Source organism: Saccharothrix xinjiangensis, assembly GCF_039527585.1.
GTDB classification, from domain to species: Bacteria; Actinomycetota; Actinomycetes; order Mycobacteriales; family Pseudonocardiaceae; genus Actinosynnema; species Actinosynnema xinjiangensis.
Genome location: NZ_BAAAKE010000026.1, coordinates 1 through 115,343, shown reverse-complemented (window position 1 = coordinate 115,343; position 115,343 = coordinate 1). Strand labels below are relative to the sequence as shown.

Here is a 115,343-nt window from a genome sequence, read left to right as displayed (position 1 = left end):
TCGACAACTGCAACGCGGCGGCCGACGGCTACGAGATCGTCTACCACAAGCTGCCGCGCGAGGCCGACGGCCAGCGCGAGCAGATGGTCCGCCGGCTCGCCGCCGAGGACACCGGGATGGACGTCCTGAGCCTGGACGTCACCTGGACCGCCGAGCTGGCCGAGGCGGGCTGGATCCGGGAGTTCACCGGGCAGCCGAAGGCCGAGGTCGAGGACGGCACCCTGGAGACGCCGCTGGAGACGGCGCGCTACGAGGGCAAGCTGTACGGCGCGCCGGACAACACCAACGTCCAGCTCCTGTGGTACCGGGGCGACCTGGTGCGGACGCCGCCGAAGACCTGGGCCGAGATGATCGACCAGGGCACGAGGCTCATCCAGGAGGACAAGCCCGGCCTGGTCGAGGCGACCGGCAAGCAGTACGAGGGGCTGGTCGTCCTCTACAACACGCTCGTCAACTCCGCCGGCGGGCGGATCGTGGACGAGAGCGGCACGAAGGCCGTGGTGGACGAGGGCGCGGTCAAGGCGCTGGAGGTGCTCAAGACCTTCGCCACCTCGCCGGTGGTCGACCCGTCGTTCTCCAACGCCGCCGAGGACCAGGCGCGCCTGGCGATGGAGGCGGGCAACGCCGCGTTCATGCTGAACTGGCCTTACGTCTACGCCGCCGCGCAGGCCAACCCGGACTCGCCGTTCACCAAGAACCTCAAGTGGGCGCCGTTCCCGGCGGTCGAGGGCGGCAGGTCCAGCGTGACCGTCGGCGGCCTCAACTACGCGGTCAGCGCGTTCTCCGAGCACCCGGAGCAGTCGTTCGACGCGGTGCTGTGCCTGCGCAACGCCGAGAACCAGAAGCTCGCCGCGATCAACGACGGCGTGCCGCCGACCATCGAGTCCGTCTACGAGGACCCGGAGATGGCCGAGCCGTACCCGATGCGGGAAGCCATCCTGGAGACGCTGAAGACCGCGGGCGCGCGGCCGATGACACCCGCGTACCAGAACGTCTCCACGATCCTCTCCACCATCCTCTCGCCGCCGGCGAGCATCGACCCGCGGGCCACGGCCGACCGCCTGCGGACCGAGTTGCAGGACGCGCTCGACTCCAAGGGGGTGCTGCCGTGAGCCACGCCGTCCAGGCCGAACCCGCCCACGACGACGGGAAGGCCGGGCTGTCGCCGAAGGCGAGGGCCGCGCTGAGCGAGGGCAAGAAGGCCGAGCGCCGGCTGGGCCTGCTGCTGTGCGCGCCCGCCATCCTGGTCATGGCCGCGGTCGCGGGCTGGCCGATCATCTACTCGGTCTGGCTGTCGTTGCAGCGCTACGACCTGAAGTTCCCCGACCGCACCGAGTTCGTCGGCCTGGACAACTACGTCACGGTGCTGTCGAACTCCTACTGGTGGGACGCCATGTGGATCACGGTCGTGATCACCGTGGTGTCCGTGGCGATCGAGCTGGTGCTGGGCATGGCCCTGGCGCTGATCATGCACCGCACGCTCGTCGGCCGCGGCATCGTGCGCACCGCCTCGCTCATCCCGTACGGCATCGTCACGGTGGTCGCCGCGTTCTCCTGGCGCTACGCCTGGACGCCGCAGACCGGCTACCTGGCCGAGCTGGTGGGCGGCGGCCCGGTGCTCACCGAGAAGGTCCCGGCCCTCGTGGTCGTGACCCTCGCCGAGATCTGGAAGACCACGCCGTTCATGGCCCTGCTGCTCATGGCGGGCCTGGCGCTGGTGCCCGACGACCTGCTCAAGGCCGCCGCGATGGACGGCGCGTCCGCGTGGCAGCGGTTCACCAAGGTCATCGTGCCGGTGATGAAGCCCGCGATCCTGGTGGCGCTGCTGTTCCGCACGCTCGACGCGTTCCGCATCTTCGACAACCTGTTCGTGCTCACCGCGGGGTCGCAGGGCACGTCCTCGGTCTCGATGCTGACCTACAACAACCTGATCAAGGGCTTGAACCTGGGCATCGGCTCCACCATGTCGGTGCTCATCTTCATCGCGGTGGCGATCATCGCGTTCGTCTTCGTGAAGCTGTTCGGCACCGCTGCCCCGGGCAGCGACAGCGGGGGGAGGCGCTGATGGCGGGCATCGGCGGAGCCGAGACGACGGCGCGCAAGGCGCGCTGGACCGTCCTGAACGTGCTGGTGGTCGCGTACGCGCTGATCCCGGTGCTGTGGATCGCGTCACTGTCGTTCAAGACCAAGGAGACCTTGACCGACGGCAACTTCATCCCGCGCCAGTGGACGCTGGAGAACTACACCTCGATCTTCTCCACCACGGAGTTCGTCCGGGCGCTGGTGAACTCCATCGGCATCGCGCTCATCGCCACGGCGATCGCGGTGGTGTTCGGCACGATGGCCGCGTACGCGATCGCGCGCCTGGACTTCCCGGGCAAGCGGGCGCTGGTGGGCGTGTCGCTGCTGGTGGCGATGTTCCCGCAGATCTCGCTGGTGTCGCCGCTGTTCGAGATCGAGCGGTCGCTGGGCCTGTTCGACACCTGGCCGGGCCTGATCCTGCCCTACATCACCTTCGCGCTGCCGCTGGCGATCTACACGCTGTCGGCGTTCTTCCGCGAGATCCCGTGGGAGCTGGAGAAGGCGGCGAAGATGGACGGCGCGACGCCCGCCCAGGCGTTCCGCCGGGTCATCGCGCCGCTGGCCGCGCCGGGCGTGTTCACCACGGCCATCCTGGTGTTCATCTTCTGCTGGAACGACTTCCTGTTCGCGATCTCGCTGACCTCGACCGAGGCGTCGCGGACGGTGCCGGTGGCGCTGTCGTTCTTCACCGGCAGCTCGCAGTTCGAGGACCCGACCGGGTCGATCGCCGCCGCGGCGGTGGTGATCACGATCCCGATCATCCTGTTCGTGTTGTTCTTCCAGCGTCGGATCGTCGCCGGTTTGACCTCCGGCGCCGTCAAGGGGTGAACCAATGGCCGAAATCGTCCTGGACAAGGTGACCAAGCAGTACCCCGACGGCGCCGTGGCCGTGCGGGACGTGGACCTGGAGATCGCCGACGGCGAGTTCGTCATCCTGGTGGGCCCGTCCGGCTGCGGGAAGTCCACGACCCTCAACATGATCGCGGGCCTGGAGGACATCACCTCCGGCGAGCTGCGCATCGGCGGCGAGCGGGTCAACGAGCGGGCGCCCAAGGACCGCGACATCGCGATGGTGTTCCAGTCCTACGCGCTGTACCCGCACATGACGGTGAAGGAGAACATGGCCTTCCCGCTGCGGCTGGCGAAGGTCGACGACGCCACCGTGGAGAAGAAGGTCAAGGAGGCCGCGGAGGTCCTGGACCTGACCGCGCACCTGGACCGCAAGCCGTCGAACCTGTCCGGCGGCCAGCGGCAGCGCGTGGCCATGGGGCGGGCGATCGTGCGCAGCCCCAAGGCGTTCCTGATGGACGAGCCGCTGTCCAACCTGGACGCCAAGCTGCGCGTGCAGATGCGCACGTCCGTGTCACGGCTCCAGCGGCAGCTGGGCACCACCACCGTCTACGTCACCCACGACCAGACCGAGGCGATGACCCTCGGCGACCGGGTCGTGGTCATGCGCGGCGGCCTGGTGCAGCAGGTCGGCTCGCCGCAGTTCCTCTACGAGCAGCCGGCCAACCTGTTCGTGGCCGGGTTCATCGGCTCGCCCGCGATGAACTTCGTGCCGGCGTCCCTGGAGGAGGGCGTGCTCCGGTCCCCGCTGGGCGACGTGCCGCTCACCGACCGGGTGCGCGCGCTGCTGGAGGGCCGGGACGCGCCCCGCGAGGTGATCATGGGCCTGCGGCCCGAGCACTTCGAGGACGCCCGGTTGGTGGAGGACCACCTTCGCTCGTCCGGGGCCGTGTTCACCAGCAACGTCGACGTGCTGGAGTCGATGGGCTCGGACAAGTACGCCTACTTCAGCCTCACGGGTGACCAGGCGACGTCGGACGAGCTGGCGGAGCTGGCCGCCGACGCGGGCACGGCCGACGTGCCCGGCGACGGCGTGTCGATGGTGACCCGGTTGTCCGCCTCCTCGGCGGTCACGGTGGGTGAGCAGGCCGAGATCTGGTTCGACGCCGACAAGGTGCAGCTCTTCGACCCGGGCAACGGCAAGAACCTCACCTACGCGGGCTGAACGCGCTTTTCCGGCAGGGGCCGCCCCGATCGGGGCGGCCCCTTTCCGTGGGCATCACGCGCAGTTACTGATTAGTCGGGACCATCGGCCGGGACGAACTCCATGGGCCATTCAGCGCATCAAAAGCGCATCTCGCCGCTTCGGGGGCGCTGCTCCTCGGGCCGCTCCCCAACCCTGGTCGAAGGCGGGGACGACCTCGGCCGAACGGCGTCGGGGCAGGGGAGTCCGCCGAGCAGGGAGAAGAGCGCGAGATGGGGATTCTTGACGGCAAAGCAGTGGTGATCACCGGAGCGGGACGGGGCCTCGGCGAGGCGTACGCGATGCACGCGGCGCAGGCAGGCGCGTCGGTCGTGGTCAACGACGTGGACGCCGACCTGGCCGGGGAGGTGGCGGCGCGGATCCGGCAGCACGGCGCGCGGGCCGTGGCGAGCGGCCACGACGTGGCGGACCCGGACGGGGCCGAGAAGATCGTGGGCCTGTGCCAGGCCGAGTTCGGGCGCGTGGACGGACTGGTGAACAACGCGGGGCTGAACTACGAGACCCTGCCGTGGGAAGACGACCCGGATTCGATCCGCCGACTCGTCGAGGTGAATGTCCTGGGAGTCATATTCACTGGTATGGCCGCGATGAAGGCCATGCGCGAACAGGGCGGCGGCTCGATCGTCAACATTTCCTCCGGCGCGTTCTTCGGGCAGCGGAAACTGGCCGCCTACTCCGCGTCCAAGGGCGCGGTCGCCTCGCTGAGCCTGTCCTGGGCGCTCGACCTGGAGGGGGAGGGCATCCGGGTCAACGCGGTGTGCCCGGTCGCCCACACGCGGATGGTGTGGAAGTCCGAGCGGTCCCTGCGCGCCATCCCGGCCGACCGCACCCCGGGCAAGGTCGCCCCGCTCGTGCTGTTCCTGCTCAGCGACGCGGCCGACGGCATCACCGGGCAGGTCGTCCGCTGCAACGGCCGCCAGCTCCACCTGATCGGCCAGCCCTACTTCAAGCAGCCGATCTTCGAGAGCGACACCTGGGACACCACCTCGGTGAAGCGCGCGTTCGACGACGTGCTCCAGGCGCACCTGGAGCCGTTCGGCCTGGAGAAGCGCATGCCGCCGCGCCTGCGCGAGCTGGTGGAGCCGAGCCGGACGGCCTGACCCGGCCCGGCCCGCGCGCCCCGGTTCCGCGATCACCCCGATGGCTGATCGCGGAACCGGGGCGTTCCGCTGTCCCATGGTGGTCGTGGGCACGCTGAAACCCAGGGTCACGGACTGGCGGCTGGTGGTCGGGTCGCGGCTGGACCGCGTCCGCGCCGACCTCGTCGCCCTCGGCCCGCCCGACCCGCTCGACCAGGAGGGCCAGGGGTGGCGCGAGGTGGCCGAGCGGGAGGCCGCCGTCGTCGACGACATGATCAACCGCGGGGAGCCGCGCTGGCGGTCGGTGGCCTCGTGGTGGTCCGGCTGGCACATCGAGCGCGCCTGGCGCTCCCTGCACGAGGCCGAGATCGCGGCCGTGGCCGCGGGCAACGGGTTCCTGGGCCGCCTGCCCGGCCTCAAGGCCCGGGTCGCGGAGAACCTGCCCGAGGACGACCACCGCCGCCGGGCCCTGGAAGGGCTGCGGCCCGGCGAGTTCCCCCTGGCCGTGGAGCGGGAGATCGTGGTCGACGCGCTGCGGGCCGCGTTCGACGCCTCCGACTTCGCCCACGCCGGGTCGAGGGCGCTGCGGAACAAGCTGATCGCCACGTCCGTGGTGCTGTTCGCGGTCAACACCCTGCTCGGCGTGCTGGGCTTCGTCGACCCGCGCATGATCCCGATGTGCGTCAGCTCGGAGAAGCTGCCCACGGTGTGCCCGTCGGGCCGGGGCGCGGGCGCCTCGGACGTGTGGCTGATCCAGGTGCTCGGCGCGTTCGGGGCGGTGCTGTCCGCGGTGGTGCTGCTGCTGCGCCGCCGGCCCAGCCTCTCGCCCTACGTGATGGTCGGCTACCAGGCCCTGATCAAGGTGCTGCTGGGCGCCGCGCTGGCCGTGGTCGGCGTCCTGGCGCTCGGCGCGGGCGTGACCACCGGCCTGATCGGCGTGGCGTCCCAGGCGGCGCTGCTGGTGTGGGCGGTCGTCCTCGGCTACGGCCAGCAGATCGCCACGCGCCTGCTCGACAGCTACACCGACCGCGTGATGGACCAGGCCCGCCCGCTGCCCCGGCTGGAGGGTCAGCGCTAGCCGGCGCCGCGGGCCCCCGCCGCGACGACACCCGTCCGCGACGGGCGCGCGGGAAGTCGCCGCCCGTCGAGCCCGTGCGCGACGGCGCGGGTGACACCTCGTCGGTAAAAGGGTGAAAAGCGGCGCGCTACCCCTGCCGCGCAAGGAAAGGCGAGCTAGCGTCACAGAGGTGCTCGCCGAGCTGTTCCTCGACGCCGCCCGCGGTTGTGCCGGCCGCAGCCCCCTGACCCAGGCCCTGCTGATCGCGGCCGCCGAGGACCTGGCGCGCGGCGGCGTGGTCGCGCGCGTGATGGCGGGCGCCGAGTGCGACCGCCCGGGCACCGTGCCGGGCCTGCGGTTCGCGGGCGCGCTGCACCGGCTGGTGCTGGAGGGCCGCGCCCCGGCGCTGGCCGCGCACTACCCGACCGCGGGCGGTGAGCCGGACCTGGACGCGCTGTGGGGCGATGCCCTGCCCGTGCTGCACGAGCACGCCGACGAGCTGCGCGTCCTGGTGTCCACGACGGCCGTGCAGACCAACGAGCCGGGCCGCAGCGCGCCCCTGTTCGGCGGCCTCCAGACCGCCACCCGCCTGGCCGCCGACGCCGCGGGCCGCCGCGCCGGCTTCCCGGTGCGGCTGCTGGAGGTCGGCGCGTCCGGCGGGCTGAACCTGCGGCCGCACCGCGTCGCCTACCCGGTCGACGGGGTGAAGCTGGGCGACCCGGGCAGCCCGTTCACCCTCGACCCGCGCTGGACCGGCCGCCCGCCCGTGGACGTGGCGCACAACCTGCGCCTGGTGCGGCGGGCCGGCTGCGACCCCGACCCGGTGGACGTGACCACCGAGGACGGCCGGCTGCACCTCCAGTCGTTCGTGTGGGCGGACCAGGTGGCGCGCTTCGAGCGGCTGCGGGCGGCGCTGGACCTGGCCCAGCTCGACCCGGTGCCGGTGCAGCGCGCCGCGGGCCCGGAGTGGCTGTCCGAGCAGCTGGTCCGCCCGGAGCGGGACGTGCTGACCGTCGTGTGGCACTCGGTGGTGTGGCAGTACACCTCGCCCGCCGACCGCGCGATGGGCCGGGCGGTGCTGGCCGACGCGGCGGCGCGGGCCACGCCGATGGCGCCGCTCGCGCTGCTGGTCTACGAGCCCAGGCGCACCCACGGGCCGGACCCGTACCGGTTCCAGCTGCTGCTCAAGCTGTGGCCGGCGGGCGTGTCGCTGCGGCTGGGTTGGGGCGCGGGGCACGGCACCCCCTTCACCTGGGACACCCAGCCCTGGGACTAGCCCGCGGGTCGAGGGCCCCGGCCGGCGCCGCTCAGCCGCCGTTGGCGATGAGCACGGTCACCGTGGTGAGCCAGCCCAGCAGGAAGGTGAGCACCCAGAAGCGGAGGTTGGTGAGCATCCTGGTCATGGCGTGGTGTCCTGTCGCGGGAGGAGGGGTGGGGGTCACAGCCACTCGTTGCGACGGAATATTCGGTACAGCGTCAGGCAGACCACCAGGATCACCGAGATCACCACGGGGTAGCCGTACTTCCACTCCAGCTCCGGCATGTGCTCGAAGTTCATGCCGTACACGCCGACCACCATGGTCGGCACGGAGATGATCGCCACCCAGGAGGCGAGCTTGCGCATGTCCATGTTCTGCTGGAGCGTGATCTTCGCCAGCACGGCGTTGACCAGCGTGGTCAGCAGCTCGTCGAAGTTCGACACGCGCTCGGACACCTGGGTGAGGTGGTCGTCGACGTCGCGGAAGTAGGAGCGCACCTGCTCGGGGATCAGCGGCGTGTAGCCCTCGGCGAGCCTGCGCAGCGGCACGGCCAGCGGCATCACGGCGCGGCGCAGCTCCAGCACCTCGCGCTTCATCAGGTAGATCTGGTCGGCGCTGACCCGGCTGCGCGGCTGGAAGACCAGCGCCTCCATCGAGTCGATGTCGTCCTCGATGTGGTCGGTCACGTCCAGGTAGTTGTCGACCACGTGGTCGGCGATCGAGTACAGCACCGCGGCGGGGCCGACCTTCATCCGCTCGGGCTCGGCCTCCAGCTCGCGGCGCACCGCGGCCAGGCCGGAGTGGTTGCCGTGCCGGACCGTCACCACGAAGTCGCGGCCCAGGAACACCATGATCTCGCCGCTCTCGACGATCTCGTTGGCGGTGTCGGGCGAGGAGTTCTGGATGTAGCGGACCGTCTTGAGCACCATGAACAGCGTGTCGTCGTAGCGCTCCAGCTTGGGCCGCTGGTGGGCGTGCACGGCGTCCTCGACGGCCAGCTCGTGCAGGCCGAAGGTGTCCGCGACGCCCTCGATCTGCTCGGCGTCCGGCTCGTGCAGGCCGATCCAGACGAAGCCCTCGCCGCGCCCGCGCACCTCCTCGACCGCGGCGGCGTGCGTCCAGCGGCCGGGCAGGCGGGCCCCGTCGACGTACACGCCGCAGTCCACGACGTAGGCGGACAAGGGCACCGGGATGGGCGTGGCCGGGCGGTCGCGGTCGGGCATGCGGCCTCTCAGGCCGCCGAGCGAGGGCAGGCTGGGCACGAGGAACCTCCGGGAAGCAGGCGTCGACATCGACGAACGACGACGGCACGTCCCCGACCGGTACCGCTGGTGCTAGCTGTGGGAAGCCGGCTCCCCGATGAGGACGCGCGAGGTACTCGCAGGATGGGGGTCATTACTCATCGGTAGTCCTCACCTCCTCGGGTCGGCGGCCGCGGCGGTGGAGTCGCTCACAGACCAGTTGCCGAGGGTACTCCCCCGGTGCTCACACTGTCGTCCCGGTCGGGTGTGGTGCTCCACCGCACGCGGACCCACGACAGCCAACGGAGGCGGTAGTGCAGTTCGGGCGATACTACGAGGAGTTCGAGGTCGGCGCGGTCTACAAGCACTGGCCGGGCAAGACGGTCACGGAGTACGACGACCACCTGTTCTGCCTGTTGACCATGAACCACCACCCCCTGCACCTGGACGCGCACTACGCGGCGGAGACCACCGACTTCGGCAAGAACGTCGTGGTGGGCAACTACGTCTACTCGCTGCTGCTGGGCATGTCGGTGCCGGACGTCTCGGGCAAGGCCATCGCCAACCTGGAGGTCGAGTCGCTCAAGCACGTCAAGCCGACCTTCCACGGCGACACCATCTACGGTGAGACCGAGGTGCTGGGCAAGACCCCGTCGAAGTCGAAGGACGACCGGGGCGTCGTGCACGTGGAGACGCGCGGGTACAAGCAGGACGGCACGGTCGTGTGCGTGTTCCGCCGCAAGGTGATGGTGCCCAAGCGCTCCTACGGCGAGGCGCGCGGCGGCGAGCAGCCGGGCAGGCCCGAACCCGCGGCGGGCTGACCGGCGCGTCCGGTGGGCGGGCCGGGCGGTCGGGGTGGACGATCGGGCAGGTGTCGGGTGAACCGGGCAAAAGGAGCGATGTGACCTCTCTGGACCGCGTCCGCGAGTCGCTGGGCGCGTTCGCCCGGCGCGAGGCGCACGGCGTCTCGCCGCTCTACGAGCACCTGGCCGCCCGCGCGGCCGAGGACGACGGGGTCGCCGGCCTGCTGACGGCCGCGCCGGAGCGGTTCGCGCACCCGACGCTGCTGCTCGCGGCGGTCCACCGGCTGCTCCAGGCCGAGCCGTTCCACCGGCTGTCCGACTACTACCCCTCGCTGGGCGGCACGTGCGGCCCGGACGAGGGCACGTGGCCGCTGTTCCGGGAGTTCGTGCTGGACCGCGCCGACCGCGTGCGGGACCTGGTCTCGCGGCGCACCACGCAGACCAACGAGGTGCGCCGCGCCGCCCTGCTCTACCCGGCGCTGGCGCGGGTCAAGGGGCCGGTCGGGCTGCTGGAGGTCGGCTGCTCGGCCGGCCTGCTGCTCAACCTCGACCGGTACGCCTACCGCTACCAGACCCAGCAGGCCGGCCAGCTCGCGGCCGGGCCGGCGAAGGCGCCCGTCGGGCTGCACTGCGCGCTGGAGCTCGCGCCCGGCGCGGAGCTGCCGAAGATCCCCAAGTCGATCAAGGTGGGCGCGCGCGTCGGCCTCGACCGGGCGCCCGCGGACCTGACCGACGAGGACACCTACGCCTGGTTGGAGGCGTGCGTGTGGGCCGATCAGCCGGAGCGCCTGAGGCTGTTCGGCGTGGCGGCGGCCGCGCAGCGCAAGTCGCCGCCGGAGTTCGTGACCGGTGACGGGGTGGCCGACCTGGCCGAGGCGGCCGCGCGGGTTCCCGAAGCGCTGCCGCTGGTCGTGATGACCAGCAACACGCTGCCGTACCTGCCGGGCGAGGAGTTCGTCGCGGCGCTGGCCGGGCTGGGCAGGCCGGTGTGGTGGGTCTGCCACGAGAGCTACGCGGCGGGTCTGGCGCACGTCCTGCCGGGGCGGGACGACCTGCGGGCGGGCCCGGACGAGGCGGCGTTCGGCGTGCTGGGGCTGGTCCACTTCGAGGGCGGGTCGCCCCGCTCCGCCCGCGCGCTGGCGCGCACCGCCCTGCACGGCCAACGGCTGATCTGGCTCCCCTGATCGGGCGAAGTCGATCAGCGGCGGGGGAGCCGCCCCCACGCCGCGAGGGTGGCGTGGAGCATCTCGACGAGTGGGAGTGTGGCCAAGATCGCAGCGTCGGCCCACCGGGCGTCGGAGGCGTCGTCACCCGCCATCAACGACCCCGATCGCACCTGGCAGGCGTAGTCGTGGATCTCGTAGGCGCCCTGCGGGGCAGGTCGGAGGACCGTGCCGATCAACGCCCCGACGGTCACGGAGAGTCCCGTCTCCTCGCGGACTTCCCGCATAAGTGCGGTCTCATCCGTTTCACCCGGTTCGACGCGCCCTCCGGGGAGTGACCACAGTCCCTCACCTGGGGGATTGCGGCGACGCACGAGCAGCAATCGCCCGTTGGTGTCATACGCGATCGCGCCAACGCAGCGGATCCGAGGCTCACTGATGGCCGTCACGATCACGAAGCGTAGTCACACCGGGTTGGCGGTGCAGGAGGCTGCCCCGAGTGCGGTACAAATCTCCCGACTCGCCGCCGAGTGCGGTACAACGGTTTTCACTGGCGCCAAACGGGTGCGGTAGCGAACGGGGTTGATCACCGTGAATCTGAAGAAGATTCTCACCTTCGCCGGGGTCGGCTTGGTCCTGTTCTTCCTCATCGCGGAGCCGCAGCAAGCGGCTCAGCTGGTGCAGAACATCCTGGGCACCCTCCGGGAAGCCGCTGAGGCGCTCATCACCTTCGTGAAACAATTGTTCTGAGTCGCCCGGCTCCTCCCTCCCCCCGGCGAGAGGTCTAGGCATGTTCGCACCACGGGACCCCGACGAGTACCTGCTGCCGACGGAGCGGCGGGTCATCCGGGTACGCAGGCACTGGAGCAGCCTGCTCTGGGACCTCCTGGAAGCAGGGGCGCTGCTCGCGGGCGCCATGATCATCTCCTACCTGCTGCCGGAGAACGCCGGGCTCGTCCAGAACATCCTCTGGTACGCGTCCCTGTTCGTGCTGCTCAGGCTGGCCTACTTCGTCATGGAGTGGTGGGTGGAGCGGATCGTCGTCACCGACAAGAGGTTCATGATCTCCTCGGGGGTCTTCGAGACCAAGGTGGCCATGATGCCGATCAGCAAGGTGACCGACCTCACCTACGAGCGCACGTTCGTCGGGCGCATGTTCGGCTTCGGCACCCTCGTCGTGGAGTCGGCGGGTCAGATCCAGGCCCTCAACCGGATCGAGTACCTGCCCAACCCCGAGGAGGTCTACGACGCGATCTCCGAGCTGACCTTCGGCGACAAGAAGGCCCAGGCGGAGCGCTTCTCGATGATCAAGGCGCAGCGCGCGGCACGCGGCAAGAAGATGGTGCCGTAGGCCGCGCGCGGCCGTAGTCCAGACTGGGTGGGTGCGAATCGACCTGCACGCGCACTCGACCGAGTCCGACGGCACCGACACGCCCGCCGCGCTCGTGGCCGCCGCGGCGGCCACGGGCCTGGGCGCGATCGCGCTGACCGACCACGACACCGCCGCCGGCTGGGCGGAGGCCGCCAACGCGCTGCCACCGGGCCTGAAGCTCGTGCGCGGCGCGGAGCTGTCCTGCGCCTCCGACGACGGCTTCGGCCGGACGATCACCGTGCACCTGCTGGCCTACCTGTACGACCACACCTCGCCCGCCCTGGTCGAGGAGCAGCTCAGGCTGCGCCTCGAACGGCGGCAGCGGCTGCGGCGGATGGCCGAGCGCATGGTCGCCGACGGCTTCCCCATCGACCCGGACGAGATGATGGCCGCCATGCCCGCCGACGCCCCCGCGGGCCGCCCGCACCTGGCGATGGCGCTCATCCGGGCCGGCGTGGTGACCACCGTGGACGAGGCGTTCGCCAAGTACCTGACCGGCGGGCGGTACTACGTGCCCCGGACGGACACGCCCGTCGCGCGGGCCATCCAGATGATCACCGAGGCCGGCGGGGTGACGGTGCTCGCGCACCCCTTCGCCCTCTCGCGCGGACCGATCGTGAGCGACCGGGTCGTGGCCGACCTGGCGGACCTGGGACTGGCCGGCGTGGAGGTGGACCACCCCGACCACGACCGGGAGACCAGGGCGAGGCTCCGCACCCTGGCCCGCGACCTTGACCTGCTGACCACCGGCTCCAGCGACTACCACGGCACGAACAAGACGGTGCGCCTGGGAGCCGAGACCACGTCGCCGGACGTGCTGGACGCCCTGGCCGACCGAGCCACGGGCTGCAAGATCCTGGTCGGCTGACCCGCTCCCGCCTCGACCCGGCCTTGGCCGGCCGGCCCCGGGCTCCCCGCGCGGCCCAGCCCTGTCGGCGGACCCCGGGCTCCCGCCTCGGCCTGGCTCTGGTCCCACCCCCGGGCCGACCCCCGCCGCGGTCTCGCCCGCGACGCCGGAGGCGGCGCAATCCAACACAGCAATCCAATACAGTTGTCCGGTGCCTGAGCAGTTGGGGTTCGACTTCGGCGCCGTCCCGAAGAAGCTGGTGAAGGTGACCCCGGCGAAGCTGTCCACGTGGGCCGACTGCCCGCGTCGCTTCCGCATGGCCTACCTGGACCGGCCGTCGCCGCCGCGCGGCGGCGCGTGGGCGCACAACACGCTCGGCGCGGTCGTCCACAACGCCCTCAAGGCGCTGTTCGACCTGCCCGCCGACCGCCGCACGCCCGAGCAGGCCGTCGCCCTGCTGCACCGGCAGTGGAAGGACGACGGGTTCCGCGACGCCGAGCAGGCCGCCACCTACCGGGACCGGGCGGTCGGCTGGGTGCGCGACTACGTGGAGGGCCTCGACACCTCGATCGAACCGGTCGGCATCGAGCGCTGGGTGTCCACCCCCACGTCCAGGATCGTCGCCGAGGGGCGGGTCGACCGCATCGACCTGCGCGACGGCGAACTGGTGATCGTGGACTACAAGACCGGGCGGCACGCGCTGACCGTGGACGACGCGCGCGGCTCCCAGGCGCTCGCCCTGTACGCGCTGGCCGCGCGGCGCACCCTGCGCCGGCCGTGCCACCGGGTCGAGCTGCACCACCTGCCCACCAGGTCGGTCGCCGTGTGGGAGCACACCGAGGAGAGCCTGGGGCGGCACGTGACGCGCGCCGAGGAGGCGGCCGACGAGCTGAGCCTCGCCTCCGACACCCTCGCCGCGGGCGGAGACCGGGACGTGCTGTTCCCGCCCCGCACCGGCAGGCAGTGCACGTGGTGCGACTTCCGGCGCTCCTGCCCCGAGGGGCAGCAGGCATCGCCGGCGCTCGAACCGTGGGAACTGCTCGCGCCGTAGAGTTGGCCTCGTGACGATGGTCGACAGCAGGCCCGAACCGCGAGTGGCGAAGGTGTGGCGCGGTGTCAGCGGGACGCTCGCCGTCGGACTGGTGCTGCTGGCGCTGGCCCTGATCGGCGTGCAGGTCTACGCGGGAACCCGAGACCTGCCCGGACCGGGGCTCGACGTGGTCGCGGGCCACGCCGCGGCGGCCGTCGCGGCGGCGGTGGCGCAGGTCCTCGCCGATCGCCGGACGGGACGGGCCGTCACCCTGTGCGGCCTGGTCGTGGTGGTGCTCACGGCCCTGACGATGTGGTTCTACTGGTGGGCGTGAAACCCCTCAGCTGAGCCACGCCCGCCACGTCGGCAGCAGCGTGCCCAGCAGCGCGTCCGGCGCCTCCGTGTTCGGCGAGTGCATCACGCCGGACAGCACCGCGAAGTCCGCGTCGAGGCGCTCGGCCATGTCCCGCTGCGCGGACGCCGACCACGCGTCGTCCAGCTCGCCGCACGCCACCAGGCCCGGGATGCCCGCCGTGCGCATGGTGCGGGCCAGCTTCGCGACCAGGTCCGGCTCGGAGCGCAGCGCCTCGCCCATGCCCAGCAGACCCGCCGGGGACGAGCGCACGAACCGCTCCCGGTAGAAGTCCTTCAGCTCCTGAGGGATCATCCGCCAGCGCGGGTTCGACGCCTGACGGGCCTCGTTGACCTGCTGCGACGCTTCGAGGCCCTGCTCGCGCAGCACCAGCTCCCCGTAGTCGAGGGCCGCGCGCCGGGCGCCGGGCGGCAGCTCGGACGGACCCGACGAGAGCAGCGTCAACCCGGACACCGGGGCGCCCGCCAACACCGCGCCACGCGCCACCAGTCCACCGAACGAGTGACCCAGCAGCAGCACGCGCCGGCCCTCCGCGGCGAGCTTCGCCACCAGCTCGGCGAGCCCCGCGCCCAGCACCGAGGGCCGGTACTCCGACTCGGCGACCGGCCCGGCCGACTCGTACTGGCCCGGCAGGTCGATCGCGACGACCTCGACACCCGCGTCGGAGATCGGGTCGAGCAGGGGCGCGAAATCCTCTTTGGACCCCGTGTAGCCGGGGACCAGCAGCGCCGTGGCGCCGAGGTCGCGCCCGGCGGCGGGGGAGCGGAGGGCCGCGATCGGGCCGTGCCTGCCGGGCAGGTCGACGCGCGCCGCGCGGTGCGGGCTGAACTGCGAGTGCACGTCTGGCAGTCTGCCGCACTCGGCGCGCGAACGCGTGGCGGTCCTCCGCACCGACCGGGGGCCGTTCCTGCCCGACCCCCGGCCCACGCCTCGCCGCGGGTCCCTGGCCAGGGCCCTTGCCCTCGCCCCTTGCCCCTCGCCCTCGTCCCTTCGCCTCTCGTCTTCGCCCGGTTGCCGCTCGCTACCGGAGCGCGACCAGCGTGTCGCCGCGCTGCTCCAGCACGATCGGCCCCTCGGTGGCCATCTCCACGGGCCCGGTGTGCCCCTCCCGGTCGACCGGCACCGAGGCGACCTCCTGGCCGCTGACCTGGTCGATCACGTCCAGCCCGTCGGCGACCGGCACGAGCAGGTGCCCGGCCAGCGTGGTGCCCGCGCCGAGGGTGCCGTCCACGGTCCACAGCGGGTTGAGGTCGTTGAGCGACAGCGCGATCGTCCGCGACCCGGTGAACCAGTAGGTGTTCGCGGTGCTGGTGAAGATCGACGCCACCCGGCCGGGCGGGTCGCCGGCCAGCTCGTCCGCGGTCACCTCGACCGGGTGCTCGCCGACCAGGCTGCCGTTGTCGGCGTCGAACACCGCCAGCTTGCCGGGCGTGGCCACCGCGACCCGCGTCGACGTCAGCGCGATCACCCGGGCGCCCTTGTCCGCGAGCGCCATGCTGCTGAGGACCTGCGGTTCGTCGGACTTCTCGGGGTTCGGCTTGAGGATCGTGATCCGGTCGCCGGGGTCCTGCTGGGGGCAGCGCTCCAGCACCGCGACCTTGCCGGGCGCCACCGCGAACGAGCCGTACGTGCAGTTGGTGCGCGGCTGCTTGCCCGGGTTCACGATGGCGCGCAGGGTCCCGTACTCCAGCGACCGCACCAGGTCGTCGCGGCGGTAGACCTCGACGTACTTCTCGCCGGTGGTGAGCACGTGCGAGCCCTCGTTCAGCAGGCGGGTGCCGAACTCGGCGTCCCCGTTCCGCTGCGGGCCGCGGCTGCCGGAGGCGGTGTCGAGGGTGGTGACCTCCGAGCAGTTGGTGCTCTTGCCGTGCACGGCGAACACCCGGCCCCACGCGGTGGACACGGTGCACAGCGGCAGGTCGCGGCTGTAGCGCCAGCGCACGTCGCCGGTCAGCGCGTCGCGGCCGACCACCTCGCCGCCGTCACCGGTGACCACGACCGAGTCGAGGTTCACCGGCGCCGGGGTCGCGCCGCTGGGCGCCCGCCACACCTCGGCGAGCGCGGGCGGCAGCACGGTCACCGGCTGGAGGGGCGTGATCTGCGACGGCCCGGTCTGGCTGGTGGTGTTGCGGGCGTCGCTGGTCAGCCACACCACCAGTCCGGCGACCAGCACCGCCACCGTCACCAGCGCGACGCCGATGAAGTCACCCCTGGTGCGCCACGAGCGGGCGGGTAGCGGCTCGTCCGCGTCGTCGTGGAGGTCGGCGGGCTCTTCCAGGACGTCCTCCTCCAGGACGACCCGCCCGTTCCCCTCCGCCTGCTCCGGCTGACCCACTGCCCGGCTCCCCGTTGATCGGCGATCTGTCTGGCGGACATGCTGCCACCACGGGGAAGAGGTCGGTGTGAACCTCAGCCCATGTGAGACCCCGGCCGCCCGGTGGCCACGGCCCGGGTGGTGCCACTGCCTCAGGGTGGGGTCGCGGCTCCGCAGCTCCCTCACGGCCCGCGTGGCGAACCCGAGGCCCGAGAGCTGCGGCCCGAAAATCCCAGCCCGAGAGCCCCAGCCCCAGCCCGAGAGCCCCAGCCCGAGAGCTGCGGCCCGAGAGCCCGAGCTCCAGGACCCCAGCTCCACAACCCCAGCTCCAGGACCCCAGTCCCAGAACCCCGGCCTCATGGGTGGACCGCGGCCCGGGTGAGCCGCGGTCCTGTGGTGGTCGGCGCTCCTCACTCCATTAACCGAGTATCGGTAACGCCGTTTCCGTACATTGTCGGCCCATGATCACCCGATGGTGTGAACCAAGGGCCGTCTTACCAGGTCAAACGTCTCGTCGAGCAGGGGTGAGCCTACTCGGCCGAGGGGGTTTCCGCCGCTTCTCCACCGCCGGTGCGGCGGCGCCTGCGGCGGCGGGGACGGCTCGCGCCGCCTGCGCCATCCGTGGCGTCGGACGGGGCCTCGGCTTCGGCCGGCGCGCCCGCGGGCACCTCGCTCGGCGTGCCCTCCGCCCCTTCGGACGGCACGCCGGCGCGGCTGCGGCGACGTCGGCGGGGGCGCTTGGTCCCCTCCTCGCCCTCCGACGGGGGTGACGACGAGGACGACGACTTCGGGGTGGGCTCGTCGCCCCCCGCCTCGCCCGCGCCGCGCCCGCGGCGCTTCCGCCGGGATGCCTTCTTGTCCGACTTCAGGTTCTCCTCGGGCTCGGCGTCCAGGCCCGCCCGCGTGCGCAGGCCCAGCGGCAGCCGGCCGGTGGAGCCCGCCGGGATGTCCAGCTCGGCGAACAGGTGGTCCGACGTCGAGTACGTCTCCACCGGCTCCGGCTTGCCCAGGCCGAGGGTGTCGCTGATCATCTTCCAGCGCGGCTCCTCGTCCCAGTCCACCAGCGTGACCGCGACGCCCGTCCGCCCCGCGCGGCCCGTGCGGCCGATGCGGTGGACGTAGGTCTTCTCGTCCTCGGGGCACTGGTAGTTGATGACGTGGGTGACGCCCTCCACGTCGATGCCGCGCGCCGCCACGTCGGTGGCCACCAGCACGTCGATCTTGCCCGCCCGGAACGCCCGCAGCGCCTGCTCGCGCGCGCCCTGGCCCAGGTCGCCGTGGACGGCGGCGGCGGCGAAGCCCCGTTCGACCAGGTCGTCCGCCACCTTCTGCGCGGTGCGCTTGGTGCGGGTGAAGATCATGGACAGGCCGCGTTCGCGCGCCTGGAGCATCCGGGCCAGCAGCTCGGTCTTGTCCAGGGCGTGCGCCCGGTAGACGAACTGCTCGGTGCGCTCGTGGATCGCGCCCGCGTCGTTCTCCTCGGCCCGCACGTGCGTGGGCTGGTTGAGGAACGTCCGGGCCAGCGTGATGATCGGCCCCGGCATGGTCGCCGAGAACAGCATGGTCTGCCGCTCGTCGGGCACCATGCGCAGGATCCGCTCGATGTCGGGCAGGAAGCCCAGGTCGAGCATCTCGTCGGCCTCGTCGAGCACGAGCCCGCGCACCTTGCCGAGCACGAGGTGCCGCTGCTCGGCGAGGTCCAGGAGCCGGCCCGGGGTGCCGACGACGACGTCCACGCCCTTGCGCAGCGCCGCGATCTGCGGCTCGTACGGCCGGCCGCCGTAGATGGCCAGGACGCGCACGCCCAGGTGCTTGGCCGCGTCGGTCAGGTCGTGGGTGACCTGGAGGCACAGCTCGCGCGTCGGCACCACGACCAGCGCCTGCGGCGTGCCGTCGCCGGGCGTGGTGATGCGCTGGAGCAGCGGGATGCCGAAGCCGAGCGTCTTGCCGGTGCCCGTGCGGGCCTGGCCGATGACGTCGTCGCCCGCGAGGGCGAGCGGCAGGGTGAGCTCCTGGATGGCGAACGTCCGCTCGATGCCCGCCTCGGCGAGCGCGCGCACGATCTCCTCGCGCACGCCCAGCTCGGCGAAGGTCGGCGAGTCGGTGAGCACCGGCGTGGCGGTGGCCTCCAGCGGGTGCGAGGTGTCGTCCGCCGGGAGGCCCGCTTCGCTGTGCTCCAGGGTCACGGGGTCAACGGGGGTCTCTTCGTTCATCGCGGTCAGGGTGATCGCCTCTCTCGTACCAGCGCGCACGGCCTGTACGGGCCGCTCGACCGCGTCACCGCCGCTGGGCCGCCGAGGGCCGGGCGAGTCGCGGGAGGGGCCGGCGAGGTTTGTGCGCGCACCCTCTCCAGGCGGCACGGTGCCGCCGCAGTTCAGCCGTAGGCACCGCTGCGGGCCCCTGCTGGGCCGCGCCGCGCCGGGCGTCGAACAACCACAATACCCGGCGACCTGGACGATCGGGGCACAACGACGACGTCGCGGGTGCGGCGTGCCCGACTAGGCTCCCCGGCATGAGCGAAGCGGAGGCGGGTGGGGCGGTGGCGGCCGAGGACTTCGCCGAGGGGGTCGTGGACCTGCTCGGCGCGATCGCGTACGGCGAGCTGTCGGCGTTCGACCGGATGGCCGAGGACGCCCGCACCGCGCCCACGCTGGCCGGGCGCGCGGCGCTGTCGCGGATGGCCGCGGCCGAGATCGGGCACTACGCGCTGCTGGACGGCTACCTGGCGGAGCGGGGCCGCTCGCTGGAGGAGGCGATGCGGCCGTTCGCGGCGGGCTTCGACGCCTTCCACGCCTCCACCGCGCCACGGTCGTGGCTGGAGTCGCTGGTCAAGGCCTACGTGGGCGACGCGCTGGCGGCCGACTTCTACCGCGAGGTGGCCGAGTGGCTGGACGCGCCGACCCGGGAGCTGGTGCTGACCGTGCTGGCCGACACGGGGCACTCGGCGTTCGCCGAGCGCGAAGTCCGGGGCGCGTGCGAGGCGGACCCGAAGCTGCGCGACCGGCTCACCCTGTGGGGCCGCCGGCTGCTCGGCGAGGCGTTGACGCAGGCCCAGTACGTGGTGGCGGAGCGGGACGGGCTGGCGGAGCTGATCATCCGCGGTTCGGGGGACCTCGCGGGCATCGCCACGCTGTTCCGCCGCCTCCAGCAGAGCCACACGCGCCGCATGACCGCGCTCGGCCTCGGCTAGTGTTGGCTTCGAAAGCCATCAACGCGCGCACGGAGGTCAGCGTGGAGGTCAGGGTCGGCATCGCGGACAGCCCGCGGGAGCTCGTGGTGTCCAGCGGGCTCACCCCCGATGAGGTCGAGGCGCAGGTCGCGGACGCGCTGAAGGCGGGGTCCGGGCAGCTCGTGCTGGTCGACCAGAAGGGCGCCCGCTTCGTGGTGCCCGCGGCGCGCATCGCCTACGTGGAGATCGGTCCGAGCGACTCCCGCAGGGTCGGTTTCGTCACCGGCTGAGCCGTTCGACCGAGCAGCAGACGACCGGAAGGGCACCCGAACGGGTGCCCTTCCGCGTGTCGCGACCCGCTCGGCCGGGGCCGTTCAGCCGACCCGGAACGGCGGGGTGGAGATCCCGGCGACGCGGTAGCGCCGCCACGGGTCCGGGTCGGTCAGCGACCCGTTCGCCGAGCCCTCGGGCGTGCGCAGCAGCGCGGTCCGCGCGCCGCCCTCCACCAGCTCGGCGACCTGCTCGTTCGCCGCGACCCGGCCGTACCAGTGGTAGCGGCCGTCGATGGGCTGGAAGTGGCCGCGCAGCTCGACGCTGACCGGCACCTCCCGCCGGTCGAACACCAGGACGGCCTCACCGCTGTAGCCGTCCTCGTCGTGCCCGTGCTCCCCGTGCTCGTCGTGACCGTGCTCGTCGTGACCGTGCCCGTGCTCGGCGGCCATCACGCCTCCTCGCCGTTGACGAGCCGCAGCCGGGGCTCGGACGGCTCGCCCTCGGCGGAGAACTCCGCGGTCAGCGGCGCGTCCGGGTCGAGCTCGACGCCGGCGGAGCGCAGCAGCCCGTCGATGGCGTGCCAGATGATCGTGGTCAGGTAGTCGCTCAGGCTCGCCCGCGTCATCGACTGCCGGTCGAGCCACCAGTCGCCCGCGTTCTGCACCATGCCGACCAGCGCGTGCGCCCACGGCTCGGCGCCGCCGGAGTCCATGCCGAACGCCCGCAGGTAGTCGCCGAGCAGCCGCGCCAGCGCGTTGGCGATCATGGTCTTGTCCTCGCTGACCACGTCCTGCTCGACGGGCCGGTCCGCGAACGACGCGCGCACCACGAACCGGTACAGGTTCGGGTGCTCCTCGATGACCGACAGGTAGGCGTCGACGATCCGCTTGATCCGCACCCGGATGGGGCCCTCGTGGCCGATGGCCGGGCCGAGCTGGTCCATCAGCACTTCCGTGGCCCGCTGCCCGACCGCCAGGTACAGGTCGGACTTGTCGGTGAAGTGCCGGTAGAGCACCGGCTTGCTCACGCCCGCCTCGGCGGCGATCTCGTCCATGCCCACGTCCGGGCCGTGCTGGGCGACCGCGCGGATGGTCGCCTCGACGAACTCGGCGCGCCGCGCCTCGCGGTGGCCCTTCCACCGCTCGCGCCGCGCGTCCGTGCCGCCCTTGACAGTTCGAGCCATGTGACGCACGCTACCAGAAGTAACCGTTACCTGAAGTAACATGTACCCGATCGGGGAGGGGTCGATGACGAGGGTGTTGAAGGTCACGGACCGTGAGAAAACCGCCGAGAGGCTGCTCAACTCCTCCGCCGACAAGTCCTACGACCCCGAGGTCGACATCGACTGGTCCGCGCCGCTGGTCGACGGCCTCCGGTACACCCCGGAGCACCGCTGCTCGCTCTACGGCACCGCGCTGTGGGACCGGATGAGCCCCGAGCAGCGGATCGACCTGTCCCGGCACGAGGTCGCCAGCATCGCGTCCGTCGGCCTGTGGTTCGAGATCCTGCTGATGCGGATGCTGCTCAAGGAGGTCTACCGCTCGGACCCGACGAGCAGGCACGCGCAGTACGCGCTGACCGAGGTCGCCGACGAGTGCCGGCACTCCACGATGTTCGCGCGCATGGTCGAGCGCATCGGCTGCCCGCCCTACGGGCCCCGCCCGCACACCTACCAGCTGGGCAAGCTGCTGCCGGTGATCGGCTACGGCCCCGCCCTGTACGGGTCGATCCTGGTCGCCGAGGAGGTCCTGGACCGGCTCCAGCGCGAGACCATGGCCGACGAGTCCGTGCAGCCGCTGGTGCGCATGGTCAACCGCATCCACGTGCTGGAGGAGGCGCGCCACGTGCGGTTCGCCCGCGAGGAGGTCGTGCGCGGCGTGGCGCGGCTGACCCGCAAGGAACTGCCGTACCAGCGGTGGCTGCTCGCCACCACGTCCATGTTCGTCACCCGGTCGCTGGTCCACCCGGACGTGTACGCCGCCGTCGGCCTGGACCGGGACGAGGCGCACCGGGCGGCCCTGGGCAACCCGCACTGGCAGGAGACGATCCGCTGGTCGGGCGAGCGCATCATGAAGTTCCTGGACGAGGTCGGCCTCGTCGGCAAGCCGGGGACGCGCGCGTGGCGCCGGTCCTTCCTCCTCGGATGAGCGCGCCGGTGAGGGCCTTCGCCACCTCGGACGGCGCCGAGCTGCACGTGGTGGACACCGGTCCGCGCGACGCGACGACCACGACCGTGCTCGTGCACGGCTGGACCCTCGACCACACCTCGTGGGACGAGGTCGCGCGGGACCTGCCCGGCCGCGTGCTGCGCTACGACCTGCGCGGGCACGGCCGCTCCGCGCCCGCGCCGCCGGGCTCGGCCACCATCTCCCGGTGCGCCGACGACCTGGCCGAGCTGATCGCGGAGCACGTGCCCGAGGGGCGGGTCGTGCTGGTCGGGCACTCGATGGGCGGCATGACGATCATGGCGCTGGCCGAGCAGCACCCCGAACTGGTCGACCGGGTCGCGGGCGTGGTCCTGGTCGCCACCTCTTCGGGTGAACTCGCGGGCACGACGCTGGGCCTGCCCGACCCGCTCGGGCGGGTGTTCCAGGCGGGGGAGAGGGCGCTGAACCGGCGGATCGCCCGGTCCCGGCAGCCGCGGCTGCTCAAGCGCGCCGGCGCGGCGCGGCCGGGCCTGCGCTGGCTGTTGTTCGGCGAGCGGCCGTCGCGGCGGCACGTCGCGATGACGGCGACCATGGTCGGGCGGTGCCACCCGGTGACCATGGTGGCGTTCCGGGACTCGCTCGACGAGCACGACCGGCGCAAGGCGCTGGCCGAGTTGGCGCGGGTCCCGGCGGTGGTGCTGGCGGGCACGGAGGACCGCCTCACGCCGCTGCGGCACGCCCGGGTCATCGCCGACGAGCTGCCCCACGCCGAACTGGTCGTCCACCCCGGCGCCGGGCACATGCTGCCGCTGGAGCGGGCCGGCGAGGTCACGGCGCGCATCAAGGCGCTGCTACCCCCGGAGACGCAACCACGCACGAGGTGACCACCACGCGAGGCCGCGTCGGCAGGTCGCGCCTGATTTCCCGACGATCGAAGAGCGTGATCGCCGGGAAATGAGGCGCGACCTGCCGACTTCCAGGCGGCCGAGCCGAGCCGGCGGAGCCGGCTCAATGATGCAGCGGGAATCCGCCGCCTATTCCCTTCCACGCCAGGGTGGAGATCAGCGAGACCGCGTCCTCCTTGGGCACCTGGCGGTCGTCCGCCAGCCACGCCCGCGCCGTCACCTGCGACAACCCCACCAGGCCCACGGCCAGCAGCCGCGCCCGGTGCTCGTCCAGGCCGGTGTCGGCGGTGATGGTCTCGGTGATCGCGTCCACGCTGTCCGTCGTCGCCCGCTCCACGGCCTGCGCCACGGCGGGCTCGCCCCGCAGGTCGGACTCGAAGACCATCCGGAACGCCTGGCCCTCGCCGTCCACGAAGTCGTAGAACGCGCCGACCGTCGCCTTGACCCGCTGCTTGTTGTCCGTGGTGGACTCCAGCGCGCTGCGCACCCGGTTCACCAGCTCGTCCACGTGGGACTCCAGGAGCGCCATGTAGAGCTCCAGCTTCCCGGGGAAGTGCTGGTAGAGCACCGGCTTGCTGACGCCGGCGCGCTCGGCGATCTCGTCCATCGCGGCGGCGTGGTAGCCGTTGGACACGAACACGTCCTGCGCCGCGGCCAGCAGTTGGGCGCGCCGGGCCGTGCGGGGGAGCCGAACGCCCCGTCCCGCGGCGCCGCCGTGGTGCCCGACCGCAGTCTGGGCCGTCTCCGTCATGGTGCCTCCAGCCAACACACATCATCGCGGAACCGGTGAGGGGTTGCCCCCGCCGGCTCGTCGGCAACCTTACTCGCTGGTAGGAGCGATCCGGGAAAGCTCCTCGTTTCACGGGGCGTCCGGGCAGGCATCCTGGGGTCGTGACCGAGACCTTGGAGGCGAGCAGAGCCGCCATCACCCACGTACCCCTGTCCGCCGCGCCCCTACCACCGCTGGACACAACGATCGGACCGTGGCCGGGTGACTACGCCGAGGTCGCGGGGCACCGCGTGCACGTCCGGCGCACCCCGGGGGAAGGGACGCGGACGGCCGTCTACGTCCACGGCCTCGGCGGCTCGTCGACGAACTGGACCGACCTGGCCGCCCAGCTGGCCGGGCACGCGGAGGGGCACGCCCTCGACCTGCCCGGGTTCGGCCGCTCCGAGCCGATCAACGGTTACGACTTCCGGATGCTCACCCACGCGCAGGTGGTCATCGGCTACATCGAGTCGCTCGACGCCGGCCCGGTGGACCTGTTCGGCAACTCCATGGGCGGCGCGATCACCCTCATGGTGGCCGCGTCCCGGCCCGACCTGGTGAGGACGCTGACGCTGGTCTCGCCCGCAGTGCCCGACCTGCGGCTGAGCCTGCGCCGGGTGTCGGACCGCCGGCTGCCGCTGGCGTTCCTGCCGGTCGTCAGCGCGCGCGTGCGGCAGCAGCTCGCCTCCCTGACGCCGCGCGAGCGCACCCACCAGATGCTGCGCCTCTGCTTCGCCGACCCCTCCGCCGTGCCCGACAACCGCATCCGGCAGAGCGAGGACGAGTACACCGAGCGGTCCGCGCAGGCGTGGGCGGGCAACGCGCTCAACCGCAGCACGATCGAGCTGATCCGCACCTGGCTGGTGCCCCGGTCGAAGTCGATGTGGCTGCTGCCGCCGAAGGTCACCGCGCCGGTGCTGGTCATCTGGGGCACGGAGGACAGGCTGGTCAGCGTGCGCAAGGCGCCCCGGGTCGCCAGGCTGATGCCGCGCGGGCGGCTGCTGGTGCTGCCGGGCACCGGGCACGTGGCGCAGATGGAGCGCCCGGTGTCCGCGGCCCGCGCCGTGCTGGGCATGTGGGAGGCGGCCGACCGGGGCGAATGGTGAGGTGGATCGGTTCAGCGCCCAGCTCACCGGGGTCGGGCCGATCAACGCGGTTGTGGCACCCTGGTGGGCGTGAACCGGACGACGCAGGGCTCGGCGCCCGCCGGGGGGTCCCCCCCGGGTGACCGGCCGTCGCTGTCCGAGGACCGCTACCGCCGGGGCGCGCGGCGCACCGGCGCCGAGCCGCTGGCCGCCTCGTGGGAACCCGCGGGCCGCAGGCCGCGCAGGCGCCGCCGCGGGGTGAAGGGCCTGGTCGCGAACTACGGCTGGCGGATCTACGCGGTGCCGGTGCTGCTGGTGCTGACCGCGCTGGTCGTGCTGGACACCGCCACGCCGGGCGGCACCGGGACGACCACCGCGGCGGACGGCGGCGAGACCGCCGACCGGCTCGCGCCCGTCACCCCCGCCACGCCCGCGGCCAGCGAGAAGCCGCCGGCGGACATCGACCTGAAGAACTTCCCGACCGCCGTGCTGCCCGAGGGGCCCAGGTACTCCGAGCAGGGCGCGGGCACGTGGCAGGTCGTGCCCGGCCGGACCGACAAGGTCGGCGAGGGCAGGCTCTACCGGTACAACATCGCCATCGAGGACGGCGTCGACCCCGCCGACTACGGCGGCGACCGCGACTCGTTCGCGCGCACCGTCGACTCGTTCCTGTCCGACCCGCGCAGCTGGGTGGGCACCGGCCAGACCGCGATGCAGCGCGTCGAGGGCGACGACGTCGACTTCACCATCAGCCTCACCACCACCGGCACCACGCACGCCATCTGCGGCTACTCGATCCAGTTCGAGTCCTCGTGCTGGCACGAGCCGACCGGCCGGGTGATCATCAACGTGGCGCGCTGGGTGCGCGGCGGCAAGGTCTACAACAACGACATCACGGCCTACCGCACGTACGCCATCAACCACGAGGTCGGGCACGTGCTGGACCACCCGCACGTGGGCTGCGCGGAGAACGGCAAGGCCGCGCCGGTGATGATGCAGCAGTCCTTCGGCGTGGCCAACGACTACGTCGCGCAGCTCAACTCGGTGCCCGGCGGCGACAGCGGCGCCGTGCCCGCCGACGGCAAGGTGTGCACGCCCAACCCGTTCCCGGTGTCCCCCTAGCGGGCTTCCCGAGGCGTGGGACGACTTCCCGCGCGGGAAGACGCCGGTGCAGGCTGGTGTTGTCCGTCGGTAGAGGACATGTTTCGTCGAGGAGGACTCAGATGGCGCTTCCGCCGCTCGTGGAGCCCGCAGCGGAGCTGACCAAGGAAGAAGTGGCGCGGTACAGCCGCCACCTGATCATCCCCGACGTCGGGGTCGACGGGCAGAAGCGGCTGAAGAACGCGAAGGTCCTGGTCGTCGGCGCGGGCGGGCTGGGCAGCCCGGCCCTGCTGTACCTGGCCGCGGCGGGCGTCGGCACGCTCGGCGTGGTCGACTTCGACGTGGTCGACGAGTCGAACCTCCAGCGCCAGGTCATCCACGGCCAGTCCGACGTCGGCAGGCCCAAGGCCGAGTCGGCGCGGGACTCGGTCGCCGAGATCAACCCGTTCGTGAAGGTGGTGCTGCACCAGACCCACCTGAACTCGGGCAACGCGCTCGACATCTTCCGGGACTACGACCTGATCCTGGACGGCACGGACAACTTCGCCACCCGGTACCTGGTCAACGACGCCGCCGTGCTGCTGGGCAAGCCGTACGTGTGGGGCTCGATCTTCCGGTTCGAGGGCCAGGTCAGCGTGTTCTGGGAGGACGCGCCGGACGGGCAGGGCCTGAACTACCGCGACCTCTACCCGGAGCCGCCGCCGCCCGGCATGGTGCCGTCGTGCGCCGAGGGCGGCGTGCTGGGCGTGCTGTGCGCGTCGATCGGCTCGATCATGGTGACCGAGGCGATCAAGCTGCTGACCGGCATCGGCGACCCGCTGCTCGGCCGGCTCATGGTCTACGACGCCCTGGAGATGTCCTACCGGACCATCAGGATCCGCAAGGACCCGGAGAGCCCGAAGATCACCGAGCTGATCGACTACGAGGCGTTCTGCGGCGTGGTCTCCGACGAGGCCCAGCAGGCCGCGGCGGGCAGCACCATCACCCCGCTGGAGCTGAAGCAGAAGCAGGACGCGGGTGACGACTTCCTGCTCGTCGACGTCCGCGAGCCGCACGAGTACGAGATCGTGAAGATCCCGGGCTCGGTGCTGGTCCCGAAGGACCGGATCCTGTCGGGCGAGGCGTTCGCGGAGCTGCCGCAGGACAAGCCGCTGGTGCTGCACTGCAAGTCGGGCGCGCGTTCGGCGGAGGCGCTGGCCGCGCTGCACCGGGCCGGGTTCAAGGACGCGGTGCACGTCGGCGGCGGCGTGCTGGCGTGGGCCCGCGAGGTCGACCCGAGCCTGCCGACCTACTGAGCCCCCCTTGACCTCGGCCCCCGCCACCGGGGCCGCCCTCGCCGGCGGCCCCGGTGGCGAGGCGCGGTCGCGGGGTCCGGCGGCGTCGGCGGCCCACGGGGTTACCCGCCGGGGTCGCATGGAGAACGCGGAGGTGGGCGCGATGTCGGTGACCCTGATCACAACGCGCACGCCGTTGCTGAAACCGCATTATTGCGGTTAGGCCGAATGCGTGGACACCACAGGTTGCCGTCGCGAGGTCCACCACCGAGACGGCCGGTGCAGGTAGCGTGCCGGCCGTGAACCCGTCTCCGGAGCCGCCACCGTCGCACGTGCGCGCCGCGTTCGGCGCGCGGGACGCCGAACCGGAGCTGATCGACGGCGGCCCGGTCTGGAAGTGCGGCGACGCGGCCGTCCGGCCCGCGGGCAAACCCGCCGAGGCCACCTGGGTCGCCAAGACCCTCGACGCGCTCGACGTCGACGACCTGCGCGTGGCCAGGCCCCTCCGGTCCACCGACGGCCGCTACGTGGTCGGCGGCTGGGCGGCCACCAAGTACCTGTCCGGCCGCGCCGAGCCCCGGCACGACGAGGTCGTCGAGGTCGCCGTCAAGCTCCACCGGGCCACCGCCGGGCTGCCCAGGCCGAGGTTCCTCGACGCCCGCGCCGACCTGTTCGCCACCGCCGACCGCCACGCGTGGGAGGAGGGCGACGCCGACCTCGACCCCGACCTGGGCGGGCGGCTGTTCGAGCGGTACGCGGCGGAGCGCAAGCCCGTCGCGCTGCGCCCGCAGGTCGTGCACGGCGACCTGTTCGGCAACGTGCTGTTCGCGGGCGACGCGCCGCCCGCCATCATCGACTTCACCGCCTACTGGCGACCCGCGCCCTACGGCGCCGCGGTCGTCGTGGTCGACGCGCTCGCGTGGGGCGGCGCCGACCAGGGCATCCTGGGCCGGTGGGCCCACCTGGAGGAGTGGCCGCAGGTCCTGCTGCGAGCCGTCCTGTTCCGCCTCGCGGTGCACGCCCTGCACCCCCGGTCGGGCCCGCGCTCGCTGGTCGGGTTGGAGCGCGCCGCCGCGCGGGTGGCCGAGCTGCTGTGACCTCACCCGGCGACCGCCGGCGCTGAGCAGTCAAGTTCGCGTGGATGAAACATCGCGCGTTCTGCCGTTAACAGCCCCTTCTTACCGTCGGCCACGTGACCGACTCGACCGCCGCCGGCCTGCCCGTGCTCGACGCACCCCGCGCGAAAGCGATCGGGGTCGACACGCACTGCCCCTACTGCGCGCTCCAGTGCGCGATGACCATCACCGACGGCGCGGTGTCGCCGCGGGAGTTCCCGACCAACCGCGGCGGCCTGTGCCAGAAGGGCTGGACCTCCGCCGAGCTGCTCACCTCGCCCGCCCGGCTGACCACGCCGCTGGTCCGCCGCGACGGCGTGCTCCAGCCCGCCACCTGGGACGAGGCCCTCGACCTGGTGGCCGACCGGCTGGCCGGGCTGCGCGCGGAGCACGGCCCCGACGCGGTCGGCGTGTTCGGCGGCGGCGGGCTCACCAACGAGAAGTCCTACCTGCTCGGCAAGTTCGCCAGGGTCGCCCTGGGCACCTCGCAGATCGACTACAACGGCCGGTTCTGCATGTCCAGCGCCGCCGCCGCGGGCCTGCGGGCGTTCGGCCTGGACCGCGGCATGCCGTTCCCGGTCACCGACCTCGACCGCGCGGACGCCGTGCTGCTCGTCGGCGGCAACCCGGCGGAGACCATGCCGCCGTTCGTGCAGCACCTCAAGGGCGCCGAGCTGATCGTGGTCGACCCGCGCCGCACGGCGACCGCCGAGCTGGCCACCCTGCACCTCCAGTCCGCGCCGGGCACCGACCTGGCGCTCGCGCTGGGCCTGCTGCACACCGCGGTCGCCGACGGGCACCTGGACCGGGAGTACCTGGACGGGCGCACCACCGGCTTCGACGACGCCTGGCGGATCGCCGCCACCTGGTGGCCCGAACGGGTGGAGCGGGTCACCGGCGTGCCGGTCGCCGACCAGCGGGCCGCCGTGCGGATGCTCGCCGAGGCGGACAACGCCTACGTGCTCACCGGCCGGGGCGCCGAGCAGCACTCCAGCGGCGCGGACACCGTGTCGGCGTGGATCAACCTGGCCCTGTCGCTGGGCCTGCCCGGCCGACGCGGCTCCGGCTACGGCTGCCTCACCGGCCAGGGCAACGGCCAGGGCGGCCGGGAGCACGGCCAGAAGGCCGACCAGCTCCCCGGCTACCGCAAGATCGACGACCCGGCGGCCCGCGAGCACGTCATGGGCGTCTGGGGCGTCGACGACCTGCCCGGCCCCGGCAGGTCCGCCTACGAGCTGCTCGACGCGCTCGGCCAACCCGGCGGTCCCCGGGCGCTGCTGGTGTTCGGCAGCAACGTCGTGGTCTCCGCGCCCCGCGCCGGGCACGTCGCCGACCGGCTGGCGGCGCTGGACCTGCTGGTGGTGTGCGACCTGGTGCTGTCGGAGACGGCCGCGGTCGCCGACGTGGTGCTGCCGGTCACCCAGTGGGCCGAGGAGGGCGGCACCATGACCAACCTGGAGGGCCGGGTCCTGCTGCGGCAGCGGGCCGTGCCCGTGCCCGAGGGCGTGCGCAGCGACCTCGACGTGCTCCAGGGCCTGGCCACCCGGCTCGGGCAGCCCGCCGAGCGGTTCCCCACCGAGCCCGAGGTGGTGTTCGAGGAGCTGCGCCGGGCCTCCGCGGGCGGCGCGGCCGACTACTCCGGCGTCACCTACGAGCGGCTGCGCGCCGGCGAGGCGCTGCACTGGCCCGTCGTCGACCGCAGCACGCCGCGGGTCTTCCTCGACCGCTTCGCCCACCCCGACGGCCGGGCCCGGTTCACGCCGGTCGAGCACCGCGGCCCCGCCGAGCTGCCCGACGCCGACTACCCGCTCCAGGCCACCACCGGCCGGGTGCTCCAGCACTACCAGTCCGGCGCGCAGACCCGGCTGGTGGCCGAGCTGAACGCCGCCGAACCCGAGGCCTACGTGGAGGTCCACCCGGACACCGCGGCCCGCGCGGGCCTGCGCGACGGCGACCCCGCGGCCGTGGTGTCGCGGCGCGGCCGGACCGCGGCGCGGGTGCGCTGCGTGCCGTCCATGCGGATCGACGTCGTGTTCCTGCCCTTCCACTACGCCGGCGACGGCCGGGCCAACCTGCTGACCAACCCGGTGCTGGACCCGACCAGCCGGATGCCCGAGTTCAAGGTGTGCGCGGTCCGATTGGAGACGGTATGAGGAACGTTGTCGTCGTGGGCTACGGCATGGCCGGGGCCCGGCTGGCCGACGAGATCCGCCGTCGCGACCCCGGCGCCGAACGGGTCGCGGTGACCGTGCTGGGCGCCGAGGGGCACCCCGCCTACAACCGGGTGCTGCTGTCCAGCGTGGTGGCCGGGTCGCTGACGGCGGACGCGGTGCGGCTCCACGACACCGACTGGGCCGCCCGCCACTCCGTCGACCTGCGGCTCAACGAGGCCGTCACCAAGATCGACCGCACCCGGCGCGTGGTGCACGTGGGCGACGGCGAGGTGCCCTACGACGCGCTGGTCCTGGCCACGGGCGCGCGTTCGTGGGTGCCGCCGACCGAGGGGCTGCTCGACGGCAACGGCGAGCTCGCGCCCGGCGTGGTGGCGTTCCGGTCGCTGGACGACTGCGCCCTGATCGTGGAGAAGGCGTCGCCGGGCACCCCGGTCGCGGTCATCGGCGGCGGCCTGCTCGGCCTGGAGGCCGCCCGCGGCCTGGCCGGCCGGGGCTGCCTGGTCACCGTGGTGCACCCGGTCGGCCACCTCATGGAGCGCCAGCTCGACCCCGGCGCGGGCCGCGTGCTCGCCAAGACCCTCGAAGGGCTCGGCATCGAGTTCCGCCTCGGCGCGCTGGCCGGGCGGTACGTGCCGGGCGAGGGCCTGGAGCTCGACGACGGCACGCACGTGCCCGCCGACCTGGTCGTGGTGTCCGCGGGCGTGCGGGCCGAGACGGCGCTGGCCGAGCAGGCGGGCCTGGCGGTCGACCGGGGCGTCCTGGTCGACGACGCGCTGCGCACCAGCGACCCGCGCGTGCACGCCATCGGCGACTGCGCCCAGCACGTCGGCACGGTGTCCGGCCTGGTCCAGCCCGCGTGGGAGCAGGCGGCCGTGCTCGCCGACCGGCTCACCGGCGTCGCGCCCGCCGCCCGCTACGCGGGCACCACCGTCGTGACCAGGCTCAAGGCCCGCGACGTCGACCTGGCCGCGCTGGGCGACGTGCACGTGGACGTGGACTGCCCGGACGCCGAGGTGCTGTGCTTCCAGGACCCGGCGCGCGGCCGCTACGCCAAGCTGGTGCTGCGCGACGACCGGGTGACCGGCGCGATCGTGCTCGGCGCGCCCGACGCCGCGGCGGCCATCACCCAGCTCTACGACCGCGGCCTGCCCGCACCGACCGACCGCCTGGCCCTGCTGCTGGGCCGCGCCCTGCCCACCGGCGGCGGCGTCGAGGCCAGCCCCGCCGACCTGCCCGCGTCCGCCGTGGTCTGCCGTTGCAACACGGTCAGCAAGGGGCAGCTGGTCGGCGCCTGGCGGGCGGGCGCCACCACGGTGTCGGCGATCGCCGACGCCACCAGGGCGAGCACCGGCTGCGGCGGCTGCAAGGACGCGGTGTGCGGCATCGTCGACTGGCTCGCCGCCTCACAGCCGCAGCCGGCGTGATGTGCGCGGGAGTTGTCGGCCGCGACACCTCTTCCAACGCGGGGGTAATAGGCCGTTCCTACCGTTCCCACCAGTGGAATCCGGTGTCCGGGAGGGTCCAATGAGCACGGTGGTGGAGACCGAGACCGAGGCCGTTGCGCCGCGGGAGAAGCGCGGCGGGCGGTGGATCGAGCACTGGGAGCCGGAGGACCCGGCTTTCTGGGAGCGCACCGGGAAGCGCGTGGCGCGCAAGAACCTGGTGTTCTCGATCCTGGCGGAGAACCTGGGCTTCACGGTGTGGAGCCTGATGAGCATCGTGGTGGTCAGCCTCGGCCCCGTCGGGTTCGACTTCTCGGTGGGTCAGCAGTTCTGGCTGCTGATCGTGCCCAACCTGGTCGGCGCGGTGCTGCGCATCCCCTACACGTTCGCGGTGCCGCGCTTCGGCGGCCGGGCGTGGACCACGATCAGCGCCAGCCTCCTGCTGATCCCGTGCACCATGCTGATCGTCGCGGTGGCGAACCCGGGCACGCCCTATTGGTTCTTCCTGCTCACCTCGGCCGCCATGGGCTTCGGCGGCGGCAACTTCTCGTCCTCCATGGCGAACATCTCGTTCTTCTACCCGGAGGGCAAGAAGGGCCTGGCGCTGGGCCTGAACGCGGCGGGCGGCAACCTCGGCGTGGCGATGGTGCAGCTGGTCGTGCCGATGGTCATCACCCTCGGCGCGGGCGTGAACCTCGCCTACGCGGCCGCGTTCTGGATGCCGTTCGTCGTGGTCGCCGCGGCCTGCTCGTGGTTCCTCATGGACAGCCTGGTGCAGGCCAGGCCGGACGGCACCTCCTACAAGAAGGCGCTGTCCAACAAGCACACCTGGGTGATGTCGTTCCTGTACATCGGCACGTTCGGCTCGTTCATCGGCTTCTCGTTCGCGTTCCCGTCGCTGATCAAGCTGAGCTTCGTCGACCACAGGGGCTTCGTCGCGCTGGCCTTTCTGGGCGCCCTGATCGGCTCGGTGAGCAGGCCGTTCGGCGGGTGGCTCTCCGACCGGTTCGGCGGCGCGCGGATCACCCTGCTGACCTTCCTCGGCCTCGCGGTCGGCACGGTCGGCGTGCTGATCAGCACCGAGGTCGGCAGCTTCGGGCTGTTCTTCGGCTCGTTCATCTGGCTGTTCGTGCTGGCCGGCGTCGGCAACGGCTCCACCTACCGGATGATCCCGGCGATCTTCGCCACGCAGGTGGAGGACCTCGCCTCGGCCAAGCGGCAGGCCGCCGCGGTGGTCGGCATCGCGGGCGCGGTCGGCGCGTTCGGCGGCGTGCTGGTCAACCTGGTGTTCAAGTTCTCGCTGGAGGGCAGCGGGACGCTCGCGCCCGCCCTCGCGGCGTTCCTGGTGTTCTACGCGCTGTGCGTGACCACGACCTGGTGGTTCTACCTGCGTCGACGCGTTTTCGTCCGGGTGCCGAGCCTCGCGTACGCGGGCGTCTGACGCACACCGCGCTGACGTGCGGCGTGAGCCTGCTTTAACCCCTGCGAAACATTCGCGACCTTGGCACGACACGGCGCCCGGTGAGCATAACCCCGGGCATAAGGAGGGGATTGGTCCATGACTCGAACGCTCGTGGTGGTCGGTCACGGCATGGTCGGGCACCGTCTCGTCCAGGCGCTGAGGGAGAAGGACGCGACCGACCAGTGGCGGGTCGTCGTCTTCGCCGAGGAGAACCGCCCCGCCTACGACCGCGTCGCCCTGTCCTCCTACGTCGACACCTGGGACGCCTCCGCGCTCGCGATGGAGCCGCACGACGACGACCTGGTCGAGCTGAACCTCGGCGAGCAGGTCGTGCACCTCGACCCGGCCGCCCGGGAGGTCCGCACGACCGCCGGCCGCACGCAGCGCTACGACGCGCTGGTGCTGGCCACCGGCTCCGTCCCCTTCGTGCCGCCGGTGCCCGGCCGCGACCTGCCCGGCTGCCACGTCTACCGCACGATCGAGGACCTGGACGCCATCCGCGCCACCGTGGAGGCCTCCAGGTCCGCCGGCCGGCACTCGGGCATGGTGCTCGGCGGCGGCCTGCTCGGCCTGGAGGCCGCCAACGCGCTGCGCGGCATGGGTGTGTCGCCGCACGTGGTCGAGCTGGGTCCCCGCCTGATGCCGCTCCAGGTCGACGAGGGCGGCGCGGGCCTGCTCAAGCGGCTGGTGGAGAAGCTCGACCTGACCGTGCACACCGGCACCTCCGCCTCGTCCATCGAGCGCGACGGCGACCGGCTCATCGCCAAGCTGTCCAACGGCACCGAGCTGGACCTCGACGTCGTGGTGTTCTCCGCGGGCATCCGGCCCCGCGACGAGCTGGCCCGCGCGTCCGGCCTGGCCGTCGGCGAGCGCGGCGGCGTCCTCGTCGACCAGGCGTGCCGCACCTCCGACGAGCACGTCTACGCCATCGGCGAGTGCGCCAACCTCGACGGCGTGGTGTACGGCCTGGTGGCGCCCGGGTACTCCATGGCGGAGGTCGTCGCGGACCGGCTGCTCGGCGGCGGCGCGGCGTTCCCCGGCGCGGACACGTCCACCAAGCTCAAGCTCCTCGGCGTGGACGTGGCCTCGTTCGGCGACGCGCACGCCAAGGAGGAGGGCGCGCTGGAGGTCGTGGTCAACGACGCGGTCGCGGGCACCTACGCCAAGGTCGTGGTGTCCGACGACGCGAAGACCCTCCTCGGCGGCGTCCTCGTCGGCGACGCCTCCAAGTACCCGCTGCTCAGGCCCCTGGTGGGCCGCCCGGTGCCCGGCGACCCGGTGACGCTGATCGGGCCGGCGGGCGGCGTCGAGCTGTCCCTGCCGCACGACGCGCAGGTCTGCTCGTGCCACGCCGTCACCAAGCAGCACGTCGTGGACGCGGTGAACTCCGGCGACGCGGTGGACGTGCCCGGCATCAAGGCTTGCACCAAGGCGGGCACCGGCTGCGGCTCGTGCGTGCCGATGCTGAAGAAGCTGCTGTCCGAGTGCGGCGTCGAGCAGTCCAAGGCGCTGTGCGAGCACTTCGACCAGTCGCGCGCCGAGCTGTTCGAGATCGTCCGGTCCACCGGCGTCGCCACGTTCTCCGAGCTGGTCGCGCGCTTCGGCCGCGGCCGGGGCTGCGACCTGTGCAAGCCCGCCGTCGCCTCGATCCTGGCGTCGCTGGACAACGGCCACGTGCTGGGCCGCGAGCAGGCCGCGCTCCAGGACACCAACGACCACTTCCTGGCCAACATCCAGCGCAACGGCACCTACTCGGTGGTGCCGCGCATCCCCGGCGGCGAGATCACCCCGGAGAAGCTGATCGTCATCGGCGAGGTGGCGCGCGACTTCGGCCTCTACACCAAGATCACCGGCGGGCAGCGCATCGACCTGTTCGGCGCGACCGTCGACCAGCTGCCGCGGATCTGGCAGCGCCTGGTGGACGCCGGGTTCGAGTCCGGCCACGCGTACGGCAAGGCGCTGCGCACGGTGAAGTCCTGCGTGGGCACCACGTGGTGCCGCTACGGCGTGCAGGACTCCGTGGGCCTGGCCATCGCGCTGGAACTGCGCTACCGGGGCCTGCGGTCGCCGCACAAGCTCAAGTCCGCCGTGTCCGGCTGCGCGCGCGAGTGCGCCGAGGCGCGCGGCAAGGACTTCGGCGTCATCGCCACCGAGAACGGCTGGAACCTGTACGTGGGCGGCAACGGCGGCTTCACCCCGCGGCACGCCGACCTGATCGCGTCGGACGTGGACACCGAGACGCTGATCAGGCTCATCGACCGGTTCCTGGCGTTCTACATCCGCACCGCCGACCGGCTCCAGCGCACCTCGACGTGGATCGAGGGCCTGGAGGGCGGCCTCGACCACCTGCGGGCGGTGATCGTGGACGACAGCCTCGGCATCTGCGCCGACCTGGAGGCCGCGATGGCCAAGCACGTCGACGGCTACGCCGACGAGTGGCGCGGCGTGCTGGAGGACCCGGAGAAGCTGGCCCGGTTCACCTCGTTCGTCAACGCGCCGGGCACGCCCGACCCCACCATCTCCTTCCGCGAGGAGCGCGGTCAGAAGGTGCCGGTTCCGCTCGGGGTCCCGGCTCTGCGCGGAGCGAACGACCAGGCGGAGGTTTCCCGATGACACCCGTGTGCGAGTTGAGCGCCCTGCTGCCCGACCGCGGCGTCGCCGCCCTGCTCCCGGACGGGACGCAGGTGGCCGTGTTCCTCACCTCGGCGGGCACGGTGCACGCGCTGGGCAACGTCGACCCGTTCAGCGGCGCGGCCGTGCTGTCGCGCGGCATCGTCGGCGACCGCGGCGGCGTGCCGGTGGTGGTGTCGCCCGTCTACAAGCAGGCGTTCGAGCTGTCCAGCGGCAAGTGCCTGGACGACCCGGCCACCGGTGTGCCCGCGCACCCGGTGGAGGTGGTCGACGGCGTGGTGCTGGTCGGTCCGGCCGACGGGGCCCGGGTGGCCGACGTCGTCCGGGTCGGGTCGGCGTGAACGCCGCTCCGCTGGCCGGGTACACGATCGGCGTCACCGCCGCCCGGCGGGCCGACGAGCTGGGCGCGCTGCTGGAGCGCAAGGGCGCCACCGTGCTGCACGGCCCCGCGATCCGCATCGTGCCGCTGCCCGACGACGCGGAGCTGCTGGCCGCGACCCGGACCGTGGTGGAGGAGCCGGTGGACGTCGCCGTGGCGACCACCGGCATCGGCTTCCGCGGCTGGTTCGAGGCCGCCGAGGGCTGGGGCCTGGCCGCCAGGCTGCTGACGAAGCTGTCCGGCGCGACCGTGCTGGCCCGGGGCCCGAAGGCCAGGGGCGCGGTCCGCGCCGCCGGCCTGGTCGAGGAGTGGTCCCCGGAGGGCGAGAGCAACGCCGAGCTGCTGGACCACCTGCTGCGGTCCGGTGTGGCGGGCAAGCGCATCGCGGTGCAGCTGCACGGCGAGCCGCTGCCCGAGTTCACCACGGCCCTGCGGGACGCGGGCGCGCACGTGATCTCGGTGCCCGTCTACCGGTGGACCGGCCCGCAGGACGCGGCGCCGCTGGAGCGGCTGCTGGAGGCCGTGCTGGCGCGCCAGGTGGACGCGCTCACGTTCACCAGCGCGCCCGCCGCCGCGTCCGTGCTGGGCGCCGCCGAGCAGCTGGGCAGGCTGCCCGAGCTGGTCTCGGCGCTCCAGGGCGACGTCCTGGTGGTCGCGGTGGGCTCGATCACCGCGGCCCCGCTGGTGCGGGCCGGCGTGCCGGTGGTGCAGCCCGCCCGCGCCCGCATCGGCGCGCTGGCCCGCGAGCTGACCCTGGAGCTGCCCGCGCGGGCCACCCGCCTGCGCATCGCCGCCCGCGACGTCGAGCTGCGCGGCCAGGCCGTGGTGGTGGACGGCGAGCTGCGCCCCGTGCCGCCCGCGCCGATGGCCGTGCTGCGCGTGCTGGCGGCCGCCCGCGGCCGGGTGGTCTCGCGCCGCGACCTGCTGGCCGCCCTGCCCGGCGGCGGAGAGGAGCACGCCGTGGAGACCGCCATCGGCCGGCTGCGGACGGCCCTGGGCGAACCGCGCATGGTGACCACCGTGGTCAAGCGCGGCTACCGCCTGGCCATGGACCCCGCGGGGGTGGCCGTATGACCCTCGTCCTGGTCGCCCACGGCACCCGCGACCCCGCTGGCGCCGTGGTGGTGGAGGAGATCGCCTCGCTGGTCCGCGCCCGCCTGGGCGGCGTGCCGGTCCACGTCGCCTACGCCGACGTCCGCCAACCGGACGTGACGTCGGTCCTGTCGTCGGTCACCGGCCCGGCCGTGGTCGTCCCGGCCTTCCTGGCCGCCGGCTACCACGTCCGCGTGGACATCCCGGCCCAGGTGGCGGCTTCCGGCCACCCGGACACCGCGGTCACCGCCCCCATCGGCCCCGCCCTGGTCCCGGCCCTGCTGTCCCGCCTGGCCGAGGCGGGCCGGCGTCCGGGCGACCCGGTGGTCCTGGCCGCCGCCGGCTCCTCCGACCCCCGCGCCCTGGCCGACGTGCGCGCCGTGGCCGACGCCCTGTCCCGCCGGGTGGGCCCCGTCACCATCGGCTACGCCGCCACCGCCACCCCCCGCATCGCCGACGTGGTGGCCCGGGCCCGGGCCGAGACGCGGGGCCGGGTGGCGGTGGCCTCCTGGCTCCTCGCCCCGGGCCTGTTCCACCGCGCGGTGGCCGCCTCGGGCGCGGACGTGGTGGCCGCCCCCATCGGCGCCCACCTGCGCGTGGTGGAAGCGGTCCTCCTGCGCTACTACGAGGCCCGCTGCTTCCAAGGCGCGGCCTGAACGCAGAACACGGCGCCCCCGAACGCAGAACTCGGGGTACCTGACCGCACGACTCGCGACACCCGACCGGACGACACGCCGGTGAAAGCCCTTTCCCCCGCGCGTGTCCTCCGCTCGGACATCACGTGTCCTCCACTCGGTCCCGGCGTGTCGCACGTCCAGAACGCGCGAGTCGTACGTCCAGGTCCACCGTGTCGTACGTCCAGGACCCCCGAGTTCAACGCTCGCGCGGAATAGTTGAGGTTTCAACAAGGTTGACGCGGGTGAGCCGCCCGATCCGGGAGGCCCAGCCGAAGGAGGCAGCCATGCCCGCCGTCACCGCCGACACGCTCACCCTGCCCCGCCTCCCCGAGCTGCCCGCCACCGCCACCGCGTGGCGGCCGGTCCGCGAGGTCGTCCGGGCGCGGGAGTCCCTGGAGGGCGAGGGCTTCAAGGTCCGCCGCCCCTTCCCGGGCGTCGACCTCGCCAACGCCGACCCGTTCCTGCTCCTGGACCACATGGGCGCGGTCGAGTACGGCCCCGGCGAGGCCAAGGGCGCGCCCTGGCACCCGCACCGCGGCTTCGAGACCGTCACCTACATGATCGACGGCGTGCTGGAGCACCGCGACTCCGCGGGCGGCGGCGGCCTGATCACCGACGGCGGCACGCAGTGGATGACCGCGGGCAGCGGCGTCCTGCACTCGGAGCTGCCGCCGCAGGACGTCATCGCCAGGGGCGGCCTGTTCCACGGCGTCCAGCTGTGGGTCAACCTGCCGCGCGCCGAGAAGTGGACCCCGCCGCGCTACCAGGACATCGCCGCCCGCGACACCACCCTGCTGTCCAGCGGCGACGGCGGCGCGCTGGTCCGCGTCATCGCGGGCGACGTGGCCGGCTCCCACGGCCCCGGCGTGACCCGCACCCCGATCACCTACCTGCACGCCACGCTCAGCCCCGGCGCCCGCCTCGACCTGCCGTGGCCGGAGGACTTCACCGCCATGGTCTACGTCCTCTCCGGCCGCGGCGACGTCGGCCACGAGCGCCGCCCGCTCGAAGAGGGCCAACTGGCCGTCTTCGGCCGGGGCAGCGCCCTCACCGCGCACGCCGCCACGTCGCACGCCGCCACCGCGTGGGACGTGCTGGTGCTCGGCGGCCTGCCCCTGAACGAGCCCGTCGCGCGCTACGGCCCGTTCGTGATGAACACGCGCGCGGAGATCATCCAAGCCATCGAGGACTTCCAGGCCGGGCGACTCGGGCGGACCCAGGTCCCCCACGTCACCCCGGCGGACGAGGAGCTGTCATGACCGACGTCGTCGAACTGCTGCGCCGGGGCCGCGGGTTCCTGGCCGCGGGCGACCCCAGCGGCGCCGCCCGCTACCTCGCCGAGGCCGCCGAGCAGGCGCCGCGCGACCGCACCGTGCTCACCGAGCTGGCGCTGGCGCACTTCCGGTCCGCCGCGCTGGGCAAGGCCGAGCGCGTGCTGACCGCGCTGGTCGAGCTGGACCCGGCCGACGGCTACGCCCGCCTGCTGCTCGGCCGCACGCTGAGCCGCCAGAGCCGGCACGCCGAGGCGTTGCCGCACCTCAAGCTGGCGGCCGCGCTGACGCGCGACCCGGAGGTCGAGCAGGAGGTGGCACGCGTCCGGGAGCGCGTCACCACAGCCCCGGAGGCTCCTCCTCGGGCTCCTTGACGGCGTCCTCCCACCGGTACTTGCGCAGGTCGACCTTGCCTTCCCGGTCGACCACGCCCTCCTCGCGCAGCCGCTGCAACTGCTCTTCGGCGATGTGGGGCGCGCAAGTGCCGTTGGCGCGCAGCACCCGGTGCCACGGCAGGTCGTGCCCGTCGCCGTTGAGGACCTGGCCCACCAGCCGCGGCGACGGGGCGCGCGCCAGGTCGGCCACGTCGCCGTAGGTGGCGACCCGCCCGGCCGGGATGGAGCGCACGACCTCCCGCACCGCCTCGTGCAACTGTTCGTCCACGGGAAACAGCATTCCACGGCCTGCCGGTGACGGGCCTGTCGGTGGGCCGTGGTTGCATCTCCTGCCGTGGTGGTCAACAGGGCGCCGTTGCTGGTGCGGCCGGAGCGGCGGGAGGAGCCCCGCCGCGACTGGGACGCGCCCGCGCGGGAGGTGTTCGCGCACCCCGGCGGTCCGCTGCGGGTCCTCGGCGGTCCGGGCACGGGCAAGACGACGCTGCTGGCCGAGGTGGTCGCGGACCGGGTGCGGCGCGGCGGCGCGAACCCCGAGCAGGTGCTGGTGCTGGTGGCCGACCGGCGGGCGGCCGAGGCGATGCGCGCCCACGTCACCCGCCTGCTGGCCGAGCCCGCGGGCGACGGCGCGCTGCCCACCACCCAGGAGCCGCTGGTGCGGACCGTGCACTCGTACGCGTTCGCCGTGCTGCGGGCGCAGGCGGTGCTCAACGGCGAGCCCGCGCCCCGGCTGCTGTCGGCCCCCGAGCACGACGCGGTGCTGCGCGAGCTGCTGGCGGGCGACGTGGGCGCGGGCGCGCCGAAGTGGCCCGCCCGGCTGCGGCCCGCCCTGACCCTGCCCGGTTTCGCCCAGGAGCTGCGCGACCTGCTGCTGCGCGCCACCGAGCGCGGCCTCGCCCCCGAGGACCTGACCGACCTGGGCCGCGAGCACGCCCGCGAGGAGTGGGTCGCCGCCGGCCTGTTCGGCACCCAGTACGAACAGGTGAACCTGCTGGCCAGCAGCGGGCAGGGGCACGCGCCGTCGTACGACGCGGCCGAGCTGGTCGGCAGCGCGCTGCTCGCGTTCGACACCGAGCCCGCGATCCTGGAGGCCGAGCGGCGGCGCGTGCGGCACCTGCTGGTGGACGACGCGCAGCACCTCGACCCGCTCCAGCTGGCGTTCCTGCGCGTGCTGGGCGACACCGCGCACGAGTTCGTCCTGGCCGGCGACCCGGACCAGGCGGTGTTCTCCTTCCGCGGCGCGGACCCGACCCTGCTCGGCCGGGCGGGCGGCCCGGTGGTGGTGCTGCGGCGGGGTCACCGGATGACCCCGGAGGTCCGCGCCGCGGTGGGCAGGCTCGCGTCCCGGCTGCCGGGCGCCTCGCCCGCCCGCGAGGTCGACCCGGTCGACGGCGAGGGGCACGTGCAGGTGCGGCTGTTCGCCTCCGCCGCGCAGGAGGCGAGCTGGGTGGCCGACCAGCTGCGCCGCGCGCACCTGGTGGACGGCGTGCCGTGGTCGGGGATGGCGGTGGTGGCGCGGTCCGCGACGCGGGTGCTGCCGGTGCTCCAGCGCGCCCTGCTGGCGGCGGGCGTGCCGGTGGCCGTGCCGCACGACGAGCTGCCGTTGGCGCAGCAGCCCGCGGTGCGGCCGTTCCTGGCGCTGCTGCGCTGCGCGGCCGTGCCCGGGTCGCTGGACGAGGACACCGCGGCGATGCTGCTGTCCTCGCCCCTGGGCGGCGCGGACCCGCTGGCGCTGCGCAGGCTGCGGCGCGGCCTGCGGCGGCTGGAGCTGGCCGCGGGCGGCGACCGGGCCAGCGGCGAGCTGCTGGTCGAGGTGGTCGAGGACGACGACCGGCTGGCCGCGCTGGAGGACGCCGAGGCGCAGCCCGCGCGGCGGATCGCCGGCCTGCTGCGCCGGGCGCGCGAGGGCATCGCGAACGGGCTGACCGTCGAGCAGGTGCTGTGGGAGCTGTGGCGCTCCACCGGGCTGGAGCAGCGGTGGGTGGCTCAGTCCGCGCGCGGCGGCGTCGGCGGCACGCAGGCCGACCGGGACCTGGACGCGGTCGTCGGCCTGTTCGAGTCCGCCGCCAGGTACGTGGACCGGCTGCCCGGCTCCAGCGCCGACGGGTTCGCCGACTACCTGGAGATGCAGCAGATCGTGGGTGACACCCTGGCGCCGGCCGCGCCCGTCGGCGAGGCGGTGTCGGTGCTCACCGCGCACGCCGCCACCGGTCGCGAGTGGACGGTCGTGGCGGTGCCGGGCGTGCAGGAGGGGAGTTGGCCGGACCTGCGGCTGCGCGGGTCGCTGCTGGGCGTGGAGCGGATGCTCGACGTGGTCGAGGGCGACGCGGACACGGCGGCGGTGCTGTCCTCGATCGCGCCGATCCTGGCCGAGGAACGGCGGCTGCTGCTCGTCGCCGCGAGCCGCGCCCGGAAGTCGCTGCTGGTCAGCGCGGTGCGAGGGGAGGACCTCCAGCCGTCACGGTTCCTCGACGAGATCGAGGAGCTGTCCACCGACGCGCCCGAGCGGGCGGTGTTCACCCCGCAGCGCGGCCTGGTGCTGGCCGAGCTGGTCGGCGAGCTGCGGCGCGTGGTGTGCGACGACGACGAGCCCGACGGGCGCAGGCGGCGCGCGTCGGCCCAGCTGGCGCGGCTGGCCGCGGCGGGCGTGCCGGGCGCGCACCCGGACTCCTGGTACGGCTTGGCGGACGTGACCACGAACGATCCGCTGTGGACGGAGGAGCACACGGTCAGCGTGTCGCCGTCGACGGTGGAGGTGCTGACCAAGTGCCCCCTGCGGTGGGTGGTGGAGCGGCACGGCGGCCAGGACCCGGCCGAGCTGGCGTCCGTCACCGGCACCCTCGTGCACGCCCTGGCGCAGGCCGCCGCGGCCGGCGCGGACGAGAAGGAGCTGCGCGCCAAGCTGGACGAGGCGTGGGCGGCGGTGGACGCGGGCGCGCCCTGGTTCTCCCGGCGCGAGCGGATGCGCGTGGAGCGGATGCTCGACACGTTCCTCGACTGGCTCGCGTCCAGCCGCTCCCAGCTCACCCAGGTCTCGGTGGAGGAGGAGATCTCCGTCGAGGTGCCCCGCAAGGAGGGCGGCCCGTGGCTGCGGGTGCGCGGCCGCGTCGACCGGCTGGAGACCGACCGCGAGGGGCGGCCGGTCGTGATCGACGTGAAGACCGGCCGGAACCCGGTGACGAAGAAGGAGGCCCAGGAGCACCCGCAGCTCGCGGTGTACCAGCTGGCGACCGCGCTCGGCGGGTTCACCCACCTCGGCCTGGGCACCGACCCGGGCGGCGCGCGGCTGCTCTACGTGGCCAAGGAGAACAAGAAGACCGGCGCGGCCGAGCTGGAGCAGTCGCCGCTGGACGAGCAGGGCGTGCGGGTGTGGCTGGAGGCCGTGCAGGTGGCGGCCGGGTCGAGCGTCGGCCCCGGCTACCGGGCGGCGGAGAACGGCGACTGCGACCGCTGCCCGGCCCGCACCTCGTGCCCGATCCACTCCTCCGGGCGGCAGGTTAGCCAATGAGGGCCGCCCTGATCAGGCAATAGTTTGTCGCCCTGCGGGTCGCCGTAGGTAGCGGGGCGTGATGTCGAAGAATGCCCCCTTGTGGTCGTGCCGGGTGGGGTCGAGCGAGCGGGTGAGCCGGAGGCGCTCGCCGGCCCGTTCGAGGTCGCCGAAGCGCTCGGGCTGCCGAAGCCGACGCCGGAGCAGGCCGCCGTGGTCGCCGCGCCGGGCGCGCCCGCCCTGGTCGTGGCCGGCGCGGGCGCGGGCAAGACCGAGACCATGGCCGCCCGCGTCGTCTACCTGGTCGCCAACGGCTTCGTCACGCCCGACCGCGTCCTGGGCCTGACCTTCACCCGCAAGGCCGCCCGCCAGCTGTCCGAGCGCGTCCGGACCCGGCTGCGGCGGCTGGCGGGCTCACCGCTGCTGGACCGGCTCGACCCGAGCGGCGAACGCCGGGCCGCCGTGCTGACCACCGAACCCGTCGTCCTCACCTACCACGCCTACGCGGGCCGGCTCGTCGGCGAGCACGGCCTGCGGCTGCCCGTCGAACCGGGCGTGCGGCTGCTCACCGAGACCGCGGCGTGGCAGCTCGCGCACCGCGTGGTGTCGACGTGGGCGGAGGACATCGAGACCGACAAGGTCCCGGCGACCGTGACCAACTACCTGCTGTCGCTGGCGGGCGAGCTGGGCGAGCACCTCGTGGAGCCCGAGCAGCTGCGCCGGCACGCCGAGCTGCTGTGCCGGGCGATCGAGTCCGCGCCGAGGACCAAGCGGCAGGGCGAGGCGCTGCCGCAGTCGTTGCAGGCCGTGGTCGACGCGCAGCGGCTGCGCGCGAACCTGCTGCCGCTGCTGGAGGCCTACCAGGCGCGCAAGCGGCGCGAAGCGGCGATGGACTTCGCCGACCAGATGTCCCTGGCCGCCCGGCTCGCCCTGGAGCACCCCGAGGTGGCGCAGGGCGAGCGCGAGCGGTACGGCGCGGTCCTGCTCGACGAGTACCAGGACACCGGCCACGCCCAGCGCGTGCTGCTGCGGTCCCTGTTCGGCCGGCACGGGCCCATGCCGGTCACCGCGGTGGGCGACCCGGCGCAGGCCATCTACGGCTGGCGCGGCGCGTCGGCGGCCAACCTGCCCAGGTTCGTGCACGACTTCCCGCCCGCCCGCAAGTACGGGCTGCTCACCAGCTTCCGCAACCCGCCCGAGGTGCTGGCCCTGGCCAACGCGGTGGCCGCGCCGCTGCGCGCGATGGGCCTGGACGTGGAGGAGCTGCGCGCCCGCGACGGGGCCGGGCCCGGCGACGTGCGCGTGGCCCTGTTCGGCGACATCCGCCGTGAGCTGGACTGGCTGGCCGACACCGTGGCCGCGCAGTGGGAGGCCCACCTGGACACCAGCGACGAGCCGCCGACCGCGGCCGTGCTGGTGCGGCGGCGCTCCGACATGACCGCCATCGCGGCGGCGCTGCGGGAGCGCGGCCTGCCGGTGGAGGTCGTCGGCCTGGGCGGCCTGCTGGACGAACCGGAGGTGCGCGACCTGGTCAGCGCCCTGCGCGTGCTCGTGGACCCCCTGGCGGGCACCGCGGCCGCCCGCCTGCTCACCGGGTCCCGGTGGCGCGTCGCGGCGCGCGACCTGGCGGCGCTGTGGGCGCGGGCGCGCGAACTGGCGGGCGCGCCGACGCGGCAGGCCGTCGTGGACGACCCGCTGTCCGTGCTGGCCGACGCCCTGCCCGGCGAGCACGCCGAGCAGGCGGGCCTGGCCGACGCCCTGGACGACCCGGGCGACCCGACCGCGTACTCGGCCGAGGGCTACCGCCGCATCCGCAGGCTCGGCGCCGAGCTGTCCGCGCTGCGCAGGCGCCTGGACCAGCCGCTGCCGGAGCTGGTCGCGGACGTGGAGCGCACGCTGCTGCTGGACATCGAGGCCCTGTCCCGCCCCGGCGGCGTCGGCCGGGCGCACCTGGACGCGTTCGCCGACGTGATCAACGACTTCGCCGCCGCCAGCCCGTCCGCGACGCTGCCCTCGCTGGTCGACTACCTGCACACCGCCGAGCAGGCGGAGGACGGCCTGGAACCGGGCGAGGTGGAGGTGGCCGAGAACCGGGTGCAGGTGCTGACCATGCACTCGGCGAAGGGGCTGGAGTGGCACATCGTGGCCGTCCCGCACGTGGTGAAGGACGTGTTCCCGGGGCGCAAGAAGTCGTCGTCGTGGCTGCGCACGGTGCCGGAGCTGCCCGCGGACCTGCGCGGTGACGCCGAGGACCTGCCCACGCTGCGGCTGGCGCCCCACTACGACCGCAAGGAGGTCGAGGAAGCCCTCGTCAAGCACGAGGACGACTTCGACAACCGGAGGCTCGTGGAGGAGCGCCGGCTGCTGTACGTGGCGCTGACCAGGGCCGAGCACAGCCTGCTGGTGTCGGGTTACTGGTGGGGCGAGACGGGGGACAAGCCGAAGGGCCCCTCGACGTTCCTGACCGAGATCCGCGCGGCGGTGCTGGCGGCGGAGCACCCGCCGGCGGACATCGCCGCCTGGGCGCCGCCGCCGGCGGAGGACGAACCCAACCCGCTGGCGTCGCAGACGAAGACGGCCCAGTGGCCGGCCGACCCCCTGGGCAAGCGCCGCGCGGCGGTGGTGGAGGGGGCGGAGCTGGTGCTGGCGGCCCTGGAACGCCTGCTGGAGGAGCCCGAGCCCGTCGCCGTGCCGGAGACCCCGGTGGTCGCCGTGTCCGGCCACACCGACGACGTCGTGCCACCGGAGGAACCCGCCCCGCTCGACGAGCCCGACCTGGAGGAGTCCGACCTGGAGGAGCCCGCCCGGGGTGGTACCGCTCGGGGTGGCATCGCTCCGGGGGGTGCTGTTTCGGGTAGTGCTGCTCTGGGCGGCGTCGTTCCGGATGGCGTGGCTTCGGGCGGTGCTGCTTCAGGTGGGGCTGCTTCAGGTGGGGCTGCTTCGGTCGGTGCTGCTCCGGGCGAGACGCCGCTGCCCGGCGAGCCCTCGCCGTACGACGACCTGCCCCCCGAACCGCTCGACTTCGAGCCGCCCCCGGACCTCGCGCCGCCGTTCGACCACGCGCCGCCGCCGGACTTCGCGTCCCTACCCGATTTCGAGCCGCCCCCGGGCCTGGTGGACGGGCGGACCAGCCCCGCGGACCAGCCGGCCGACCTGCTCTCCGATTCGCCCTTCGACCTGCCCTCCCACGCCCCGGAGCCGAACGGCCTGGAGCCGGACGCCCCGGAGGACGGCCTCCCGGAGGACGGTCTCCCTGAGGACGACCCCGAGGGCTGGTCCCGCGACGTCGACGTCCTCCTGGCCGAACGCGCCGCGGCGGCCGACCGCCGGGAACGCGTGCTGCTGCCCGACCACCTCACGGTCAGCCAGCTGGTGGAGCTGGCCGCCGACCCGGACCAGCTGGCCCGCCGCCTGCGCCGCCCGCTGCCGTTCCCGCCGAACCCCGTGACCCGCCGCGGCACCGCGTTCCACACGTGGCTGGAGCAGCGGTTCGGCGCGAGCCGCCTGTTCGAGCTGGACGAACTGCCCGGGGCCGCCGACGAGGGCGCCGCGCCCGACACCGACTTCGGACGCCTCCAGGAGGCGTTCCTGTCCAGCACCTGGGCCCGACGCACCCCCTACGACGTGGAGGTGCCGTTCGAGGCCGAGATCGAGGGCATGTCGGTGCGCGGCCGGATGGACGCGGTCTTCGCCGACGAGGACGGCGGCTGGACCGTGGTCGACTGGAAGACCGGCTCGGTGCCCGAGGAAGAGCGCCTGCCGGCGCTGTCCGTGCAGCTGGCGGCCTACCGACTCGCGTGGGCGGCGCTCACCGGCACACCCGTGGAGAAGGTGCGCGCGGCGTTCCACTACGTCCGCCACGACCACACCCTGCGCCCAACCGACCTGCTGGACGCCGAAGGCCTCCGCAACCTGATCCGCTCGGTGCCGAACTAGCCGGCCAATCCGGTCCGGGGCCGGCAGGTCGAAGCGGTCCCGGCCTCACCGACCAGGCTGCTGCCGGCCTCACCGATCGGGCCGTTCCCGGATCCGCCGATCAGGCCACCCCTGAACCTCGCCGACCGGTCCGCCCTGTCGACCAGTCCGCCTCGCCGACCGGTCCGTCCCCTAACCTCGCCGATCGGTCCGCCTCTGGACCTCGTCGACCAGTCCGTCCCGCCGGTCGGGCCACCTCACCGACCGATCCACCTCACCGACCGGCTCAGCCGAGCACCCGCGCGTCCGCGGGCACCTCCTTGAGCACCCGCTCGTACAGCACCTCCAGCAGCCACCGCCCGAACAGCGACGGCCCGAACTCGGTCGACCTGTCCTCCGGCGGCACCACCAGCTCGGCCGCGCCCGACGGGTCCACCGAGACGACCCCGATGCCGTAGTAGTCCAGCTCGATCAGCGGCCACGACTGGCCGCCCTGCGGCGCGGGCAGCACCACCGAGCACGGCGCGAGCGTCATCAGCGTCCCGCACGACTGCAACGCGCGGTCCACCGTCGACTCACCCACCAGGACGCCCACGAGCTCTACCGCGGGCACGGGCAGCTGGTCGTGCGCGGCGGGCTCGAACCACGAGCGGAACCAGGAGGGGTCCGCCTGCGGTGGCCAGCCGTTCGCGCTGCGCCACTCGTGCACGTCGGCGCGAACCCGCACGACGGCCGAGACCTGGTGGCCCAACACGGCGACGTCGGGGACGACGATGCCGCGCCAACCCAACGCCGACGCGGCACGGTGGAGGAGCGGTTGCACTCGGGCATCCTAGAACTGGTTGCGGTTTCAATGACAGACCCATCGGCGCGCTGGGTGGCGACCCGGGCGCTGAGGGTGATCAGGGAGCTGAGCGGCCCACGCGCAACGCCCACAGGACCAGCGGCACCTGGAGCGGCAGCCGCCCGTACGCGATCGCCCTGGCCTTCGGCGATTTCGTGCGGTGGTCGAGGGCCATCTTCACGTTCGCCGGGAACACGGCCGCGAAGAACACCGCCGCCAGCTTCCCGCCCAGCCGGCGCGTGCGCGGCACGGCGACCACCGCGGCCAGCGCCACCTCCGCGACACCGGAGGCGTAAGTCCAGGTCCGCGGCTTGCCCGGGAGCGAGCGCGGCACGATCGAGTCGTACGGGCGCGGCTTGGCGAAGTGCGTGACGCCTGCCACGCCGAGCAGCCCCGCCAGCGCCGGCCCCGACCACGACCGGGAACGAGTGGGTTCCATGAGCCCACCCTGTCACGTCGGCCCGCGAACGGCGCTCCCGGGGTTATCCTCCCGCAACGTGAGCGGTGATCCCGAAAAACCGGAACATCCCGAGCGGGCGGCCGTGGCCGCGTCCGCCGCCGACTTCCTGGCCGGGCTGCGCGAGTGGCTGGCCATCCCGTCCATCGGCGCCGACCCGGCGCACCACGGCGACGTGCTCGCCTCCGCCCGCTGGCTCGCGGACGCGCTGCGCCGCGACGGCTGGCCCGAAGTCCAGGTCTGGGACTCGGGGCCCGCGCTGCCCGCCGTGTACGCCTGCTGGCCCGCCGCCGACCCCGCGGCGCCGACCGTGCTGGTCTACGGTCACCACGACGTGCAGCCGGTCGACCCGGTCGAGCGGTGGCGCCACCCGCCGTTCGAGCCGACCGTCGTCGGCGAGGAGCTGTTCGCGCGCGGCGCGAGCGACGACAAGGGGCAGGTCGCGATGCACCTGCTCGGCGTCCGGGCCCACCTCGCCGCGACCGGCGCCACCCGGCCCGCGGTGACGCTCAAGCTGTTCGTCGAGGGCGAGGAGGAGTCCGGCTCGCCCCACCTGACCCGGCTGCTCGACGACCACCGCGACGACCTCGCGTGCGACCTGGTGGTGTTCACCGACACCCCGCTGTACGCGCGGGACGCGCCCACGATCTGCACCGGCCAGCGCGGCGTCTACGGCGCGGAGGTCGTGTTCACCGGCGGCGAGTCCGACGTGCACTCCGGCCGCGCGGGCGGCAGCGTGCCCAACCCGGCCACCGCGATCGCCAAGCTCGTCGCCGCCCTCCACGACGACACCGGGCGCGTCCGGCTGCGCGACTTCTACGCCGACGTGGTGGAGCCCACCGAGACCGAGCGCGCCGACTACGCCGCGCTGCCGTTCGACGAGGCCGTGTGGCTCGCCAACGCGGGCGGCGCGCAGGCCCTGTCCGGCGAACCCGGCTGGTCCACCCTGGAGCGGGTGTGGGTGCGGCCGACCGCCGAGGTCAACGGCATCAACGGCGGCTACACCGGCCCCGGCCTGAAGACGATCGTGCCCGCCGAGGCGTCGGTGAAGCTGTCGTTCCGGCTCGTGCCCGACCAGCGGCCCGAGCGGGTCGCCGACGCGCTGCGCGAGTTCGTGCGGGCCCACACCCCGCCCGGCCTGCGCTCCGAGGTGATCCCGGCCGGCGACGGCGCCCCGCCCTACGCGGTGGACGTGGCGCACCCGGCGGTCGGCGCGGTGCGGGACGCCGTGGAGGCCGCGTTCGAGCAGCCCGTGAGATTCAGTCGAACGGGTGGCTCAGGCCCGGCGGCGCTGCTGCACGGTTGGCTGGGCGTGCCGGTCGTGTACCTGGGGGCGACGTTGCCGGATGATCGCATCCACGCGCCGAACGAGCGCGTCGTCGTGCCCCAGCTGCTCCGCGGCGCCGAAGCCGCGGCCAGGCTGTGGCGGCTACTCCCGGAGAGGTTGTCATGATCCGCCGCTCCCACCACGGCGAGCCGCTGGCCGAACGACCGGGCCACTCGCTCGTCGGCGTGATCAGGATGCCGGACTCGTCGCAGAGCCCGGTCCGCGCGATCGTCAAGCGGGTCATCGGCGCCACCACCGCGCTCACGGCGGCGGTCCTGATCGTCTACCTCGGCCGGGACGGCTACCGGGACGTCAACGAGGACGGCCTGTCCCTGCTGGACGCCGTGTACTACGCGACGGTGTCGCTGTCCACGACCGGCTACGGCGACATCACCCCCGTCAGCTCCCACGCCCGCCTGATCAACGTCCTGGTGATCACGCCCCTGCGGGTGCTGTTCCTGATCGTGCTGGTCGGCACGACCCTAGAAGTGCTCACCGAGCGTTCGCGCCAGGCGTTGCGCATCCAGAAGTGGAGGACCAAGGTGCGAGACCACGTAGTGGTCATCGGCTACGGGACGAAGGGCAGGTCCGCGGTGAGCGCCCTCATGGGCGACGGCATGGAACCCGGCCAGATCGTCATCGTGGACACCTCCCAGGAAGCCCTCGACGCCGCGTCGGCCATCGGCCTCGTCACCGTCCACGGCTCGGGCACCAGCAACGACGTGCTGCGAGTGGCGGGCGTGCCCAGGGCCAGGGCCGTGGTGGTGGCCGCCAACCGCGACGACACCGCCGTCCTGGTCACCCTCACCGCCCGCGAGCTGGCGCCGAAGGCCCAGGTGGTCGCCTCGGTGCGCGAACGCGAGAACGAACACCTCCTGCGCCAGTCCGGAGCCGACTCGGTGGTCGTCTCCAGCGAGACGGCGGGCCGCCTCCTGGGCATGGCGACGGCGACCCCGTCGGTGGTCGACATGGTCGAGGACCTGCTGACCCCGGACGCGGGCCTGGCGATCGCCGAGCGGGACGTCGAACCCTCCGAAGTCGGCGGCTCGCCCCGACACCTCCCGGACATCGTGCTGGGCGTGGTGCGCGAAGGCACCCTCTACCGGATCGACGCACCCGAAGCGGACGCGGTGGAAGCAGGCGACCGCCTCCTCTACGTCAAGAAGGTCACCATGCCGAAGGAGTAGGTGCCGAAGGAAGTAGGTCGGGAAGAGCCAGCCGGGGGAGCGGGTCGGGGGAGCGAGTCGGGGAGCGGCAAGGGGCAGGTGGAACCAGATCCACCAAACACCTGCCACCGCCATACCAACCACACCCCCGCCAGCACCGTCACTCCGCAAGCGGCAACCGCACCACAAACGCCGCCCCACGCCCAACCCACGCCCCCGACCCAGAGCCAACGCCACCCAAAGCACCCGGATCGACACCGCCCAAGCCGTCGGCCCTGTCGGAGCCGGCACTCCCGGAGCTGGCACCGTCCAAGTCGCCGGCACTGCCCGAGCCGGCACCGTCCAAGTCGCCGGCACTGCCCGAGCCGGCACTGCCCGAGCCGGCACTGCCCGAGCCGGCACTGCCCGAGCCGGCACTGCGCGGTCCTCTGCCACCGGCCATCCCGCCATCGGCCATCCCACTACCCGCCATCCCCTGGCCAGGCATCCCGTCATCAGTCATCCCACGCCCGGCCATCCGGTTGCCGGTTGTGCCCTTGGCCGCGTCCACCACCCCTTCCATCCTCAGCGTCGGCTCATCGACGTCGTCCCGCATCAAAGCGTTGACCTGATCGGCATCCGTGCAGGTCAGCTCTCCTCCGTGGGCTCGCGCCACACCACGTGCGATGGCCAGCCCGAGCCCCGAGCCACCTGACCGCCGGTCACGCGCTTCATCCAGCCGGACCAGCCGGTCGAAGATGCGTTCCCGGTCGCCGGGTGGCACCCCGGGCCCGTTGTCGGACACCACGAGGAGCGCGAAGCCACCCGCCGACGACACGGACAGCCTCACCCGTCCCGAGAGGCCGGTGGCCTGCCGGGCGTTGTCGGCGAGGTTCGCCAGCACCTGCGCCAACCGCTGCGGGTCGACGGAGACGACCGCCGACACGCCCTCGACCTCGATGTCGAAGTCGGGTGCGAGCAATCGCGTCCGCCCCACCTCGGCCTCGGCCAGCGCCAGCAGGTCCACGTGTTCCTGGTGCAGTTCGAGCCCGACGTCGATCCTGGCCAGCGCGAGCAGGTCGTCCACGAGTCGCCCGGCCCGCCGCGACTCCCGCACCAGCAGCAGGTTCAACCGCTCCCGCTCCTCGGCGTCCGAGGTCTGCATCAGCGCCTCGGCCACCGCCTGCACACCCGCGATGGGTGTCCGCAGCTCGTGTGCCGCATCGGCCACGAACCTCTTGGTCCTCTCCTCCGATCCCTCCAGCGAATCCAGCATGTCGTCGAACGCGACCGCCGTCCGGCCGAGCTCGTTGTTCGTCGACGAAGGGTTGAGCCGGTACCCGCGCTTGCCCTTGGCGATCGAGCGGGCCAGCGTGGTCATCGCGTCCAACGGCGCCAACGCCCGCCCCACCGCCCACACCAGCGCCGCCGCCGTCACCGCCAGCGCACCGAACCCGACCAGCAACAACAACCGTCGCAGCCGCACCTGCGCGGCGGTGATCACCGACGACTCGGTGTAGAGCGTGATCGTCGACCCGTCCGCCAGCTGCCGATCGACGTGGTTGACCACCCCCTCCGAAGGCGCTTTCCCGAACACCGCCCCGCCCGGCATGACCAGCCGGACCTCCACGCCCCGATCCTCCAGCCGGTTGACCAGGTCCGCCCCGCGCACGTGCTGCTCGACCAGTTGCCGCGCCACCCGCGCCTTCTCCAGCAACGCGGTCTCGACGTCCCGCCTGGACTGGGCCTCGAACAGCCCGTCCACCAGCAGCACGACCCCGAGCAGCACCACCCCGAGCACGCCGATCGCGTACAGCGTGACCCGACGTCGCAGCGAGACGGTCCGCAGGCTCACGTCTCGTCGGCCCTGAGCACGTAGCCCAGTCCTCGCACGGTGTGCAGCAGACGCGGCCCGTGCTCCTCCAGCTTCCGGCGCAGGGCACTGACGTGCACCTCCACCAGGTTGGGGTCGTAGTCCTCGTAACCCCACACCGCCGTGAGGATCTGGGTCTTGCCCACCACTCGCCCGCGCTGCGCCGCCAGGTACCTCAGCAGCCGCAGCTCGGTGGCGGTCAGCTCGACCGGCATGCTCCCTCGGAGCACCACCGCCGAGTCCGCGTCGACCACGAGGTCGCCGATCTGCACGGTGGACGGCGTGCGCCCCAGCCGCCGCAGCACCGCGCTGACCCGCGCGACCAGTTCGGCCAGCACGAACGGCTTCACCACGTAGTCGTCCGCGCCCCGGTCCAACCCTCGCAGTCGATCGGACACGCCGTCCCGGGCGGTCAACATCACCACCCCGGCCCCGCTGGTCCGCCGGATCACCTCCAGCAACGTGAAGCCGTCCCGACCGGGCAGCATCACGTCGAGCACCACCAGGTCCGGGCGGAACCGGTTCAGCTCGCCTTCCAGGTCCCGGCCGTCCGGCCGGACCTGTACTTGGTAACCCGCGTCCCGGAGGGCGGAACTCACCGCCGCACCGATCGCTTCCGCGTCCTCGATCACCAGCACTCTGGCAGCAGTCGACACCTCCTCATTCTGCGACGCCCCGGCCGCGATTCCGTGTCGCTTCGACCTCGGGACCGCCACGGGTCGAATCCGACGACCATTCATTTCTTCCGCGGAGTTCGATGGGAGAGTCCGACGAATCTCGGCGAACTCGCGCTCGGTGGACTGTGCGCTCGTAGTAGGCCAAGGACGGCCACGGTCAGCCGGAACCGCGCGTCCACGGCCGTCGCAGGCCCGCCAGGCCACCCGCTCACCGCCGCCGTGGCCTGGCGAACCAAGGGCTCACGGTGAACCGGCACCTCCGAGCCCGCGCCGGACCCGCTCCGAGAGCCGGTGTGCCCAGGCCCGCTGCACTCGGGCCGGCCGCACTCAGGTCAGCTGTCCTCAGGCCGGCTGCACTAAGCCCGGCCGTGCCCAGGCCGGCTGTGTTCGGGCCAACTGTGCTCGGGCCAACTGTGCTCGGGCCGGGGACCCGTCACCCGACGACCGCGATCGATCAGGCCACCACCGCCCGCGACCGTGGCCGGCGTGCGATGAGGCTCTTCGACCCGGTGGCCCGCTCAGGACCGGGGGATCGGCAGGTGTTCCTCGGGGTCGATGCCCACCTCCTGTAGGGGTTCCCGCCTGTTCGATGATTTCCGGTGTTTTGTTCATGGGTTGATTTTCGAACGGGTGTTCGACGATTGGCAAGATCACTATCGGGTGACTTGAAGAGGTCCGGAACACCCGTCGGCCCCCACGACAACCGCCCCTCCCGTCTGCGACCATCCACGCTGTGGCAGTTCCGCGAAGCCCGGTGAGATGGGTGTTGGTCCTGCTGGTCGCGGGACTGGTGGGCATCGCGACGGTGGTCGCCCTGTGGTGGCCGAACGCCTCGGCCGAGAAGACCCGCCTGGCCTCCGCCACGGTCGTCGAACCGGCCTCCTGCGGCGTCGTGGACGCCTACGACCGCGTCGAGGTCGAGATCGGAGACGAGGTGCGCACCGCCAAGCTCGACGGCTGCGGCCACCAGGAGGACGAGGTCGTCGAGGTGGTCCTCCCCGCCGACACCAACGGCGAGTTCACCGTCCAGGCGGCCGCCAGCGCCCCCGCCGGCCCGCCGCTGGAAACCAGGCTGGCCGCGACGCTCCTGTGCCTGAGCGGTCTCGCCGGAGGCCTGTACGCCTACCTGCTGACCAGGCGTTCTCAGCCGACGGCCGCCGTCGGCGCGGCATAGGTGTTGCACGCTGTCGTCGTGCCCGCGTCGAACCCGTTCGAGGCCCATTCGGCCTGGTTCTCGGGGTTGCCGTGCGCGTTCTCCTCCGGCGGTTCCTCCACCGCGTACTGGAAGTCCTCCGCCGCTTCGGTGGCCAGCGCCGGTCCGATCGACCCGGACGCCGCCGACAGGAACATCCCGGCGAAGCAGTTCGCCTGGAGCTCGATCCGCCGCGACATCTCCAGGCCCGCCGGCGTCCGCTCGCCCGCGGCCACGATCTTGCTGTCCGCCGCGCGCAGCATCCCGCTCAACGCCTGCACGTGGTGCCCGTACTCGTGCGCCAACGTCGCCAGGTGCGACCCGGCGCGCTCACCGCCGCCGTTGTCGCGCAGCCGCCGGGTGGGCATGTAGATGGTCCGGTTGCGGCCGCAGTAGTAGGCCACCGCCTCGCTCTCCGCGGGCGCCGAGCCGCACGGCCCCTCGGCCAACTCCGGGGACGTGTCCAGCGCGGGCGCCGAGAACGGCAGGTTCGCCTGCTCCAGCACGGGCCGCCACGCCTGGTCGAGGCACGCCGTGCCGGCCTTGTAGTACGCCGACAGCTGGGTGTCCGACAGCCCGAACCCCGGCAACGCGCACGCCACCGCGGGCAGCTTCGTGGGCGTGACCAGCAGCGGGTGGTCGGCGAGCCGGTGCACGGCCCGCGGTCGCGGCTCCTCCGTGCCCCTCGCGGGATCCGGGGCGAAGTCCGGCGCGGCCACCGGCCGCCCGCCGATCCGCCGGGACGACTCCAGTTGGGTCACCGCACCGAGGCCCGCCACGCAGGACACGATCAGCGCGAACACACCGATGAGCGCGATCGGGTTGTTCCTGGGCTGCTCGGGTGTGCGCACGGTCCTCCAGTCGGGTCAGCTGACTTCCGCCGCGCCGGCCACCCAAGTGTTGCACGCGCTCGTGTTGTTGTTCTTGAACCCGTGGTTCACCCAGGCGGCGTTCCGCTCGGGCGCGCCGTGGTCCCGGTTGGGGTAGATGGGGTAGTCGCCGCGGTTGCCCGCGTCGGTCAGCGCGACCGAGATGACGTCGCCGGGTATCGCGCCGTGCGACAGCGGCGCCAGGGTCATCCCGCCGAAGCAGGTCGCCTGGAGCTCCTTGCGCCGGTTCAGCTCCAGGCCGACCGGGGTGTCCCAGCCGCCCTGCTCGTACTGGGCCTCGCCGGAGGCGCGCAGGATGCCGGACAGCCACTGGACGTGGTGGCCGTACTCGTGGGCGAGCTGGCCCAGGTACTTGCCGGGGTGGTTGGGGTTGGCCGAGCCCTGCTCGTTGGCGTAGTGGTTGGGCGTCCAGTAGATGGTGCCGTCGCAGTACATGGCGGTGCGGTCGGGTCCCATCGAGCCGCACGTGTTGGTGATCTGCGAGGTCACCATGACCAGCTCGACCGGCTGGTAGGGCAGGTTGGCCTTGGTGAACGACGGCTTCCACATCGCCTCGACGCACGGCAGCGCGGCGCGCAGGAACTGGTCCTGCCCCGCGGGCGAGTAGTCCATCGCGGGCAGCGGGCAGCCGTCGATGTCGAACGCGCCGAGGTCCGCCGAGTGGATGGGGTTGTCGCCCAGCGCGATGACGGCTTTCGGGCCGGTCTTCGGCGTGCTGGTCGACGGGCTCGTGGTGTTGTCGGCGGCTGTTGTCGTGGTGGTGGTCGTGGTCGTGGGTTCAGGCGAATAGGTGTAACTCGAATACCCGGAGTAACCGGAGTCGCCGGCCTGGTTGGAGTCCCGGGTCGCCGCGATGATCCCGATGGTCGCGATGCCCAGCACCACGAAGCCGATCAGCAGCACCGCCACCAGCGGGCCCTTGCTCTTGCGGCGCGGCATCGGCGGGTAGGGCATCGGCGGCGGGCCCCACCCCGGCGGCGGCCCGGGTGGCGGCCCCCAGTTCAGGGGCGGTGGCTGCGGTGCGGCCATCGGCGGTCCGGCGTTCGGTCCGGGCCAGGGCGGCGGACCGGCCGACTGGGGTCCTCCTTGCTGGGGTCCTGCCTGCTGCGGTCCGCCCTGGTAGGGCCCCAGTGGCGGGGGACCGCCGGGCTGTGGACCCTGGGGCGGTCCGGCCGGCGGCGGGGGCTGCTGGGCGGGCCACTGGTGGGTGGGCGGCGGTTGTCGGTGGTGCAGCGGCGCGGGCACCGGAGGAGGCCCAACCGGTCGTGGCGGTGGCCAGCCACCCGGCGGTGGTGGTTGCGTCATCGCTGGTGGTCCCCCATGTCGCGGATGCCCGAATCAGCACTGGAGCTTAGGGGAACTCCGCTATCCTGCGCGGCCGTGTTGAGAAACTGGGGAGCGGCCGCGATCTGCGTGATCGCGCTGGGCACGGGCGCAGGCGTCGCGGCGGCGCAACCGAGCAGCCCGGCCGGGCTGCCCGGGACGGTCAACGCCGACGTGCGCCTGAAACTGGAGCGCGACGGCCGGTTGACCGTGACCGAGGTGGTGTCCGTCCCCGAAGGAAAAACAGCCAATCGTGTGGTCCCGCTACGCATCGCAGTCGGCGGCAACCGCGACCGCGTGTACGAGGTCGTCGACGCGACCGTGGACGGCGAGGGCACGGCTACAGCATCGGCCGACGAACTCTCGATCGCACTCCGGACGGGCACGTCCACCGTCACTTACGCGGTCGTCGGCGCCGTCGCGCAGATCGGCGACACCCTCGAACTGCGCTGGCAGCCCGCGAGCGGCTGGGACGTCGGGCTCGACTCCGTCAAGGTCTCGGTGATCGCCCCGGACGCGCCGCGGTCGGTGAACTGCCTGGCCGGCGAGCCGGGCACGGCGAAACCGTGCACCACCGCCGAGCTGGGGGACGGGCGCGGCGTGCGCGCCACCGAGATCGGCCTGGCGCCCGGCGAGCGGGTCGACGTGGCGGTCGGCCTCCAGGAGGGCGCGGCGCCGGCCAACGCGCGCGTGGTCGAGTCGGCGGGCCTGGCCGCGGCGTTCGCGCTGACCCCGGTGACCGGCGTCGGCCTCGGCGCGCTCGTCCTGCTGCTGCTCGGCGGCGCGGTGCTGCTGTGGTACCTCCGCGGCCGCGACGCGCGGGCCCTGGCGAGCGACGTCGGACCGGTGGACGTGCTGGTCACCGACGCGGCCGGGCGGGTGGCGTTCGCCTCGCCGGACGGCGTGCTGCCGGGACAGGTCGGCACCGTGGTCGACGAGCACGTGGATGTGGTCGACGTGACCGCGACGATCGTCGACCTCGCGGTGCGCAACTACGTGTGGATCGAGGAGGTCGCCGGGCTGGACTGGCGCTTCGTCCGCCGCAACCCGGCCGACCCGTCGCTGTCGGGCTACGAGCGCGCCGTCTACGAGGCGCTGCTGCCCGACGGCGTGGACGCGGTGCTGCTGTCCGAGCTGCGCGGCCGGCGGATCGACCTGTCGCGCGTGCGGGACGAGCTGTACGCCGACGTGGTGGCGAAGAACTGGTTCGCGCGGCGGCCGGACGCCGAGCGGAACCTGTGGTGGTGGGCCGGGGTCGGGCTCGGCGTGCTCGGCGCGGTGCTGACCGCGGTGTTGGCGCTGGTCGGGACGGGTGCGCTGTTCGGTCTGGTGGTGGTCGCGGCGGGTGTGGCGCTGGCCGTGGGCGCGCGCTCGATGCCCGCGCGGACCAAGCGGGGCAGCGCCCTGCTGGAACACGTGCGGGGGTTGCGCGGGTACCTGCACACGGCGACGCCGCAGGACATCCCGGACGCGGACCGGGAGATGGTGTTCTCGCGGTCGCTGCCGTACGCGGTGGTGCTGGGGGAGACGGAGCGGTGGTTGGCGGCGTTCGCCGGGACCCGACCCGGGCTGTACTGGTTCGGCGAGGCGGAGAGTGGCGGTGACCTGGGGCGTTTCGCCCACCGGTTCCCAACGTTCCTCGGCGCGGTGGACGGGGTCCTGGCTCAGGCCGGGCACCTGCGATCGCTGCGGGGCTGATCACTTATCACCCGATGGAGACCTTGCCTCCCGTCGAACACCCGTTCGACAATCAAACCGTCCGGCCAACGACCCCGCGGGCGGCGGGGGAGGGGCCGGGCGGAGCGGCCGAGACCAACCCGGTGCCCAATCGCGTGGCTCCACCGGGTGGGTGGCCGGTCGGTGCGGGCCGCGTTCCGGGTGCACCCGGTCCGGGTCCGGCCGTCGAGGCGGTGGTCGACCGGTCCGAACCCGGTCGGTTCGCGATGGGCGTAGCGAGGTGGTGCGGCCGGCGGGTGACCTGCGGCCCGAGTGGCGGTCCGAACCCGTAGGCTGCGTTCATGGCGCTACCCGAACTGCACAGGTTCACGCTTCCCAACGGCCTGCGGGTGGTGTTCTCACCAGACCGCAGCGCCCCGGTCGTCGGGGTGAGCGTGCACTACGACGTGGGATTCCGCTCCGAGCCGGAGGGGCGGACGGGGTTCGCGCACCTCTTCGAGCACCTCATGTTCCAGGGCAGCGAGAGCCTGGAGAAGCTCGCGCACTTCCGTCACGTGCAGTCCTCGGGTGGCACGTTCAACGGCTCCACGCACCCCGACTACACCGACTACTACGAGGTGCTGCCGTCGGCGGCACTGGAGCGGGCGCTCTTCCTCGAGGCGGACCGCATGCGGGCGCCGAAGCTCACCGAGGAGAACCTGCGCAACCAGATCGACGTGGTGAAGGAGGAGATCCGACTCAACGTCCTGAACCGACCGTACGGGGGGTTCCCCTGGATCCTCCTGCCACCGGTCCTGTACCAGACCTTCCCGAACGCGCACAACGGCTACGGCGACTTCACCGACCTGGAGAACGCCACCGTGGACGACTGCGCCGCGTTCTTCGACACCTACTACGCGCCGAGCAACGCCGTGCTGACGGTGGCGGGCGACTTCGACGTGGACACGACGAAGGCGCTGGTCGAGAAGCACTTCGGTGACGTGCCCGCCCGTCCGGCGCCGCCCCGGCCGTCCTTCGCCGAGGCGCCGCCGAAGGGCGAGCTGCGCGCCGAGCACACCGACCCGCACGCGCCGATGCCCGCGCTCGCCCTGGGCTACCGCATCCCGGACCCGGTGAACGACGTGGAGGGCTACCTCACCTACCTCGTCCTGGCCGGGGTGCTGACCGACGGTGACGGGTCGCGGCTCCAGCAGCGGCTGGTGCACCGCGACAGGCTCGTGGTGGAGGTCGGCTCCGGGTGCGGTCTGTTCGGGCCGCTGGAGGCGCGCGACCCCGACACGTTCAGCATCACCGCGATCCACCCCTCCGAGGTGACCGCCCAGCAGATCATCGCGGTGGTGGACGAGGAGCTGCTGCGGCTGGCCGAGGAAGGGCCGACCGCGCAGGAGCTGGCGAAGGTCACCGCCCGCTGGGCGTCGACCATGCACCGCGAGCACGACCGGTTGACCAGCCGGACGCTGGGCCTCGGATCGGCCGAGCTGCTGTTCGGGCGGGCCGAGCTGCTGTACGAGCTGCCGGAGAAGCTGTCCGGCATCACCACCGACGAGGTCGCCGCCGCGGCCAAGGCGCTGCGGGCGGACTCGCGCGCCGTCCTGATCCTCAACCCGGCCAACGGAGGTAACGAGTGAGCGCCCCGACCAAGCACCGCAACGCCGAGGAGATCGGCCGTACGGCGCTCGGGCCTCGCCCGTTCCCGGAGCTGGGCGAGCAGCGGGCGGCGGCGGACCTGGACACCGTCGACACGACGTTGGCCAACGGCCTGCGGGTGATCGCGGTGCGCCGGTCGTCGGTGCCGCTGGTGGAGGTGCGGATGCGGATCCCGTTCGGGGACCCGGCGTCCTCCAGCACGGGTTCGACGCACACGGCGCGCGCCGAGCTGCTGGCGAGCACGGTGCTGACCGGCACCGCCACCCGCAGCCGGGTGGACGTCGACACCGAGCTGGCGCTGGTCGGTGGCGAGCTGGACGCGGCCGTGGACCCGGAGCGGCTGTCGTTCAGCGGCAACGCGCTGGTGGCCGGCCTGGACACCGTCCTGGACGTGCTGCGCGACGCGCTGACCGGCGCGACCTACTCGAACGAGGAGGTCGAGCGGGAGCGGTCGCGGCTGATCGAGCGGATCCGGCTCGCGCGGTCGCAGCCGAGCGTGATCGCGCGGGAGGCGTTGCAGCACCACCTGTACGGCGACCACCCGTACGCCAAGGAGATGCCCGAGGCGGACGAGGTCCTGTCGGTGACGCGCGACGACGTGCTGGCCCTGCACGCGGCGGCGGTGCTGCCGCGCGGCGCGGTGCTGGTGCTGGTCGGCGACGTGGCGCCGGACGCGGCGGTGCGGGCGGTCGAGAACGCGCTGGGCGGGTGGACGGCCGAGGGCACCGCGGTGACGCTGTCGCCGCTGCCGGTGGTCCGGGGCGGCGACGTGCTGCTGGTGCACCGGCCCGGCGCGGTGCAGTCGCAGATCCGGCTCGCCGCGCGCGCCCTGGTGCGCACCGACGAGCGGTACCCGGCGCTCCAGCTGGCGAACCTGGTGTACGGCGGGTTCTTCTCCTCGCGCCTGGTGGAGAACATCCGCGAGGACAAGGGCTACACCTACCACGCGCGGTCGTACCCGGAGTTCACGCCGGGTGGCGCGGCGCTGCTGGTGGACGCCGACACGGCGAGCGAGGTCACCGCGTCGGCGCTGCTGGAGACCCGCTACGAGCTGGCCAGGATGGCCCTGTCGCCGCCCTCGGAGGCGGAGGTGGGCAACGCCTGCCGGTACGCCGTCGGGTCGCTGCTGACCGCCACGTCGTCGCAGGGCGGGCTGGCGTCGTTCCTGGTGAACCTCGCCGGGCTGGGTCTGGGCGTGGACTGGTTCCTCGGGCACCCGGGGCGGCTGGCCGCGGTCACCGTCGAGCAGGTGGCCGAGGTGGCGCTGGAGTTCTTCGCGCCCAGCGCGTTCACCGGTGTGCTCGTGGGCGACGCCGACAAGCTGACGCCGCGGTTGCGGGCGCTGGGCGGTGTGGCCCTGCCGTGAGCTTCGAGCTGGTGGAGCTGCCGGCGCTCTCGCGGTTCACCGTCGACCGGCGGGAACCGCTGCGCGGTGACGAGCGGCGCATCGCGCAGCTGTGGCCGAAGGCGCGCGTCATCACGGTCGACGCGAACGGCCGGGTGCCGGTGGCCGACCGCGGGACGCGCCTGGTCGACCACCCCGCCACCGACTTCGGCGACGGGCCGCCGGACACCGCCGTGCTGCTCGGCGAGCAGGACGGCGTGGCGTACTGGGCGGTGCCGCTGACCGAGGACGAGACGGACGTGGCGGCGCCGTCCGGGCGGGCGTGGTTCCAGCCGGAGCTGACCGACGAGCAGCAGTGGCTGGACCTGCGGGCCGCCGGCGCGCTGCTGGACGACACCGACGCGGGCCTGTTCACCTCGGCGGTGGCGCTGTTCCACTGGCACCGCTCGGCGAAGTTCTGCGCGGTGTGCGGCGGCCTGACGGAGTCGATCAAGTCGGGTTGGGCGCGGGTCTGCGAGCAGTGCGGGCGCGAGGAGTACCCGCGCACCGACGCGGCCGTGATCTGCCTGGTGCACGACGGCGCCGACCGGGTCCTCCTCGCCCGCGGCGCGGGCTGGCCGGAGGGGCGGTACTCGGTGCTGGCCGGGTTCGTCGAGGCCGGCGAGTCGCTGGAGGCGTGCGTCGCGCGGGAGATCGAGGAGGAGGTCGGCGTCGAGGTGCGCGGCATCCGCTACCTCGGGAGCCAGCCGTGGCCGTTCCCGCGGTCGCTGATGGTGGGCTTCGAGGCGGTGGCCGACCCGACCGAGCCGCTGCGCCTGGCGGACGGCGAGATCGCCCAGGCCAAGTGGGTCGACCGGGCCGACGTGCGGCGCGCGTTGGCCGAGCCGGGCAGCGTGCCGGACCTGCTGCTCGCGCCGGGCGCCTCCATCGCCTACCGGATGATCCAGTCCTGGGTGGCCGCCGGCTAGGACCGCTCCCGGGACACCACTGTCACCTGGGCGAGCGATGGAGTGCCCGGGTAGATGGGGCCTGGGATGTGGCGCATGAGGCTGTGGTGGGCGGGCGGGGCCCCGTGGTGGATGGGGCGCGGCGCACCGACAGCGGCAGCGGCAGTGAGTGGCAGTGGCAGTGGCAGCGCGGACGATCGGCGGCGCGAGCCCGCGACAGGGCCGGGGCGACTCCGGCACGGCGGTGCGGTAGGCGGCCGGTCTGCGGTTGGCGGTGCCGGGTGGGTGTCGGTGGTGCCGGTGGCGGTCTGTGGCTGTGGCTCGCTGTGGCGGTCGCGGTGGGCGACGTGGTGATCACGGTGACGATCCGGGGTGGCGAAACGGACGCCATTCGGGTGCTTCGTGCGGGTGGTTCGGGCGGAAAGTGTTGGTGGCGCACGGCCAATCGGGCTCTTCCAGGGGGTACGGGGAGATAACGTCGTGTGTCCACCGCGCCTCGTGGCGGGACATCGCCCACTGGCCTGATGGGGGTCGCCGTGCACCGCAAGCTGACAGTGCGCGACCTGCGCGCCGGCAACCGGGCGCGAGTGCTGCGCGCGCTGTACTTCGACGAGCCGCGCAGCCGGCAGGAGCTGGCCGGGATCACCGGGTTGAGCCAGGCGTCGGTCAGCAACGTGGTCGGTGAGCTGATCTCCGAGGGCGTCGTGGTGGAGGCCGGGCAGGTCGACTCGGATGGCGGGCGGCCTCGCGTGCTGCTGCGGGTCAACCCCGCGTTCGCGGCGGTGGTCGGGGTCGACGTCGGTGAGACGCACGTGCTGGTCGAGGTGTTCGACCTGACGTTGCGGCGGCTCGCCGTGGCCACGTCGCCGATGGAGCCGGACCTGCACTCGGCCGACGACGTGGCGGGACGGGTCCTCGACGGCTTGGACCGCTGCTTGCGTGACAGCGGGGTCGAGGACGTCCTCGGCGTGGGCATCGGCGTGCCCGGGTTCGTCGAGCGGGGCTTGGTCTACGCGCAGACCGTGGGCTGGCACGGCGTCGCCCTGGAGCGGATGCTGCGCGCGGGCACCGACCTGCCGTTGTTCCTGGACAACGGCGCGAACACGTTGGGGCAGGCCGAGGTCTGGTTCGGGGCGGGCCGAGGCGCGGGTGACGCGGTGGTCGCGCTGATCGGGTCGGGTGTCGGTGCGAGCGTCATCGCGGGCGGCGTGCTCTACCGCGGCTCGTCGGGCGGCGCGGGGGAGTGGGGGCACACGACCGTCGCCCTCGACGGCAGGCCCTGCCGGTGCGGCGCCCGCGGTTGCCTGGAGGCGTACATCGGCGCGTCCGGCGTGGTCGAGCGGTACCGGGCGGTCCAGCCGGACGTGCCCGCCGAGCAGGAGGCGGCGTTAGCCGCGCTGGTCGCCGACCGGTCGGAGGCCGCGCGGGACGTGCTCACCGAGACCGCCCGCTACACGGGGCTCGGCATCGCGAACCTGATCAACCTGTTCAACCCGTCCCGCGTCATCGTCGGCGGCTGGGCCGGGCTGCTGCTCGGCGACCGCATCCTCGACGACGTCCGCGACGAAGCCGCCTGCCACGCCCTGCACCGGCCGTTCGAGCAGGCGTCGATCACCCTGTGCGAGCTGGGTCCGGAGTCGGTGGCCCTGGGCGCGGCGACGCTGCCGGTGGCCGAGTTCCTCGCCGCGGGCGGGGTGCGCCGCCACGCGCCCAGCCGAGCGGGCTGACCGGTCCGACCGGTCCACCGGTCAGCCCGGAGCGGACGCCACCCGGGAACTGCCGGAGCCGGAGAACGCCGGGGACTGCCGGAGCCGGAGAACGCCGGGGACTGCCGGAGCCGGAGACCGACGCGGTTGTGAACCGGCAGAGCCTGGCTCAGGGGTCGATGCGGTCGAGCGCGGCGCCGTCCCAGGTCGTCTGGATGCACGCGACACCGCGACCGTTGCGCGGGCGCAACACGTCGTAGATGTGCATGCGCGGGATCTTGTCGGACACGCCCCAACCGCTCGGCCAGGTGATCACCCAGTCCATGTCGAGGTCCACCAGCAGGCCGAGCATGCGCGCGATCGTCGGGTCGTCCAGCCGCTCGAACGCCTCGTCCAGCAGCACCAGCCGCAACGGCGAGAAGTCATCGCTCACCGCGTCGTAGAACGAGGCCGCCGCCGCGAACAGCGTGACGTACGAGATCAGGCGCGTCTCACCCGACGACAGCTGCCGCAACCGGCGTTCGCGCGGCCCGCCGTCCGGGCCGGTGTCGGCGACCGTCACGGTGAACTGGTGCCACGTCCGGTAGTCCAGCGCCCGTGACAGCACCTCCGCGTAACCGCCGCTGTGGGTGTCGCGCTCCTGCTCGATCCGCTCGGTGAACACCTTCCGCAGCGTCGCGTCCTGTTCCGGGTCGCGCTCGGCGTAGGGCAGCCGGACCAGGCCCAGGGCGTCGCGGGTCTCCTCGTCCAGCGCCGCCGAGTGCTTCCACGCCAGCTTGACGTGCACGCCCTGGCTGGACTTGGCTCGGGCGAGGACCTCGTTCATCCGCTTGCACAGGTCCTCGGCCACCGCGATCTGGCTGCGCAGCCACTCGGCGAGGTCGCGGATGAGGTAGTCGGCGAAGATCCGCTGGTACTGGTCGTCCAGGAAACCCCTCTGCTCGCCCAGCTTCGCCGCCACCCGGCGCGCGGCGGTGGCGACCGGCCGGGCGCCCTCCTCGCCGGTGACCATGACCGTCAACAGCCCCGCGTGCTGGTCGGCGGCGATGTCGTGGCTGCCCGCCAGCGATGTTTGCAACGCCTGGAGCTTGGCGATCACGGTCGCCTCGCTCGCGGTCCGGCGGTCGCCCGTGACCAGCGCGGCGCGCACGGAGGTCACGTCCGCGGGCACGTCCGGCAGCGCTGCGGCCAGGATGCCCGGAGCCTGGACGGTGGCCCTGAAGTGCTCGGCGGCGCGGGTCGAGGCCTCGCGCGCGTCACCGAGCTGCTCGGCCGCGGTGTCGAGCTGGGCCGACAACTTCGCGGCCTGCTCGCGGGCGGCGGCGACGTCCTCGCGCACCCGCTTGATCTCGGCGCGCATCTCCCGCCGCGAATGCTCCAAAGTGGACAGTTGGTCCGCGATCTCGCGCGCCTCGCCGCCGATGGCGTCGGTCAGCTCGGCCAGCGCCGACGCCTGCGTCGCGTAGTCCTGGCACCGCGACTCCGCCTCGGCCTCGGCCGCCACGCGATCTTCCACCGCCGCGTGGTACCGGTGCCCGGCATCGGTCAGGTCCGCCACCGTGCCGCGGCACTGGCGTCCCAGCACATCACCCAGCCGGTCCGCGGTGCGCTGCGCCTCGGCGGCCGCGGCGCGGGCCTCGCGGAGCCCTTCGGTCGTCGCGGGCAGCCCGGCGTCGCCGGCCTGCCGGACCAGCGCGCCGCGCGCCGCCTCGTTGCGGGTCTCCGCCTCCGCCAACTCGGCCCGCAGCTGCTCCGCGCGACGGGTGGCGCGGTCGGCGGACTCCTGGGCGCCCTGGAGGCGGCCGTGCCGGGCGACCAGGTCGCGGTCGGCGGGGAAGCGTTCCAGGTGGGCCTCCCACTGCTCGACCTGGTGACGCGCGGCGGCCAGGTCCGACTCGGCGGCGCCCAGGTCCGCGCGCAGGGTCGCGAGCTCGTCCTCCAGCTCGGCGATGCGGCGCTGCCGCGCGGCCTCGCGGGCGCCCGCGCCGATGAACTCGGCCGCGTCCTTGTGCCAAGTCCCGGTCAGCACGCCTGCCTGCCAGTGGCCGCTCGGGGTGACCGTGGACGTGCCGCGATCGAGGGAGACCGAGGCGAGCAGGTCGGCCACGGTTCGCGCGGGCACCGGGGAGTCCGGCTCGACTGCCGGGACCAGCACCGATGCCAGCGACGGGTCTGGCGCAGGCTCTCCGGCCACGGCGAACACGTCGCTGGTCAGGGCGAACGTGGCGGTGGACGGGGTGGTCGTGGACCGGGTGGTGGTGGACGGGATGGCGCTGGACCGGATGGCCGTGGGCTGGGTGCTGCTGGACCGGGTGGCGGTGGGCTGGGTGCTGCTGGACGAGGTGGCGGTGGGCTGGGTGCTGCTGGACGAGGTGGCGGTGGGCTGGGTGCTGCTGGACGGGGCGGCTGTGAATGGGGACGGGGTGGGGGTGGTGTGGTCTGGGTGCTCCGGGGTGGTTTCGGCGTCCGATTCTCTCAACCGATGGTTGGTAACGGTGTTTCCGTACATTTTCGGGCCATCTTCACCCCATGGTGTGACCCAGGCGTCGAGCAGGCCGGAGGCTTCCAGGGCCGCTTCCAGGCCCGCTCGGTCCTCCGGCGTCACCGACGGGTGGAAGTCAACCAGGCGGTAGAACGGCGCGCCCGTTGAAGGATCCCGGTCGGGTGAGGTGAACCGCGTCCGCTCGGGCACCCGCGACGTGCCCGAGCGCAGGGCCGCCAGTTCCGCGTCACGCGCGTTGATCAGCTCGGTCAGTTCCGACCGGCGCCGCGCCGCGGCGTGGGCGCGGTCCCTGGCGGTCGACACCAGGGGGCTCACCCACTCGCGCGCCGTGGTGGTCAGGGCTCGGGCGGCTGTCGGGTCGGTTGAGGTCGGGAGGGGCAGGGTGGTCGCCGGTCGGGTGTCGGAGAGGGGGCCGGTGGTTCGCCACGCGTCCACCTCCGCCAGCCAGGACTGGGCGACCTCCGCCAGTTCCCGCGCCTCCTCGTCCCTCAGCGCCGCCGCCTCGGTCGCGGACCGCTGGGCGTCCTGCGCGGTCTGGTGCAGCGCGTCCACCCGGCGCTGGGCCTCGTCCAGCGCCGCCGCTTCTTCGGCCAGCGCCAGCGCGAGCGCGCCGCGGCGCCTGGCCGACGAGGCGATGTCCGCGGCGCTCGCGATGGCGGGTGACAGGGGCAGGTCGGTCGTGGCGGGTGGCACGCGGCGTTCGATGGGCAGCGGGTCCGCTTCGGGGTCCGGTTTCGCCCTCACCGACTCGGTGCGCGTCTCGGCCTCGACGACGCCGGTGTGCGGCACCCCCAGCAGCGGCACCTCCAGCAGCGGCACCTCGGGCAGCTGCAGCTCCAGGCCCGCCGTGCGCAGGTGGTGGCGCAGCGGCTCCACCAGCTCCTCCGCCGCGCCCAGGTCCTCGGACAGGCGTCGCTGGAGGCGCAGCACGCCGTCGACCGCCCCGTCCTCCTGCGACCGCTGCTTGGCCGCCACCTCCAGCGCGGCCAGGGCCGACGAGCGCTTTTCCGCCACCAGCTTCTCGCGCGTCCGGAGGTCTTCCAGGTCCCGGAACGCGGGCAGCTCCTTCAGCGCGCCGATGGTCTCCTCGGCCTGCTGCTCCGACGCCTCCAGCGACGTCAGCGAGTGCTCGGCCGCCGCTCGCGCGGAGAGGGTCTCCTCCAGCGACGCGGACAGCCGGGCCGTTCCGCGTTCCAGCTTGCGGACGTTCTCCTCGGCCGCGCCGAGCTTGTCCGAGGCGGTCCTCAGGCCGCCGGACGCGTAGTCCGAGTAGGTCTTCAGGAACGTGCCGAGCGCGGCGTCCGCGGTGGTCAGGCGGGTGATGTTCTCGCGGATGGACTCCAGGTCGTCGAACGACGTGGCCAGCTGCTCGACCATGGACTGGTCCAGCGGCGGGAGGGCGTCGGACAGGATCTGCTCCAGCTGGCCCTCCAGCACCTTCAGCCCGACGTCCGGGTTGCGGAGGGTGCGCTGGAGGTGCAGGAGGTCGCCGTAGCGGGCGGCGGGCACGCCGTAGACCCGCTCGGCGACCTTCGCCCGGAACGCGGCCTCCTCCAACACGCAGTCCGCGCCGATCAGCTCGCGCAGCTGCGCCGGGCCGAGGGGGGTGCGGTCGAACGTCAGCGACAGGTCGTGGCCGACGCGGGCCGGGGTGACGAAGCGCCACGAGTCGGTGATGGCCTGCGACGTCTTGGACGCCTTCACGCCGAGGCCGCAGGTCAGGAACTCGCCGGAGTCGCGGGTCAGCTCGACCCACGCGTACCCGATGCGGTTGGGGCCGCCGTCGTAGTCGTCGAGCATCAGGCGTCGCAGCGACACCGTGTCGAAGCCCTTCGAGCCGACCTGCCGCAGGTCGCCGTCCAGGCACAGCGGCAGCAGCAGCTCCAGGGTGCGCGACTTGCCGGAGCCGTTGGTGCCCTGGAAGATCGCGCGCCCGCCGGAGAAGTCGAACACCTGCTCGGTGTACTGCCAGATGTTGACGATGCCGCCCCTGTGCAGCCGCCACCTGTTCACGCGATCTCCTCGTCGAACAGCGACCAGCTCGGCTCTGCCGGGGCGGTCGCCGGTTGTTCCGCTTCGCGTTCCGGGTCGCCGTCGGGCACCGGGACCCAGCGGTGCGCGACCGGGTTGAGCAGCCAGCCCCCGTCGGAGCGGGCCGCCAGGCCGGTGCGCCGCAGCAGTTCCAGCACCTCGTCGACCAGCCGGTCGAGGTCGTCGGTGACCTGCCTGGACCACGCGGTCGGGTAGTCCTCGACCAGCCGGGCGCACACCGCCCGCAGGTCGGCCGCCGCCACCGGGTGCCGACCGTCCGCGCGCGGCGGGGCCTCCAGCAGCTCCGGCAGGGCCAGCAGGGCGATCCGCGAGACCGTGGAGGTGCCCGGGAAGCCCAGGTCGGTGAGGTAGTCCTCGGGGTCGGCGGCCAGCACGCCCTCGGCGCGGCGCTCGGTGCGCAGCCCGAAGCACGTCTCCAGCAGCGCGGACTCCTTGCGCTGGTTGCGCCGCAGCCACTCGGCCTGCTCGGGCGGCAGGTCGGCGTAGAGCACGACGGGGTTCTCCACGAGCTTGCGCCGCACCGCGTGCTCGACGCCGCGCGGGCCGGGTCGGGCCGCCAGCTCGACCAGCCGTTCGGGTGAGGTGGCCTCGGCGACGGGGCCGGTGAGCAGCTGCCCGAGCAGGTCGGTGTCGACGGTGATCAGGGCCTCGGTGTGCACGTCGACCGTGCCCTCGGTCTCGTGCAGCACGCCCAGCGACACCAGGTGCCGCAGCGCGGCGGTCAGGGCGCGCCGGTCGGCCACGTCGTCGACGACGTCCACGCCGGCCTCGGCGGCGGCCGCGCGGATGTCGGCGACCAGCCGGGACAGCAGCGCCTGCCTGCCGATGCCGGTGAGCACCGCCAGGGTGAGCGCCAGGTACGCGTAGCCGCGCGGCGACATGCCGGGCACGCCGCGCGAGTCGTCGTCCGCCGGTCCCGACTTGTAGAGCCGGGCGAACCGCCGCTCCACCACCAGCCGGTAGCCGAGCAGCCGCGCGAACAGGTCCTGGAGGGTGACGCGGTGGCGGTGGACCAGGGTGACCAGTTCGCCGTCCGGCCCGTCGGCGCGCAGCAGCGGTCGTCGCAGCAGGGTGCGGGCGCAGCGCACGGCGTTGGCCGCGTCGATCTCGGAGAGGCCGTCGAACATCAGTCGAGCACCAGCGCGGAGTCGTGGAGGGTGAGGGTGCCCGCCGCGGACCTGATCCGGGTGACCTGCCCGGCGGCGGGGGAGACGGTGACGCGCAGCCCGCGCACGGGGTCGGTGGCGGAGCCCGGTTCGGCGGCGGTGTCGCGCTGCGCCATGGCCAGCGTCAGCAGCTCGCACAGCACGCCGAGCGCTTCGCCGGACAGCGTCGCCGTGGCCAGGGCGGGCGCCGCCGCGGCCAGTTCGGCGACGGACGCGGCCCGCCGCTCGTCGGCGTCGCGCGCCTCGGCCAGCAGCGACTGCTCGGTCATCGGGTCGTCGAGGATGCGGGAGGCGCGGCCGCGGCCGCTGCGGTCGGCGCGCGACCGCACGCTCACCGGCACGTCCACCGCCGGCCCGTCGCGCCACGGCGTGCGCTCGTCGTCGCGGTCGTGCTCCGGCTCGGGCGAGACGTGCCGGGCCGGGTGCAGGCCGAACGCCGCCGCGTACAGCCGGTGCCCCCGGGACGCGTCGCCCCGGTCGAACCACGCGGCCAGCTTGAGCAGCTCGGCGCGCCTGCCGGGCAGCAGCCCGCCGCCCGAGGTGGCCCGCTTCACGCTGGCCAGCAGCGACCCGATGGCCCGCGCGGTGGCCTCGCGCAGCGCCGTCACCTGGCTCGGCCGCCCCGGCCGGTCGACGAACCAGTCGGTCAGCTCCTGCCAGTCCTCCGCCGACCGGCCGCGCGCCCGCTCCACCCGTTCGCCCAGGTCGGCGCGGTCCAGCAGGCGCAGCAGCCCGTCGCGGGCCGCGTTCAGCCGGGCCAGCGCGGCGGCGATGGCGGGTGTGTGCCGCAGCACGTCCTCCACGACCATCTGGATGTACTCGACGAGCAGGTCGCGGAAACCGGAGATCTCCTCCGCCGCCAGGTGGTGGCGGGTCACGACCTGCCCGAGGTAGGCGTAGAAGTCGCGCACGGTGGCGGCCAGCTCGGCGTGCTGGAGGAACAGGGTGGTGACCTGCTCGGCCAGCGCCTCCCGGGACCGCCGCGCCTCGCCGGCCAGCGCCTCGGACAGGGTCTGCCCGAGCCGGCCGAGGCCGCGTTCCACGGCGGGCAGCAGCTCCCGCGACACCTCGCGCGCGCCCTCCGGCACGCGCAGCAGCTCGTCGACGTCGCGCTGCACCCGCACGGCGAGCTTGCCGACCTGGTAGCGCACGCTGCCGTGCTGGAACTCGGCGATGCTGGAGGCCACCACCTCGCGCCTGCCCTGCACCAGGTTGCCCCACTCGACGAGCTGCTTGAGCCGCTTGATGACGTTCTCGATCTGCGACTCGCCGGGCTCGACCCGGCCCTCGCGCTCGGCGCCGGCCAGGGCGCCGGCGACCTCGCCCGCGGACAGGTCGGCCAGCAGCGTGGACGTGAACAGCCGCATGATCGCCAGGTACGTGCGCTGGTGGTCGCGCGCGTCCAGGTACGCGTAGAGCTTCAGGCGGGCTGGTTCCACGCCTGCCCACCCTAGTGCCGGGCGCGGACGGGCCCGGGGATACCGTGCCCCTGTGAGTCTGGGGCGGGCTGTGGGGCTGGTGTTGGGGGTGGCCGCGGACGCGGTGCTCGGCGATCCGCGGAAGTACCACCCGGTGGCGGGGTTCGGGCGCGCGGCGTCGGCGCTGGAGCGCGGGCTGTACCGCGACCACCGGGCGGCCGGGGCCGCGCACGTGGCCGTGCTGGTCGGCGGCGCCGTCCTGGCCGGTGTCGCGGTCGAGCGGCTGGCCGGGCGGGACCAGGCGGTGCGGGCGCTGACCACCGCGGCGGCCACGTGGGTGGTGCTCGGCGGCGCGTCGCTGGCCGACGAGGGCACCGCGATGGGCCGCGAGCTGGACGGCGGCGACCTGGCGGCGGCCCGCGACCGGCTGCCCGGCCTGTGCGGGCGCGACCCGTCGAGGCTGGACACGATGGGCCTGGCCAAGGCCACCGTGGAGTCCGTGGCGGAGAACACCTCCGACGCCGTGGTCGCCCCGCTGTTCTGGGGCGCGGTCGCGGGCGTGCCCGGTCTGCTCGGCTACCGGGCGGTGAACACGCTCGACGCGATGGTCGGCCACCGCAGCCCGCGCTACCGCCGGTTCGGCTGGGCCGCCGCGCGCCTGGACGACGTGGCGAACCTGCTGCCGTCGCGGCTGGCGGCGGTGCTCACCGCGGCGGGCGCGCCGGTCGTCGGCGGGTCGGCGGGCGAGGCGTGGCGGACGTGGCGGCGGGACGCGGCGGCGCACCCGAGCCCGAACGCCGGGCAGGTGGAGGCGGCGTTCGCGGGCGCGCTGGAGATCCGGCTGGGCGGTCGCACGGTGTACGCGCACGGCGCGGAGGACCGGCCGGTGCTCGGGCACGGCCGCAACCCGGACGCGGGCCACGTGACGCGGGCGGTGGAGCTGTCGCGGGTGGTCGGGGCGTCGGCGGCGGCCGTGACCGCGCTCATCGCGCTGGTGCGGCCTCGTCTTCGGCGAGCATCTCGGCGACGGACTTCCGCCTGACGCGCGGCCCCTCGTGCAGCGCGCCGCCGGGGCGGACCTCGCGGACGGTGAAGTACAGCCAGCCGCCCAGGGCCATCGCGCCGAACGCGATCCACTGGAGCGCGTAGGAGAAGAACGGGCCGGCGTCCAGCTTCGGCAGCGGCAGCGCGCCCTCCACTCCCGGCTGGTCCTCGGTGAGCTGGAAGTAGCCCGGCCGGACGTCCAGGCCGGCCGCCCGGCCCACCACGGCCGGGTTGATCGCGTACACCTGGCGGTGGCCGTCCTCGGTGAACGCGTCCCGATCGTCCGACTCGCCCGCGCGGGTCCACGCGACCAGCGTCACCTCGCCGGTCGGCGTGGGCTTCAGCTCCGGCACCCGGATGCCGTTGACCGGCCGCACGTAGCCGCGGTCGACCAGCACGACCGGGCCGCCCGCCAGCTCGAACGGGGTCAGCACCTCGAACGCGGCCTCGCCCTGCACGGTCCGCAGCCGCGCCACCGCCTGCGCCTCCGGCAGGTAGCGGCCGGTGAGCGTGACGCGACGCCACTCGAAGTCGGTGTTGGGCCGGTCCAGCAGCCCGTCGACGGGCACCGGGTCGGTGCGCACCGCGGTGGTGACGGCGCTGTTCTGCGCGTCCCGCTCGGTGTCGCGGTCGAACTGCCAGGGCGCGAGCAGCGCGAAGCAGGCGCCCGCGAACACCCACACCGTCAACGTCAGCGCGAGCCAGCCGGGACGCAACAGGAACTTCAACCGCACGCCACCACGGTAAGCCCTACGCCGATGTGACCTGGATCCGGTCGAACCGGACGGTGAAACCGCCCCCGGTCGGCGCCGCCGCCATCACCCCGACCAGCGCGGGCACGTCGGGCGGGAAGTACGCCAGGCGCAGCAGGTTGACCGGCTCCTCGTCACCGAGGCCGTAGCGGAGGGTCACCGCGTCGCCCTCGCGCGCCGCGGAGATCGTCATCCGGTCGGCCCGAGCCACGCCCACCACCGACCAGTCGGAGAACTCCCTGGTCACGACGGTGCTGATCTGGAACTCGCCGTCCACCAGCTCGGCGCCCGCCTTGATCCAGTTGCGGTCGTCCACGCGGAGCGCGACGCCCGCCTGGTCGTACTGGGCGGCGTAGTCGGCGGTGAACGAGGCGGTGAAGGTGGCGTCGCCGATCACCGGGACGCCCAGGAGGTGCCCGGAGTCGCGGTCGTACCCGTAGTGGGTGGTGCGCCAGAAGTCGGTGTCCGGGTCCGCGGTGATGGTCAGGCCGTCCTCGGCGGACCAGGAGCGGGGCTCGTTGATCCAGCGCCAGTCCTCGTGCCCGAAGAGTCGCATGCCCATCGAACCATCATGTCAACGCACGGGCCGCAGCCAAGGCCTGTTGGGCGTAACTCCGACCGGAAAACGCGGAGTGCGCCGGGAGGGGAAGGGGGACGCGGTCGCGCCGGCCGTCGGGGTCGATGCGACCGCGCGCGGCGGTCGGGTGCCCGACGTCACAACCGCTCGCGCGCCCACGCCAGCAGCCCCGGCACGGCCGCCTCCACCATCGCGATCACCCGGTCGAACCCGGCCTCGTCCCCGTAGTACGGGTCCGGCACGTCCACCCCGTCCGCGTCCGGGTCGAACGACCGCAGCAGCCGCACCCGCGACGGGTCGGTCACCAGCCGCCGCAGGGCGCGGGCGTGGCCCGAGTCCAGCGCCACCAGCAGGTCGGCGTCCAGGTGGTCGTCCGCGACCTGCGCGGCGGCGTGCCCGGTCGGGTAGCCGTTGTCCGCCAACGACTTCGCCGCGCGCGGGTCGGCCGGGTCGCCCACGTGCCAGCCGCCGGTGCCCGCGCTGGTCACCTCGACGAGGTCACCCAGGCCCGCTCGCCGCAGGTGCTCCCGGAATATGATCGCGGCCACGGGGGAACGGCAGATGTTGCCGGTGCAGATGAAGGTCACGTGCAAGCCCACGGCAGCGGAGTCTGCCAGGTCGCGGCGCACGCGGGACCGGTCGGCCGGCGCTCGTGGGGGGTTCGATGTCCGGGGTCGTGGTCGGTGTCGTCGTGCTGCTCGCGGTCGGGGTGGTCGTCGGGGTGGCGCTGCGGCGCCGGTCGTGGCCGGAGACGCCCGCGTTCGCCCGGCCCCGCCCGGTGACCTCGCCCGGCGGGCTGGCGCCCGACCCGAACGCCGGATTCTTCACCGATCGCGGTCCGCTGTTCCGGAAAAGGCTTTTCTTCGTCGGCACGGGATGCCCGCCGAGCCTGGTCGCCGATTTTCCGTCACTGGACGTGTCGCAACGGGAACAGCCCGTGCGCATTGCCAGGCACGGCATTAGGTCGTGGTGGTGGTTCGAGGGCGAGTTCTACCGCGAGGCGGCCGCCCTCCAGGCCGACGACGTGCGGACGTGGGTCCGGGAGCGGCAGCGGCGGCAGCGGATCAGGCAGGACCGGGCCCGGTTCCTGTCGGCCGCGGAGGAAAGCCTGCGAAAGCGCGAGAACGGGTAACGGACAGGCGTTCAATTCCGACGACAATGTATGTGGAATGTCGGGGAAGGGACGCGTATGTCCGACAAGTGTGTCGTGCGCCGCACTCGTCCGCTCACCGCCGGGCAGCCCGTCCACCGGGGTTCGCCCGGTCGGCCGCGGAAGGCCGGCGACCGGTGAACGAGTCGACGCTGTGCCGGTTGACCGGGTGCGAGGCGCCCTCGCTCGCGCACCTGGTGCTGAGCGCGGCGGTCGTGCTGTTCGCCATGTTCGCCTCGGTGGTCTCCTCGCTGGGCTGATCCTCGCTGGGCTGATCGCCTTGAGATGATCTCAGCGGGCTCTCAGCCGGGCCGCGCGACGATCGCCGCGTGTCCACCGTGAAGCCCATGCCGACCATGCCCGCCCTGGCCGCGGCGCTGCCGCTGGTCGAGGACGAGGTGCGGCGGTTGGCGACGTCGTCGTCGCTGCCGGTCGTCAACGCCCACGCCGGCCGCATCACCGCCGCGGGCGGCAAGCGGTTGCGCTCGATCCTGGTGCTGGCGGGCTCCCTGGCCGTGGCCGGCTCCGTGCCCGACAAGGCGATCACCGCCGCCGCCTGCGTGGAACTGCTGCACGCGGGCTCGCTGGTGCACGACGACCTCATGGACGGCGCCACCGAGCGGCGCGGCGTGCGCACGGTCAACGCGGCCTGGGGCGACGGGCCCGCCGTGCTCGTCGGGGACTTCATGCTGGCCCGCGCCAGTCAAGTAGCGCTCGACCGGATCTCGCCCTACGCCGCGAGCAGGCTCGCCGAGGCCGTCGCCGCCCTGGTCGAGGGCCAGGTGCTGGAGGTGCTCGACCTCTACGACGCCCACCGCTCGCCGGACGACGCGCTGCGCTCGATCGAGCTGAAGACCGGCGCGCTGTTCGAGGTGGGCTGCGTGCTGGCCGCGCACTGCGCCGACGCCGACGAGGCGACCACCGCCGCCCTGGGCCGCTACGGCGCGCTGTTCGGGGTGCAGTTCCAGGTCCTCGACGACCTGCTGGACCTGGCGTCCACGTCCCGGCGGCTGGGCAAGCCGGTCGGCAACGACATCCGCCAGGGCGTCTACACGCTGCCGCTGCTGCGCGCCCTCGACGCCGACCAGCGCCGGCTGCTGGAGGAGCGCGGCCGCGAGCTGACCGACGACGAGGTGGCCGGGCTGCTCGCCGGGCTGCGGCGCACCAGCCTCGTCGCGGACACCCTCGCGCACTGCACGTCGCTGGCCGCGCGGGCGGTGCGGGAGCTGCCCGACCTGCCCGACCCGGGAGCGCTCGGCGTGCTGCGCGAGCTGCCGGGGGCCTACCTCGACTGGGCGGCCTCGCAGATCGCCTAGACTCCCGGCGATGACCAGCCAGGATCCCGGCCGGGCGCTGCTGCGCCACCACGGGGACGTCGACGCCGCGCCCGGACTCGCGGACTTCGCGGTGAACGTGCGGGTGCCCGCGCCGCCGCGGTGGCTGCGCGACCGGCTGGCCGCCGCCCTGGGCGCCCTCGGCTCCTACCCGGGCGCCGACGCCGACCTGCGGGCCCGCGAGGCCGTCGCGGCGCGGCACGGCCGGTCGCCGGACGAGGTGCTGGTGCTCAACGGGGCCGCCGAGGGCTTCGCCCTGCTGCCGCACCTGCGCCCCGGCCTGGCCGCCGTGGTGCACCCGTCGTTCACCGAGCCCGAGGTGGCGCTGCGCGACGCGGGCGTGCCCGTGCGGCGGGTGCAGCTGCGGCCCGAGGACGACTACCGGCTGCGGCCCGAGCTGGTGCCCGACGAGGCCGACCTGGTGGTGCTGGGCAACCCGACCAACCCCACGTCCGTGCTGCACCCGGCCGAGGTGGTCGCGGCGCTGGCCAGGCCGGGCCGGGTGCTGGTGGTGGACGAGGCGTTCGCCGACGCGATCCCCGGCGAGCCCGAGTCGCTGGCCGGCCGCGGCGACCGGGCCGGGCTGCTGGTGCTGCGCAGCCTGACCAAGACGTGGGGCCTGGCCGGGCTGCGCGCGGGCTACTTCCTGGGCGCGCCGGAGCTGCTGGCGCAGCTGGCGCTGCCCCGGCCCCAGTGGCCGGTGGGCAGCCTCGTGCTGGAGGCGGTGGCGGCGTGCTGCTCGCCGGAGGCCGTGGCCGAGGCCGACGCGCTGGCGTGGGAGGCGCGCGAGCACACGTCGTTGGCCGTGGCGCGGCTGGGCGACCTGGTGGTCGTGCCGCCGGCCGCGCCGTTCGTGCTGCTGCGCGTGCCCGACGGGCCGCGGGTGCGGCAGGCGTTGCGCGACAAGGGGGTGGCGGTGCGGCGCGGCGACACGTTCCCCGGCCTGACCGCCGACCACCTGCGGGTCGCGGTGCGCGCGCCGGAGGAGTTCGCGCTGCTGGTGGACGCGCTGCGCGTGGTGCTGGAGGACGCGTGACGACGACGCTCGGGGACGTGCCGGCCGTGCTGGAGGACGTGTGACGACGACGCTCGGGGACGTGCTGGCCGTGCTGGAGGCGGCCTACCCGCCCGCCACCGCCGAGTCGTGGGACGCGGTCGGCCTGGTCTGCGGCGACCGCGCCGAACCCGTGACGAGGGCCCTGTTCTGCGTCGACCCCGTCGAGTCCACAGTGGACGAGGCGCTGGAGGTCGGCGCGCAGCTGCTGGTGGCCCACCACCCGCTGATGCTGCGCGGTGTCAACGGCGTGCCCGCCGACGACCCCAAGGGCGCCCTGGTGCACCGGTTGATCCGGGCGGGCGTGGCGCTCTACACCGCGCACACCAACGCCGACGCCGCCAACCCGGGCGTGTCCGACGCGCTGGCCGGCGCCCTGGGCCTGCGGGTCACCGGGCCGCTGTCGCCCGCGCCGGCCCGGCAGCTGGACGTGCTGGCCACCTACGCGCCGGTGGACCGCGCCCAGCAGGTCCTGGAGGCCCTGCACGCCGCGGGCGCGGGCGCCCTCGGCGACTACCGCGACGCCGCGTGGACCGTCGACGGCACCGGCCAGTTCCGGCCGCTGCCCGGCGCGAACCCCGCCGACGGCGCTGTCGGCGAGCTGCGGCGGCTGCCCGAGACGCGCGTCGAGGTGGTGCTGGAGCGCCGCCGCCGCGCCGAGGTCGTGCGCGCGCTGCGCGCCGCCCACCCGTACGAGGAAGTCGCGTTCAACCTCAACGAGGTCGCCGAGCTGCCGTCCGGCACGGGCATCGGCCGCGTGGGCGAGCTGGCCGAGGCCGAGCCGCTGCGCGAGTTCGCCCGGCGCGTCGCCGACGCCCTGCCCGCCACCGCGTGGGGCGTGCGCGCCGCCGGCGACCCCGACCGGCCCGTGCGGCGGGTCGCGGTGTGCGGCGGCGCGGGCGACGGCTACCTGTCCGCCGCGACGCGGGCGGGCGTCGACGCCTACGTGACCGCGGACCTGCGCCACCACCCGGCGGGCGAGCACCTGGCCGCCGGCGGGCCCGCGCTCGTCGACGTGGCGCACTGGGCCAGCGAGTGGCCGTGGTGCGGGCAGGCGGCCGAAGTCGTGCGCTCGGCCCTCGGCGGTACGGTCGAGGTCGTCGTCTCGACCCGCCGGACCGACCCGTGGACCGTCGGCGCGACGAGCCGAACAGGAGGAACCCAGTGAAAGCCGATCCCGCCGTGCAACGCCGGTTGCTCGACCTCGCCCGGGTCGACGCCGAGCTGGCGCGCGTGACCCACCGCCGCCGCACGCTGCCCGAGCTGGCGGAGATCGCCGAGGCCGAGAAGGTGCTGCGGGCCAAGCAGGACGCGTTGACCACGGTCGAGACCAACCTCGGCGACCTCAACCGCGAGATCAAGCGGCAGGAGACCGAGATCGACCAGGTCCGGGCCCGCGAGGAGCGCGACCGCAAGCTGCTCCAGGGCGGCACGGTCGGCGCCAAGCAGCTCACCGACCTGGAGCACGAGCTGGCCACCCTCGGCCGCCGGCGCGGCGCGCTGGAGGACGACCTGCTGGAGCTGATGGAGCGCCGCGAGGCCGTCGAGGCGAACTCGCAGCACGCCCGCGTCGAGCTGGACAAGGCCCAGGAGGCGCTGGCGGACGCGGCCCGCCGCCGCGACTCCGCGCTGGCCGACCTGGAGTCCACCGAGACCAAGCGCACCGCCGAGCGCACGACGATGGTCGGCCAGTTCCCCGGGCCGCTGCTGGCCCTCTACGACCGGGTGCGCCTGCACAAGGGCACCGGGGCCGCGCTGCTCCAGTCCCGCCGCTGCGGCGCGTGCCGGATCGAGCTGGACCGCAACGCGCTGTCCAACGTCAAGGACGCGCCCGCGGACGAGGTCGTGCAGTGCGAGGAGTGCGACGCGGTCATGGTCCGCACCTCGGAATCCGCCCTGTGACGGGTGGGGTGAAGGTCTTCGTCGAGGCGGACGGCGGGTCGCGCGGCAACCCCGGGCCCGCCGGCTACGGCGCCGTGGTGCTGTCCGCGGTCGGCGAGGTGCTCGCCGAGCGGGCCGAGGGCATCGGCGTGGCCACCAACAACGTCGCCGAGTACCAGGGCCTGATCGCGGGGCTGCGGGCGGCGACCGAGGTGGGCGCCGACGAGGTGGTCGTGCGGATGGACTCCAAGCTCGTGGTCGAGCAGATGTCCGGGCGCTGGAAGGTCAAGCACCCGGCGATGCAGCCGCTGTTCGCGACCGCGCGCGAGCTGGCGCGGGCGTTCCGGCGGGTGAGCTACGAGTGGATGCCGCGCGAGCGCAACAAGCGCGCCGACCGGCTCGCCAACCAGGCCATGGACGACCAGGCCGGCGTGGCGCGGCGGCCCGAGCCCCAGCAGCCCGAGCCCCAGCGGCCCGAGCCCCAGCGGCCCGAGCCCCAGCGGCCCGGGACCGGGCAGCTGGAGTTCGGCGAGGTCGAGGCCGGCGGGACGGGGCAGGCGCCGCCGGCGTCGTGGACCGGCGCGGTGGGCGAGCCGACCCGGCTGCACCTGCTGCGGCACGGGCAGACCGAGCTGTCGGTGGCCCGCCGCTACTCCGGGCGCGGCAACCCGCGGTTGACCGAGGTCGGCCGCGGGCAGGCCGAGGCCGCCGCCCGCAGGTTGGGCAAGCTCGCCGGCGTCGCCGCCGTGGTGTCCTCGCCACTCGCCAGGGCGCAGGAGACCGCGCGCGCCGTCGCCGCCGCCACCGGCGCCGAGCTGACCACCCACGAGGGCCTGGTCGAGACCGACTTCGGCGAGTGGGAGGGCCTGACCTTCACCGAGGCCGCCCAGCGCGACCCCGACGTGCACGGGCGGTGGCTGTCCGACCCGACCGTGCCCGCGCCGGGCGGCGAGAGCTTCGACGAGGTGCTGCGGCGCGCGCGGCGGGTCAAGACCGACCTCATCGCCCGCTACGGCGGCGCGGACGTCGTCGTGGTCAGCCACGTCACGCCGATCAAGCAGCTGCTGCGGACCGCGCTGGACGTCGGCCCCTCGCTGCTGTTCCGGCTGCACCTGGACCTGGCGTCGCTGTCGGTGGTCGAGTTCTACCCCGACGGGCACGCCTCGGTGCGGCTGGTCAACGACACGTCCCACCTGGCCTAGCCGGCAGGTCACCGCCGCCAGGTCACCGCCGGCGGGGCGAGCCGGCTACCCCGCGACGCGCAGGCGCGGGCGCGCACGCCGGAACCGGGCCTCCGCGACGGCGTGCGCGAACCGCTCCACCGCGCCGCGCACCGCCGCGTCGGCTTTCGCCTCGATCACGTCGCCGGTGATGTCGCCGTCGAGGACGAATTCACCGCGCAGCACGTTGTCCGCGCCTTTGCCGGCGAGCAGCGGGTTGAGCGCGTAGTCCATCGCGACGAGGAAGCCCTGGTTGCCGCCGGTGGCCAGCGGCAGGACCGCGCGACCGCGCAGCGCGCGTTTCGGCAACAGGTCCAGCAGCGCTTTCACCAGGCCGCTGTAGGCGGCCCGGTAGACCGGGCTGGCGACCACGATGCCGTCGGCGCGCAGCACGGCGGCGACCGCGTCGCCGATCTCCGGGTCCCGCAGGTCCTCCATGAGCAGGGACAACGTCGGGAGTTCGCGGACGTGCAGGGTGCGGACGTCGTGCTCGGACCCGCGCAGCAGCTCCTCGACGCGGGCGACGAGGATGCCGGTGCGGGACACGGGCGAGGGACTGCCGGAAATCACCAGGACAGAGGACATGGATTCCTGACACCTTTCGGTGTGAAAAGGATCGGTGTACGAGGTAAATGCGTCAGCGACAACAGATCGCGGCGGCGGTGCGACCGAAGTCGACGTGACGACGTCGAGTCAGTCCACCCATTCCCGGCATGTTCCGAGTAGAGCAGCAATTCCACACCCCGACAAGCTTCGGGCGACCTGGTTCCACTGCCTGGGAGCGGGCCGACTACGCTGGTGGGAGCGGATGAGTCGGCAGGGCGGCCGCGTCGGCGGATTCACCTCCGCCGCCGAGGAAAGTCCGGACTCCACAGGGCAGGGTGGTTGTCAACGGCAACCAGGGGCGACCCTCGGGACAGTGCCACAGAGAACAGACCGCCCCGGTGAGAGCCGGGGTAAGGGTGAAACGGTGGTGTAAGAGACCACCAGCGCCCCCGGTGACGGGGGCGGCTAGGTAAACCCCACCCGGAGCAAGGCCAGGAGGGTGCCCCCGGGCACCTGCGCAGGCGTTCGAGGACGGCCCGTCCGATGCCTGCGGGTAGGCCGCACGAGCCTGTCGGCAACGGCAGGCCGAGATGGATGGCCGCCGAACGGGAGCGCCGCGAGGCCCCCGGGAACAGAATCCGGCTTACATGCCGGCTCATCCGCCCCAACCCCGGTGCCGGCCCGGCCCCGGTCCCAGTTGCGGTGCCGGCCCTGGCTCCGACCCCCAGCCCCAGCCCCAGCCCCGGTTCAGGCTTCGGGCTCCGACTTCGGGCTCCGGCTCCGCGCGCCCGCTCCGGCCCTCGGCCGACCCCGGCCCCCGGCTCCGGCCTCAGCTCCCGCCCCAGCCCCGCCCCGGTCCTCGACCCCAGCCCGGCCCCAGCCCCGCCCCGGTCCTCGCCCAGGCCCGCCACCGGCCAGAAGGCGCACTGGTCCGCCTGTAGATCCCCCTCTCCCCGGTCGCGTTACAGAAGTGACGCCGTTCGAGTGATCTTGCGTATCAGCCCCGCCGATCGACCCTCCTCCCGGCGAACCGCGGGCCCTGCCCCGCGGCCCAGAAGGAGGAAACGCATGTCCACCACCAGACGTCAGGGAGCAACGGTGCTCGCCCTGACCGGGCTGCTGGGCGCGGCGGCGCTCACCGGCGCCACCGGCGCCGGCGCGGCCCCGGCGGACGAGTTACCCGTCTACGCGGTCCGCTCCGAGGGGATCTCCGACGCGCAGGCCGCCGCCCTCCAGAAGGCGTTCGGGCTGAGGTCCGTCGAGCGCACCCCCGAGGGCGTCGTCACGTTCACCGACGAGGAGCGCCACCTGCGCGTGCCCTCGATCGACCGCGGCGCGGGCCAGCCCGACGAGAGCGGCCAGGCCACCACCCAGACCGCGTTCGACGTCGCGGCGATCCGCGCGATCAAGGCCGTGCCGCCGGAGGACGCGACCAAGCGCGTCGCCGAGACCCTGCGCGGGATCGGCCTGCTGCCCGCCGAGGCGACCCCCGGCGCCTCGCACTCCACCCTCGACATCGTCGACGCCAACGGCGGGACCCTGGCGAGCGCGGCGCTGGACACCACGGTGACGTTCGACTTCAAGCTCGGCGGCGTGCCGCTGGAGGGCCCGGGCTCGAAGGTCCGGGTCTCCCTGGACGGCTCGGGCGCGGTCACCCAGCTCACCTACGCCTCCCGCGAGGTCGTCCCCGTCGGCTCCAAGCCGGTGCTGGACCTGGACCACGGCTACCAGAAGTGCGTCGAGGTGCTGGGCGGCGTGCCGCTGGGCGCGGTCCAGTACGTCTACTCCTCCGGTCCGCTGGGCTCGGGGCAGACGCACCTGGAGCCGTTCTTCCGCTGCGAGGGCGTCGACCCCGGTGAGAACGCCCCGGTGTTCTTCCTGCCCGCCCTCGTGGGCTCGTCCCTGCCCGCGCCCGACGCCACCGTGCCGCCGCGCCGGGCCTCCGGGTCCACCGCGCCCAACCCCTCCGCGGCCGACGCGGGCGACGTGGGCGCCAACTGGATCCCCCGGATCGACGTCGGCAGCGAGGGCACCGGCTCCTGCCAGGGCCTGTACGGCGTGCCCAGCAGCATCACCGGCTTCAACAACCGGTTCACCTCGGCCGCCGTGCCGGTGCAGTTCAGCTGGACCGGCCCGAACGCGTGGGAGCAGGACTTCAAGGACCCGGCGTTCGCCGGCGGCCAGGACCACCTCTACACCGACGACGTCGACATGACCTTCTACCACGGCAACGGCGGCCCGTTCGGCCTGTCGTTCGCCCGGTGCAGCTCGGTCAACGACACCACCCTGCGCAACACCGAGGCCCGCTGGGGCAACCGGGACTCGGAGTGGATGAGCCTCTACACGCCGAGCCTGCTCCAGACCACGGCGAGCGGCCAGGCGTGGTGGCAGCGGTGGGGCCGGGCGTTCCGCGGCCTGCACCAGATCAACAGCTTCGAGACCGCCATCGTGCAGCCGGGCGCGTTCGTGCCGACGACCAGCTCGTTCGGCGGGCGCTACTCGAACTACCTGCTGCGGTCGTCGCTGCGCCCGTTGCAGCGGCCGATGCGGGTGCGGGACGCGTGGGCGCAGGCGTCGATCGACACGCAGCCGTCGTACGTGCGGTGGGCGACCATGGGCGCGATGAGCAGCTCGGGCAACCTGGCCAACTTCAACGACTACTTCTGGAACCGGGGCGCGGTCGGGTCGGACATCACGACCCCCGGCGGCTACTGGAAGATCTCCGGTCCCAGCTGACCGGCGTGACGGGCGCGCCGTGACCCGTGGGGTCCCTTCCGGCTGCTGGGGGTCGGAAGGGGCCCTTTCACGTGCGCCGGGACGGCCGCCCCGGCTGCATCCGGATCACCGGGCGGAACGCCTCGCCGTCGTTGTAGCGCTCCTCCAGCTCGGCCACGTAGGCGGCCACGGCCGGGTTGACGATGTCGGCGAGGCTGCGCACCCCGGCCGACGCCTCGTACGCCGCGAGGTAGGTCGCCGCGGCCCTGGCGCGTTCGAGCACCTCCTGGTCGAAGTTGACCGTCCGCTGCACCCGCCGCCCCGCGGGCCGCTCCGGGCCGGTAACCTGATCAACACCCGAGACGGCCACCGCCACCGTGATCTCGTTCACCCCGGCGGCTGGTTCGGGCGCGGCTTCCGGCGGTTGGGCCATCTGCGGCCTCCTCGGCGTCGTCACTCGTGTGGGTGCGGACCGTTCGGATCTGACACTGGGCCGAACGGTGCACCCGGTGTTGGCAGGCGGATGGGGGGCACCGGATCTTGCGTACTATCCGTGACCAGGAAGTTCGCAGTCGAGTGAACTGTCCCAGCAATCGGGAGAATCCGGACTCCCCGGTTCTCCACCGGCTTCCCCGGACCCATCATGTCTGTGGCTAGATTAGACGTAATCGACAGTCAGGGGAATGGTTGTTGATCTACGCACCGCTAACGGACCGATACACCTCGTGACGAAGACGTGTTCTACTCGATAACGCACACCCGGCCGGACACCCCTCGGTCCGACCGGCGAAGTCCTGCGTACTCAGGAGTACTGCAATGACGGCCATGACCCTGGTAACACTCGCGCAGCAACAGCCCGCCCTGGGCACAGGCGGGGTGCGCCAGTGGATCCTCGACAACCTGCTGCCCCTGCTCCTGCTCACGGTCGCCGTGCTGCTGCTGTGGCTGGGCGGCGGCAAGGGCGACAACGCCGGGGTCATGCGCCGCCTGGGCGGTGTCATCGTCGCGCTGGCGATCGTCGGACTGGCCGTGACCACGGACGCGGGCGCCAACATCGGCTCGTGGATCGCCGGCCTGTTCACCGGCGGGTGACCCTTGCGGGTACGCACTGACGACGAGGTCTACCGGGTCGACGCCGTCTGGCTCGGGCCGCCCAGGGCAACGTTCCCCTGGCGTGCGCGCTACGTCGCGTGGGGCGTCGGCATCGTGGTCTTCCTGCTGGTCACCGCGGTCCAGCGGCAGATCGGGTTCGGGTTCGACTTCATCAACACCGGCTGGGGCTTCGTGATCACGGTCGCCCTGACCCGCTTCATCTGCGCGAAGATCAGCCACGAGCGCCCGCTGTCGTCGGTCACGACGATGTGGGTGCGCGAGCTGACCTCGCCGCGCGAAACGACCTCCGGCCGCGGCGGCGCCGCCAGCGCCGCCCGGATCCGGGTCAGCCAGCACCGCCCGCGCAAGCGCGTGAAGCGGAAGGGCCCAGACCGCCGTAAGAAGGAGGTGCGCGGTGTTCGGACGCCGGCGTGACCGCAACCGACGCTCCGCTGCGCACGTCGCCCAGCACGCAGCCGCCGCCCGCGACGACCGCAAGGTCTACAGCAAGCGCGGTCGCCGCCTGCCCGGCGAGCAGGCAGTGCCCAGCTACACCCCGTCGATCTCGGCCCGCAGCATCGACGGCCACCTGCTGCGCACCGGCCAGGAGGTGTACGCCTGGTACAAGCTCGCGCCGCAGCGCTGGTCGTTCCGCTCGGACTCCCAGCGGCAGGACCTGATCGCCGCGATCGCGGGCCAGTACGCCGAGCTCCAGGGCCGCTGGATGCACCTGCGCGTGACGAACCGGCCCTACCCGATCCGGATGTGGGCCGAGGCGCACGTGCACAACGCCGTGCGCCGGCTGCCCGACACCCCCGGCACGCTGAGCTTCGACGACTACATGGTCGGCGAGCAGCAGCAGCTGATGGGCCGGTCGATGGCCGAGAAGGAGGTCTACCTCGGCGTCCAGGTGCAGACCCGCAACATGATGGACCGCGCGGTCGAGCGCGCCGCCCCCGTGCTGCGCAAGGTCTTCCCGGACGCGGTGGACGCCGAGCTGGTCGCGATCGAGTCCGAGATCGACCACCTGGACCAGGTGATCGGCTCCGCCGGCCTGGAGGGCCGCCCGGCCACGGCCGAGGAGATGTCCTGGCTGATGCACCGGTCGTGCTCGCTGGGCCTGCCCGCGCCGCGCAACCTGCCCGCCGTGCCCGGCGCACCCTGGGAGCCCGAGGACCTGGCGTCGTTCACCGACGCCGCCGACTTCCACCAGGAGCCGTACTCGCCGACCGTGGTGGTGCGCGGCCGCACCGGCTCGAACGCGGGTATCCGGCGGCACGTCGCGGTGCTCACCGTGGGGTTGATGCACGGCCTGCGGATCCCCGAGGTCGACGACCCGTGGGTGCAGCGGTCCGACCGGCTGCCCGCCTCGGTGGAGTGGTCGGCGCGCATCTACGTCCGCCGCCCGGAGGAGGTCTCCGGCGAACTCCAGCGGCAGATGAGCAAGGTCCGCTCGCAGGTGCGCCACTACACCGACGAGCACGAGCTGGAGCCGCCGCAGTCGCTGGCCCGCCAGGCGTCCCGGGTGCTGGAGATCGACGACGAGATGACGTCGGGCTTCACCGCGCTGGGCACCAGGGTGCGGTCCTGGTGGCGGCTGGCGGTGTCCGGGCCGACCGAGCGCGAGGCGCTCAAGCTCGCCCAGTCCCTGCTCGACCTCTACAAGCCGAAGATCGCCATCGAGCACCCCGAGGCGCAGTACGCGATCGCCCGCGAGTTCATCCCGGGCGAGCCGCTGTCGTCCTCGGCCTACCTGCGCCGCGGCTCGGTGCTGTGGGCGGCCTCGTCCGTGCCGACGGCGACCGCCGAGGTGGGCGACCGCCGGGGCATCCTGCTCGGTGAGACGGTCACCGCGACCCGCCGCCCGGTGGCGTGGGACCCGTGGATGGCGCAGGAGCTGCGCGACGCCTCCGGCCTGACCGCGATGGTCGCCGGCCTGGGCGCGGGCAAGTCGTTCCTCGGCGGCGGCATCGTCTACAAGACGCTGCGCTCCGGCGCGCACTGGACGCTGCTCGACCCGTCGGGCCCGCTGGCCGCCCTGTGCGAGCTGCCGGAGCTGCGCCCGTACGCGCGGCCGATCAACCTGCTCAACGCCCAGCCCGGCATCCTCAACCCGTACCGGGTGGTCGCGGAGCCGCAGCTGGAGCACTTCACGGACGAGGACGACCCGGAGCGGGCGTGGCGGCGCGAACGCGCGCTGGCCGCGGCCACCCGGCGCCGCCTCGTGCTGGACGTGCTCACCGGCCTGCTGCCGTTCGAGGTGGCCAGGCTGCCGCAGACCCGGATCGTGCTGCTGCGCGCGGTCCGCACGGTCGGCGGCCGGCCCGACGCGCACCCCGGCATGGTGTTCGAGGCCCTGCGCCGGGACGCGAGCGAGCACCACGAGCACGCGGTCGTCGTCGCGGACTTCCTCGACGAGATGCGGGAGCGCATGTCGCTGCTCATCCCCGAGCAGGACCTCGACCCGTACGACGAGCAGCGCGACGACCGGCTCACCGTGCTCACCATGGCGGGGCTGAACCTGCCGAAGGACGGCGTGGGGCGCGAGCACTGGACGGACGCGGAGTCCCTGGGCGTGGAGATGCTGAACCTCGCCGCGTGGCTGACCCAGCGGTCGATCTACGAGCGGCCGAAGGACCTGCGCAAGGGCGTCTGGATCGACGAGGCGTTCTTCCTGTCCGAGGTGCCCACCGGCCGCGTGCTGATGAACCGCTTCGCCCGCGACTCGCGCAAGTGGAACGTGCGCGTGCTGCTGTCGTCGCAGATCCCCGCGGACTTCCTGAGGATCCAGGGCTTCGTGGCCCTGCTCGACTCGGTCTTCGTCGGCCGGCTGGACGACGACCAGGCGCAGGAGGACGCGCTGCGGCTGCTGAAGGTGCCGGTCGGCGCGGGCTACGAGCAGGTGGTGGCCTCGCTGGGCCGGCGCCCCGGCGGCGTGCGCAACAGCACCGAGCGCGACCGCGCGCCGCGGCAGTTCATCTTCGCCGACGGCGCGGGCGGCGTGGAGCGGATCCGGATCGACTTCTCCGGGCCGCACCTGGAGCACCTGCGCACCTCGCTGGACACCACGCCGGACGCCCTGCGCGAGGGCGCGGAGCCCGCCGAGCTGGAGGCCGCGCCGCCGCGGGACCCGTTCGCCCACGAAGAGCAACACCCCGACGACTACGACGACGAACTGGCCGCCGACCTGGAGGTCGGCCTGGTGGACGACCTGGTCGACTCGGCGCACGGCGAGGGAGGAAACCGCCGTCCGGGACGGGAAGGCGTGGCATGAGCACGCTGCTGCTGGTGGCGCTGGTGGCCGCCGCGCTCCACGCGCGGCGGCGGCACGCACGCGCCCGTGAGGAAGGGACGCCGGCCCGCGCCGGCTCGGGTCGCTGGCGCGCGATGACCGTGGTGGTGGCGCTCGTCGGCCTCCAGGTCGTCATCGGCGCCACCCCCGCCCAGGCCGCGCCGTGCGGCGAGGCGCCGAACCCCGAGCGCCCCGGTTCGGGCATGGTCGGCGCGATCGACCCGCCGATCGGCAACGGCCTGCCCGACACCCCGTACCTCACCTACGGGTACGCGGGCATGGTGTGGCACACCTACCAGCAGAAGTGCTCGCTGCCCAACGCCACCCCGGTGCTCGACACCTGGATGGGCAACGAGCTGTTCAACGTCGGCAAGAACATCGTCGGCGCGACGAACGCCCTGCACTACACGGTCGTCGGCCAGGGCCTGCTCCAGCCGCTGGACCAGGCGGTCAAGGACGGCGTCCAGAAGGTCTACGACAACGTCTACCTGCGCTGGTTCGGCCTGGTCGCGCTGGTCCTGGCGATGCTGATGTTCCGCCAGATCTGGCAGGGCGACCTGGCCTCGATCAGCAAGCGCGGCCTGTGGGCGCTGGCCGCGATGTGGCTGGCGACCTCGACGCTCGCGCTGCCCCAGTTCTACGACCTGCTGGACAACACCCTGGTCACCAGGACCTCGGAGATCCAGGCCGGGTTCATCGACGTCGAGGACGACAAGGACACCCTGGACGTGCTGCCGTCGCGGCTGCACGACTCGGTCGTCTACCAGAGCTGGCTGCGCGGCGAGTTCGGCTCGCCCGAGGCGCCGCAGGCCGCCGAGTTCGGCCCCAAGCTGCTCAACGCCCAGGCGTGGACGGTGCAGGAGCTGACCGAGAGCAAGGACGGCGACCAGAACGCGCTCAACGCGAAGAAGGCCGAGTTCACCGGCATCTACAACCAGCTCGGCCCCACCCAGGGCTACTTCACCGGCGACGACGGCGGCCGCACCGGCGCCGGGTTCCTGTCGCTGCTCCAGGCCGTCGCGTTCTCGCTGTTCCAGCTGTTCGCCAAGGCCGCGGTGCTGCTCGCGCAGCTGCTGCTGCGGGTGTTCACGCTGGCCGGCCCGCTCATCGGCCTGGTCGCGCTGATCCACCACGAGCTGCTGCGCAAGGTCGCCCGCGCCGCCGCCGTCACCGTGTTCAACGTGCTGGTCCTGGCGGTCCTGGCGGGCGTGCACGCGCTGCTGCTCCAGGCGATCTTCAGCGCGACCGGGCTGTCGCTGCTCACCCGCACCCTGCTGGGCCTGATGCTGACCCTGGTGTGCTTCATGGTCGGCAAGCCGCTGCGCCGCATGTGGCAGATGGTCGAGATGTCCGTCGGCACCGCGAGCAGCGCCCTGCCGATGCGCGGCGGCGTGCTGTCCAGGCTGCGCGGCAAGAAGGAGGGGCCGACGCCGCAGGACGAGTTCTGGGACACCGTGCGCGACACCGACCCGGACGGCCCCGAGGTGCCGCAGCGGGACCGGCGGCGGGTGCGGCCGGAGGCGGCCAACCCGGTCGTCGCCACCGCCCAGCGCCTCGACCGCAACGGCAACAGCGTCGGCGAGCTGGTGCCCGGCTCCGGCGGCGCTCCCGCGCCCGCCCTGCCCGCGGGCTCGCGGGGCGGACCGGCGGCGCTGCCGGCCGGCCGCTCGCGCGTGGTCGACGCGCCGCCCGTGGCGGACCGGGGCTGGGACCGGGTGGACGACGCGGTGCTGGTGCCCTCGCGGGTGACCGGCGGCGCGGCGCGGGTCGCGGACACCCAGCTGCCGAGTCCGCGCCGGGCCGAGACGGAAGTGGTGGCGGGCAGGCAGGTCCACGTGATCTACCGGCCGTCACGCGGGCTGGAAGTCAGGGACAGCTGATGCCGATCAGGACCAACCGCGGCCGGACCGCGGTCTACCGACGCCTGTGGGGGTGGCCGCTGCGGTCGCCCCGCCACCTGGCCATGGCGATCATCGGGTTCGCCGCGGTCGTCGCCGCGACCAGCGTCCTGATCGACAACGCGGTCGGCCCGGGTAAGGGCAGGGGCCCGGCGGCCACCGCGCCCAGCACCACGGTGGCGTCCGGCGCGGGCAACCAGGTCGGCGTGCTGCCGCCGCCGCGCACCTCGACCCCGCTGCCGACCAAGGCCCCCAGCCCCACGCCCGGGGGCGCCACGGTCCCGGTCAACCCCAACGCGCAGCTCGTCGCGGACATGTGGGTCGACGCGTTCTCCGACTTCGAACCCGGCCGCACCACCAAGGAGCGGTGGCTGGAGGGCCTGCGGCCGCACACCTCCAACGAGGTGTTCCCCCAATTGGAGTCCGTGGACCCGGTGGACGTGCCGGTCGTGATCGACCAGCCGGTCAAGGCGGTCAAGTCGTTCACCGATTCGGTGGAGTTCGAAGCGCCGTTGGAGGACGGCAAGCTCTACGTGGTCGTGGTGCGTCTCCCCGAGGGGTGGAAAGTGCACAAGTTCGACAAGGTGGGCTGAGGCGTGCTGAAGATCGTGGTGGCGGTCGCCGCGGTGGCCGCCGTGGTGGTGGTCGTCGTGACCAACGGGGTGTCGACGGTCATCCGGGAGAACACCCCGGCCGAAGGGGCGGCGGCGTTCCGGATGGCGAGCTGCAACGCGTCCATCGGGCCGTGGACCGGCGGCGGCGAGGAGAAGGGCCGCGGCGACGCCGACCGGCTCGCCGACGACCAGCTCACGACCGTCGCCAACATCATCTCCATCGGCCGCGAGCGGCAGCTGCCGCCGCTGGCCTGGCAGATCGCCATCCAGGCGGGCATGACCGAGTCGGGCCTGCGCAGCCTGGATTACGGCGACCGCGACTCGCTGGGCATCTTCCAGATGCGCCCGTCGATGGGCTGGGGCACGCCGCAGCAGGTGACGGACCCCCACTACGCCATCAACAAGTTCTACGACGTGCTGCTCAAGCTGCCCGACTGGGAGGAGCAGCGGCCCGGCGACTCGGCGCAGGACGTGGAGCGGTCGGCGTTCCCGGACCGCTACCACAAGTGGGAGGCCATGGCGGCGTTCCTGATCGGCCAGGAGGGCGACGTCAGCGACCCGGCCGGCTGCGGCGAGGCGGCGGGCGACTTCCTGCTCGCCTCCAACGCCGCGGGCACCGCCATCGAGTTCACCCGGCAGCAGCTGGGCGAGCCGTACCTGTGGGGCGGCAACGGCCCGGACGCCTGGGACTGCTCCGGCATCCTGGTCAAGGCGTTCGCCGCGGCGGGCGTGAAGATCCCGCGCGTGGCCAACGACCAGTACGTGTCCGGCGGCGCGCACCTGCCCGTGCGCGACGCCAAGGCCGGTGACCTGATCTTCTGGGCGACCAACCCGGCGCAGCCGGTCACCGTGCACCACGTGGCCATGTACCTGGGCAACGACGAGTACATCCACGCGCCGCAGACCGGCGACGTGGTCAAGATCAGCAAGGTCAACTGGGACTACCACGAGTTGATGCCGCTGGCCGTCCGGCCGGGCGTGTAGGGAGGCACGACGGTGTTCAACCACGACCCGATCCAGCGACCGGCCGGACCGCCCGCGACGAGCACGCCCGCGCGGGACTACCTCAACACCCGGCCGCCGGGCACCGACGCGCAGTACGCGGTGCTGCCGAGGTCGCTGGTGGAGGCGATGCCGCTGCCGTGGCAGCAGCAGATGGCGCACCTGCTGGCCGACTTCCACCGCGCCTACGCCCACCTGGGCTGGCCGGTGTACCGGGTGGTGCCGTCCCGGCGGGAGCGGCTGGTCGACCTGGACGAGGAGCAGCTGGCCGAGGTCGGCGTGCTGGTCGAGATCGACTCGGACGGCGAGCTGGTCTACCGCGACCGCGGCGGCCAGAAGATCCCCGACCCGGAGCACCGGACGGCGCTGGTGTCGGTGCTCGACCCGATCCCGGGCGAGCACGCCAACGCCAACCAGAGCACGCCGCCGCGCGGCTTCCCGCAGCCGCCCGGGATGCCGCAACCGCCGATGGTGCAGCAGCCGTCCGTGGCGCCGCAGCCGACCTACCCGCAGTCGGGCCCGCTGCCCGTGCAGGCGCCGCCGCCGCACTGGCGGCCGTGACGCCGCGCCGCGCACGGGTGCGGAATTGCGCATGGATCCCGGACCGGGGTGGAAACCTGGTCCCATGGCTGCTGATCCGAACGCGTGGTACTACTGCCTGACCCACCGCACCGTCGAGCACGGCGTGGGCTGCCGCGGCTCCGACCGCATGGGCCCGTACCCGGACGAGGCGACCGCGCAGCGGGCGCTGGACCTGGCGCGGCAGCGGACCGAGTCGGAGGACGAGTCCGACCGGGAGTGGGGCAAGCGCTGAACTCCCGGCCGACGCGCCGGCTCCGAGCCGGTCCGCCGGTCTAGGGTGCACCCATGGTGGTGATCCGCACCGTCCGCGCCGAGTCGGACCCCGGCCTCGACTTCGGGGGCATCCGGACCGAGTTCGACCTGCCCGAGGAGTTCCCGGCCGCGGCCCTGGCCGAGGCGCAACAGGCCGTGTCCGGGGACGTCGACCACGCCGACCGCGAGGACGCCACGGCGCTGCCGCTGGTGACCATCGACCCGCTCGGCTCGAAGGACCTGGACCAGGCGCTGCTGGTGGAGCGGGTCGGCGACGGCTTCCGCGTGCACTACGCGATCGCCGACCTGGGCGCGTTCGTGGCACCCGACGGCGCGCTGGACGCCGAGGTGCGCCGGCGCGGCCAGACGCTGTACCTGCCGGACGGCAACGTGCCGCTGCACCCGCCGGTGCTGTCGGAGGGCGCGGCGAGCCTGCTGCCCGGCCAGGCGCGGCCCGCGGTGCTGTGGACGTTCGAGTGCGGCCCCGACGGCGAGCCGCGCGAGGTGCTGGTGCGGCGTGCCGTGGTGCGGTCGACCGCGCAGTTCGACTACCGGGGCGTGCAGGCGTCGTTCGACGCGGGCGAGCCGCACCCGTCGATCGAGGCGCTGCCCGACTTCGGCAGGCTGCGCCGGGCGCGGGCGGCCGACCGCGGCGCGGTGGAGCTCCAGCTGCCCGAGCAGGAGGTCGTGGCGACCGGCGACGGCGACTGGGAGCTGGTGATCCGGCCGCGCGCCGACGTGGAGACCTGGAACGCGGAGGTCTCGCTGCTCACCGGCATGGCCGCGGCGAAGATCATGCTGGAGGCGGGCGTCGGCGTGCTGCGGACCCTGCCGGACGCGGACGACGGCGCGGTCGAGGAGCTGCGGCGGTCCGCGCAGGCGCTGGGCGTGCCCTGGCCGGACGGCGCGACGCCCGCGGAGCTGCTGGCGGGCCTGGACCCGGCGCGGCCGGAGGCGCTGGCGCTGTTCGTGGACGCGACCCGGCTGCTGCGCGGCGCGGGGTACACGGCGTTCGACGGCGAGGTGCCGGAGGTGATCGGGCACGCGGGCCTGGGCGCGCCGTACGCGCACGTCACCGCCCCGCTGCGGCGGCTGGTGGACCGGTTCGCCACCGAGGTGGTGCTGGCGGTGACCGCGGGCGAACCCGTGCCGGGGTGGCTGCGGCGGGCGCTGCCGCAGCTGCCGGGGCTGATGGGCGGCTCGGACGCGGTGGCGGGCAAGGTCGACCGGGCGTGCCTGGACCAGGTCGAGGCGTGGGTGCTGGCCGACCGGGTGGGCCACGAGTTCGACGCGGTCGTGCTGCGCGCCGACGGCAACGCCGCGGACGTGTTCGTCGCGCAGCCGCCGGTGATGGGCCGCTGCACCGGTCCGGACCTGCCGGAGGGCGAGTGGATCAGGGTGCGGCTGGTCGAGGCGGACGCGGATCGCCGGAAGGTCGTCTTCGAACGCGTGTGATGTGATGGCCCGGTGACTGACATTCGCGAGCTGACCATCGGCGTCCTGGGCGGCACCGGCGCGCAGGGCAAGGGCCTGGCGCTGCGGTGGGCCAAGGCGGGCCTGGAGGTCGTCATCGGGTCCCGCGGCGCCGAGCGCGCCGAGGCCGCGGCCGAGGAGGTGCGCGCGGCGACCGGCGTCGGGCACGTCAGCGGCGCGGACAACGCGGGCTGCGCGGCGCGGGCGGACCTGGTGCTGGTCGCGGTGCCGTGGGAGGGGCACGCCGACCTGCTGGCGTCGTTGCGCGACACCCTGGCGGGCAAGGTCGTGATCGACTGCGTGAACCCCCTCGGCTTCGACAAGCAGGGCCCGCACGCGCTGCCGGTGCCCGAGGGCAGCGCCGCCCAGCAGGCCGCCGCGCTGCTGCCGGGGTCTCGGGTCACGGCGGCGTTCCACCACGTCTCGGCGGTGACCCTGGCCGACCTGTCCGTCGAGTCGGTCGAGGAGGACGTGCTGGTGCTCGGCGACGACCGCGAGGCCACGGACCTGGTGCGGGCGCTGGCCGACACCGTGCCGGGGTTCCGCGGCGTCTACGGCGGCCGGCTGCGCAACGCCCACCAGGTGGAGGCGTTCACCGCGAACCTGATCGCGATCAACCGCCGGTACAAGACCCACGCCGGCCTGCGGATCACCGGCCTCTGATGACGCCCGTCGACGACCTGGGCGAGCCGGTGCCGCTGACCGGCCGGCCCCGGCGGGTGGTGAGCCTCGTGCCGTCGCTCACCGAGGCCGTCCTCACCGGGGTCCTCGACCCGACCTCCCTGGTCGGCGCCACCGACTACTGCACCCACCCGCCCGACCTGGGCGCCGCCCGGGTCGGCGGCTCGAAGTACCCGGACGTGGACCGGGTCCTGGCCCTGCGCCCGGACCTGGTGCTGGCCAACAGCGAGGAGAACCGGCCCGAGGACGTGGCGCGGCTGCGCGCCGACGGCATCCCCGTCTGGGTGACCGAGGCGCCCGCCACCGTCCCGACCGCCCTGGGTTCGCTGCGCCGCCTCCTGGCCACCACCTGGGACGTGGAACCACCGTGGCTGCCGGCGGCCGAGGACCTCTGGCGCGAGGTCACCCCGCCGTGGACGCGGGCCGTGATCCCGGTGTGGCGCAAGCCCTGGGTGGTCCTGGGCCGGGACACCTTCGCGGGCGACGTCCTGCGCCGGCTCGGCGTCCTCAACGCCTTCGCCGACCACCCCGACCGCTACCCGCGCCCGCCCCTGCCCGACCTCCAGCGCGCGGACGCCGTGATCCTCCCCGACGAGCCCTACGCCTTCACCCCGACCGACGGCCCCCAGTTCTTCCCGACCCTGCGCCCGGCCCACGTCTCCGGCCGCCACCTGACCTGGTACGGCCCCTCCCTGGTAGCAGCCCGCCCAACCCTGGAATCAGCCCTGACCACCCAACTAGCAGACCCCGAACGCACAACTCGCCAGACCGGAGTGGACGACACGTAACACCGGACCGGAGGACACGCCGGTTTTTGCGCGTGTCCTCCACTCGGACATCGCGTGTCCTCCACTCGGACATCGCGAGTCGTACGTTCAGGTCCACCGTGTCGTACGTTCAGGACCGGTGAGTTCTGCGTTCGGGACAGGTGTTCAGGCGCGGAAGCGGTCGGTGGCGTTGACCAGGGAGCGCCGGATGCCCGGTTCGTCGAAGGCGTGGCCCGCGTCCGGCACGACCACCAGCTCGGAGCCCGGCCACGCCCGGTGCAGCTCCCAGGCCGACACGGCGGGCGTGGCCACGTCGTAGCGGCCCTGCACGATCACCGCCGGGATCCCCGCGAGCCTGCCCACGTCGCGCAGCAGCTGCCCCTCCTCCAGCCAGCCCCGGTGGTGGAAGTAGTGGTTCTCGATGCGCGCGAACGCCAGCGCGTACCTCGGGTCGGCGTGCGCCTCGACCAGCTCCGGCCGCTCCAGCAGGGTGATCGTCGAGGCCTCCCACACGCTCCACGCCAGGGCGGCGGGCCCGTGCACGGCCGGGTCCGGGTCGTTCAGCAGCCGCGCGTACGTGCCGATCACGTCGCCGTCGGGCGCGAGCGCCGCCACCCGCTCCCACCGCTCCGGGAACAGGAACCCGGCCCCGCCGCCGTAGTACCAGTCCAGCTCCTTGCGGCGCAGCAGGAAGACGCCGCGCAGCACCAGCTCGGTCACCCGCTCCGGGTGGGTCTGCGCGTAGGCCAGCGCCAGCGTCGACCCCCACGACCCGCCGAACACCTGCCACCGGTCCACGCCGAGGTGCTCGCGGAGCTTCTCGACGTCCGCCACCAGGTGCCAGGTCGTGTTCACCGACAGGTCCGCGCCGTGGTCGGACGCGTGCGGCGTCGACCGCCCGCAACCCCGCTGGTCGAACAGCACGATCCGGTACGCGGCGGGGTCGAACAGCCGGCGCTGCGCCGGGGTGCAGCCGCCGCCCGGACCACCGTGCAGGAACACGACGGGCTTGCCGTACGGGTTGCCGCACACCTCCCAGTAGACGCGGTTCCCGTCACCGACGTCGAGCAGGCCCTGGTCGTGTGGCTCGATCTCGGGGTACATGGTCCCCACTCTGCCCCAGCCGGCGGCGAAGTGGATCACACGGGGTTCGGGGCCGCCGCGTCCCGGGCGGCCCCGCCCGCGATCAGTGGAAGGTGTGCTCGGGTCCGGGGAACTGGTGCCCCTTGACCTCGGCGGCGAACTGCTGGGCCGCGTTCACCATCAGGCCCGCCATGTCGGCGTACCGCTTCACGAACTTCGGCGCGCGGCCCCGCCGCAGGCCCATCATGTCCTGCCAGACGAGCACCTGCGCGTCGGTGTCCGGGCCCGCGCCGATGCCGACGGTCGGGATGCGCAGGTCGTGCGTGATCTGCTTGGCGACCTCGGCGGTCACCATCTCCAGCACGACCGCGAACGCGCCGGCCCCCTGGACGGCGTGCGCGTCGGCCACCACGGAGTCGAACGCGTCGTTGCGGCCCTGCACCCGGTACCCGCCGAGCTGGTGCTCGCTCTGCGGGGTGAAGCCGATGTGGGCCATGACCGGGATGCCCGCCCGCACGATCGCCTCGACGTGCGGCGCGAAGTGCCGCCCGCCCTCCAGCTTCACGGCGTGCGCGCGGCCCTCCTTCATGAACCGCACGGCGGTCGCCACGGCCTGCTCGACCGACACCTGGTAGGAGCCGAACGGCAGGTCGGCCACGACCAGCGCCTGCTTCACCGACCGCGTGACGCCGCGCACGAGCGGGATCAGCTCGTCCACGGTCACCGGCAGCGAGGTGTCGTAGCCGTAGACGTTGTTGGACGCGGAGTCGCCGACCAGCAGGACCGGGATGCCGGCCTCGTCGAACAGCTCGGCGGTGTACATGTCGTAGGCGGTGAGCATGGGCCACGGTTCGCCGCGGTCCTTCATCGCCTGGAGGTGGTGGATCCGCACCCGCTTTCCAGTCGGGGCGCCTGCTGCCCCGTTCCCGTAAGGGGCGGTTACCTCGGCGGAAGCCATTTTCGACCGTCCTCCCTCGGGGCCTGCTCCGTCGCGGGTCCCCGGGCGTCGTTGCACGGTTACGAGGCCCAGGGTGGCACCGCCGAAAGGCAATGTGCCAGGAGTGCGAGTAGCTTCACACGTCATGGCGTGCCGGATCACCGAAATCGTGCTGGACTCCGACAACCCCGAAGCGCTCGCCCGCTTCTGGTGCGAGGTGCTCGACTACGAGATCGTCACCGAAGAGGACGGCGTCCTGGAGATCGGCCGGGAGGGCAACTACCCGACGATCATCCTGGAGCCGGCCGGCGAGTCCAAGCGGCAGAAGCTGAGGCTGCACATCGACGTCAACGCCACCGACCGCGACCAGGACGCCGAGCTCGAACGGTTGCTCGCGATCGGCGCCAAGCAGGTCGACGTCGGTCAGCACGACGTGGACTGGTACGTGCTGGCGGACCCGGAGGGCAACGAGTTCTGCCTGCTCAAGAGCCGCGTCGAGGACTGATCAGGCCGGCCCGTGCCCGCACGGCCGAGGTCGCCGCGGCCAGCTCGGCCGGATCGGCGATCGTGGTGTTGCCCTCGTAGGTGACACCGGCGGGCACGGTGTCGGCGCCCACCGGGTCGGCGTCGAAGAAGTTGCCCCGGTAGGTGACGTGCTCCAGCGGCGGGCTGACGTGCAGCACGGAGGTGTTGTCGGCGCGGGCGACCACGTTGCCCTCGACCACCACCCACGTGGCCCCGTAGTCGGTGTAGAGGCCGAAGTTGTACGGCGTGCGGGTGTCCTCGATGACGTTCCCGCCGATCAGCGCCCCGCTGTCGGCGTCGTCACCCTGCGGACCGGACAGGTAGACCCCGCCGCCGTCGGCCAACGCGCCCATGGAGCCCGTGACGAGGTTGCGCAGCACGCGGGTGCCGCGTCCCGGACCTGCGGCGATGCCGTTGTGCGGCACGTCGCGGACCTCGTTGTTCGCCACGGTGCAACGCTCGGTGTCGAGCAGCGCGACACCGGGCGAACCGGCGTGGTCCAGGCCCGCCCGCCGCACCAGGTTGTCCTCCACCAGCACGTCCCGCGCGCCGACCACGGAGACGGCGGACGCGGCGAGGTCGTCGAAGTCGCAGCCGCGCACCACCACGTCCGCGCCGCCGGTCACGCCGAGCGCGGTGGCGCCGAGCCGGGTGAAGCGGCAGCCCTCGAACCGCACGCCGGCGGCGTCGTCGACCCGCACGGCCGCCGGGACCTGCACCTGCTCCTCCGGCACGGTCAGCCACGCGCCCTCGCCCACCACGACCTTCCCGATCGCGCCGCCGTCGTAGCAGCCGTTGGCGTGGTAGTGCAGGAACCCGCGCTCGCCGCCGGGCCGCAGCCACGTCGTGTCGGCGAACACCAGGCCGCGGAAGGCCACGTCCCGCACGCCGGCGGCGTGCACCAGCACCTCCAGCGCGGGCACGACCGCGCGCACCCGCTCGCCGGGGCGGGGCAGGTAGTGCAGGACGTGGTGGCCGGGGCGCGAGCGGTCCAGGGCGAAGGTGCCCGGTTCGGCCAGGAACGAGGGATCGCCCTCCACCCGCGTCGGCGCGTCCGGACCGGTCGTCACCTGCCCCTCCCACTCGGAGCGGTAGACCTCCAGGGACCAGCCGAAGGCGGGCTGCGCCATGGTGATCGCGGTGGAGTCCCCGTCCCGGTCGAGCGCGGCGACGGCGAGCCGGGCCTCGGTCCACGGGTAGACGCCCCGGTGCACGAACTCCACGCCCGCGTGGTCGACCCAGTCCAGCGGGGCGTCGGTGGCGTAACCGGTGTCGGTGCGGCGCACCTGACCGGGCAGCCCGTCGACGCCCGCGCGCTCGACCCGCCCGCCGTTCACCGTCAGGTGCCGGGTGACCAGGTCGCCGACGTCGGCGAGCAGCACGCCGTCCCGCTCGCGCCACCCGTCGACCTCGCGCCCGCCGCTGACCACCACCTCCTCCTGGGCGTCGGTGCCGTAGCCGAACGCCTGGTAGACGACCCCGGAGTCGGCTTCGGTCAACCGGAGCGGCCCGGTGAGCCGGTGCGTGCCCGCCCTGAGCAGCACGACCCCGCCGCCCGCCTCCTCGGCGGCCCGCCGGGCGCGCTCCAGGGTGGCGAACGGCCGGGTGGCGGTGCCCGTGGCGGCGTCGTCCCCCGTGGGGGAGACGTAGAACTCGGCCATGACGGCTCCTGTCTGTTTACGGCATAAACAAGAGGGATGTATATCATGACCGCCGGAGGTGTGGGATGGGAGAAGCAGGCGACCCGGATCTCGGCGTCGAGCTGCTGTGGGGTGAGCGGCCTGCGCTGAACCTGGCGCGGATCGTGGGCGCGGCCGTGGCGGTGGCCGACGAGGAGGGGTTGGCCGGGCTGTCGATGCGCAAGGTGGCCGAGCGGTTGGGCTTCACCACCATGTCGCTCTACCGCCACGTGCCCGGCCGCGATCACCTGGTCGACCTCATGTGCGACGCGGTGCTGGGTGAGCTGCCGGGGGACGGGGTGGGCGAGGGTGGGGCTCGTGCTGCCGAGATCGGCGGTGGCGAACGCCCCGAGGGCGGGCCGCTTGGCGGCGAGCCGGCCGGTGGTGGGTCGGGTGGCGGCGAGCCGGACGGCGGGTTGGAAGGTGAGGGGCCGCAGGCCGGGAGGTCCGATGGTGGTCCGGGTCATCCGGGTCATCCGGGTCATCCGAGTCATCCGGGTGGCTGGCGGGCTGGGTTGGAGGCGTTCGCCAGGCGGGGCTGGGAGGTGCGCCGGCGGCACCCGTGGCTGGCCGAGGTGCCCGTCAACCGCCGCGTGCCCGGCCCGAACGCGCTGGCCCACTACGAGCACGCCCTCGGCATCCTGGCCGGCACCGACCTCGCCCCGGCCGAGGTGGTCGCGTCGGTCGGGCTGCTCAGCCGCTTCCTGGACGCGGAGGCGCGTGCCCTCGCGGACGCGGTGCGGGCCGAGCGCAGCACCGGCGTCGGCGACGACGAGTGGTGGGGCGCCCGCGACTCGCTGTTCGCCAGGTTCGACCGCTACCCGGTGCTGACCGGGCTGTGGGAGGCGGGCGGGTTCGACCAGCCGGAGTCGTTCGAGTTCGGCTTGGCCCGCGTGCTCGACGGCATCGAGTTGCTCGTGGAAAAGCGTGATGTAAAGCGTGATGAAACCTGTCAGGTGTGTGGTGGGCCGGTGGTCCAGCCGGCGTCGGGACGGCCGCGCGCGTACTGCTCCCGCGCCTGCCAGCAGCGCGCCTACCGCAAACGCAGGCCGGGGCCCGCCGACCGGTAGTCGACGGGCCCCGAGGCGATCAGGTCTGCTGGATCAAGTCCCCTGGACCTGCCCAGATCAGATCGGCCCAGATCAGACCTGCACGGTCGGCAGCACGATCAGCTGCCGCAGGTTCACGTGCTTGGGTCGGCTGGTCGCGAAGCCGATCACGTCGCCGATGTCGGCCGGGTGCAGCGGCGGCACCTGCTCCCGCCACGCCGCCAGGTGCGCGTCCACGTCGGGGTTGTCCATGTGGTCGCCCAGCTCGGAGCTGACCAGGCCGGGTTCGACGTTGGTCACCCGCACGCCCAGCGGACCGAGTTCGGTGCGCAGGTTCGCCGACAGGTGCGTCACCGCCGCCTTGGTCGCGGTGTACACGGCGTAGGTGGGGAAGGTGCTGTGCGCGCCCACGGACGAGATGTTCACCAGGTCCGCGACACCGTCGCGCCCGGCGGCCACCAGGTCGTCGGTGAACGCCCGGGTCACGTTGAGCAGGCCCGTGACGTTGGTGTCGATCATCCGCCGCCACTCGTCGTCGCGGCCGGCGGTGATCGGGTTGGCCAGCATGACGCCCGCGTTGTTGACCACCAGGTCCACCGGTCCGAACGCGGCGTGGACCGCCTCGACGGCGGGGGTGAGGTCCTGGGTGACGTCGGCCGACACCGCGAGCGCGCGCCCACCCTCGGCCTCGATCTTCGCGGCCAGCTCGGTCAGCCGCTCGGCCCGGCGGGCCAGCAGCGCGACCTTCGCCCCGGACCTGGCCAGGACGAGGGCGATCTCGGCGCCGATGCCGCTCGCGGCGCCGGTGACAACAGCGGTGCGGTTGTTCAGGTCGTAGGTCATGGCAACAACATTGGCCCTGGTCGGACCTGTTACGAGAGGCACCGCTCAACCCCGGTACCGCGTTCCCTGGGTCTGCCAGTACCCAGGTTGGGCAGGGCCGGCGCACCCATACTGGAGGGGTGAACCACGACCTCGGCGAATTCCTCCGCACCCGCCGGGCCCGGGTGCGCCCCGACGACGTCGGCCTGCCCGCCGGTGGCCGGCGGCGGGTCCCCGGCCTGCGCCGCGAGGAGCTGGCGATGCTGGCCGGCGTGAGCGTGGACTACTACATGCGCCTGGAGCAGGGCCGCACCCCGTCCGTCTCCGACTCGGTGCTCGACGCGGTCTCCCGCGTCCTGCGCCTGGACGAGACCGAGCGCTCCCACCTGCGCAACCTCGTGCGCCCCACGCCGGTCAAGCGCCCGGGGCCGCAGCGCGTGCGCCCCGGCCTGCGGCGGCTGCTGGACATGGTCGGCGACGTGCCCGCGTTCGTGATGGGCCGCCGGTCGGACGTGCTGGCGTGGAACGCCCTGGCGGGAGCCCTGTACGGCTTCGACGAGGCGCGCCCCGAGGACCTCAACTCGTCCAGGCACACGTTCCTGAGCCCCGAGGCCCGCACGTTCTACCGGGACTGGCCGACGGTCGCCGCCGACATGGTCGCCTTCCTGCGCCTGGACGCGGGCCGCTACCCCGACGACGCCCGGCTGGCCGCGCTGGTGGGCGAGCTGGCGGTGAAGGACGAGACGTTCCGCAAGCTGTGGGCGCAGCACAAGGTCATGGAGAAGACCCACGGCACCAAGCTGATCCACCACCCGGTCGTGGGCGACCTGGACCTCGACTACGAGGCCCTGAAGCCGTCCGGCGACCCGGACCTGACCCTCGCGGTCTACACCGCCCGCGTCGGCTCGCCGTCCGAGGAGCGCCTCAAGCTGCTGGCGAGCTGGAGCGCGTCGGTCGACGCCTGAGCCTGGTCAGACCTGAGCGGGGCACCCCGAGCCGAGCCCCGAGCCGGGTCAGGGCGCCCAGCGGGCCCGCAGCACGCCGTCCGGATCGGGCAGGACGCCGGTCAGCAGCGAGCGATCCCCGTCCTCCAGGACGGACACGACCAGCACGGCGTCGGCGTCGCCCACCCCGCAGCATCACCCGCACCAGCTCCAGCCCCACGGCGACCGGGACCCGCGCGCCGTCGTGGTAGCCGGTCAGGTCGGGTGGGAACAGGCCGGGCAGGCCGTGCGGTTCCTCCGCCGGCTCGGCGTCGGAGGGGACGAGGCCGTGGACCTCGGCGTCCCGGACGGTCAGCTCCTCCACCCCGCTCTCCCGGGCGAAGGCGGCCAACGCGTCCAGGTACGCCGCCTCCACCGGACCGCGGTCGCCGACCGCGTCCCCGGGACCCCGGGACCGGCCGTGCTCGTCCCGGTCGGCGGGGTCGTGCTTCGTCACGCGGAAGACGTGGGTCGGCGGCGCCTCGGAACGCTCTCAGGAGCAGCGCGTGCCCTCGGCGGGCAGCGCCAGGTCGACCAGGTAGGCGTGCCCGGCCGCGTCCACGCACGCGTTGCCCTGGAGGTACACGGTGTGCTGGTTGCCCTCGAACGTCAGCAGCCCGCCGCCCAGCTCACGGGCGAGGCTGACGCCCGCGTCGTACGGCGTGGCCGGGTCGCCGGTCGTGGACACCACCAGCACCGGGGGCAGCCCGGACACCGGCTCGGGCTCCTGCGCGGTCGGCGGCACGGGCCAGAACGCGCACGTGTCCAGCACCGCCGCCGCGGGCTGCCCGTCGTCCAGGAACGGCGCGGCCTCCTTGTACCGGCGGGCGAGGTCGGCGAGCGCGCCCCGGTCGGTCGTCGGCGCCTGGTCCACGCAGTTGATCGCGGTGAACGCGTCGTTGACGGAGCCGTACCGGCCCTGCTGGTCGCGGTCGAAGTAGGCGTCCGCGAGCAGCATCAGCACGTCGCCGCGACCGCCCTTCAGCTCGGTCAGCCCGGTGTTCAGCGGCGCCCACAGCTCCTCCGAGTACATCGCCTTGATGGCGCCGTAGGTCGCGTCGGTGTAGGACAGCTGCCGGTCGCCGGCCGGCACCGGCCGCTGGACCAGCGGCACGGTGAGGTCGCGGAACGCCTGGTTGGCCTTCGAGGCGTCGGCGCCGAGGGCGCAGTCGGGCCGCTGGGCGCACCACGCGGCGAACGCGTCGAACGCCTTCTGGAAGCCGGCGCCCTGCGCGACCAGCGAGTCCACCAGGCTTTGCTTCGGGTCCACCGCGCCGTCGAGCAGCAGCGCCCGCACGTTGCCGGGGAACTCCTGGGCGTACTGGGAGCCGATCTGGGTGCCGTAGGAGTAGCCCAGGTAGGTGAGCTTCTCGTCGCCCAGCGCCGACCGCATCACGTCCAGGTCGCGCACCACGTCGCGGGTGCCGACGTTGGCGAGCAGCTCCGTGCCGCTGGCCTGCGCGCACTTCCGGGCGAACTCCTGGTTCTCCGCCTCGGTCTGCGCGATGCCCGCCGGCGAGGTGTCCGCGTCGACGTCGAGCCGCTCGGCGTCGCGCTCGGCGTCGGTCAGGCACCGGACCGCCGGTTCGCTCGCGCCGACCCCGCGCGGGTCGAAGCCGACCAGGTCGAACCGCTCGCCCACCGGCGACGAGCGGATCGAGGTGGCCAGGCTCGCGGCGGCGGTCATCCCGGACGCGCCCGGACCGCCCGGGTTGACCAGCAGCGACCCGGTGCGCTCACCGCTCGCGGCCTGCCGCAGCAGGCCGATCCGGGCGACCTCGCCCTCGGGCTCGGTGTAGTCGAGCGGCACCTCCAGGCGGGCGCACTCGAACTCCGGCCGGCCCTTCAGGAGGGTGATCGAGGCGCCGGTGGTGGCGTAGTCGTCGCAGTCCTCCCAGGCCAGCTGCTGGCCGTAGTACCGCTCCAGCCCGGCGGGCACGGCGCCGGCCGGCCCTCTCCGCTCCAGCGCGGTCCCCGCCCCGGGTGAACCGGCCACCACCGACGTGCAGGAGGCGAGGACCGGCAGGACCAGGAGCAGGAGGGGGGATCGGCGCACGTGTCGATCGTAGGTGTGACTCGTCGGCCACAACGCCCGCCGCCGGCGCGTCGGGTGAGCGAGAATGCCCCCATGCCACAGCTCCGACTCGCCCTCGCCCAGGTCAACGCCTGTGTCGGCGACCTGGCCGGCAACGCCGAACTCGTCGTCGACTGGTCCCGCAAGGCCGTGGAGGCCGGGGCGCACCTGGCCGTCTTCCCCGAGATGGCGCTGACCGGGTACCCCGTGGAGGACCTGGCCCTGCGCGAGTCGTTCGCGGAGGCGTCCAAGGACGCCCTGGTGCGACTGGCCGGGGCGCTGGACGAGGCCGGGTGCGGCGAGCTCGCCGTGTTCGTCGGCTACCTGGACCGCGACGCCGCGGGGATGCGCAACTCCGCCGCCGTGCTGCACCGCGGCCGGGTCGCCGCCCGGCAGCACAAGCACCACCTGCCCAACTACGGCGTGTTCGACGAGCGCCGCTACTTCACGCCGGGCGAGGAGCTGGACGTGGTGCGCGTCCACGGCCTCGAAGTGGGCATGGTCATCTGCGAGGACCTCTGGCAGGACGGCGGCCCGGTCGCCGCGCTCGGGCGCGCCGGCGTGGACCTGGTGGTCTCGCCGAACGCCTCGCCCTACGAGCGCAAGAAGGACGACGCCCGCCTGCCGCTGGTGGCGCGGCGCGCGGCCGAGGCGAAGGCGCCGCTGGCGTACGTCAACCTGATCGGCGGCCAGGACGAGCTGGTGTTCGACGGCGACACGATGGTGGTCACCGCGGACGGCGCGCTGGTCACGCGCGCGCCGCAGTTCGTGGAGCACCTGGTGGTGCTCGACCTCGACCTGCCGGGCGGCGCGTCCCGCGAGGAGGGCTCCTTCGCCGGGTTCGCCGTGCGCCGCCGGACCCTGTCCGAGGACCCGCTGCCCGCCTACGAGCCGCTGCCCGCGCCCGCGCCCGCCGAGCCGCTCCCCGACGAGGCCGAGGTGTGGTACGCGCTGGTCACGGGCCTGCGCGACTACGTGCACAAGAACGGTTTCCAGTCGGTGGTGCTCGGCCTGTCGGGCGGCATCGACTCGGCGGTGGTGGCGGCGCTGGCGGTGGACGCCCTGGGCGCCGACCGCGTCCACGGCGTGTCGATGCCGTCGGCGTACTCGTCGGACCACTCGAAGTCCGACGCGGAGGACCTGGCGCAGCGCACCGGCGTGCGCTACTCGGAGCAGCCGATCGGCGGCATGGTGGACGTGTTCGTCGACCAGCTGGGCCTGACCGGCCTGGCCGAGGAGAACGTCCAGGCCCGGTGCCGCGGCGTGACCCTGATGGGGTTGTCGAACCAGCACGGGCACCTGGTGCTGGCGACCGGCAACAAGACCGAGCTGGCCGTGGGCTACTCGACCATCTACGGCGACGCGGTCGGCGGCTTCGCGCCCATCAAGGACGTGCTCAAGACGCTGGTCTGGGCGTTGGCGCGGTGGCGCAACGCGGAGGCCGAGAAGCTGGGCGAGCTGCCGCCGATCCCGGAGAACTCGATCAGCAAGCCGCCGTCGGCCGAGCTGCGGCCGGGGCAGGTCGACACCGACTCGCTGCCGGACTACGAGCTGCTGGACTCGGTGCTGGACGACTACGTCGAGGGCGACAAGGGGTATCGGGACCTGATCGCCATGGGCTTCTCCCACGAACTGGTGGACAAGGTCCTCCGGATGGTGGACCGGGCCGAGTACAAGCGCCGCCAGTACCCGCCGGGCACCAAGATCACCTTCAAGGCGTTCGGCCGCGACCGCCGGTTGCCGATCACGAGCGGCTGGCGCGAGGGCTGACCTTCGCATCTCCTGACCTCCTTCTTCCGTCCCTGCCCTTCCGCTCTGTCAAAGCGGGTGGGGACGGGAGGAGGGACGGCACACCATCGGGTGGTTTGCCGCCCGCGCCGCGACGTCGTTCCCGACCGCTCTGACAGTGTCGAGCCCGCGAGCCCGTGACCTGGCACAACAGGGTTCGCGACCGGTCGAGCTCCTCGGGAGGACGTCATGCTGAAGAAGGTCGGCGCGCTCACCGCCGCCACCGCGCTCACCACGCTCCTGCTCCAGGCCCCCGGCGAGGCGGCGCCCGCGGAGGCCGCGTTCGTCGGCGGCAGCGGCACCAGCGCGCTGGGCACGGGCTTCGGCTTCGCCGTCTTCCCCGTCGAGGGCGAAGGGGGGAAACCGACCGGGTTCGCGCTGTTCCGCAACACCGCCGAGGGCGTCGAGGAGCGGCTGGGCGGCGTCACCTGCGTCAACGTCGTCGGCAACGCCGCCATCTTCAAGATCAAGGACGTCGGCAGCGAGGGCGGCACCCACCGCCAGTTCTTCGTGCGCGACAACGGCCCGACCGGCGAGGGCGAGCCGACCGACGAGCTGAGCGCCTACGGCGTGCCGTCCAACGAAGCCCCCGACAAGTGCGACAAGCCCGGCGACGACGTCAAGGGCAAGGCCATCAAGGAGGGCGACGTCGTGATCACCGCCGGCGAGGAGTGACCCCGGCCCGGTCCGCCGCCCGCGGCAGCAGCAGCGACACCAGCGCGCCGACCCCGCAGACGACCGCCGTGATCAGGAAGATCTCGTGGTACTCGGTCAGCAGGGCGTCGGTCAGCGCCCGCTCGTAGGCCGCCGCCGCGGCGGCGAACTCCTCGGCCGACACCCCGAACGGCAGCGGCGTGTCCAGGTCGGCGGTCAGCTCCCGGAACCGGTGCAGGCCCCACGCCGACAGCCCGGACACGCCGACCAGCATCCCGGTCATCCGCGCCACCACGACCGCCGCCGACGCCACCCCGTGCTCCGCCGCGGGCACCGCCCGCAGCACCGCCGCCGACACCGGCGCGATCACCAGCCCCAGCCCGAACCCGGCCACCGCCAGGTCGCGCCCGACCACGAACGACGTGACGTCGGCGGGCCACCGCGCGATCAGCAGGTACGCCGCGCAGGCGACCGCCGACCCGGTGAACGACACCCACCGGTCGCCGACCCGCCCGGCCGACCACCCGCCGACCAGCGCGCCCACCGGCAGCGCGACCAGGAACCTGGCCAGCATCGCCGCCGCGGCCGCCGAGTCGCGCCGCAGCACCGTCTGCGCGAACAGCTCCACGTCCACGAGCGTCACCATCAGCGCCGCGCCCGCCGCCAGCGACACGCCCAGCGACGCCAGGAACGGCCGCCACCGCACGCCCGCCGGGTCCAGCAGCCGCACCGGCGACCGCCGCTCCCACCACAGGAACGCGGCGAACACCGCCACCGACGCGCCCAGCACCGGCCAGCCCCACGGCGGCAGCACCGCCCGCGACGGGTCCGGGTTGTAGAGCCCGACCACCACCAGGCCCAGCGACAGCGCCAGCAGCCCGCCGCCGACGAAGTCGACCCGCACGCCCGCCCGCGCCGACCGGGGCACGGTCCGCTGCACCACCACCGACGCCACCACCGCCAGCGGCAGGTTCACCCAGAACACCCACCGCCAGCTCTGCGGCTCCAGCGACTCGAACACCGACCACGCGTTGAACAGCGACGCCACGCCGACGCCGTACAACGTGCCCAGCACGCTGCCCAGCTCCTGCGCCGCGCCGACCACGCCCAGCGCGGAGGCCCGGCGCTCCGCCGACCACAGGTCCGCCACCAGCGCCATCGTCACCGGCAGCAGCGCGCCGCCCGCCAGGCCCTGCACCACCCGCCCGGCCACCAGCAGCGGCAGGTCGCCCGCCAGCGCGGTCACCGCCGACCCGAGCGCGAACCCGGCCAGGCACGCGTGCAGCACCAGCCGCCGCCCGAACCGGTCGGACAGCTGCCCCAGCAGCGGCATCCCCGCCACGTACCCGAGCAGGTACCCGGTCACCACCGGGGTGGCCCGCTCCAGCTTGTTCACCGGGATGCCCAGGTCGCGGACCATGTCGACGAGCACGCCGACGACCACGTACGCGTCCAGCGCGCCCAGCAGCACCGCGCCGGCCCCGGCGCCGATCGCCAACCGGCGCGACCCGGGGTGACCCACCGCGCTCACTCCGGCGCGGAAACGGAGACGGGCTCGTTGAAGTCGGACAGGTCGATGGTGACCTCCGCACCGCTGGGCAGCGTGAACACCGCGTTCACCAGCCTGTCCTCGCGCACCGAGAACCGGGACGCCACGTCCGCGTCGATCCCGGGCACCAGGCCCGCCACGACGTCCCGCGGCACGGTCGCCTCGACCACCGTGACGCCGCCGTCCGCGCTCACGGTCTTCTCGTCGCGCGCTTCGGCCAGCACCCTGGCCACGCCGCGCTCGGGGTCGAGGATCGCGGTCGGGTCGTACACCTGGCCGGCCAGCGCCGCGGGCAGCTTGGTGAACCCGCCGGTCGGGCCCTTGAAGTACAGGTCCTGGTCGACCAGCACGTACTCGACCTCGATCAGCTGGCCGAACTGCTCGACCTTCGCCCGCCCCCGGGACTGCCCGTCGGCGTTCAGGTCGCCCTCGGCGTCCTTGACCGTGACGTCCGGCAGCTCGCCGTCCACCTTGATCACGAAGTGCGTGCTGCTCACCGACTTCATGCCCGAGGACGCCCCGTCGAGCACCTCGGACCCGGCCGGCAGCCCGCCGCCGTCACCGGAGGAGGTGCAGCCGGCCGCGAGGGCGAGCAGGAGCGACCCGACCAGGGCGCGTCGAGGGAACATGGGCAGATCGTAGAGCCACCGCCCGCCGCGCACGGGCCGTCACGGGCGGAAGCCCTTGACCTGCGGGTAAGCTCGCGGGGTGCGACAGGGCAGGTGCGTACCGGCGAGGCGGCCACGCGGACCCGGCCGCTCTTACCTAGGCTTCGTGCCATGAACCGCCAGCAGGAGTTCGTGCTCCGCACCCTAGAGGAACGCGACATCCGGTTCGTCCGGCTCTGGTTCACGGACGTCCTGGGCTTCCTCAAGTCCGTCGCGATCGCCCCGGCGGAGCTCGAAGGCGCCTTCAACGAGGGCATCGGCTTCGACGGTTCGGCGATCGAGGGCTTCGCCCGCGTGTACGAGTCCGACATGGTGGCCAAGCCCGACCCGTCGACGTTCCAGGTCCTGCCCTGGCGCACCGCGGAGAAGAACCACTACTCCGCCCGCATGTTCTGCGACATCGCCATGCCGGACGGCTCGCCGTCGTGGGCCGACCCGAGGCACGTGCTGCGCCGCTCGCTGGCGCGGGCCAGCGAGGCCGGGTTCACCTGCTACGTGCACCCGGAGATGGAGTTCTTCCTGCTCAAGAGCCTGCCCGACGACGGGGGCGAGCCGGTGCCCGCCGACAACGGCGGGTTCTTCGACCAGACCAGCCACGAGACCGCGACCCACTTCCGCCGCCACGCCATCGAGGCGCTGGAGGCCATGGGCATCTCGGTCGAGTTCAGCCACCACGAGGGCGCGCCCGGCCAGCAGGAGATCGACCTGCGCTACGCCGACGCGCTGACCATGGCCGACAACGTGATGACGTTCCGCTACGTCATCAAGGAGGTCGCGATCACCCAGGGGGTGCGCGCCTCGTTCATGCCCAAGCCGTTCACCGACCAGCCGGGCAGCGGGATGCACACGCACGTGTCGCTGTTCGAGGGCGACCGCAACGCGTTCTACGACGCCGAGGACCCCTACCAGCTGTCGGACACCGGCAAGATGTTCGTCGCCGGCCTGCTCAAGCACGCCCGCGAGATCTCCGGCGTGACCAACCAATGGGTGAACTCCTACAAACGCCTGATCGTGGGAGGCGAGGCGCCCACCGCGGTGTGCTGGGGCCACGCCAACCGGTCGGCGCTGGTGCGCGTGCCGATGTACTCGCCGGGCAAGTCCTCGTCGCGCCGGGTGGAGATCCGGTCCCTGGACTCGGCGTGCAACCCGTACCTGGCGTACGCGGTGATCCTGGCCGCGGGCCTGAAGGGCATCGAGAAGGGGTACGAGCTGCCGCCGCCCGCCGAGGACGACGTGTGGTCGCTGACCGATCGCGAGCGGCGCGCGGCCGGGTACGACAACCTGCCGCAGAACCTGGGCGAGGCGCTGGCCGAGATGGAGAACTCCGAACTGCTGCCCGAAGCGCTCGGCGAGCACGTGTACGACTTCTTCCTGCGCAACAAGCGCACCGAGTGGGACGCGTACCGGCGGAGCGTGACGCCGTACGAGTTGCGCACCCTGCTGCCGGTCCTGTGAGGGGAGCTCCCGTGCGGGTGGTGCGCACCGAGCACTCGGAGAAGCTAGGTTTGCAGACCGTGACCGAGGTGCCCGCCCGATCGGAGACCCGTCCCGCGTTCATCGCGTGCACGGTGGCCAAGGCCGCCGAGCTGCCCGCGGTGAAGGTGCTGTCCAGCTCGTTCCTGGCCGCCCACCCGGAGGCCAGGTTCCTGGCCCTGGTGGTCGACGCCCTGCCCGAGCACTCGGGCCCCGGCCTGGTCACCCCGGCCGACCTGGGCGTGCCGGCCGAGGAGCTGGCCGAGCTGGCCACCGGCTGCACCGCGGCGCAGCTGTGCGGCCTGCTGCGGCCCGTGCTGCTGGAGCAGCTGCTGGGCCAGGGCGTGCCGGTGCTGTACCTGGACCCGTGGGTGAAGGTCCTGCGTCCGCTGACGGACCTGGTCCTGGACGCCGTCGGGCGCGGACCGCTGGTCCTGCTGCCCAGGTCCCTGCGGCCCCTGCCGGACGACGGCCTGCGGCCCACCCCCGCCGAGCTGCTGGAGACCGGCGTCTTCGACCCGGGGTTCCTGCTGGTGGCGCCGGGCGCCGAGCCGTTCCTCCGCTCGCTGGCCGAGCAGCTGCGCCGCGCGCCGGACGCCACCAAGGCCGTGCTCGACATGGCCCCGGCCCTGGTCAACCTGCACGTCCTGCGCAACGCGACCGTGGGGCTGTCGGCGTGGAACGCGGCGCAGCGCGTCCTGCACCGCCAGGACGACGGCACCCTGACCACGCTGGGCGAACCGCTGCGCAGCGTCCACTTCGCGGGCTTCGACCCCCAGCGGCCGTGGCTGCTGTCGGCGGAGTTCGCCGACCGGCCGCGCGTGCTGCTGTCCGAGCACCCGCACCTGGCCGAGCTGTGCACCGCGTACCGCGCCGACCTGATCCGCAAGGGCCACTCGCCGCAGCGGGTGCGCTACGGCTTCGGGCAGCTGGCGGACGGCACCGCGATCCCGGACGAGCTGCGCGCGGACTACCGCGAAGCGGCCCGCGCCCAACCCGGTTCGGCTTTCGGCACCGAGGCCTGGACCGCGCCGGTGGCGCCGGAGCGGGCGGGGGAAGAGGCCGCTGACGGGGAAGACGCCGCCCGGGGAGATGCCGCCGGGGAAGACGCTGTCGAGGGGCCCGCTGAGGAGCCCGCCGAGGCGACCGACTCCGCGTGGGCGCCGATCAACGGCCACGTCAACGGCCAGGTGAACGGTTACGCCAACGGCAGCCCGCAGCCCACCCCGCGCCCTCCCGCGGCCGACGTCCCGCCCGCCGACACCTCGCCCTCTGAGGAAGCGCCCGCCGACACCTCGCCCTCTGAGGAAGCGCCCGCCGACACCCCGCCCGCCGAGGAAGCGCCCGCCGAGGAAGCGGCTGCGACCTCCGTCGAGGCTCCGGCTCCTGAGGCTCCGCCTGCCGGGACTTCGCCTGCCGAGACTTCGCCTGCCGAAGCTCCCGCCGCCGAAGACCTGTCGTCCGAAGACGCCGCCGTGGAGGACCCTGCCGCCGGAGTCCCGGCGCACGAGGACCCGGTTCCCGCCACCGGCGCCACCCCGTCGGACACCCCAGCACCCCCGGCCGGCCGGATCCCCACCCCACCACCGGCCTTCGGCCCGGACGGCGGCGCGGCGTTCGTGGCCTGGGCCTGCGAACCGGTGCCCGACCTGCCCGGCAGCACCCGCTGGGCCGCCGCGCTCTGGCGGTCCGACCCCGCGCTCCGCACCCAGTTCCCCGACCCGTTCGGCGAGGACGCCAAGGCCTTCCGCGACTGGTGCGCCGGGGCCGGCGTGGCGTCCGGCCGCCTGCCCGCCGCCGCCGTGCCCAGGTCGCGCGCCGAAGCGCCCGTCCTGCACGACCAGCTCGGCGTCACCGTCCTCGGCTCCGGCCCGGTCGCGCAGCTCGTCCACGCCGCCGCCCGCGCCTCGGGCCTGCCCACCTCCACCACCGCCGGCTACCCGGTGGTGGTGCGCGTCGGCACCAGGCAACCCGTCCCGGACAGCCGCTTCGTCGTCGACTACCTCCTCGACGACGAGCAGCCCGGCGGCGCGAACGAGGTCTGGGTCCCCTCCGAGACCACCCGCGCCGCCCGCGAGCGCCAGGGCGGCCCGGTCGCCCGCGTCCTCCCGCTGCCCGTGGCCGAGGTCGACACGCGCGAACCCGAATCGCACGATCGCGTGATCTTCGGAGCCGTGGCCGACCACGCCGTCGACCGCGAGGGCAACGTCCTCGGCGCGGTCTCGGCGTTCCTGTCCGCGTTCCCCGACCGCTCGGACATCACCCTCCGCATCGAGGTCGGCAACGCCAGGACCCACCCGGAGGCCGCCGAGCGCCTGCGCCTCGCCACCGCCGCCGACCCGCGCATCGAACTCGTCGACGACCTCGGCCACGTCGACTGCCTGGTCCAGCTCCACCGCGGCGGCGCGGACGACCGGATCGCCCACACCCTCGGCGCGCACGCGGCCGCGGGCACCCCGATCCTCACCTCCGAGCACGGCGCGGTCGCGGAGCTGTTCGACAAGAACTCGGTGATCTTCGTGCCGTGCCGCCAGGGCGTCGAGCCCGACGTGCAGGCCGCCGCCAAGCTCCTGCGCGCCATCGCCGCCGACGGGGCCGCCGCCGAGGCCATCGGCCTCAAGGGCCGTGAGCGCGTCCGCGCCACCCGCGGCACCGCCGTGGTCGGCGAGGTCCTGCGCGAACGCGTCGAGCACGCCTACCGGACCTGGCGCGCCCGCCGCCCCAAGACCGCGCCGACCGTCGACCCGATGACCGCGCTGCACTCGGCCAAGCACGCGCTGCTGCGCCAGCCCGACGTGGGCGTCGCCAGCCGCACGCCCATGGCGCCGCAGTTGCGCAAGGTGGTCCTGCGCGTGCTCGACCACTACGACAACCACATGCGCGACGTGCTCGGCTCCCTCGTCGACGGGGTCGAGCGGACCGTGTCCGAGCTGGTGCGCCGCCAGGACGACATCTCCACCGGCATCGGCCTGGGCGAGCTGGAGGTGCTGCGCGCCGAGCTGGAGCAGCACGCCGAGAACCAGGGCCACCTCGCCGACCAGCTCGTCGGCGTCGACGACGGCGTGGTCCGGGTCCGCGCGGACATGGCCGGGCAGGGCCGCAGGCTGCGCGAGATCGAGGACGCGCTGGTCGCGGAGGCCGGCAGGCGCGCCAAGCAGGGCGACGCGCTCGCCCACCGCATCGACAAGCTCACCGTCGCCCTCGAACGCACCCTCGACCGCATCGACTCGCTGGAGTCCAAGGTCGTCGACGTGCTGCGCGAGCGCGACACCAGGCTCGACGCCGGGCTGCGCGCCGCCAACCAGGCCCAGCAGACCGCCGACGCCCTGCGCCGGGTGGTCGTCCGCGAGCACGAGCGGCACAGCGACGCGGTGCCGCGCAGCTCCCTGGTGCTGAGCGACGTAGGCCTGCTGCGCCTGCCGTCCGACGACGCGTTCATGCTGCCGCTGCTGTCGAGCAACGGCGTGTGGGAACCGGGGCTGTCGGCGCTGATCGACGAGGTCGTCGAGCCGGACGGGATCTTCCTCGACGTCGGCGCCTACGTGGGTTACCAGACCGTGCGCATGCTCAGCCGGTTCGGCGCGGGCGGCGCGGTGGTCGCGGTCGAGCCGTGCCCGTCCGCGCGGGCGCTGCTCAAGCACAACGTCGAGGTCAACCTGCCCGAGCGCGTCGCCCGGCAGCTGGTCCTGGTGGACGCGGCCGCGTGGGAGAGCAGCGGGGAGCTGGTCACCCAGCCCGCCCTGACCGGCGGGGTGTCGGTGGCGCCGGTGCCCGAGGACGCGCCGGAGGACGTCGCGAAGGTCCGCGCCACCCGGCTCGACAAGGAGCTGGAGGCGGTGCCGGACCTCCAGGGCCGCAAGCTCTCGGTCGTCCGCGTCGACGCGCCGGGTCGCGGTCACCGCGCGCTGGCCGGACTCGTGCGGCTGCTCCGCCGGGACCGCCCGCACGTGTTCATCGAGTTCTCGGCCTCGGCGACGCAGGGCTTCGGCGACGATCCGGTCACGGTCCTCAAGGAGTTCCGGATCTGGGGCTACGACCTGGTGCCGGTCGCCACCCGCGAGGCGGCGTCGCCGGAGCAGATCGTGGCCGCGATGGAGGGCCTGCGGACCATCCCGCTGTGGCTGCGTCCCCGGCCGGTGGCGCCCAAGAGCCCGGCCCAGCAACTCGCGAAGCCGCTCCGGCAGCCCGCTGACCAGGCGATTTGACTTGGGCGAAGGTCATGAGTAACTTTTACCGAGTCGCCAGCAAGGACCCCGGAACGAGCGGTTGACACCGCGAATCGGGCCGGGTAGAGTTCTGCGGCGTCAAGCTCCCAGAAGCGAATAAGCAGCACAGCGCGCTGCCTCGGGTCTGGAAGACGAAACAAATTGAATGCGAAGCGCGTTTCAGGACGTCGTGGAGCCGAGGAAGCCGAAACCGGCCGATTTGACACCGCGAAAACGAACGAGCTAAGCTTCAAACACAAGCGAAACACCGGAAACACAAAGCCCCGGAATGAACCGCGGTAAGAC

At 73.5% G+C, this 115,343-nt stretch carries 99 protein-coding genes and 1 other RNA gene (1 of these 100 running past the window's edge); 69 read left to right on the top strand and 31 right to left on the bottom strand.

Annotated elements, in window-relative coordinates; translation table 11 throughout:
* The 7 genes from ABD223_RS34800 to ABD223_RS34770 all read left to right on the top strand — a co-directional run.
* Positions 1-1,112 carry the 3' portion of an ABC transporter substrate-binding protein gene (locus tag ABD223_RS34800; protein WP_344040984.1) on the top strand. The gene continues 148 nt to the left of window position 1, outside the view, so the window shows 1,112 of its 1,260 coding nt (coding positions 149-1,260); the start codon falls outside the window, past its left edge; the stop codon is at positions 1,110-1,112.
* Entirely contained in the window at positions 1,109-2,065 is a 957-nt protein-coding gene (locus tag ABD223_RS34795) for a carbohydrate ABC transporter permease (RefSeq protein ID WP_380646531.1), read from the top strand. The genes ABD223_RS34800 and ABD223_RS34795 overlap by 4 nt, the downstream gene beginning before the upstream one ends.
* Entirely contained in the window at positions 2,065-2,910 is an 846-nt protein-coding gene (locus ABD223_RS34790) for a carbohydrate ABC transporter permease (protein WP_344040983.1), read from the top strand. Before ABD223_RS34795 ends, ABD223_RS34790 begins: the two co-directional genes overlap by 1 nt.
* 4 nt (positions 2,911-2,914) lie before the next feature.
* Positions 2,915-4,096 (top strand): ABC transporter ATP-binding protein, encoded by a 1,182-nt coding sequence (locus ABD223_RS34785; RefSeq protein ID WP_344040982.1) that lies wholly within the window; start codon positions 2,915-2,917, stop codon positions 4,094-4,096.
* A 251-nt stretch (positions 4,097-4,347) separates the two neighbouring features.
* Entirely contained in the window at positions 4,348-5,235 is an 888-nt protein-coding gene (locus tag ABD223_RS34780) for an SDR family NAD(P)-dependent oxidoreductase (protein WP_344040981.1), read from the top strand.
* 40 nt (positions 5,236-5,275) lie between these two features.
* On the top strand, positions 5,276-6,292 hold the full coding sequence (locus ABD223_RS34775) for a hypothetical protein (protein ID WP_344040980.1): 1,017 nt from the start codon (positions 5,276-5,278) through the stop codon (positions 6,290-6,292).
* A gap of 169 nt (positions 6,293-6,461) precedes the next feature.
* Positions 6,462-7,547, top strand: coding sequence for a DUF2332 domain-containing protein (locus ABD223_RS34770; protein ID WP_344040979.1), 1,086 nt, complete (start codon positions 6,462-6,464; stop codon positions 7,545-7,547).
* A 162-nt stretch (positions 7,548-7,709) separates the two neighbouring features.
* Here ABD223_RS34770 and corA read toward each other — a convergent pair whose 3' ends face one another.
* Positions 7,710-8,792, bottom strand: coding sequence for a magnesium/cobalt transporter CorA (gene corA / locus ABD223_RS34765; RefSeq protein WP_344040978.1), 1,083 nt, complete (start codon positions 8,790-8,792; stop codon positions 7,710-7,712).
* A gap of 293 nt (positions 8,793-9,085) precedes the next feature.
* Between corA and ABD223_RS34760 the strand changes: the two genes are divergently transcribed.
* Both ABD223_RS34760 and ABD223_RS34755 read left to right on the top strand, forming a co-directional pair.
* Positions 9,086-9,592: a MaoC family dehydratase gene (locus ABD223_RS34760; protein WP_344040977.1), complete on the top strand. Its 507-nt coding sequence runs from the start codon at positions 9,086-9,088 to the stop codon at positions 9,590-9,592.
* An 80-nt stretch (positions 9,593-9,672) separates the two neighbouring features.
* Complete coding sequence (locus tag ABD223_RS34755) at positions 9,673-10,758, top strand: DUF2332 domain-containing protein (RefSeq protein WP_344040976.1); 1,086 nt, start codon at positions 9,673-9,675, stop codon at positions 10,756-10,758.
* Positions 10,759-10,772: 14 nt separating this feature from the next.
* Here ABD223_RS34755 and ABD223_RS34750 read toward each other — a convergent pair whose 3' ends face one another.
* The gene (locus ABD223_RS34750) at positions 10,773-11,186 is read right to left on the bottom strand and encodes an NUDIX hydrolase (protein WP_344040975.1); all 414 of its coding nucleotides are present in this window, start codon (positions 11,184-11,186) and stop codon (positions 10,773-10,775) included.
* 142 nt (positions 11,187-11,328) lie between these two features.
* Between ABD223_RS34750 and ABD223_RS34745 the strand changes: the two genes are divergently transcribed.
* The 5 genes from ABD223_RS34745 to ABD223_RS34725 all read left to right on the top strand — a co-directional run bounded on the left by ABD223_RS34745 (position 11,329) and on the right by ABD223_RS34725 (position 14,320).
* Entirely contained in the window at positions 11,329-11,487 is a 159-nt protein-coding gene (locus ABD223_RS34745) for a hypothetical protein (RefSeq protein WP_170185132.1), read from the top strand.
* Between the two features lie 40 nt (positions 11,488-11,527).
* The gene (locus ABD223_RS34740; RefSeq protein ID WP_344040974.1) at positions 11,528-12,088 is read left to right on the top strand and encodes a PH domain-containing protein; all 561 of its coding nucleotides are present in this window, start codon (positions 11,528-11,530) and stop codon (positions 12,086-12,088) included.
* Positions 12,089-12,119: 31 nt separating this feature from the next.
* The gene (locus ABD223_RS34735) at positions 12,120-12,977 is read left to right on the top strand and encodes a PHP domain-containing protein (RefSeq protein WP_344040973.1); all 858 of its coding nucleotides are present in this window, start codon (positions 12,120-12,122) and stop codon (positions 12,975-12,977) included.
* 190 nt (positions 12,978-13,167) lie between these two features.
* The gene (locus tag ABD223_RS34730) at positions 13,168-14,007 is read left to right on the top strand and encodes a RecB family exonuclease (protein WP_344040972.1); all 840 of its coding nucleotides are present in this window, start codon (positions 13,168-13,170) and stop codon (positions 14,005-14,007) included.
* Positions 14,008-14,017: 10 nt separating this feature from the next.
* The gene (locus ABD223_RS34725) at positions 14,018-14,320 is read left to right on the top strand and encodes a hypothetical protein (protein WP_344040971.1); all 303 of its coding nucleotides are present in this window, start codon (positions 14,018-14,020) and stop codon (positions 14,318-14,320) included.
* Between the two features lie 6 nt (positions 14,321-14,326).
* Here the strand turns inward: ABD223_RS34725 and ABD223_RS34720 are convergent, their stop codons facing one another.
* The 3 genes from ABD223_RS34720 to ABD223_RS34710 all read right to left on the bottom strand — a co-directional run bounded on the left by ABD223_RS34720 (position 14,327) and on the right by ABD223_RS34710 (position 18,886).
* The gene (locus ABD223_RS34720; protein ID WP_344040970.1) at positions 14,327-15,199 is read right to left on the bottom strand and encodes an alpha/beta fold hydrolase; all 873 of its coding nucleotides are present in this window, start codon (positions 15,197-15,199) and stop codon (positions 14,327-14,329) included.
* Positions 15,200-15,380: 181 nt separating this feature from the next.
* Positions 15,381-16,694: an Rv3212 family protein gene (locus ABD223_RS34715; protein ID WP_344040969.1), complete on the bottom strand. Its 1,314-nt coding sequence runs from the start codon at positions 16,692-16,694 to the stop codon at positions 15,381-15,383.
* Between the two features lie 509 nt (positions 16,695-17,203).
* A complete protein-coding gene (locus ABD223_RS34710; protein WP_344040968.1) occupies positions 17,204-18,886 on the bottom strand; it encodes a DEAD/DEAH box helicase in 1,683 nt (560 codons plus the stop codon).
* Positions 18,887-19,185: 299 nt separating this feature from the next.
* Between ABD223_RS34710 and ABD223_RS34705 the strand changes: the two genes are divergently transcribed.
* Complete coding sequence (locus tag ABD223_RS34705; RefSeq protein WP_344040967.1) at positions 19,186-19,863, top strand: ferritin-like fold-containing protein; 678 nt, start codon at positions 19,186-19,188, stop codon at positions 19,861-19,863.
* A gap of 41 nt (positions 19,864-19,904) precedes the next feature.
* The gene (locus tag ABD223_RS34700; protein WP_344040966.1) at positions 19,905-20,132 is read left to right on the top strand and encodes a DUF3107 domain-containing protein; all 228 of its coding nucleotides are present in this window, start codon (positions 19,905-19,907) and stop codon (positions 20,130-20,132) included.
* Positions 20,133-20,216: 84 nt separating this feature from the next.
* Here the strand turns inward: ABD223_RS34700 and ABD223_RS34695 are convergent, their stop codons facing one another.
* Positions 20,217-20,564 carry a DUF4873 domain-containing protein gene (locus ABD223_RS34695; protein WP_344040965.1) on the bottom strand — a complete coding sequence of 116 codons (348 nt, stop codon included), beginning with the start codon at positions 20,562-20,564 and terminating at the stop codon, positions 20,217-20,219.
* Complete coding sequence (locus tag ABD223_RS34690) at positions 20,564-21,298, bottom strand: TetR/AcrR family transcriptional regulator (RefSeq protein ID WP_344040964.1); 735 nt, start codon at positions 21,296-21,298, stop codon at positions 20,564-20,566. Before ABD223_RS34690 ends, ABD223_RS34695 begins: the two co-directional genes overlap by 1 nt.
* Positions 21,299-21,362: 64 nt before the next feature.
* Here ABD223_RS34690 and ABD223_RS34685 point away from each other — a divergent pair, with 64 nt between their 5' ends.
* Positions 21,363-22,262 carry an AurF N-oxygenase family protein gene (locus tag ABD223_RS34685; RefSeq protein WP_344040963.1) on the top strand — a complete coding sequence of 300 codons (900 nt, stop codon included), beginning with the start codon at positions 21,363-21,365 and terminating at the stop codon, positions 22,260-22,262.
* Entirely contained in the window at positions 22,259-23,146 is an 888-nt protein-coding gene (locus ABD223_RS34680; protein ID WP_344040962.1) for an alpha/beta fold hydrolase, read from the top strand. Before ABD223_RS34685 ends, ABD223_RS34680 begins: the two co-directional genes overlap by 4 nt.
* 124 nt (positions 23,147-23,270) lie before the next feature.
* On the opposite strand, the gene ABD223_RS34675 is transcribed toward ABD223_RS34680, so the two are convergent.
* Entirely contained in the window at positions 23,271-23,918 is a 648-nt protein-coding gene (locus tag ABD223_RS34675; protein ID WP_344040961.1) for a TetR/AcrR family transcriptional regulator, read from the bottom strand.
* 140 nt (positions 23,919-24,058) lie between these two features.
* Here ABD223_RS34675 and ABD223_RS34670 point away from each other — a divergent pair, with 140 nt between their 5' ends.
* The 13 genes from ABD223_RS34670 to ABD223_RS34610 all read left to right on the top strand — a co-directional run bounded on the left by ABD223_RS34670 (position 24,059) and on the right by ABD223_RS34610 (position 40,013).
* The gene (locus tag ABD223_RS34670; RefSeq protein WP_344040960.1) at positions 24,059-25,042 is read left to right on the top strand and encodes an alpha/beta fold hydrolase; all 984 of its coding nucleotides are present in this window, start codon (positions 24,059-24,061) and stop codon (positions 25,040-25,042) included.
* Between the two features lie 69 nt (positions 25,043-25,111).
* Positions 25,112-26,143 (top strand): DUF3152 domain-containing protein, encoded by a 1,032-nt coding sequence (locus tag ABD223_RS34665; protein ID WP_344040959.1) that lies wholly within the window; start codon positions 25,112-25,114, stop codon positions 26,141-26,143.
* A 101-nt stretch (positions 26,144-26,244) separates the two neighbouring features.
* A complete protein-coding gene (moeZ, locus tag ABD223_RS34660; protein ID WP_344040958.1) occupies positions 26,245-27,417 on the top strand; it encodes an adenylyltransferase/sulfurtransferase MoeZ in 1,173 nt (390 codons plus the stop codon).
* 278 nt (positions 27,418-27,695) lie between these two features.
* Entirely contained in the window at positions 27,696-28,493 is a 798-nt protein-coding gene (locus ABD223_RS34655; RefSeq protein ID WP_344040957.1) for a TIGR02569 family protein, read from the top strand.
* A gap of 197 nt (positions 28,494-28,690) precedes the next feature.
* On the top strand, positions 28,691-30,664 hold the full coding sequence (locus tag ABD223_RS34650) for a molybdopterin oxidoreductase family protein (protein ID WP_344041019.1): 1,974 nt from the start codon (positions 28,691-28,693) through the stop codon (positions 30,662-30,664).
* On the top strand, positions 30,661-32,109 hold the full coding sequence (locus ABD223_RS34645) for an FAD-dependent oxidoreductase (protein ID WP_344040956.1): 1,449 nt from the start codon (positions 30,661-30,663) through the stop codon (positions 32,107-32,109). The genes ABD223_RS34650 and ABD223_RS34645 overlap by 4 nt, the downstream gene beginning before the upstream one ends.
* A 100-nt stretch (positions 32,110-32,209) precedes the next feature.
* On the top strand, positions 32,210-33,568 hold the full coding sequence (locus ABD223_RS34640) for an MFS transporter (RefSeq protein WP_344040955.1): 1,359 nt from the start codon (positions 32,210-32,212) through the stop codon (positions 33,566-33,568).
* A gap of 117 nt (positions 33,569-33,685) precedes the next feature.
* Positions 33,686-36,202, top strand: coding sequence for a nitrite reductase large subunit NirB (gene nirB, locus ABD223_RS34635; protein ID WP_344040954.1), 2,517 nt, complete (start codon positions 33,686-33,688; stop codon positions 36,200-36,202).
* Positions 36,199-36,561 carry a nitrite reductase small subunit NirD gene (gene nirD, locus ABD223_RS34630; protein WP_344040953.1) on the top strand — a complete coding sequence of 121 codons (363 nt, stop codon included), beginning with the start codon at positions 36,199-36,201 and terminating at the stop codon, positions 36,559-36,561. Before nirB ends, nirD begins: the two co-directional genes overlap by 4 nt.
* Positions 36,558-37,673, top strand: coding sequence for a uroporphyrinogen-III synthase (locus tag ABD223_RS34625; protein ID WP_344040952.1), 1,116 nt, complete (start codon positions 36,558-36,560; stop codon positions 37,671-37,673). The genes nirD and ABD223_RS34625 overlap by 4 nt, the downstream gene beginning before the upstream one ends.
* Positions 37,670-38,347 (top strand): sirohydrochlorin chelatase, encoded by a 678-nt coding sequence (locus ABD223_RS34620; protein ID WP_344040951.1) that lies wholly within the window; start codon positions 37,670-37,672, stop codon positions 38,345-38,347. The genes ABD223_RS34625 and ABD223_RS34620 overlap by 4 nt, the downstream gene beginning before the upstream one ends.
* 263 nt (positions 38,348-38,610) lie before the next feature.
* Positions 38,611-39,627 carry a pirin family protein gene (locus ABD223_RS34615; RefSeq protein ID WP_344040950.1) on the top strand — a complete coding sequence of 339 codons (1,017 nt, stop codon included), beginning with the start codon at positions 38,611-38,613 and terminating at the stop codon, positions 39,625-39,627.
* Positions 39,624-40,013, top strand: a complete 390-nt coding sequence (locus ABD223_RS34610) for a tetratricopeptide repeat protein (protein WP_344040949.1) — start codon at positions 39,624-39,626, stop codon at positions 40,011-40,013. Before ABD223_RS34615 ends, ABD223_RS34610 begins: the two co-directional genes overlap by 4 nt.
* Here the strand turns inward: ABD223_RS34610 and ABD223_RS34605 are convergent.
* Complete coding sequence (locus ABD223_RS34605) at positions 39,976-40,302, bottom strand: MGMT family protein (protein ID WP_344040948.1); 327 nt, start codon at positions 40,300-40,302, stop codon at positions 39,976-39,978. The two genes, ABD223_RS34610 and ABD223_RS34605, sit on opposite strands and share 38 nt — an antisense overlap.
* A 66-nt stretch (positions 40,303-40,368) precedes the next feature.
* Here ABD223_RS34605 and ABD223_RS34600 point away from each other — a divergent pair, with 66 nt between their 5' ends.
* Positions 40,369-43,539, top strand: coding sequence for an ATP-dependent helicase (locus ABD223_RS34600; RefSeq protein WP_380646544.1), 3,171 nt, complete (start codon positions 40,369-40,371; stop codon positions 43,537-43,539).
* 87 nt (positions 43,540-43,626) lie between these two features.
* Entirely contained in the window at positions 43,627-47,454 is a 3,828-nt protein-coding gene (locus ABD223_RS34595; protein ID WP_344040947.1) for an ATP-dependent helicase, read from the top strand.
* 265 nt (positions 47,455-47,719) lie between these two features.
* On the opposite strand, the gene ABD223_RS34590 is transcribed toward ABD223_RS34595, so the two are convergent.
* Together ABD223_RS34590 and ABD223_RS34585 are read right to left on the bottom strand one after the other, a co-directional pair.
* The gene (locus ABD223_RS34590; protein ID WP_344040946.1) at positions 47,720-48,256 is read right to left on the bottom strand and encodes a hypothetical protein; all 537 of its coding nucleotides are present in this window, start codon (positions 48,254-48,256) and stop codon (positions 47,720-47,722) included.
* 79 nt (positions 48,257-48,335) lie between these two features.
* Complete coding sequence (locus ABD223_RS34585; RefSeq protein ID WP_344040945.1) at positions 48,336-48,716, bottom strand: DoxX family protein; 381 nt, start codon at positions 48,714-48,716, stop codon at positions 48,336-48,338.
* Positions 48,717-48,774: 58 nt separating this feature from the next.
* Between ABD223_RS34585 and ABD223_RS34580 the strand changes: the two genes are divergently transcribed.
* Both ABD223_RS34580 and ABD223_RS34575 read left to right on the top strand, forming a co-directional pair.
* Positions 48,775-50,187: a M20/M25/M40 family metallo-hydrolase gene (locus ABD223_RS34580; protein WP_344040944.1), complete on the top strand. Its 1,413-nt coding sequence runs from the start codon at positions 48,775-48,777 to the stop codon at positions 50,185-50,187.
* Positions 50,184-51,248, top strand: coding sequence for a potassium channel family protein (locus ABD223_RS34575; protein WP_344040943.1), 1,065 nt, complete (start codon positions 50,184-50,186; stop codon positions 51,246-51,248). Before ABD223_RS34580 ends, ABD223_RS34575 begins: the two co-directional genes overlap by 4 nt.
* A gap of 139 nt (positions 51,249-51,387) precedes the next feature.
* On the opposite strand, the gene ABD223_RS34570 is transcribed toward ABD223_RS34575, so the two are convergent.
* Positions 51,388-53,061, bottom strand: a complete 1,674-nt coding sequence (locus tag ABD223_RS34570) for a sensor histidine kinase (RefSeq protein WP_344040942.1) — start codon at positions 53,059-53,061, stop codon at positions 51,388-51,390.
* A complete protein-coding gene (locus tag ABD223_RS34565) occupies positions 53,058-53,735 on the bottom strand; it encodes a response regulator transcription factor (RefSeq protein ID WP_344040941.1) in 678 nt (225 codons plus the stop codon). The genes ABD223_RS34570 and ABD223_RS34565 overlap by 4 nt, the downstream gene beginning before the upstream one ends.
* A gap of 784 nt (positions 53,736-54,519) precedes the next feature.
* On the opposite strand from ABD223_RS34565, the gene ABD223_RS34560 reads away from it, so the two are divergent.
* A complete protein-coding gene (locus ABD223_RS34560; RefSeq protein WP_344040940.1) occupies positions 54,520-54,930 on the top strand; it encodes a hypothetical protein in 411 nt (136 codons plus the stop codon).
* On the opposite strand, the gene ABD223_RS34555 is transcribed toward ABD223_RS34560, so the two are convergent.
* Together ABD223_RS34555 and ABD223_RS34550 are read right to left on the bottom strand one after the other, a co-directional pair.
* Positions 54,900-55,799: a neutral zinc metallopeptidase gene (locus ABD223_RS34555; RefSeq protein ID WP_344040939.1), complete on the bottom strand. Its 900-nt coding sequence runs from the start codon at positions 55,797-55,799 to the stop codon at positions 54,900-54,902. The genes ABD223_RS34560 and ABD223_RS34555 overlap by 31 nt on opposite strands.
* A gap of 15 nt (positions 55,800-55,814) precedes the next feature.
* On the bottom strand, positions 55,815-56,792 hold the full coding sequence (locus ABD223_RS34550) for a neutral zinc metallopeptidase (protein ID WP_344040938.1): 978 nt from the start codon (positions 56,790-56,792) through the stop codon (positions 55,815-55,817).
* 426 nt (positions 56,793-57,218) lie between these two features.
* Between ABD223_RS34550 and ABD223_RS34545 the strand changes: the two genes are divergently transcribed.
* The 5 genes from ABD223_RS34545 to ABD223_RS34525 all read left to right on the top strand — a co-directional run bounded on the left by ABD223_RS34545 (position 57,219) and on the right by ABD223_RS34525 (position 64,504).
* Entirely contained in the window at positions 57,219-58,859 is a 1,641-nt protein-coding gene (locus ABD223_RS34545) for a DUF2207 domain-containing protein (protein ID WP_344040937.1), read from the top strand.
* Positions 58,860-59,179: 320 nt separating this feature from the next.
* Positions 59,180-60,466 (top strand): M16 family metallopeptidase, encoded by a 1,287-nt coding sequence (locus ABD223_RS34540; RefSeq protein WP_344040936.1) that lies wholly within the window; start codon positions 59,180-59,182, stop codon positions 60,464-60,466.
* Complete coding sequence (locus ABD223_RS34535) at positions 60,463-61,851, top strand: M16 family metallopeptidase (protein ID WP_344040935.1); 1,389 nt, start codon at positions 60,463-60,465, stop codon at positions 61,849-61,851. The genes ABD223_RS34540 and ABD223_RS34535 overlap by 4 nt, the downstream gene beginning before the upstream one ends.
* On the top strand, positions 61,848-62,798 hold the full coding sequence (gene nudC, locus ABD223_RS34530) for an NAD(+) diphosphatase (RefSeq protein WP_344040934.1): 951 nt from the start codon (positions 61,848-61,850) through the stop codon (positions 62,796-62,798). Before ABD223_RS34535 ends, nudC begins: the two co-directional genes overlap by 4 nt.
* A 503-nt stretch (positions 62,799-63,301) precedes the next feature.
* Positions 63,302-64,504 carry an ROK family transcriptional regulator gene (locus tag ABD223_RS34525; protein ID WP_344040933.1) on the top strand — a complete coding sequence of 401 codons (1,203 nt, stop codon included), beginning with the start codon at positions 63,302-63,304 and terminating at the stop codon, positions 64,502-64,504.
* A gap of 148 nt (positions 64,505-64,652) precedes the next feature.
* Here ABD223_RS34525 and ABD223_RS34520 read toward each other — a convergent pair whose 3' ends face one another.
* From ABD223_RS34520 to ABD223_RS34510, 3 genes are read right to left on the bottom strand one after another with little or no spacing between them, the layout of a single operon-like run.
* Positions 64,653-68,999, bottom strand: a complete 4,347-nt coding sequence (locus tag ABD223_RS34520; RefSeq protein ID WP_344040932.1) for an SbcC/MukB-like Walker B domain-containing protein — start codon at positions 68,997-68,999, stop codon at positions 64,653-64,655.
* Positions 68,996-70,165 (bottom strand): TIGR02678 family protein, encoded by a 1,170-nt coding sequence (locus ABD223_RS34515; protein ID WP_344040931.1) that lies wholly within the window; start codon positions 70,163-70,165, stop codon positions 68,996-68,998. Before ABD223_RS34515 ends, ABD223_RS34520 begins: the two co-directional genes overlap by 4 nt.
* Entirely contained in the window at positions 70,165-71,643 is a 1,479-nt protein-coding gene (locus tag ABD223_RS34510) for a DUF2397 domain-containing protein (protein ID WP_344040930.1), read from the bottom strand. The genes ABD223_RS34515 and ABD223_RS34510 overlap by 1 nt, the downstream gene beginning before the upstream one ends.
* Positions 71,644-71,695: 52 nt before the next feature.
* Here ABD223_RS34510 and ABD223_RS34505 point away from each other — a divergent pair, with 52 nt between their 5' ends.
* The gene (locus tag ABD223_RS34505; RefSeq protein WP_344040929.1) at positions 71,696-72,664 is read left to right on the top strand and encodes a cobalamin biosynthesis protein; all 969 of its coding nucleotides are present in this window, start codon (positions 71,696-71,698) and stop codon (positions 72,662-72,664) included.
* On the opposite strand, the gene ABD223_RS34500 is transcribed toward ABD223_RS34505, so the two are convergent.
* The 3 genes from ABD223_RS34500 to ABD223_RS34490 all read right to left on the bottom strand — a co-directional run bounded on the left by ABD223_RS34500 (position 72,606) and on the right by ABD223_RS34490 (position 74,588).
* On the bottom strand, positions 72,606-73,400 hold the full coding sequence (locus ABD223_RS34500) for an SURF1 family cytochrome oxidase biogenesis protein (protein ID WP_344040928.1): 795 nt from the start codon (positions 73,398-73,400) through the stop codon (positions 72,606-72,608). The genes ABD223_RS34505 and ABD223_RS34500 overlap by 59 nt on opposite strands.
* 16 nt (positions 73,401-73,416) lie before the next feature.
* Complete coding sequence (locus ABD223_RS34495) at positions 73,417-73,980, bottom strand: DUF1349 domain-containing protein (protein ID WP_344040927.1); 564 nt, start codon at positions 73,978-73,980, stop codon at positions 73,417-73,419.
* 152 nt (positions 73,981-74,132) lie between these two features.
* Positions 74,133-74,588: a low molecular weight protein-tyrosine-phosphatase gene (locus ABD223_RS34490; RefSeq protein ID WP_344041017.1), complete on the bottom strand. Its 456-nt coding sequence runs from the start codon at positions 74,586-74,588 to the stop codon at positions 74,133-74,135.
* 71 nt (positions 74,589-74,659) lie between these two features.
* On the opposite strand from ABD223_RS34490, the gene ABD223_RS34485 reads away from it, so the two are divergent.
* The 7 genes from ABD223_RS34485 (at position 74,660) to ABD223_RS34455 (ending at position 80,616) form a co-directional block, all read left to right on the top strand.
* The gene (locus ABD223_RS34485) at positions 74,660-75,127 is read left to right on the top strand and encodes a hypothetical protein (protein WP_344040926.1); all 468 of its coding nucleotides are present in this window, start codon (positions 74,660-74,662) and stop codon (positions 75,125-75,127) included.
* 155 nt (positions 75,128-75,282) lie between these two features.
* A complete protein-coding gene (locus tag ABD223_RS34480) occupies positions 75,283-75,405 on the top strand; it encodes a hypothetical protein (RefSeq protein WP_344040925.1) in 123 nt (40 codons plus the stop codon).
* Between the two features lie 69 nt (positions 75,406-75,474).
* Positions 75,475-76,461 carry a polyprenyl synthetase family protein gene (locus tag ABD223_RS34475; protein WP_344040924.1) on the top strand — a complete coding sequence of 329 codons (987 nt, stop codon included), beginning with the start codon at positions 75,475-75,477 and terminating at the stop codon, positions 76,459-76,461.
* Positions 76,462-76,471: 10 nt separating this feature from the next.
* The gene (cobC, locus tag ABD223_RS34470; RefSeq protein WP_344040923.1) at positions 76,472-77,515 is read left to right on the top strand and encodes an Rv2231c family histidinol phosphate aminotransferase CobC; all 1,044 of its coding nucleotides are present in this window, start codon (positions 76,472-76,474) and stop codon (positions 77,513-77,515) included.
* Between the two features lie 40 nt (positions 77,516-77,555).
* On the top strand, positions 77,556-78,701 hold the full coding sequence (locus ABD223_RS34465; protein WP_344040922.1) for a Nif3-like dinuclear metal center hexameric protein: 1,146 nt from the start codon (positions 77,556-77,558) through the stop codon (positions 78,699-78,701).
* Positions 78,698-79,435 (top strand): zinc ribbon domain-containing protein, encoded by a 738-nt coding sequence (locus ABD223_RS34460; RefSeq protein ID WP_344040921.1) that lies wholly within the window; start codon positions 78,698-78,700, stop codon positions 79,433-79,435. The genes ABD223_RS34465 and ABD223_RS34460 overlap by 4 nt, the downstream gene beginning before the upstream one ends.
* Positions 79,432-80,616 carry a bifunctional RNase H/acid phosphatase gene (locus tag ABD223_RS34455; RefSeq protein WP_344040920.1) on the top strand — a complete coding sequence of 395 codons (1,185 nt, stop codon included), beginning with the start codon at positions 79,432-79,434 and terminating at the stop codon, positions 80,614-80,616. Before ABD223_RS34460 ends, ABD223_RS34455 begins: the two co-directional genes overlap by 4 nt.
* A gap of 45 nt (positions 80,617-80,661) precedes the next feature.
* Here the strand turns inward: ABD223_RS34455 and ABD223_RS34450 are convergent, their stop codons facing one another.
* Positions 80,662-81,219: an NAD(P)H-dependent oxidoreductase gene (locus ABD223_RS34450; RefSeq protein WP_344040919.1), complete on the bottom strand. Its 558-nt coding sequence runs from the start codon at positions 81,217-81,219 to the stop codon at positions 80,662-80,664.
* A gap of 224 nt (positions 81,220-81,443) precedes the next feature.
* Between ABD223_RS34450 and rnpB the strand changes: the two genes are divergently transcribed.
* Together rnpB and ABD223_RS34440 are read left to right on the top strand one after the other, a co-directional pair.
* An RNA gene (rnpB, locus tag ABD223_RS34445) (RNase P RNA component class A) lies at positions 81,444-81,842 on the top strand.
* A 406-nt stretch (positions 81,843-82,248) separates the two neighbouring features.
* Complete coding sequence (locus ABD223_RS34440; protein ID WP_344040918.1) at positions 82,249-83,916, top strand: DUF6345 domain-containing protein; 1,668 nt, start codon at positions 82,249-82,251, stop codon at positions 83,914-83,916.
* A gap of 67 nt (positions 83,917-83,983) precedes the next feature.
* Here ABD223_RS34440 and ABD223_RS34435 read toward each other — a convergent pair whose 3' ends face one another.
* Positions 83,984-84,328, bottom strand: coding sequence for a hypothetical protein (locus ABD223_RS34435; protein ID WP_344040917.1), 345 nt, complete (start codon positions 84,326-84,328; stop codon positions 83,984-83,986).
* Positions 84,329-84,711: 383 nt separating this feature from the next.
* Here ABD223_RS34435 and ABD223_RS34430 point away from each other — a divergent pair, with 383 nt between their 5' ends.
* The 11 genes from ABD223_RS34430 to ABD223_RS34380 all read left to right on the top strand — a co-directional run bounded on the left by ABD223_RS34430 (position 84,712) and on the right by ABD223_RS34380 (position 95,569).
* A complete protein-coding gene (locus ABD223_RS34430; RefSeq protein WP_344040916.1) occupies positions 84,712-84,987 on the top strand; it encodes a hypothetical protein in 276 nt (91 codons plus the stop codon).
* A 3-nt stretch (positions 84,988-84,990) separates the two neighbouring features.
* On the top strand, positions 84,991-85,422 hold the full coding sequence (locus ABD223_RS34425) for a hypothetical protein (protein ID WP_344040915.1): 432 nt from the start codon (positions 84,991-84,993) through the stop codon (positions 85,420-85,422).
* On the top strand, positions 85,403-88,261 hold the full coding sequence (locus ABD223_RS34420) for an ATP-binding protein (protein WP_380646561.1): 2,859 nt from the start codon (positions 85,403-85,405) through the stop codon (positions 88,259-88,261). The genes ABD223_RS34425 and ABD223_RS34420 overlap by 20 nt, the downstream gene beginning before the upstream one ends.
* Positions 88,258-90,159 carry a hypothetical protein gene (locus tag ABD223_RS34415; RefSeq protein ID WP_344040914.1) on the top strand — a complete coding sequence of 634 codons (1,902 nt, stop codon included), beginning with the start codon at positions 88,258-88,260 and terminating at the stop codon, positions 90,157-90,159. The genes ABD223_RS34420 and ABD223_RS34415 overlap by 4 nt, the downstream gene beginning before the upstream one ends.
* Complete coding sequence (locus ABD223_RS34410) at positions 90,159-90,770, top strand: hypothetical protein (protein WP_344040913.1); 612 nt, start codon at positions 90,159-90,161, stop codon at positions 90,768-90,770. The genes ABD223_RS34415 and ABD223_RS34410 overlap by 1 nt, the downstream gene beginning before the upstream one ends.
* A 3-nt stretch (positions 90,771-90,773) precedes the next feature.
* Positions 90,774-91,775, top strand: coding sequence for a C40 family peptidase (locus tag ABD223_RS34405; RefSeq protein WP_344040912.1), 1,002 nt, complete (start codon positions 90,774-90,776; stop codon positions 91,773-91,775).
* Between the two features lie 12 nt (positions 91,776-91,787).
* Positions 91,788-92,354, top strand: a complete 567-nt coding sequence (locus tag ABD223_RS34400) for a hypothetical protein (protein WP_344040911.1) — start codon at positions 91,788-91,790, stop codon at positions 92,352-92,354.
* Between the two features lie 64 nt (positions 92,355-92,418).
* Positions 92,419-92,607, top strand: a complete 189-nt coding sequence (locus tag ABD223_RS34395) for a hypothetical protein (protein WP_344040910.1) — start codon at positions 92,419-92,421, stop codon at positions 92,605-92,607.
* Positions 92,608-92,660: 53 nt separating this feature from the next.
* The gene (locus tag ABD223_RS34390; RefSeq protein WP_344040909.1) at positions 92,661-94,082 is read left to right on the top strand and encodes an RNB domain-containing ribonuclease; all 1,422 of its coding nucleotides are present in this window, start codon (positions 92,661-92,663) and stop codon (positions 94,080-94,082) included.
* Between the two features lie 12 nt (positions 94,083-94,094).
* The gene (gene npdG / locus ABD223_RS34385; RefSeq protein WP_344040908.1) at positions 94,095-94,763 is read left to right on the top strand and encodes an NADPH-dependent F420 reductase; all 669 of its coding nucleotides are present in this window, start codon (positions 94,095-94,097) and stop codon (positions 94,761-94,763) included.
* Positions 94,763-95,569 (top strand): helical backbone metal receptor, encoded by an 807-nt coding sequence (locus ABD223_RS34380; RefSeq protein ID WP_344040907.1) that lies wholly within the window; start codon positions 94,763-94,765, stop codon positions 95,567-95,569. The genes npdG and ABD223_RS34380 overlap by 1 nt, the downstream gene beginning before the upstream one ends.
* A 144-nt stretch (positions 95,570-95,713) precedes the next feature.
* On the opposite strand, the gene pip is transcribed toward ABD223_RS34380, so the two are convergent.
* Together pip and panB are read right to left on the bottom strand one after the other, a co-directional pair.
* Entirely contained in the window at positions 95,714-96,652 is a 939-nt protein-coding gene (pip, locus tag ABD223_RS34375; RefSeq protein ID WP_344040906.1) for a prolyl aminopeptidase, read from the bottom strand.
* Positions 96,653-96,734: 82 nt separating this feature from the next.
* Positions 96,735-97,589 (bottom strand): 3-methyl-2-oxobutanoate hydroxymethyltransferase, encoded by an 855-nt coding sequence (gene panB, locus ABD223_RS34370; RefSeq protein WP_344040905.1) that lies wholly within the window; start codon positions 97,587-97,589, stop codon positions 96,735-96,737.
* Between the two features lie 124 nt (positions 97,590-97,713).
* Between panB and ABD223_RS34365 the strand changes: the two genes are divergently transcribed.
* Complete coding sequence (locus ABD223_RS34365; RefSeq protein ID WP_344040904.1) at positions 97,714-98,073, top strand: VOC family protein; 360 nt, start codon at positions 97,714-97,716, stop codon at positions 98,071-98,073.
* Here the strand turns inward: ABD223_RS34365 and ABD223_RS34360 are convergent.
* Positions 98,051-99,754: a right-handed parallel beta-helix repeat-containing protein gene (locus tag ABD223_RS34360; RefSeq protein ID WP_344040903.1), complete on the bottom strand. Its 1,704-nt coding sequence runs from the start codon at positions 99,752-99,754 to the stop codon at positions 98,051-98,053. The two genes, ABD223_RS34365 and ABD223_RS34360, sit on opposite strands and share 23 nt — an antisense overlap.
* A 65-nt stretch (positions 99,755-99,819) precedes the next feature.
* Here ABD223_RS34360 and ABD223_RS34355 point away from each other — a divergent pair, with 65 nt between their 5' ends.
* Positions 99,820-100,842, top strand: a complete 1,023-nt coding sequence (locus tag ABD223_RS34355) for a TetR/AcrR family transcriptional regulator (RefSeq protein WP_344040902.1) — start codon at positions 99,820-99,822, stop codon at positions 100,840-100,842.
* 72 nt (positions 100,843-100,914) lie between these two features.
* Here ABD223_RS34355 and ABD223_RS34350 read toward each other — a convergent pair whose 3' ends face one another.
* Positions 100,915-101,664, bottom strand: a complete 750-nt coding sequence (locus ABD223_RS34350; protein ID WP_344040901.1) for an SDR family oxidoreductase — start codon at positions 101,662-101,664, stop codon at positions 100,915-100,917.
* Positions 101,665-101,783: 119 nt separating this feature from the next.
* Here ABD223_RS34350 and ABD223_RS34345 point away from each other — a divergent pair, with 119 nt between their 5' ends.
* Entirely contained in the window at positions 101,784-102,608 is an 825-nt protein-coding gene (locus ABD223_RS34345; RefSeq protein WP_344040900.1) for a helix-turn-helix transcriptional regulator, read from the top strand.
* Here the strand turns inward: ABD223_RS34345 and ABD223_RS34340 are convergent.
* Positions 102,568-103,083: a hypothetical protein gene (locus ABD223_RS34340; protein WP_344040899.1), complete on the bottom strand. Its 516-nt coding sequence runs from the start codon at positions 103,081-103,083 to the stop codon at positions 102,568-102,570. The two genes, ABD223_RS34345 and ABD223_RS34340, sit on opposite strands and share 41 nt — an antisense overlap.
* A gap of 36 nt (positions 103,084-103,119) precedes the next feature.
* Positions 103,120-104,682, bottom strand: coding sequence for an alpha/beta hydrolase (locus ABD223_RS34335; protein WP_344040898.1), 1,563 nt, complete (start codon positions 104,680-104,682; stop codon positions 103,120-103,122).
* 72 nt (positions 104,683-104,754) lie between these two features.
* Here ABD223_RS34335 and ABD223_RS34330 point away from each other — a divergent pair, with 72 nt between their 5' ends.
* Together ABD223_RS34330 and ABD223_RS34325 are read left to right on the top strand one after the other, a co-directional pair.
* Positions 104,755-106,470 (top strand): NAD+ synthase, encoded by a 1,716-nt coding sequence (locus ABD223_RS34330; protein ID WP_344040897.1) that lies wholly within the window; start codon positions 104,755-104,757, stop codon positions 106,468-106,470.
* 207 nt (positions 106,471-106,677) lie between these two features.
* Entirely contained in the window at positions 106,678-107,163 is a 486-nt protein-coding gene (locus ABD223_RS34325) for a hypothetical protein (RefSeq protein WP_344040896.1), read from the top strand.
* Here the strand turns inward: ABD223_RS34325 and ABD223_RS34320 are convergent.
* Both ABD223_RS34320 and ABD223_RS34315 read right to left on the bottom strand, forming a co-directional pair.
* Positions 107,144-108,664 carry an MFS transporter gene (locus ABD223_RS34320; protein WP_344040895.1) on the bottom strand — a complete coding sequence of 507 codons (1,521 nt, stop codon included), beginning with the start codon at positions 108,662-108,664 and terminating at the stop codon, positions 107,144-107,146. The two genes, ABD223_RS34325 and ABD223_RS34320, sit on opposite strands and share 20 nt — an antisense overlap.
* Before the next feature lie 5 nt (positions 108,665-108,669).
* Positions 108,670-109,320 (bottom strand): LppX_LprAFG lipoprotein, encoded by a 651-nt coding sequence (locus tag ABD223_RS34315; protein ID WP_344040894.1) that lies wholly within the window; start codon positions 109,318-109,320, stop codon positions 108,670-108,672.
* 150 nt (positions 109,321-109,470) lie between these two features.
* Between ABD223_RS34315 and ABD223_RS34310 the strand changes: the two genes are divergently transcribed.
* Together ABD223_RS34310 and ABD223_RS34305 are read left to right on the top strand one after the other, a co-directional pair.
* Positions 109,471-110,814 (top strand): glutamine synthetase family protein, encoded by a 1,344-nt coding sequence (locus tag ABD223_RS34310; protein WP_344040893.1) that lies wholly within the window; start codon positions 109,471-109,473, stop codon positions 110,812-110,814.
* An 11-nt stretch (positions 110,815-110,825) separates the two neighbouring features.
* Positions 110,826-115,037, top strand: a complete 4,212-nt coding sequence (locus tag ABD223_RS34305) for an FkbM family methyltransferase (RefSeq protein ID WP_344040892.1) — start codon at positions 110,826-110,828, stop codon at positions 115,035-115,037.
* Positions 115,038-115,343 lie beyond the last annotated feature (306 nt).

Bases quoted from the DNA above. Each gene is read 5' to 3' on its own strand.
- nirD (WP_344040953.1), top strand. From the start codon at position 36,199: ATGACACCCGTGTGCGAGTTGAGCGCCCTGCTGCCCGACCGCGGCGTC.
- ABD223_RS34525 (WP_344040933.1), top strand. From the start codon at position 63,302: ATGGGGGTCGCCGTGCACCGCAAGCTGACAGTGCGCGACCTGCGCGCC.
- ABD223_RS34430 (WP_344040916.1), top strand. From the start codon at position 84,712: ATGACGGCCATGACCCTGGTAACACTCGCGCAGCAACAGCCCGCCCTG.
- moeZ (WP_344040958.1), top strand. From the start codon at position 26,245: ATGGCGCTTCCGCCGCTCGTGGAGCCCGCAGCGGAGCTGACCAAGGAA.
- ABD223_RS34415 (WP_344040914.1), top strand. From the start codon at position 88,258: ATGAGCACGCTGCTGCTGGTGGCGCTGGTGGCCGCCGCGCTCCACGCG.
- ABD223_RS34790 (WP_344040983.1), top strand. From the start codon at position 2,065: ATGGCGGGCATCGGCGGAGCCGAGACGACGGCGCGCAAGGCGCGCTGG.
- ABD223_RS34695 (WP_344040965.1), bottom strand. From the start codon at position 20,564: ATGGCCGCCGAGCACGGGCACGGTCACGACGAGCACGGTCACGACGAG.
- ABD223_RS34775 (WP_344040980.1), top strand. From the start codon at position 5,276: ATGGCTGATCGCGGAACCGGGGCGTTCCGCTGTCCCATGGTGGTCGTG.
- panB (WP_344040905.1), bottom strand. From the start codon at position 97,589: ATGGCTTCCGCCGAGGTAACCGCCCCTTACGGGAACGGGGCAGCAGGC.
- ABD223_RS34325 (WP_344040896.1), top strand. From the start codon at position 106,678: ATGCTGAAGAAGGTCGGCGCGCTCACCGCCGCCACCGCGCTCACCACG.
- ABD223_RS34705 (WP_344040967.1), top strand. From the start codon at position 19,186: ATGAGCGAAGCGGAGGCGGGTGGGGCGGTGGCGGCCGAGGACTTCGCC.
- ABD223_RS34740 (WP_344040974.1), top strand. From the start codon at position 11,528: ATGTTCGCACCACGGGACCCCGACGAGTACCTGCTGCCGACGGAGCGG.
- ABD223_RS34585 (WP_344040945.1), bottom strand. From the start codon at position 48,716: ATGGAACCCACTCGTTCCCGGTCGTGGTCGGGGCCGGCGCTGGCGGGG.
- ABD223_RS34610 (WP_344040949.1), top strand. From the start codon at position 39,624: ATGACCGACGTCGTCGAACTGCTGCGCCGGGGCCGCGGGTTCCTGGCC.
- ABD223_RS34355 (WP_344040902.1), top strand. From the start codon at position 99,820: ATGGGAGAAGCAGGCGACCCGGATCTCGGCGTCGAGCTGCTGTGGGGT.
- ABD223_RS34350 (WP_344040901.1), bottom strand. From the start codon at position 101,664: ATGACCTACGACCTGAACAACCGCACCGCTGTTGTCACCGGCGCCGCG.
- ABD223_RS34435 (WP_344040917.1), bottom strand. From the start codon at position 84,328: ATGGCCCAACCGCCGGAAGCCGCGCCCGAACCAGCCGCCGGGGTGAAC.
- ABD223_RS34620 (WP_344040951.1), top strand. From the start codon at position 37,670: ATGACCCTCGTCCTGGTCGCCCACGGCACCCGCGACCCCGCTGGCGCC.
- ABD223_RS34785 (WP_344040982.1), top strand. From the start codon at position 2,915: ATGGCCGAAATCGTCCTGGACAAGGTGACCAAGCAGTACCCCGACGGC.
- ABD223_RS34380 (WP_344040907.1), top strand. From the start codon at position 94,763: ATGACGCCCGTCGACGACCTGGGCGAGCCGGTGCCGCTGACCGGCCGG.
- pip (WP_344040906.1), bottom strand. From the start codon at position 96,652: ATGTACCCCGAGATCGAGCCACACGACCAGGGCCTGCTCGACGTCGGT.
- ABD223_RS34365 (WP_344040904.1), top strand. From the start codon at position 97,714: ATGGCGTGCCGGATCACCGAAATCGTGCTGGACTCCGACAACCCCGAA.
- ABD223_RS34640 (WP_344040955.1), top strand. From the start codon at position 32,210: ATGAGCACGGTGGTGGAGACCGAGACCGAGGCCGTTGCGCCGCGGGAG.
- ABD223_RS34680 (WP_344040962.1), top strand. From the start codon at position 22,259: ATGAGCGCGCCGGTGAGGGCCTTCGCCACCTCGGACGGCGCCGAGCTG.
- ABD223_RS34540 (WP_344040936.1), top strand. From the start codon at position 59,180: ATGGCGCTACCCGAACTGCACAGGTTCACGCTTCCCAACGGCCTGCGG.
- ABD223_RS34690 (WP_344040964.1), bottom strand. From the start codon at position 21,298: ATGGCTCGAACTGTCAAGGGCGGCACGGACGCGCGGCGCGAGCGGTGG.
- nirB (WP_344040954.1), top strand. From the start codon at position 33,686: ATGACTCGAACGCTCGTGGTGGTCGGTCACGGCATGGTCGGGCACCGT.
- ABD223_RS34780 (WP_344040981.1), top strand. From the start codon at position 4,348: ATGGGGATTCTTGACGGCAAAGCAGTGGTGATCACCGGAGCGGGACGG.
- ABD223_RS34495 (WP_344040927.1), bottom strand. From the start codon at position 73,980: ATGGGCATGCGACTCTTCGGGCACGAGGACTGGCGCTGGATCAACGAG.
- cobC (WP_344040923.1), top strand. From the start codon at position 76,472: ATGACCAGCCAGGATCCCGGCCGGGCGCTGCTGCGCCACCACGGGGAC.
- ABD223_RS34410 (WP_344040913.1), top strand. From the start codon at position 90,159: ATGCCGATCAGGACCAACCGCGGCCGGACCGCGGTCTACCGACGCCTG.
- ABD223_RS34310 (WP_344040893.1), top strand. From the start codon at position 109,471: ATGAACCGCCAGCAGGAGTTCGTGCTCCGCACCCTAGAGGAACGCGAC.
- ABD223_RS34645 (WP_344040956.1), top strand. From the start codon at position 30,661: ATGAGGAACGTTGTCGTCGTGGGCTACGGCATGGCCGGGGCCCGGCTG.
- ABD223_RS34315 (WP_344040894.1), bottom strand. From the start codon at position 109,320: ATGTTCCCTCGACGCGCCCTGGTCGGGTCGCTCCTGCTCGCCCTCGCG.
- ABD223_RS34675 (WP_344040961.1), bottom strand. From the start codon at position 23,918: ATGACGGAGACGGCCCAGACTGCGGTCGGGCACCACGGCGGCGCCGCG.
- ABD223_RS34575 (WP_344040943.1), top strand. From the start codon at position 50,184: ATGATCCGCCGCTCCCACCACGGCGAGCCGCTGGCCGAACGACCGGGC.
- ABD223_RS34390 (WP_344040909.1), top strand. From the start codon at position 92,661: ATGGTGGTGATCCGCACCGTCCGCGCCGAGTCGGACCCCGGCCTCGAC.
- ABD223_RS34440 (WP_344040918.1), top strand. From the start codon at position 82,249: ATGTCCACCACCAGACGTCAGGGAGCAACGGTGCTCGCCCTGACCGGG.
- ABD223_RS34550 (WP_344040938.1), bottom strand. From the start codon at position 56,792: ATGCCCTACCCGCCGATGCCGCGCCGCAAGAGCAAGGGCCCGCTGGTG.
- ABD223_RS34450 (WP_344040919.1), bottom strand. From the start codon at position 81,219: ATGTCCTCTGTCCTGGTGATTTCCGGCAGTCCCTCGCCCGTGTCCCGC.
- ABD223_RS34485 (WP_344040926.1), top strand. From the start codon at position 74,660: ATGTCCGGGGTCGTGGTCGGTGTCGTCGTGCTGCTCGCGGTCGGGGTG.
- ABD223_RS34360 (WP_344040903.1), bottom strand. From the start codon at position 99,754: ATGGCCGAGTTCTACGTCTCCCCCACGGGGGACGACGCCGCCACGGGC.
- ABD223_RS34395 (WP_344040910.1), top strand. From the start codon at position 92,419: ATGGCTGCTGATCCGAACGCGTGGTACTACTGCCTGACCCACCGCACC.
- ABD223_RS34650 (WP_344041019.1), top strand. From the start codon at position 28,691: ATGACCATCACCGACGGCGCGGTGTCGCCGCGGGAGTTCCCGACCAAC.
- ABD223_RS34515 (WP_344040931.1), bottom strand. From the start codon at position 70,165: ATGTTCGACGGCCTCTCCGAGATCGACGCGGCCAACGCCGTGCGCTGC.
- ABD223_RS34330 (WP_344040897.1), top strand. From the start codon at position 104,755: ATGCCACAGCTCCGACTCGCCCTCGCCCAGGTCAACGCCTGTGTCGGC.
- ABD223_RS34710 (WP_344040968.1), bottom strand. From the start codon at position 18,886: ATGAACGAAGAGACCCCCGTTGACCCCGTGACCCTGGAGCACAGCGAA.
- ABD223_RS34685 (WP_344040963.1), top strand. From the start codon at position 21,363: ATGACGAGGGTGTTGAAGGTCACGGACCGTGAGAAAACCGCCGAGAGG.